114 protein-coding genes, 1 tRNA gene, 1 other RNA gene and 1 pseudogene (2 of these 117 only partly in view) are annotated in these 109,824 nt (G+C 63.1%); 68 read left to right on the top strand and 49 right to left on the bottom strand.

Annotated features, from left to right (window positions below):
* The 5 genes from KUL25_RS06125 to KUL25_RS06105 form a co-directional block, all read left to right on the top strand.
* On the top strand, positions 1-671 hold the end of the coding sequence (locus KUL25_RS06125; protein WP_257892131.1) for a hypothetical protein. The gene continues 853 nt to the left of window position 1, outside the view; 671 of the gene's 1,524 nt are visible here — the last part of the coding sequence; its start codon lies beyond the left edge, outside the window; the stop codon is at positions 669-671.
* A 3-nt stretch (positions 672-674) separates the two neighbouring features.
* Positions 675-1,589, top strand: coding sequence for a tyrosine recombinase (locus tag KUL25_RS06120; RefSeq protein ID WP_257892130.1), 915 nt, complete (start codon positions 675-677; stop codon positions 1,587-1,589).
* A gap of 105 nt (positions 1,590-1,694) precedes the next feature.
* Positions 1,695-3,023, top strand: a complete 1,329-nt coding sequence (locus KUL25_RS06115) for an HlyC/CorC family transporter (protein WP_257892129.1) — start codon at positions 1,695-1,697, stop codon at positions 3,021-3,023.
* 113 nt (positions 3,024-3,136) lie between these two features.
* On the top strand, positions 3,137-3,691 hold the full coding sequence (locus KUL25_RS06110; RefSeq protein ID WP_257892128.1) for a VOC family protein: 555 nt from the start codon (positions 3,137-3,139) through the stop codon (positions 3,689-3,691).
* A gap of 197 nt (positions 3,692-3,888) precedes the next feature.
* Positions 3,889-4,731, top strand: coding sequence for an abortive infection family protein (locus tag KUL25_RS06105; RefSeq protein WP_257892127.1), 843 nt, complete (start codon positions 3,889-3,891; stop codon positions 4,729-4,731).
* A 252-nt stretch (positions 4,732-4,983) separates the two neighbouring features.
* Here the strand turns inward: KUL25_RS06105 and gpt are convergent, their stop codons facing one another.
* On the bottom strand, positions 4,984-5,502 hold the full coding sequence (gene gpt / locus KUL25_RS06100; RefSeq protein WP_068360548.1) for a xanthine phosphoribosyltransferase: 519 nt from the start codon (positions 5,500-5,502) through the stop codon (positions 4,984-4,986).
* A gap of 3 nt (positions 5,503-5,505) precedes the next feature.
* Positions 5,506-6,318: an enoyl-ACP reductase FabI gene (gene fabI, locus KUL25_RS06095; RefSeq protein ID WP_257892126.1), complete on the bottom strand. Its 813-nt coding sequence runs from the start codon at positions 6,316-6,318 to the stop codon at positions 5,506-5,508.
* Between the two features lie 202 nt (positions 6,319-6,520).
* Between fabI and pdxH the strand changes: the two genes are divergently transcribed.
* From pdxH to modC, 8 genes are all read left to right on the top strand, one after another.
* Complete coding sequence (pdxH, locus tag KUL25_RS06090) at positions 6,521-7,141, top strand: pyridoxamine 5'-phosphate oxidase (RefSeq protein WP_257892125.1); 621 nt, start codon at positions 6,521-6,523, stop codon at positions 7,139-7,141.
* Positions 7,142-7,267: 126 nt separating this feature from the next.
* Positions 7,268-7,813, top strand: coding sequence for a cold-shock protein (locus KUL25_RS06085; RefSeq protein ID WP_257892124.1), 546 nt, complete (start codon positions 7,268-7,270; stop codon positions 7,811-7,813).
* Between the two features lie 61 nt (positions 7,814-7,874).
* Positions 7,875-8,357, top strand: a complete 483-nt coding sequence (locus KUL25_RS06080) for a DUF192 domain-containing protein (RefSeq protein WP_257892123.1) — start codon at positions 7,875-7,877, stop codon at positions 8,355-8,357.
* Between the two features lie 57 nt (positions 8,358-8,414).
* A tRNA-Pro gene (locus tag KUL25_RS06075) sits at positions 8,415-8,491 on the top strand.
* A gap of 592 nt (positions 8,492-9,083) precedes the next feature.
* Entirely contained in the window at positions 9,084-12,770 is a 3,687-nt protein-coding gene (locus KUL25_RS06070) for a vitamin B12-dependent ribonucleotide reductase (RefSeq protein ID WP_257892122.1), read from the top strand.
* Positions 12,771-13,062: 292 nt separating this feature from the next.
* Positions 13,063-13,806, top strand: coding sequence for a molybdate ABC transporter substrate-binding protein (gene modA / locus KUL25_RS06065; protein WP_257892121.1), 744 nt, complete (start codon positions 13,063-13,065; stop codon positions 13,804-13,806).
* A complete protein-coding gene (gene modB / locus KUL25_RS06060; protein WP_257892120.1) occupies positions 13,803-14,504 on the top strand; it encodes a molybdate ABC transporter permease subunit in 702 nt (233 codons plus the stop codon). Before modA ends, modB begins: the two co-directional genes overlap by 4 nt.
* Complete coding sequence (modC, locus tag KUL25_RS06055; RefSeq protein WP_257892119.1) at positions 14,497-15,555, top strand: molybdenum ABC transporter ATP-binding protein; 1,059 nt, start codon at positions 14,497-14,499, stop codon at positions 15,553-15,555. The genes modB and modC overlap by 8 nt, the downstream gene beginning before the upstream one ends.
* Positions 15,556-15,677: 122 nt before the next feature.
* On the opposite strand, the gene KUL25_RS06050 is transcribed toward modC, so the two are convergent.
* The 6 genes from KUL25_RS06050 to miaA all read right to left on the bottom strand — a co-directional run bounded on the left by KUL25_RS06050 (position 15,678) and on the right by miaA (position 24,360).
* Entirely contained in the window at positions 15,678-17,792 is a 2,115-nt protein-coding gene (locus KUL25_RS06050) for a dipeptide ABC transporter ATP-binding protein (RefSeq protein ID WP_257892118.1), read from the bottom strand.
* 77 nt (positions 17,793-17,869) lie between these two features.
* Positions 17,870-19,336, bottom strand: coding sequence for an ABC transporter permease (locus KUL25_RS06045; protein ID WP_257892117.1), 1,467 nt, complete (start codon positions 19,334-19,336; stop codon positions 17,870-17,872).
* A gap of 12 nt (positions 19,337-19,348) precedes the next feature.
* Positions 19,349-20,458, bottom strand: a complete 1,110-nt coding sequence (locus KUL25_RS06040; protein WP_257892116.1) for an ABC transporter permease — start codon at positions 20,456-20,458, stop codon at positions 19,349-19,351.
* Between the two features lie 197 nt (positions 20,459-20,655).
* Entirely contained in the window at positions 20,656-22,311 is a 1,656-nt protein-coding gene (locus KUL25_RS06035; RefSeq protein WP_257892115.1) for an ABC transporter substrate-binding protein, read from the bottom strand.
* Positions 22,312-22,564: 253 nt separating this feature from the next.
* Positions 22,565-23,371 (bottom strand): helix-turn-helix transcriptional regulator, encoded by an 807-nt coding sequence (locus KUL25_RS06030; RefSeq protein ID WP_068360513.1) that lies wholly within the window; start codon positions 23,369-23,371, stop codon positions 22,565-22,567.
* Between the two features lie 122 nt (positions 23,372-23,493).
* Complete coding sequence (miaA, locus tag KUL25_RS06025; RefSeq protein ID WP_257892114.1) at positions 23,494-24,360, bottom strand: tRNA (adenosine(37)-N6)-dimethylallyltransferase MiaA; 867 nt, start codon at positions 24,358-24,360, stop codon at positions 23,494-23,496.
* Positions 24,361-24,468: 108 nt separating this feature from the next.
* On the opposite strand from miaA, the gene pyrH reads away from it, so the two are divergent.
* Positions 24,469-25,218, top strand: a complete 750-nt coding sequence (gene pyrH, locus KUL25_RS06020) for a UMP kinase (protein WP_257892113.1) — start codon at positions 24,469-24,471, stop codon at positions 25,216-25,218.
* Here pyrH and KUL25_RS06015 read toward each other — a convergent pair.
* A complete protein-coding gene (locus KUL25_RS06015; RefSeq protein WP_257892112.1) occupies positions 25,169-26,314 on the bottom strand; it encodes a Hint domain-containing protein in 1,146 nt (381 codons plus the stop codon). The two genes, pyrH and KUL25_RS06015, sit on opposite strands and share 50 nt — an antisense overlap.
* Before the next feature lie 186 nt (positions 26,315-26,500).
* On the opposite strand from KUL25_RS06015, the gene frr reads away from it, so the two are divergent.
* From frr to lpxB, 11 genes are all read left to right on the top strand, one after another.
* Positions 26,501-27,064, top strand: a complete 564-nt coding sequence (frr, locus tag KUL25_RS06010; protein ID WP_257892111.1) for a ribosome recycling factor — start codon at positions 26,501-26,503, stop codon at positions 27,062-27,064.
* Between the two features lie 97 nt (positions 27,065-27,161).
* Positions 27,162-27,878 (top strand): polyprenyl diphosphate synthase, encoded by a 717-nt coding sequence (gene uppS, locus KUL25_RS06005; RefSeq protein WP_257892110.1) that lies wholly within the window; start codon positions 27,162-27,164, stop codon positions 27,876-27,878.
* A gap of 8 nt (positions 27,879-27,886) precedes the next feature.
* Complete coding sequence (locus KUL25_RS06000) at positions 27,887-28,732, top strand: phosphatidate cytidylyltransferase (RefSeq protein WP_257892109.1); 846 nt, start codon at positions 27,887-27,889, stop codon at positions 28,730-28,732.
* A complete protein-coding gene (gene dxr, locus KUL25_RS05995) occupies positions 28,729-29,931 on the top strand; it encodes a 1-deoxy-D-xylulose-5-phosphate reductoisomerase (protein WP_257892108.1) in 1,203 nt (400 codons plus the stop codon). The genes KUL25_RS06000 and dxr overlap by 4 nt, the downstream gene beginning before the upstream one ends.
* A gap of 31 nt (positions 29,932-29,962) precedes the next feature.
* The gene (rseP, locus tag KUL25_RS05990; RefSeq protein ID WP_257892107.1) at positions 29,963-31,291 is read left to right on the top strand and encodes an RIP metalloprotease RseP; all 1,329 of its coding nucleotides are present in this window, start codon (positions 29,963-29,965) and stop codon (positions 31,289-31,291) included.
* A gap of 507 nt (positions 31,292-31,798) precedes the next feature.
* A complete protein-coding gene (gene bamA, locus KUL25_RS05985; RefSeq protein WP_257892106.1) occupies positions 31,799-34,123 on the top strand; it encodes an outer membrane protein assembly factor BamA in 2,325 nt (774 codons plus the stop codon).
* 6 nt (positions 34,124-34,129) lie between these two features.
* The gene (locus tag KUL25_RS05980) at positions 34,130-34,714 is read left to right on the top strand and encodes an OmpH/Skp family outer membrane protein (protein WP_257892105.1); all 585 of its coding nucleotides are present in this window, start codon (positions 34,130-34,132) and stop codon (positions 34,712-34,714) included.
* Between the two features lie 73 nt (positions 34,715-34,787).
* On the top strand, positions 34,788-35,261 hold the full coding sequence (gene fabZ / locus KUL25_RS05975) for a 3-hydroxyacyl-ACP dehydratase FabZ (RefSeq protein ID WP_257892104.1): 474 nt from the start codon (positions 34,788-34,790) through the stop codon (positions 35,259-35,261).
* The gene (gene lpxA, locus KUL25_RS05970; RefSeq protein WP_068360473.1) at positions 35,262-36,068 is read left to right on the top strand and encodes an acyl-ACP--UDP-N-acetylglucosamine O-acyltransferase; all 807 of its coding nucleotides are present in this window, start codon (positions 35,262-35,264) and stop codon (positions 36,066-36,068) included.
* Between the two features lie 5 nt (positions 36,069-36,073).
* Positions 36,074-36,841: an LpxI family protein gene (locus KUL25_RS05965; RefSeq protein ID WP_257892103.1), complete on the top strand. Its 768-nt coding sequence runs from the start codon at positions 36,074-36,076 to the stop codon at positions 36,839-36,841.
* The gene (gene lpxB / locus KUL25_RS05960; RefSeq protein ID WP_257892102.1) at positions 36,838-37,965 is read left to right on the top strand and encodes a lipid-A-disaccharide synthase; all 1,128 of its coding nucleotides are present in this window, start codon (positions 36,838-36,840) and stop codon (positions 37,963-37,965) included. Before KUL25_RS05965 ends, lpxB begins: the two co-directional genes overlap by 4 nt.
* Here the strand turns inward: lpxB and KUL25_RS05955 are convergent.
* Positions 37,955-38,425 (bottom strand): YbaK/EbsC family protein, encoded by a 471-nt coding sequence (locus tag KUL25_RS05955; protein WP_257892101.1) that lies wholly within the window; start codon positions 38,423-38,425, stop codon positions 37,955-37,957. The genes lpxB and KUL25_RS05955 overlap by 11 nt on opposite strands.
* A 67-nt stretch (positions 38,426-38,492) precedes the next feature.
* Here KUL25_RS05955 and KUL25_RS05950 point away from each other — a divergent pair, with 67 nt between their 5' ends.
* Both KUL25_RS05950 and KUL25_RS05945 read left to right on the top strand, forming a co-directional pair.
* Positions 38,493-41,288 (top strand): [protein-PII] uridylyltransferase family protein, encoded by a 2,796-nt coding sequence (locus KUL25_RS05950; RefSeq protein ID WP_257892100.1) that lies wholly within the window; start codon positions 38,493-38,495, stop codon positions 41,286-41,288.
* Positions 41,285-41,551 carry a hypothetical protein gene (locus tag KUL25_RS05945; protein ID WP_257892099.1) on the top strand — a complete coding sequence of 89 codons (267 nt, stop codon included), beginning with the start codon at positions 41,285-41,287 and terminating at the stop codon, positions 41,549-41,551. Before KUL25_RS05950 ends, KUL25_RS05945 begins: the two co-directional genes overlap by 4 nt.
* Here the strand turns inward: KUL25_RS05945 and KUL25_RS05940 are convergent.
* Together KUL25_RS05940 and KUL25_RS05935 are read right to left on the bottom strand one after the other, a co-directional pair.
* Positions 41,548-42,621 carry a hypothetical protein gene (locus KUL25_RS05940; protein WP_257892098.1) on the bottom strand — a complete coding sequence of 358 codons (1,074 nt, stop codon included), beginning with the start codon at positions 42,619-42,621 and terminating at the stop codon, positions 41,548-41,550. The genes KUL25_RS05945 and KUL25_RS05940 overlap by 4 nt on opposite strands.
* Positions 42,618-43,613, bottom strand: a complete 996-nt coding sequence (locus KUL25_RS05935) for a GlxA family transcriptional regulator (RefSeq protein ID WP_257892097.1) — start codon at positions 43,611-43,613, stop codon at positions 42,618-42,620. The genes KUL25_RS05940 and KUL25_RS05935 overlap by 4 nt, the downstream gene beginning before the upstream one ends.
* Positions 43,614-43,802: 189 nt before the next feature.
* Here KUL25_RS05935 and KUL25_RS05930 point away from each other — a divergent pair, with 189 nt between their 5' ends.
* Positions 43,803-45,176: a class II 3-deoxy-7-phosphoheptulonate synthase gene (locus KUL25_RS05930; protein ID WP_068360450.1), complete on the top strand. Its 1,374-nt coding sequence runs from the start codon at positions 43,803-43,805 to the stop codon at positions 45,174-45,176.
* Between the two features lie 78 nt (positions 45,177-45,254).
* Here KUL25_RS05930 and KUL25_RS05925 read toward each other — a convergent pair whose 3' ends face one another.
* On the bottom strand, positions 45,255-45,956 hold the full coding sequence (locus KUL25_RS05925; protein WP_257892096.1) for a PAS domain-containing protein: 702 nt from the start codon (positions 45,954-45,956) through the stop codon (positions 45,255-45,257).
* Positions 45,957-46,144: 188 nt separating this feature from the next.
* Here KUL25_RS05925 and KUL25_RS05920 point away from each other — a divergent pair, with 188 nt between their 5' ends.
* The 3 genes from KUL25_RS05920 to KUL25_RS05910 are packed head-to-tail and all read left to right on the top strand — an operon-like array spanning position 46,145 to position 48,197.
* Positions 46,145-47,029, top strand: coding sequence for a YicC/YloC family endoribonuclease (locus KUL25_RS05920; protein WP_257892095.1), 885 nt, complete (start codon positions 46,145-46,147; stop codon positions 47,027-47,029).
* Between the two features lie 2 nt (positions 47,030-47,031).
* Positions 47,032-47,682 (top strand): guanylate kinase, encoded by a 651-nt coding sequence (gene gmk / locus KUL25_RS05915; protein WP_257892094.1) that lies wholly within the window; start codon positions 47,032-47,034, stop codon positions 47,680-47,682.
* The gene (locus KUL25_RS05910; protein ID WP_257892093.1) at positions 47,679-48,197 is read left to right on the top strand and encodes a gamma carbonic anhydrase family protein; all 519 of its coding nucleotides are present in this window, start codon (positions 47,679-47,681) and stop codon (positions 48,195-48,197) included. Before gmk ends, KUL25_RS05910 begins: the two co-directional genes overlap by 4 nt.
* An 86-nt stretch (positions 48,198-48,283) precedes the next feature.
* Here the strand turns inward: KUL25_RS05910 and KUL25_RS05905 are convergent, their stop codons facing one another.
* Entirely contained in the window at positions 48,284-48,907 is a 624-nt protein-coding gene (locus tag KUL25_RS05905; RefSeq protein ID WP_257892092.1) for a histidine phosphotransferase family protein, read from the bottom strand.
* Between the two features lie 20 nt (positions 48,908-48,927).
* Here KUL25_RS05905 and KUL25_RS05900 point away from each other — a divergent pair, with 20 nt between their 5' ends.
* The 3 genes from KUL25_RS05900 (at position 48,928) to olsA (ending at position 50,917) form a co-directional block, all read left to right on the top strand.
* Positions 48,928-49,131, top strand: coding sequence for a DUF3553 domain-containing protein (locus tag KUL25_RS05900; RefSeq protein WP_068360432.1), 204 nt, complete (start codon positions 48,928-48,930; stop codon positions 49,129-49,131).
* 186 nt (positions 49,132-49,317) lie between these two features.
* Positions 49,318-50,094: an L-ornithine N(alpha)-acyltransferase gene (gene olsB / locus KUL25_RS05895; RefSeq protein WP_257892091.1), complete on the top strand. Its 777-nt coding sequence runs from the start codon at positions 49,318-49,320 to the stop codon at positions 50,092-50,094.
* Entirely contained in the window at positions 50,087-50,917 is an 831-nt protein-coding gene (gene olsA, locus KUL25_RS05890) for a lyso-ornithine lipid O-acyltransferase (protein ID WP_257892090.1), read from the top strand. The genes olsB and olsA overlap by 8 nt, the downstream gene beginning before the upstream one ends.
* Here the strand turns inward: olsA and KUL25_RS05885 are convergent.
* Complete coding sequence (locus tag KUL25_RS05885; RefSeq protein ID WP_257892089.1) at positions 50,914-51,543, bottom strand: thiamine phosphate synthase; 630 nt, start codon at positions 51,541-51,543, stop codon at positions 50,914-50,916. The two genes, olsA and KUL25_RS05885, sit on opposite strands and share 4 nt — an antisense overlap.
* A gap of 122 nt (positions 51,544-51,665) precedes the next feature.
* Between KUL25_RS05885 and KUL25_RS05880 the strand changes: the two genes are divergently transcribed.
* The 3 genes from KUL25_RS05880 (at position 51,666) to KUL25_RS05870 (ending at position 55,260) form a co-directional block, all read left to right on the top strand.
* A complete protein-coding gene (locus KUL25_RS05880) occupies positions 51,666-52,442 on the top strand; it encodes an RNA methyltransferase (RefSeq protein ID WP_257892088.1) in 777 nt (258 codons plus the stop codon).
* A 212-nt stretch (positions 52,443-52,654) separates the two neighbouring features.
* Positions 52,655-53,794 carry a heme A synthase gene (gene ctaA, locus KUL25_RS05875; protein ID WP_257892087.1) on the top strand — a complete coding sequence of 380 codons (1,140 nt, stop codon included), beginning with the start codon at positions 52,655-52,657 and terminating at the stop codon, positions 53,792-53,794.
* Entirely contained in the window at positions 53,794-55,260 is a 1,467-nt protein-coding gene (locus KUL25_RS05870; protein WP_257892086.1) for a carboxypeptidase M32, read from the top strand. Before ctaA ends, KUL25_RS05870 begins: the two co-directional genes overlap by 1 nt.
* Positions 55,261-55,376: 116 nt before the next feature.
* Here the strand turns inward: KUL25_RS05870 and KUL25_RS05865 are convergent, their stop codons facing one another.
* Positions 55,377-56,171 carry an enoyl-CoA hydratase gene (locus tag KUL25_RS05865; protein ID WP_257892085.1) on the bottom strand — a complete coding sequence of 265 codons (795 nt, stop codon included), beginning with the start codon at positions 56,169-56,171 and terminating at the stop codon, positions 55,377-55,379.
* A gap of 70 nt (positions 56,172-56,241) precedes the next feature.
* Between KUL25_RS05865 and KUL25_RS05860 the strand changes: the two genes are divergently transcribed.
* A complete protein-coding gene (locus KUL25_RS05860) occupies positions 56,242-56,661 on the top strand; it encodes a PaaI family thioesterase (protein WP_257892084.1) in 420 nt (139 codons plus the stop codon).
* A 77-nt stretch (positions 56,662-56,738) separates the two neighbouring features.
* Here KUL25_RS05860 and speD read toward each other — a convergent pair whose 3' ends face one another.
* Positions 56,739-57,140, bottom strand: coding sequence for an adenosylmethionine decarboxylase (speD, locus tag KUL25_RS05855; RefSeq protein ID WP_257892083.1), 402 nt, complete (start codon positions 57,138-57,140; stop codon positions 56,739-56,741).
* Between the two features lie 188 nt (positions 57,141-57,328).
* Entirely contained in the window at positions 57,329-57,892 is a 564-nt protein-coding gene (locus tag KUL25_RS05850) for a hypothetical protein (RefSeq protein ID WP_257892082.1), read from the bottom strand.
* A 251-nt stretch (positions 57,893-58,143) separates the two neighbouring features.
* Here KUL25_RS05850 and rplM point away from each other — a divergent pair, with 251 nt between their 5' ends.
* Positions 58,144-58,608, top strand: coding sequence for a 50S ribosomal protein L13 (rplM, locus tag KUL25_RS05845; RefSeq protein ID WP_068360404.1), 465 nt, complete (start codon positions 58,144-58,146; stop codon positions 58,606-58,608).
* Complete coding sequence (gene rpsI / locus KUL25_RS05840) at positions 58,608-59,102, top strand: 30S ribosomal protein S9 (protein ID WP_068360402.1); 495 nt, start codon at positions 58,608-58,610, stop codon at positions 59,100-59,102. Before rplM ends, rpsI begins: the two co-directional genes overlap by 1 nt.
* A gap of 70 nt (positions 59,103-59,172) precedes the next feature.
* On the opposite strand, the gene KUL25_RS05835 is transcribed toward rpsI, so the two are convergent.
* Together KUL25_RS05835 and KUL25_RS05830 are read right to left on the bottom strand one after the other, a co-directional pair.
* Entirely contained in the window at positions 59,173-59,511 is a 339-nt protein-coding gene (locus KUL25_RS05835) for a c-type cytochrome (protein WP_257892081.1), read from the bottom strand.
* Between the two features lie 263 nt (positions 59,512-59,774).
* Entirely contained in the window at positions 59,775-60,869 is a 1,095-nt protein-coding gene (locus tag KUL25_RS05830) for a VPLPA-CTERM sorting domain-containing protein (RefSeq protein ID WP_257892080.1), read from the bottom strand.
* Between the two features lie 504 nt (positions 60,870-61,373).
* On the opposite strand from KUL25_RS05830, the pseudogene KUL25_RS05825 reads away from it, so the two are divergent.
* From KUL25_RS05825 to KUL25_RS05815, 3 genes and pseudogenes are all read left to right on the top strand, one after another.
* A pseudogene (locus KUL25_RS05825) lies at positions 61,374-62,222 on the top strand (ABC transporter permease); the annotation flags it as partial.
* A gap of 212 nt (positions 62,223-62,434) precedes the next feature.
* Positions 62,435-63,241 carry an ABC transporter permease gene (locus tag KUL25_RS05820; protein WP_257892079.1) on the top strand — a complete coding sequence of 269 codons (807 nt, stop codon included), beginning with the start codon at positions 62,435-62,437 and terminating at the stop codon, positions 63,239-63,241.
* A complete protein-coding gene (locus KUL25_RS05815; RefSeq protein ID WP_257892078.1) occupies positions 63,238-64,314 on the top strand; it encodes an ABC transporter ATP-binding protein in 1,077 nt (358 codons plus the stop codon). The genes KUL25_RS05820 and KUL25_RS05815 overlap by 4 nt, the downstream gene beginning before the upstream one ends.
* 92 nt (positions 64,315-64,406) lie before the next feature.
* Here KUL25_RS05815 and KUL25_RS05810 read toward each other — a convergent pair whose 3' ends face one another.
* Positions 64,407-64,631, bottom strand: a complete 225-nt coding sequence (locus tag KUL25_RS05810) for a sulfurtransferase TusA family protein (RefSeq protein ID WP_257892077.1) — start codon at positions 64,629-64,631, stop codon at positions 64,407-64,409.
* Positions 64,632-64,742: 111 nt separating this feature from the next.
* Between KUL25_RS05810 and KUL25_RS05805 the strand changes: the two genes are divergently transcribed.
* Genes KUL25_RS05805 through KUL25_RS05795 form a run of 3 tightly spaced genes read left to right on the top strand, consistent with a single transcriptional unit; the run spans position 64,743 to position 68,168 of the window.
* On the top strand, positions 64,743-65,498 hold the full coding sequence (locus KUL25_RS05805; RefSeq protein ID WP_257892076.1) for a cytochrome c biogenesis CcdA family protein: 756 nt from the start codon (positions 64,743-64,745) through the stop codon (positions 65,496-65,498).
* A gap of 40 nt (positions 65,499-65,538) precedes the next feature.
* Entirely contained in the window at positions 65,539-66,795 is a 1,257-nt protein-coding gene (locus KUL25_RS05800; RefSeq protein WP_257892075.1) for a hypothetical protein, read from the top strand.
* On the top strand, positions 66,792-68,168 hold the full coding sequence (locus tag KUL25_RS05795; protein WP_257892074.1) for a cytochrome P450: 1,377 nt from the start codon (positions 66,792-66,794) through the stop codon (positions 68,166-68,168). Before KUL25_RS05800 ends, KUL25_RS05795 begins: the two co-directional genes overlap by 4 nt.
* A gap of 7 nt (positions 68,169-68,175) precedes the next feature.
* Here the strand turns inward: KUL25_RS05795 and KUL25_RS05790 are convergent, their stop codons facing one another.
* The 8 genes from KUL25_RS05790 to KUL25_RS05755 all read right to left on the bottom strand — a co-directional run bounded on the left by KUL25_RS05790 (position 68,176) and on the right by KUL25_RS05755 (position 72,469).
* Entirely contained in the window at positions 68,176-68,433 is a 258-nt protein-coding gene (locus KUL25_RS05790; RefSeq protein ID WP_257892073.1) for an aspartate aminotransferase, read from the bottom strand.
* Positions 68,434-68,468: 35 nt separating this feature from the next.
* Positions 68,469-68,702 carry a ribbon-helix-helix domain-containing protein gene (locus KUL25_RS05785; protein WP_068360366.1) on the bottom strand — a complete coding sequence of 78 codons (234 nt, stop codon included), beginning with the start codon at positions 68,700-68,702 and terminating at the stop codon, positions 68,469-68,471.
* 99 nt (positions 68,703-68,801) lie between these two features.
* A complete protein-coding gene (locus tag KUL25_RS05780; protein ID WP_257892072.1) occupies positions 68,802-68,984 on the bottom strand; it encodes a DUF4169 family protein in 183 nt (60 codons plus the stop codon).
* Positions 68,981-69,355, bottom strand: coding sequence for a VOC family protein (locus KUL25_RS05775; RefSeq protein ID WP_257892071.1), 375 nt, complete (start codon positions 69,353-69,355; stop codon positions 68,981-68,983). Before KUL25_RS05775 ends, KUL25_RS05780 begins: the two co-directional genes overlap by 4 nt.
* On the bottom strand, positions 69,355-70,743 hold the full coding sequence (fumC, locus tag KUL25_RS05770) for a class II fumarate hydratase (RefSeq protein WP_257892070.1): 1,389 nt from the start codon (positions 70,741-70,743) through the stop codon (positions 69,355-69,357). Before fumC ends, KUL25_RS05775 begins: the two co-directional genes overlap by 1 nt.
* Before the next feature lie 69 nt (positions 70,744-70,812).
* Positions 70,813-71,370 carry a class I SAM-dependent methyltransferase gene (locus KUL25_RS05765; protein WP_257892069.1) on the bottom strand — a complete coding sequence of 186 codons (558 nt, stop codon included), beginning with the start codon at positions 71,368-71,370 and terminating at the stop codon, positions 70,813-70,815.
* A gap of 51 nt (positions 71,371-71,421) precedes the next feature.
* Positions 71,422-71,919, bottom strand: a complete 498-nt coding sequence (locus tag KUL25_RS05760) for an SspB family protein (protein WP_257892068.1) — start codon at positions 71,917-71,919, stop codon at positions 71,422-71,424.
* A gap of 178 nt (positions 71,920-72,097) precedes the next feature.
* Positions 72,098-72,469: a DUF4345 family protein gene (locus tag KUL25_RS05755; RefSeq protein ID WP_068360355.1), complete on the bottom strand. Its 372-nt coding sequence runs from the start codon at positions 72,467-72,469 to the stop codon at positions 72,098-72,100.
* 280 nt (positions 72,470-72,749) lie between these two features.
* On the opposite strand from KUL25_RS05755, the gene KUL25_RS05750 reads away from it, so the two are divergent.
* Positions 72,750-73,439, top strand: coding sequence for a Hint domain-containing protein (locus tag KUL25_RS05750; RefSeq protein WP_257892067.1), 690 nt, complete (start codon positions 72,750-72,752; stop codon positions 73,437-73,439).
* Positions 73,440-73,555: 116 nt separating this feature from the next.
* On the opposite strand, the gene ssrA is transcribed toward KUL25_RS05750, so the two are convergent.
* Both ssrA and KUL25_RS05740 read right to left on the bottom strand, forming a co-directional pair.
* Positions 73,556-73,911, bottom strand: a transfer-messenger RNA (tmRNA) gene (gene ssrA, locus KUL25_RS05745).
* A 63-nt stretch (positions 73,912-73,974) separates the two neighbouring features.
* Positions 73,975-74,598: a GntR family transcriptional regulator gene (locus KUL25_RS05740; RefSeq protein ID WP_257892066.1), complete on the bottom strand. Its 624-nt coding sequence runs from the start codon at positions 74,596-74,598 to the stop codon at positions 73,975-73,977.
* An 80-nt stretch (positions 74,599-74,678) separates the two neighbouring features.
* On the opposite strand from KUL25_RS05740, the gene KUL25_RS05735 reads away from it, so the two are divergent.
* Positions 74,679-75,266: a protein-tyrosine phosphatase family protein gene (locus tag KUL25_RS05735; protein ID WP_257892065.1), complete on the top strand. Its 588-nt coding sequence runs from the start codon at positions 74,679-74,681 to the stop codon at positions 75,264-75,266.
* Positions 75,267-75,627: 361 nt separating this feature from the next.
* On the opposite strand, the gene KUL25_RS05730 is transcribed toward KUL25_RS05735, so the two are convergent.
* From KUL25_RS05730 to KUL25_RS05720, 3 genes are all read right to left on the bottom strand, one after another.
* Positions 75,628-76,662, bottom strand: coding sequence for an extracellular solute-binding protein (locus KUL25_RS05730; RefSeq protein ID WP_257892064.1), 1,035 nt, complete (start codon positions 76,660-76,662; stop codon positions 75,628-75,630).
* Between the two features lie 410 nt (positions 76,663-77,072).
* On the bottom strand, positions 77,073-77,357 hold the full coding sequence (locus KUL25_RS05725) for a YybH family protein (protein WP_257892063.1): 285 nt from the start codon (positions 77,355-77,357) through the stop codon (positions 77,073-77,075).
* A gap of 251 nt (positions 77,358-77,608) precedes the next feature.
* Positions 77,609-78,358 carry a FadR/GntR family transcriptional regulator gene (locus KUL25_RS05720; protein ID WP_257892062.1) on the bottom strand — a complete coding sequence of 250 codons (750 nt, stop codon included), beginning with the start codon at positions 78,356-78,358 and terminating at the stop codon, positions 77,609-77,611.
* 109 nt (positions 78,359-78,467) lie between these two features.
* Here KUL25_RS05720 and KUL25_RS05715 point away from each other — a divergent pair, with 109 nt between their 5' ends.
* Genes KUL25_RS05715 through KUL25_RS05705 form a run of 3 tightly spaced genes read left to right on the top strand, consistent with a single transcriptional unit; the run spans position 78,468 to position 80,401 of the window.
* A complete protein-coding gene (locus KUL25_RS05715; RefSeq protein ID WP_257892061.1) occupies positions 78,468-79,202 on the top strand; it encodes a DUF2182 domain-containing protein in 735 nt (244 codons plus the stop codon).
* A 13-nt stretch (positions 79,203-79,215) separates the two neighbouring features.
* The gene (locus KUL25_RS05710) at positions 79,216-79,869 is read left to right on the top strand and encodes a DUF1326 domain-containing protein (protein ID WP_257892060.1); all 654 of its coding nucleotides are present in this window, start codon (positions 79,216-79,218) and stop codon (positions 79,867-79,869) included.
* Positions 79,870-79,876: 7 nt separating this feature from the next.
* The gene (locus KUL25_RS05705) at positions 79,877-80,401 is read left to right on the top strand and encodes a DinB family protein (RefSeq protein ID WP_345790938.1); all 525 of its coding nucleotides are present in this window, start codon (positions 79,877-79,879) and stop codon (positions 80,399-80,401) included.
* Here the strand turns inward: KUL25_RS05705 and KUL25_RS05700 are convergent.
* Entirely contained in the window at positions 80,398-80,883 is a 486-nt protein-coding gene (locus KUL25_RS05700; RefSeq protein WP_257892059.1) for a hypothetical protein, read from the bottom strand. The genes KUL25_RS05705 and KUL25_RS05700 overlap by 4 nt on opposite strands.
* Positions 80,884-80,958: 75 nt before the next feature.
* Between KUL25_RS05700 and KUL25_RS05695 the strand changes: the two genes are divergently transcribed.
* The 3 genes from KUL25_RS05695 to KUL25_RS05685 all read left to right on the top strand — a co-directional run bounded on the left by KUL25_RS05695 (position 80,959) and on the right by KUL25_RS05685 (position 83,954).
* Complete coding sequence (locus KUL25_RS05695) at positions 80,959-82,062, top strand: dimethylsulfoniopropionate demethylase (protein ID WP_257892058.1); 1,104 nt, start codon at positions 80,959-80,961, stop codon at positions 82,060-82,062.
* A gap of 43 nt (positions 82,063-82,105) precedes the next feature.
* Positions 82,106-83,098, top strand: coding sequence for an acryloyl-CoA reductase (gene acuI, locus KUL25_RS05690; protein ID WP_257892057.1), 993 nt, complete (start codon positions 82,106-82,108; stop codon positions 83,096-83,098).
* 445 nt (positions 83,099-83,543) lie between these two features.
* The gene (locus tag KUL25_RS05685; protein WP_257892056.1) at positions 83,544-83,954 is read left to right on the top strand and encodes a c-type cytochrome; all 411 of its coding nucleotides are present in this window, start codon (positions 83,544-83,546) and stop codon (positions 83,952-83,954) included.
* Between the two features lie 14 nt (positions 83,955-83,968).
* On the opposite strand, the gene arsC is transcribed toward KUL25_RS05685, so the two are convergent.
* The 4 genes from arsC to KUL25_RS05665 all read right to left on the bottom strand — a co-directional run bounded on the left by arsC (position 83,969) and on the right by KUL25_RS05665 (position 88,428).
* Entirely contained in the window at positions 83,969-84,373 is a 405-nt protein-coding gene (gene arsC, locus KUL25_RS05680) for an arsenate reductase (glutaredoxin) (protein WP_257892055.1), read from the bottom strand.
* 49 nt (positions 84,374-84,422) lie between these two features.
* A complete protein-coding gene (locus KUL25_RS05675) occupies positions 84,423-84,734 on the bottom strand; it encodes a hypothetical protein (protein ID WP_257892054.1) in 312 nt (103 codons plus the stop codon).
* 133 nt (positions 84,735-84,867) lie between these two features.
* Positions 84,868-86,082 (bottom strand): NADP-dependent isocitrate dehydrogenase, encoded by a 1,215-nt coding sequence (locus KUL25_RS05670; protein WP_257892053.1) that lies wholly within the window; start codon positions 86,080-86,082, stop codon positions 84,868-84,870.
* A gap of 135 nt (positions 86,083-86,217) precedes the next feature.
* A complete protein-coding gene (locus tag KUL25_RS05665) occupies positions 86,218-88,428 on the bottom strand; it encodes an NADP-dependent isocitrate dehydrogenase (protein WP_257892052.1) in 2,211 nt (736 codons plus the stop codon).
* Positions 88,429-88,569: 141 nt separating this feature from the next.
* On the opposite strand from KUL25_RS05665, the gene KUL25_RS05660 reads away from it, so the two are divergent.
* Positions 88,570-88,902 carry a hypothetical protein gene (locus KUL25_RS05660; protein ID WP_257892051.1) on the top strand — a complete coding sequence of 111 codons (333 nt, stop codon included), beginning with the start codon at positions 88,570-88,572 and terminating at the stop codon, positions 88,900-88,902.
* Positions 88,895-90,469 carry a methyl-accepting chemotaxis protein gene (locus KUL25_RS05655; RefSeq protein WP_257892050.1) on the top strand — a complete coding sequence of 525 codons (1,575 nt, stop codon included), beginning with the start codon at positions 88,895-88,897 and terminating at the stop codon, positions 90,467-90,469. Before KUL25_RS05660 ends, KUL25_RS05655 begins: the two co-directional genes overlap by 8 nt.
* 111 nt (positions 90,470-90,580) lie before the next feature.
* On the opposite strand, the gene KUL25_RS05650 is transcribed toward KUL25_RS05655, so the two are convergent.
* A complete protein-coding gene (locus KUL25_RS05650) occupies positions 90,581-90,814 on the bottom strand; it encodes a hypothetical protein (protein ID WP_257892049.1) in 234 nt (77 codons plus the stop codon).
* A 4-nt stretch (positions 90,815-90,818) separates the two neighbouring features.
* Positions 90,819-91,472, bottom strand: coding sequence for an alpha/beta hydrolase (locus KUL25_RS05645; protein WP_068361643.1), 654 nt, complete (start codon positions 91,470-91,472; stop codon positions 90,819-90,821).
* A gap of 213 nt (positions 91,473-91,685) precedes the next feature.
* Here KUL25_RS05645 and iscR point away from each other — a divergent pair, with 213 nt between their 5' ends.
* The 12 genes from iscR to KUL25_RS05585 all read left to right on the top strand — a co-directional run bounded on the left by iscR (position 91,686) and on the right by KUL25_RS05585 (position 102,627).
* Complete coding sequence (gene iscR, locus KUL25_RS05640; RefSeq protein ID WP_257892048.1) at positions 91,686-92,144, top strand: Fe-S cluster assembly transcriptional regulator IscR; 459 nt, start codon at positions 91,686-91,688, stop codon at positions 92,142-92,144.
* A gap of 138 nt (positions 92,145-92,282) precedes the next feature.
* On the top strand, positions 92,283-93,320 hold the full coding sequence (locus KUL25_RS05635; RefSeq protein WP_257892047.1) for a cysteine desulfurase family protein: 1,038 nt from the start codon (positions 92,283-92,285) through the stop codon (positions 93,318-93,320).
* Between the two features lie 134 nt (positions 93,321-93,454).
* A complete protein-coding gene (gene sufB / locus KUL25_RS05630) occupies positions 93,455-94,984 on the top strand; it encodes a Fe-S cluster assembly protein SufB (RefSeq protein ID WP_257892046.1) in 1,530 nt (509 codons plus the stop codon).
* A complete protein-coding gene (locus tag KUL25_RS05625) occupies positions 94,981-95,229 on the top strand; it encodes a hypothetical protein (protein WP_257892045.1) in 249 nt (82 codons plus the stop codon). Before sufB ends, KUL25_RS05625 begins: the two co-directional genes overlap by 4 nt.
* A gap of 10 nt (positions 95,230-95,239) precedes the next feature.
* Complete coding sequence (locus KUL25_RS05620; RefSeq protein ID WP_257892044.1) at positions 95,240-96,079, top strand: FkbM family methyltransferase; 840 nt, start codon at positions 95,240-95,242, stop codon at positions 96,077-96,079.
* Positions 96,076-96,873 carry a polysaccharide pyruvyl transferase family protein gene (locus KUL25_RS05615; protein WP_257892043.1) on the top strand — a complete coding sequence of 266 codons (798 nt, stop codon included), beginning with the start codon at positions 96,076-96,078 and terminating at the stop codon, positions 96,871-96,873. The genes KUL25_RS05620 and KUL25_RS05615 overlap by 4 nt, the downstream gene beginning before the upstream one ends.
* 9 nt (positions 96,874-96,882) lie before the next feature.
* Positions 96,883-97,638 (top strand): Fe-S cluster assembly ATPase SufC, encoded by a 756-nt coding sequence (gene sufC / locus KUL25_RS05610; protein WP_257892042.1) that lies wholly within the window; start codon positions 96,883-96,885, stop codon positions 97,636-97,638.
* Entirely contained in the window at positions 97,639-98,931 is a 1,293-nt protein-coding gene (locus KUL25_RS05605; RefSeq protein WP_257892041.1) for a SufB/SufD family protein, read from the top strand. It abuts the gene before it with no gap.
* A 3-nt stretch (positions 98,932-98,934) separates the two neighbouring features.
* Complete coding sequence (locus tag KUL25_RS05600; protein ID WP_068361616.1) at positions 98,935-99,474, top strand: YIP1 family protein; 540 nt, start codon at positions 98,935-98,937, stop codon at positions 99,472-99,474.
* A complete protein-coding gene (locus tag KUL25_RS05595; protein WP_257892040.1) occupies positions 99,471-100,088 on the top strand; it encodes a YIP1 family protein in 618 nt (205 codons plus the stop codon). Before KUL25_RS05600 ends, KUL25_RS05595 begins: the two co-directional genes overlap by 4 nt.
* Complete coding sequence (locus KUL25_RS05590; RefSeq protein WP_257892039.1) at positions 100,085-101,308, top strand: cysteine desulfurase; 1,224 nt, start codon at positions 100,085-100,087, stop codon at positions 101,306-101,308. The genes KUL25_RS05595 and KUL25_RS05590 overlap by 4 nt, the downstream gene beginning before the upstream one ends.
* Before the next feature lie 104 nt (positions 101,309-101,412).
* Complete coding sequence (locus KUL25_RS05585) at positions 101,413-102,627, top strand: PAS domain-containing protein (protein ID WP_257892038.1); 1,215 nt, start codon at positions 101,413-101,415, stop codon at positions 102,625-102,627.
* On the opposite strand, the gene KUL25_RS05580 is transcribed toward KUL25_RS05585, so the two are convergent.
* The 8 genes from KUL25_RS05580 to KUL25_RS05545 form a co-directional block, all read right to left on the bottom strand.
* Positions 102,624-103,241, bottom strand: a complete 618-nt coding sequence (locus KUL25_RS05580) for a TetR/AcrR family transcriptional regulator (RefSeq protein ID WP_257892037.1) — start codon at positions 103,239-103,241, stop codon at positions 102,624-102,626. The two genes, KUL25_RS05585 and KUL25_RS05580, sit on opposite strands and share 4 nt — an antisense overlap.
* Positions 103,241-104,170: a polyphosphate kinase 2 gene (gene ppk2 / locus KUL25_RS05575; protein WP_257892036.1), complete on the bottom strand. Its 930-nt coding sequence runs from the start codon at positions 104,168-104,170 to the stop codon at positions 103,241-103,243. Before ppk2 ends, KUL25_RS05580 begins: the two co-directional genes overlap by 1 nt.
* Positions 104,171-104,215: 45 nt before the next feature.
* Complete coding sequence (locus tag KUL25_RS05570) at positions 104,216-105,160, bottom strand: alpha/beta fold hydrolase (protein WP_257892035.1); 945 nt, start codon at positions 105,158-105,160, stop codon at positions 104,216-104,218.
* Complete coding sequence (locus tag KUL25_RS05565; protein ID WP_257892034.1) at positions 105,157-106,098, bottom strand: homoserine O-succinyltransferase; 942 nt, start codon at positions 106,096-106,098, stop codon at positions 105,157-105,159. Before KUL25_RS05565 ends, KUL25_RS05570 begins: the two co-directional genes overlap by 4 nt.
* A gap of 32 nt (positions 106,099-106,130) precedes the next feature.
* Entirely contained in the window at positions 106,131-107,003 is an 873-nt protein-coding gene (locus KUL25_RS05560) for an ATPase (RefSeq protein WP_257894821.1), read from the bottom strand.
* Between the two features lie 56 nt (positions 107,004-107,059).
* Complete coding sequence (locus KUL25_RS05555; RefSeq protein ID WP_257892033.1) at positions 107,060-107,962, bottom strand: DMT family transporter; 903 nt, start codon at positions 107,960-107,962, stop codon at positions 107,060-107,062.
* Between the two features lie 125 nt (positions 107,963-108,087).
* On the bottom strand, positions 108,088-109,284 hold the full coding sequence (locus tag KUL25_RS05550) for an OmpP1/FadL family transporter (protein WP_257892032.1): 1,197 nt from the start codon (positions 109,282-109,284) through the stop codon (positions 108,088-108,090).
* 158 nt (positions 109,285-109,442) lie between these two features.
* A protein-coding gene (locus KUL25_RS05545) for a DMT family transporter (RefSeq protein WP_257892031.1) crosses the window boundary here: on the bottom strand, positions 109,443-109,824 show its 3' end. 527 nt of this gene lie beyond the right edge of the window; only the last 382 of its 909 coding nucleotides appear in the window; its start codon lies off the right edge, out of view; the stop codon is at positions 109,443-109,445.

The raw sequence follows: 109,824 nt of genomic DNA, 5'->3' as shown, positions 1-109,824 counted from the left end.
TGCTGGCGGGCTGGCGCGCGCAATTGGACGCGGCCGAACGGCTGACCCGGTCCGGCGCCATCGCACCACAGCAATGGCTGGCGATCTACACGGCCCAGGCCCCCTCGGCGTCGGGGGCGGTATGGGATCGGGTTGAGGCGGTTCAGGCCTTTGACGCGGCCCTTTTGGCGGGCGATCCGGTCGAAACCAGCCGCCGTCTGGTGCCCGCCTGGGACGCCATGGCCGAGGCTGGATTGCAAGTCGCTTTCGCCGATATCTACGCGGATCGCCTTCTGCGCACGCCCCTGGTGGGCGATGCGGGCATTCTTGCGCGGCGCGTGGGCCTTTTGTCGCCGATCTACGAAGAGGTGGCCCAAACCGCTATCGCCCAGGACGAAGCCGAGCGTTTTGCTTTCGCCGTCGCCCGCGGCCTGGCCGTCGAGCATACGGGCAATGACCCGATCCACCGCGCCATTGCCGGTGCTTTCACCGATCCCCTTCCGGCCCATCGCTACAGCCCCTACGTGGCTGAGAACCGCCTTGGAGAGGCGCTTTTGCGGGCCGCCCAAGTGCTGGCGCGGGGAACCGGGGATGCCGATGATCTGACCGATGCGCTTGTCCTCTTCCGTTCGGTCGGGTTGGAGGACGTCGCCCGCCGCACTGCCCTGCAACTGTTGCTTCTGGAGCGCTAGGCCGTGAACGCGCCCGCCACCGATACCGACTGGATCGCGCTCTACCTCGATGCCGCCGCCGCCGAACAGGGCGCGGCGCGCAACACCTTGCTGGCCTATGGGCGCGACCTGCGGGACGCCATGGCGGCCCTGGCCAAGGGCGGCGGCTTTGCGGGGGCCGACCGCGCGGCGCTGGAGGGCTATATCGCAAGCCTGGAGGCGGAGGGGCTTGCGCCCGCGACCCGCGCCCGGCGGCTTTCGTCGTTGAAACAACTGTTCCGCTTCGCTCATGAAGAAGGCTGGCGTGCCGACAACCCGACGCTACAGATCACCGGGCCTGCGCGGGTGCGCAAACTGCCCGCCACGCTTTCCGTCGAAGAGGTCGACGCCCTGCTGGCAGCGGCTGCAACCCACGGGCGCAACCCGACCGAGCGTCTTCGCAACCATTGTCTGATGCAAATCCTTTATGCCACGGGCCTGCGGGTGACGGAGCTGGTCTCGCTCCCCGTCTCGGCGTTGCGCGGTGATCCGAACATGCTGCTCGTCCTCGGCAAAGGCGGGAAAGAGCGTATGGTGCCCCTGTCTCCGCCCGCGCGGGCCGCGATCATCGATTGGCTGGCGCATTTGGACAAGACCCAGGAAGAACCCCAAAGCCCCTTCGCTTTCCCCTCACGGGGCAAGTCCGGGCACCTCACGCGTGTGCGGTTCTTCACACTGATCAAGGAACTTTGCGTCACGGCAGGCATCGATCCGGCCCGCGTCACGCCCCACACGCTGCGCCACGCCTTCGCCACGCACCTCTTGCAGAACGGTGCTGATTTGCGCGCGATCCAGACGCTTCTGGGCCATGCCGATATCGCCACGACCGAGATCTATACCCACATCCTCGACGAGCGCCTGCGCCAACTGGTCCTCGATAAGCACCCCCTCGCGCGCTAGCGCTACGGGGGCCGTCCCTTTCATCTTGCCAGAAAAACTCAATCCCACGATCTGCGGCACGCACGCCGCCTTGAATGGACGCGCGTCCGGCCCCATAACCACCCCATGGAAAACGACACCCCCTTCTTCGATCCCGCCGCGCTGCAAGATCCCACCACCTGGATCATCGCCGGCGTGATCTTCCTTCTGCTTGTGTGCTCGGGCTTCTTCTCGGGCTCCGAGACGGCCCTGACGGCGGCGTCTCGCGGCAAGCTGCGCTCCATTGCCGACAAGGGCGAGTGGGGGGGCAAGGGCGCGGAACGCGCGCTGGAGTTGAAGGAGGACAACGAGCGTCTGATCGGCGGCATCCTTCTGGGCAACAACCTGGTGAACATTCTGGCGACCTCGCTGGCCACGGCGCTGTTCTCGACGCTGTTGGGAGAGGGGGCCATCGTGGCCGCGACCCTCGTGATGACCGCGCTGGTTCTGATCTTTGCAGAGGTGCTGCCCAAGACTTATGCGATCAACAACCCTGAGGTGTCGGCCGCGCGCATCGCGCGGCCCATCGGGTTCATCATCGGCCTCATGGCCCCCGTGGTCGCCATCGTCCGCCTGCTGGTGCGCGGCGTGCTGCGCCTTTTTGGCCTGCGCATCGACGCAGGCGCGAACATGCTGTCTGTCCATGAGGAAATCATGGGCGCCTTGACGATTGGCCACCAGGAGGGCTCGGTCGAGAAAGAGCAGCGGGACCGCCTTCTGGGCGCGCTCGATCTGCATGAGCGTACGGTGGAAGAGATCATGCTCCACCGCTCGGGCATCGAGATGATCGATGCGGACGCCGACCCCGAGGAAATCCTTAGCCAGGCCCTGCAATCGCCCCACACACGCCTGCCGGTGTTTCGCGAGGATTCCGAGAACATCGTGGGCGTTGTCCACGCCAAGGACCTGTTGCGCGCCATCGATCGCCTGACGCGCGGCGACAATGCGCCGGGGCTGGCCGGGTTCGACATCGCCGATGTGGCGATGGAGCCGTACTTTGTGCCCGAAACCACCACTCTCGACGATCAGATGCGCCAGTTCCTGCGCCGCCACACGCATTTTGCGCTGGTCGTGGATGAATACGGCGCCCTTGGCGGGTTGATCACGCTGGAGGATATCCTGGAAGAGATCGTGGGCGAGATCACCGATGAATTCGACACGCCCGATGCGCCTGTCCTGAGGACCGATGCGGCGGGGAATTACACCATCGACGGGGCCATGACGATCCGCGATCTCAACCGCGCCACGGACTGGACCCTGCCCGATGACGAGGCCAATACGGTCGCGGGCCTGGTGATCCACGAGGCCCAGACGATCCCGCTGCCGGGGCAATGTTTTGCCTTCCACGGGTTCCGGTTTGAAGTGGCGGAGCGGGAGCAGAACCGCCTGACGAAACTGAAGATCCGGCGGCTGTGATGCAGGCTGCTCAAGCTTGAGCAGGGGGTTAAGTGACTGAAATATAGTGATAAAAGTGTTAACGGGTGTGTGCGCGGTGATGCGAGGGCCCATGCACTGACCAAGGAGCCGACATGCACAAACTCCAATCGCAAGGCCTGCACCACATCACGATGGTGGGGGCGGACCGTCAGACCTCGATTGATTTCTGGGAGGGGGTTCTGGGGATGCCGTTCATCTTCGAGCAGCCCAATCTGGACGACCCTGACCAGGGGCACCTCTACTTCGATCCCGGCGACGGGCGGTTGATTACCATCTTCACCAACGAGGCGCGCAAACCCACGGGCGAGGCGGCGGCACAAGAGGTGGGGCAGATGCACCACGTGGCGTTTTCGGTCAGCCAGTCGATGTACAGCCAGTTGGTCGAACGCCTCGACGCGCGGGGGATCGCGCATTCTGGCGAGAAGGACCGGGGGTTCATGAACTCGATCTATTTCCGTGACCCGTGCGGCATGCTGATCGAGCTGGCCTCCTACCGCTTCGAGCCGCCTGCGGGACACACCCACGCGGATGTGCTGATGGCGGCCCACAAGGTGCGGGTGGCGGCAGGGGACGAGGCGATTGTGGACAAGCACCTGGCGATTGCGATTGAGGAGTTGAGTGGGAGGCGGGCGAGTTTGAGTGGGTGAGACGGGTGCAGCGAATGGCAGGTTTCAGGCCGAAATGAGCAAAGTCTGCGATGCAGCTAATGTCAGCTAAGGCGATTTTCTGCGAGGGCCTGGCTCAGGCAAACGGGAAGTCCGGAGCCTGTGGAGTACCTTTCAGGCACTTGAAGTTAGCCACCAAATAAGGATAGAGCGCGCGTCCACCGCATGAGGGCAGCGCTATGGACGAAAAGATACCGTCGCCCGTGATAGGCGTCATCGGCGAGATTTTCAGTGACAACTATACGCACGCGGATATTGACCGCTTATTCGCCTATGCCGATGCGCCGGAAGAAAATCCCGGCGGAAATAAAGTACAAAAAACCGTCGATTGGCTGCGCCTCATTAACAAGCAAAGTCCGTCACCGATAAAAGTACTTGGCCCACTTTTAGAGGATATTCTCGAGAATCCGGGTTGGGACCCTTCGAGCGGCGCTAACTGGATGCGTGTTGAAGTGCCTGAATGGTCAGTTATCTTGAAGCAGCGACAGGAGCGCATACGGAAAATTCTGTCGCGTTGCGGGCTGAGCTATTCCGATGGAGGACATATCGGAACCGCAAGCGCCACGCCTACTGCATCATTGGATGAATTGGTTTCGCAGCGCGGTCTTTCTGCCGTCGAAGTCGAAATGAAACGGGCCTTGAAACAAGTCGAAGACGATCCGAATGCAGCGGCGCAGTATGCGGGCAATGTGCTTGAAGCCACGTTCAAGGCGTACCTCAACAAAAAGACAATCGCGTACAATGAGAACGGAGACACACTCAACGATTTGTGGCGCATTACCCGCGATGATCTTGGAATCAATCCAAAGGACTTAGAGGCAAAAGACTTAAAGAAAATCGCCTCTGGGCTTGGGAGCATCGTGGACGGGACAATGTATCTTAGAAACAAGCGCAGTGGCGCTCACGGTCGCACCGAGGCAGAGCACATGGCGGCCGCTATACGTCCGCGACACGCTCGGCTTGTCATTCACTCCGCACACACTCTAGCAGCGTATGTTTTGGAGTGTTCGGAGAGCGTCTAGAATGCAAAAGTGTCGAAGCGGATGTTTGCGTCAAGATGGCAAACGGCGGCTTTGTCCGCAGAACAGACACTATTGTGTCTGTCGCCGTCAGACTATGGCACCCTTGCCAAATCTATGATTTGGCAGCGCCCGAACCGCCCCCACGGGGCGGGCGCTTCTCGCCCACCCCTCGGTTCGGGCGCGGTGTGCGCGACAATTACGAACGACAAAGCTGTCCCGGCAAACGAAACCTGACGCAATCTTGCCCCTCGTCTAGTCCTTCCCGCGATAGGGGTCGACGTATTGCAGGGCCATATCCCAGGGGAAGAAGATCCACGTATCCTGTGACACCCCGGTGATGAAGGTGTCGACCATCGGCTCGCCCTCGGGTTTGGCGTAGACGGTGGCGAAGTGGGCTTTGGGGTAGAGGGAGCGGACGAGTTCCAGCGTTTTGCCCGAATCCACCAGGTCATCGACGATCAGCACGCCTTCGCCGTCGCCCATGACGTCGGCGTCGGGGGATTTCAGCACGCGGGCCTCGCGCCGTTGGTCGGCCTTGCCGCCGCCGGAGTGATAGGAGACGACGGAAATCGTGTCGACGGTGCGGATGTCCAACTCGCGCGCGACGATCATCGCGGGCGCCATGCCGCCGCGGGTGATCGCGACCACGGCGCGCCAGGCGCCATCGTCGGGGCCCTTGTTGTCGAGCCGCCACGCCAGCGCGCGGCTGTCGCGGTGGATCTGGTCCCAGGAGATGTGGAAGCCCTTTTCGTGGGGAAGCTGTGTGGTCATGGCTTAGTCGCCCTTCTTCTCAAGGCTCATATCAGGGGCTTCGGGGTTTTTCATGCCGATCACATGGTAGCCCGCGTCGACGTGGTGCACCTCGCCGGTGACGGCGGAGCCCAGGTCCGAGAGCAGGTAGAGCGCGGATTTGCCGACCTCGTCCTGGGTGACGGTGCGGCGGAGCGGCGAGTTGTTCTCGTTCCACTTCAGGATGTAGCGGAAGTCACCGATGCCAGAGGCCGCCAGCGTCTTGATCGTGCCCGCGCTGATCGCATTGACGCGGATGCCGTCGCGGCCCAGATCCTCGGCCAGATACATCACGGAGGCCTCCAGCGCCGCCTTTGCCACGCCCATGACATTGTAGTGCGGCATGACCTTTTCGGCACCGTAATACGTCAGCGTCAGCAGGCTGCCGCCGTTGTTCATCATCTTTTCCGCGCGCTGGCACACGGCGGTGAAGGAATAGACCGAGATGTTCATCGTCATCTCGAAATTCGCGGGCGAGGTTTCGACGTAGCGGCCGCGCAGCTCATTCTTGTCGGAAAAGCCGATGGCATGGACGACGAAATCCAGATTGCCCCACTCGGCCTCCAGCTTTTCGAACAGCGCGTCCAGCGAGGCCTCGTCGCCCACGTCGCAGGGGATCACCAGCGACGATCCCAATTGCTCGGCCAAGGGTCCCACGCGCTTCAGGAGCGCGTCGCCCTGATACGAGAATGCCAGTTCGGCCCCTTCCGCAGCGACCGCCTTTGCGATCCCCCATGCGATGGATTTATCGTTGGCGAGGCCCATAATCAGTCCGCGCTTGCCGTCCATCATACCCATCGTCGTGTTCCATTCGCTAATTCGTGATTGCTTCTCTCGTAGGCCATCCCCCCAAGGGCTTCAAGAAGAAGCCCGTTGTTATGGGGAACGGCTTCAAGAAGAAGCCCGGTCTTCGAAGGGGGTGGCTTCAAGAAGAAGCCAGCCCTTGCCGGAAGGGGCGATGCCCGCTAGCTCAGGTGCAACAGCGACCCGGAGGCAGGAAATGAGCGAGAGATCAGGGATTTTTGCAGGCGACGACCCCTTCGCCTTGGCGCAGACATGGTTGGCCGAGGCCGAGACCTCGGAACTTAACGACCCCAACGCCATCGCCTTGTCGACGGTGGATGCGGAGGGATTGCCGAACGCGCGCATGGTGCTGCTCAAGGAGATCGAGTGCCACGGCGACGGGCAGGGCGGGTTCGTGTTCTACACGAACTATGGCTCGGCCAAGGGACAAGAGATCGCGGCCACCGGAAAGGCGGCCTTCGTGATGCACTGGAAGAGCCTGCGCCGTCAAATCCGCGTGAGGGGGATCACCGAAAAGGAAGAGGGGCCGCAAGCCGATGCCTACTATGCCTCCCGGTCCCTCAAGAGCCGGTTGGGGGCCTGGGCGTCCGACCAGTCGAAACCGCTGAGCTCGCGGACATCGCTGATGGCGGATGTGGCGCGGATCACGGCCGAGAAAGGGCCCAACCCACCGCGCCCCGAATTTTGGGGCGGAATCCGCATCACGCCGGTCGAAATCGAGTTCTGGGCCGACGGCGCGTTTCGCCTGCATGACCGGTTCCGTTGGCGTCGGGAAGGGGCGCAAGGGGCATGGGACGTTCAGCGCCTGAACCCGTAGCTTACGTGAACGTTACCTGACTTTAGTGTTGCCGATATGCAATTTCGCGTAACGTGAAATTGCAAGTAACTGAAATCGCGTAACTCTTTCACCTTGTATAAGAGTGTAACCTTGCCACCATTAATCATGGTTAACGAGGCGGGAGATAGCTGGGTGGGACGCGCGGAATCAGGCGCCGTTGGGCCGACTGTTGCAGGTCAGGTCAAGTGGTTCGACACGACAAAGGGCTTCGGGTTCGTGCTCTCAGATGAGGGCGGTCCGGACATCCTTTTGCACGCCAATGTCCTGCGCAGTTTCGGCCGCGGATCGATCGCCGAGGGCGCCCGCGTGATGTTGCGCACCCAAGAGACCGGGCGCGGCCTTCAGGCGACCGAGGTGATCGCCATCGAGGCGGTCCTTGGAGAGACGCAGGACCAGGAGCGCCCCATCCCGGACCTGCCCGACGCGACCGACGTGCCCCTTGTCGCTGCCCGCGTGAAGTGGTTTGACAAGGCCAAGGGCTTTGGCTTCGCGAATGTCTTCGGAAGATCCGAAGACGTGTTCGTCCATGTCGAGGTTCTGCGCCGCGCGGGCTTCACGGAATTGCAGCCGGGCGAGGCGGTGGCGATCAAGGTCGTCGATGGTCCGCGCGGCAAAATGGCCGCGGATGTGCGGACCTGGGATACGATATAGGCGCGGGCTCCTGTTCCACGGGGCTGTTGTGCCTCAACTGGAACAAGAGAGGTCTCGGCCGATGCAACGCACTCTGGTTATTGTACTGGCTTTGGCGCTCGGCGCATTGGTCGCCGCGCCCGCCTCGGCGCGGTGCGCGCCGGATCGGGTGGAGTTGCGGGGCGATTGGGGCACGGTGCGGTTCCGGGTCGAGATCGCCGACGACGTGCGCGAGCGCGCCCAGGGCTTGATGCATGTAGAAGAGATGGCGCGCCTTGCGGGCATGTTGTTCATCTACGAGCGGCCCCAGCGGGTCAGCTTCTGGATGGAGAATACGCTGATCCCGCTGGATATGATCTTTGCCGATCAAAATGGCCTTGTGCTGAATGTCCATTCCAATGCGGTGCCGCTTGATCGCACCCCCATTCCCGGCGGCAGCGACGAGATTGTCTATGTGTTGGAGATCAACGGCGGCATGGCCGAGGATCTGGGGATCGAGGCTGGCAGCGAAATGCGCCACCCCTCCGTGCCGCAAGAGACGGCCCTTTGGCCTTGCGACGACTGAGGCGATCAGGAGGGGGTTGCGCACCCCGCCTGTCTGTCGCTAAGAGCAGCGCACGGTCGGGGCGTGGCGCAGTCTGGTAGCGCACCTGTTTTGGGTACAGGGGGTCGTGAGTTCGAATCTCGCCGCCCCGACCACTTCCAACATCTTGTAGAGTATTCTGCCATCGGCCCGCCATATGGTGTGGCCTGTGACTTTTCTGTCATAAAGATGCTATATGTAGTGGAAGGAGTAGGCCGGCGCGTCGCGCAGCCCGCAGACAAGGCCGCGTCGGGTTAATGTGAAGGCTTTACTTCCGCGACGTCCGCTATCTTGCGCGGTTTAAAGGAAAACCCTTCAAAGGTTAACGCCAACGCCCCTGTTCGGGAATCGCCTGTCGCTTGGGGCACATTGATCTGGCGCGTGATTGCAAGAATATTTTCCCCGCGAATTTGCCAAAAAAGTGATTGACCCATTGGGCCTCCATACGTCAGGTAGTGGCTGTCGGAGCAGGTGCCACTACATATAGCGCCACCCGATGGGGACAGAGGGATACCTCCGTAAAAGACGCGTCTGCACAGATCTACAGCCGACCGCGGGCAACCCTCGCGGCCGACGGGAGGGATGTGCGTGGGCGTGGGGGCAAAGTGTGCCCTGAATTGAACAGACGGTTAGAGGGCAGAAGACCCTGGCAGACCGCGATTATGGGAATTGGGCCAACAGGCTCTGGTGAGAACAAGAGGCAGTTTCATGAAGATTGAACGGCGATTTACACGGCAAGGCGCAGACGTCTACGCGGATCAGACTTTCACCACGACCACGTCGGAGATTCGCAATCCCGACGGCACGGTGGTGTTCAAGCTCGACAATGTCGAGGTGCCGACCGGCTGGAGCCAGGTCGCCTCTGATGTGATCGCCCAGAAATACTTCCGCAAAGCGGGCGTGCCCGCCGCGTTGAAGCCCGTGAAGGAAAAAGGCGTACCCACATTCCTTCAGCGCCACGTGGCCGACGAAAAGGCGCTGGAGGCTATGCCGGAGGACCAGCGTTATGGTGGCGAAACGTCCGCCAAGCAGGTCTTCCGGCGCCTCGCGGGCGCTTGGGCCTATTGGGGCTGGAAGGGCGGCTACTTCAGCACGGAAGCCGACGCTCAGGCCTATCTTGATGAGATGCAGCTGATGCTGGCGCGCCAGATGGCCGCGCCCAATAGCCCGCAGTGGTTCAACACCGGCCTGCATTGGGCCTATGGCATCGACGGCCCGGCCCAAGGTCACCACTATGTCGACTACAAGACCGGCAAGCTGACGAAATCCACCTCTTCCTATGAGCACCCGCAGCCCCACGCCTGCTTCATCCAGGGCGTGCAGGATGATCTGGTGAACGACGGCGGGATCATGGACCTGTGGGTGCGCGAGGCACGTCTGTTCAAGTACGGCTCGGGCACCGGCACCAACTTCAGCCACCTGCGGGGCGAAGGCGAGAAGCTGTCTGGCGGCGGCAAGTCTTCCGGCCTGATGGGGTTCCTGAAAATCGGTGACCGCGCGGCGGGCGCGATCAAGTCCGGCGGCACCACGCGGCGCGCGGCGAAGATGGTCATCGTCGATGCCGATCACCCCGATATCGAGGATTTCATCGAGTGGAAGGTGCTGGAGGAGCAGAAGGTTGCTTCGATTGTTGCCGGCTCCAAAATGCACGAGAAGATGCTCAACGGCATTTTCGGCGCGATCAAGACCTGGGACGGCACACTGGAAGATGCCGTCGACCCGACCAAGAACGAGAGCCTGAAGCAGGCGATCCGCGAAGCCAAAAAGGTCGCGATCCCAGAGACTTACGTGAAGCGCGTGCTGGATTATGCCAAGCAGGGTCACACGTCGATCGAGTTTCCGACCTACGACACGGATTGGGATTCGGAGGCCTATTCGTCGGTTTCTGGCCAGAACTCCAACAACTCCATCCGCGTCACCGATGCCTTCCTGAAGGCCGTCGAGAACGACGATGATTGGGAACTGCTCAACCGCCGCGACGGCAAGGTCGCCAAGACCATCAAGGCCCGGGATTTGTGGGAAAAGGTCGGCCACGCGGCCTGGGCCTGCGCCGATCCCGGCATCCAGTACCACGACACGGTCAACGCCTGGCACACCTGCCCGGAAGATGGTGCGATCCGGGGATCGAACCCGTGTTCGGAATACATGTTCCTGGACGACACCGCCTGTAACCTGGCCTCGATGAACCTGCTGACGTTCTACACCGGCGGCGCGTTCGATGCGGAAAGCTACATGCACGCCTGCCGCCTCTGGACGCTGACGCTGGAAGTGTCGGTGATGATGGCGCAGTTCCCGTCCAAGGAGATCGCGCAACGCTCCTATGACTTCCGCACGCTGGGTCTGGGCTTCGCCAACATCGGCGGTCTGCTGATGAACATGGGGCACTCCTATGACAGCGCAGAGGGGCGGGCGCTGTGTGGCGCGCTGACCGCGATCATGACCGGCGTCTCCTACGCCACCTCGGCCGAGATCGCGTCCGAACTGGGCCCCTTCGCGGGTTTCGCCAAGAACCGCGAGCACATGCTGCGGGTGATGCGCAACCACCGCGCGGCGGCCTACGGCAAGACCGAGGGCTATGAAGAGGTCAACGTGAACCCGGTCGCCCTGGATCACGCCAATTGCCCGGACCAAACGCTGGTCAACCTTGCCAAGCAGGCCTGGGACGAGGCGCTGACCCTTGGCGAGCAGCACGGCTACCGCAATGCGCAGGCCACCGTGATCGCGCCCACCGGCACCATCGGCCTGGTCATGGATTGTGACACGACCGGCATCGAGCCCGACTTCGCCCTGGTGAAGTTCAAGAAGCTGGCCGGTGGCGGTTACTTCAAGATCATCAACCAGTCCGTCCCTGCGGCGCTGGAAGGGCTTGGTTATTCCTCGTCCCAGATCGAAGAGATCATCGCCTACGCGGTCGGTCACGGCACCATTGGGCAGGCCCCCGGCATCAACCATACGTCCCTGATCGGCCACGGCTTCGGTCCGGCGGAGATCGCCAAGATCGAAGAGGCGCTGCCGCAGGCGTTTGATATCCGCTTCGTGTTCAACCAATGGACCCTTGGCGCGGACTTCTGCACCGATACCCTGGGGATCCCTGCGGACAAGCTGAACGATCCCACCTTCGACCTGCTGCGTCACCTCGGCTTCTCGAAGAAGGACATCGAGGCTGCCAACGATCATGTCTGCGGAACCATGACGCTGGAGGGCGCGCCCTTCCTGAAGGACGAGCATCTGTCGGTCTTTGATTGCGCCAACCCCTGCGGCAAGAAGGGCAAGCGCTACCTTTCCGTCGACAGCCACATCTACATGATGGCGGCGGCGCAAAGCTTCATCTCGGGCGCGATTTCCAAGACGATCAACATGGCCAACCACGCCACGATCGAGGATTGCCAGAAGGCTTATGAGCTGTCCTGGTCCCTGGGTGTGAAAGCCAACGCGCTGTACCGTGACGGATCGAAACTGTCGCAACCGCTGGCCGCAGCGCTGGTCGAGGATGACGACGAGGCCGCCGAGATCCTTGAAACCGGCACCGCCCACGAGAAGGCCCAGGTGCTGGCCGAGAAGGTGGTCGAAAAGATCATCGTCAAGGAAATCGCCCGTGGCCGCGAGAAAATGCCCCAGCGGCGCAAGGGCTACACCCAGAAAGCCATCGTCGGAGGCCACAAGGTCTACCTGCGCACCGGTGAGTATGAGGACGGCAACCTTGGCGAGATCTTCATCGACATGCACAAGGAAGGCGCGGGCTTCCGCGCGATGATGAACAACTTCGCCATCGCCGTGTCTGTCGGCCTTCAATACGGCGTGCCGCTGGAGGAGTTCGTGGACGCCTTCACCTTCACCAAGTTCGAGCCTTCGGGCGTGGTGCAGGGCAATGAGACGATCAAGAACGCGACCTCGATCCTCGACTACATCTTCCGTGAGTTGGCCGTGTCCTATCTGGACCGCACCGACCTGGCCCATGTGGCACCCACGGGTGACACCTTCGATGCCGTGGGTCGCGGGGCGGAAGAGGGCGTAAGCAACTTCACCGAAGTGCCGGGCAGCCGGGCGACCTCGGCGGTCGATGTGCTCAAGCAAGTGGCCTCCACCGGGTACCTGCGCAACCGGGCCCCGCAAGAGCTGCACGTTCTGCAAGGCGGCATCAGCGGTGACGCCGATCCGGTCGCCGTGTTGGAAACGCTGGTGCCCGAAGTCAAAGGCGGCGGTGCGGGCACGATCGCGGCGGCGACGTCCACCACGGCCGTCTCGACCGGCGCGGTCTCCATCGACGCTCGCGTCAAGGCGAAGATGCAGGGCTACGAGGGAGAGGCTTGCGGCGAATGCGGCAACTACACGCTGGTGCGCAACGGCACCTGCATGAAGTGCAACACCTGCGGCGGGACGTCGGGGTGTAGCTGAACGAAACACCGGGGGCGGGCCATTGGTCTGCCCCCATGCATCGGGTGTCCGGGGTCCTCACCAGAACCGGGCATCTGACACACGGGGTGGATGCGTTCACCCCTGACGCGGATCAGGCCGCAGGCAGAACATGACGGGCAGTCAAATATCAGAGCCTGATCAGCGAACCTCAGGGGTCCCTCACGGGGCCCTTTTTTTCTTGTACGACAGAAGGTTCCGGCGCGTTCTTCAAGTGACACATGAGGCGCGGTCGCATCTTGCCGTGGCGCGCGGGGCGCGCGATAGTCCCCCCATGCGTCGCGTCCTTCTCAGCTGGCTTCTATGCGCCGTTCTTGCCGTGCCCGCGCGCGCCGAGGACGTGCTGGTCTTCGCCGCCGCCAGCCTTGCCGGACCGCTGGACCAGGTGGCCGAGGCCTTCGAGGCGGAGACGGGCCACAGTGTCACGATCTCTTACGGTGGGTCTTCGACCCTGGCTCGGCAGATCGAGGCCGGCGCCCCCGCCGATGTGGTTCTGCTGGCCAATGAAGCCTGGATGGACCATCTGGAGCGTGTCGGCGCCTTGCAGATCGGCACCCGCCACACGCTTCTGAGCAACAGTCTGGTTCTGATCGGCAATGCCTCTGAGGCGGGTGAGACCACGTTGGAGGACCTCCGACCCGGTCCCGGCGACCGCCTTGCTCTGGCCCTGACCGAGGTCGTGCCTGCGGGCATCTACGCCCGTGCGGCGCTGGATACATTGGGGCGATGGGAGGCCCTGCGCCCCGCCATCGTTGAAACAGACAACGTCCGCGCCGCCTTGCAACTGGTGGCGCTGGGGGCGGCGCGCTACGGCATCGTCTACGCCACCGATGTGGGCGTGGAGCCGCGCGTGCGCATCCTGGCCGAGATCCCTGACACGCTGCACCCCCCGATCCGCTACCCCGTGGCCGTCACGGTGTCTGGCGGGGAGGCGGCCTTTCGGTTCGCCGGGGCATTGGCGAGCCTTTTGGCCCGCAATGCCTTCACCGAGGCGGGTTTCGGGCTGGTGGAGGAATGAGCACCTTTCTTGGCCCGGCGGAGTGGGAAGCCGTGGCGCTGTCGCTGCGCGTGGCCCTGACCGCGACGCTTTTTTCGCTGCCGTTCGGCATCGCGGTGGCCTACCTTTTGGCGCGCCACCGCTTTCCCGGCCATGCCATCGTCAATGGCCTCGTCCATCTGCCTCTGATCTTGCCGCCCGTCGTCACAGGCTACCTGTTGCTGGTCAGCTTCGGGCCCCAAACGCCCCTTGGCAGCGCGCTGGAGGCGATGGGCCTTGGCGTCGCCTTCCGCTGGACCGGCGCGGCGCTGGCTGCCGCGATCATGGCGTTCCCGCTGATGGTCCGCGCGATCCGCCTGTCGCTGGAGGCGGTGGACCCGAAGCTGGAGGAGGCCGCCAGCACCCTTGGCGCGTCCCGCCTGCGGGTCTTCGTGACCATCACGCTGCCGCTGATGGCCCCCGGCATCCTTGCCGGAACCGTGCTGGCGTTTGCCAAGGCGATGGGCGAATTCGGGGCAACGATCACCTTCGTGTCCAACATCCCCGGCGAGACGCGGACCGTCCCCTCCGCCATCTATGCCTTCCTGCAAGTCCCCGGCGGTGAGGGGGCGGCCTGGCGGCTGGTGATCGTGTCGGTGGTCGTCGCGATGGGGGCGCTGATCGTGTCCGAGGTCATGGCGCGGCGCATGTCTGCACGGATCGGAGGGCGCGATGCTTGAGGTCCGCGTGAAGCACGATTTCCCCGGTTTCGCCCTGGATGTGGCGTTTGAGGCACCGATGGGCGTGACCGCCTTGTTCGGTCGCTCAGGCGCTGGAAAAACCAGTGTTGTCAGGACCGTGGCGGGCGTTCTTAAAGCAGATGAAGCCCTGGTGCGCGTCGGGGATCTGCGCCTTGACGGCTTGTCGGTGCCTGCGCGCCGTATCGGCTATGTGTTCCAGGAACCGCGGCTGTTTCCGCATATGTCGGTGCGCGCGAACCTGGCCTACGGGATGCGCGGCGGCGACATGGACGCGGTGGTGAAGATGCTTGGCATTGCGGCGCTGCTTGATCGCCGCCCCGGTGCGCTTTCTGGTGGCGAAGCGCAGCGGGTGGCGATTGGTCGGGCGCTGCTAAGCCAGCCGCGGCTGCTGTTGCTCGACGAGCCGCTCGCCGCTCTGGACGAGGCCCGCAAAGCCGAGATCCTGCCCTATATCGAGCGTCTGCGCGATGAGGTCGGGGTGCCGATACTCTATGTCTCCCACTCCGTGGCCGAGATCGCGCGGCTGGCCACCACGGTCGTGGCGCTGGAGGCGGGCCGGGTGGTGCGTGTGGGCGCGGCGGCCGACGTCCTGTCGGACCCCGATGTCGTCCCGGTCCTTGGCGTTCGGGAGGCGGGGGCCCTGGTGACGGCGCGCATCGAGGCCCACCATGAGGATGGGTTAACGGCGTTAACCTGGTCTGCGGGCACCTTGCTGCTGCCCCACGTCGCCCGCCCCGTCGGTGCGGAGGTCCGGGTGCGGATCGAGGCGCAGGACGTGATGCTGGCCGCCACCCGCCCCGAGGGGATATCGGCGCTGAATGTTGTCCCGGTCACTCTTACCGCCCTTCGGGACGGCGAGGGGCCGGGGACCATCGTTCAACTCCGCGCGGGCGATGACCTAATCCTGGCCCGCGTCACGCGCCGCTCTGCCACCGCGATGGGGTTGGTTGAGGGCTGGCAGGGGTACGCGGTGGTGAAGTCCGTGGCGGTCGCAGCAGGCAATGTCGCTGCTTCATTCCCCGTTCTTTAAATATCCCGGGGAGTTTGAGGGGCTGGCCCCTCAATTGGACAGTTGAGTTTGAGGGGCTGGCCCCTCAATTGGGCGGTTGAGTTTGAGGGGCCAGCCCCTCAATCCACTGCCAACGCCGTCCCTCATTCCGCCGCGATTTTGATCACCGGCTCCATCCGCGCAAGGATATCATCGGCCAGATGGCACTTGATCTGATGCCCGTCGGCCAGCGTTTTCATCGGCGGTACTTCGGTGTCGCAGAGGTTGCCGGAGACGTCGGACTTCCAGTTGCACCGGGTCTGGAACGGGCAGCCAGAGGGCGGGTTCATGGCAGACGGAATGTCCCCTTCCAGCACGATGTGTTTCTTCTGAACCGACGTATCGGCGATGGGGACGGCGGATAAAAGCGCCTCCGTATAGGGATGGTAGGGGGGGCTGAAGACCTGCTCTGTGCTGCCAAGCTCCACCACGTGGCCCAGGTACATGACCATGACCCGATCCGACAGGTAGCGCACGATTGACAGGTCGTGGGAGATGAACAGAAGCGTCGTCTTTTCGCGGCGCTGGATCTCCATCAGCAGGTCCGTCACGGCGGCCTGCACCGACACGTCAAGCGCGCTGACCGGCTCATCGGCCACCACGATGCGCGCGTCTCCGGCGAAGGCGCGCGCGATGCCGACGCGCTGTTTCTGACCGCCCGAGAGCTGCCGCGGCATGCGATCCGCGAAGGCGCGGGGCAGCTTCACGAGGTCCAACAGTTCCAGCATCCGGTTCTTGCGATCCGCGTCGGAATTGCCGATCTTGAAGACCTCTAGCGCGCGGATGATCTGGCGGCCCACGGTCATCGAGGGGTTGAGCGTGTCGAAAGGGTTCTGGAACACCATCTGAATGCTGGAGACGGTCTTGGTGTCCCGATCCTCGATCGCCGTGTTTTGAATTTCCTGATTGCCCATCACGATGGTGCCGTCGGTCGCCGTCTCCAGCCCCATCAGCACCTTGGCGAGGGTGGATTTGCCGCAACCGCTTTCGCCCACGATGGCGAGAGTCTCGGATTCGCGGGCCTCAAAACTGAGGGTTTCATTGGCTTTGACGACCTTGGTAGAGCCGCCCCCGAACAGCGCGTTGGCTGCGACTTCGTAATATTTCTTCAGGTTGTCGATCTTCAGGACCACATCACCGATGGGCGCTTTTTCGGTGGTCTCCGCCAGCGTGATCGGCGCGTTCCAGTCGATTTCCTTGAACTTCACGCAGCGCGAGGCGTGGCGGTCGTTGCCGGGTACCTTGTCCATGCGGATGTTGCCGACGTTGCAGCGCCCTTCTTCGAAATAATCGCAACGGGGGCCGAAGTTGCAGCCGGGCGGGCGTTCATGGGGCAGGGGGAAGTTGCCGGGGATCGCCACCAGCGGGCGCGCGTTCTTGTCGGCGCCGGGCAGCGGGATGGAGCGGAAGAGCGCCTGCGTGTACGGGTGCTGCATCTCGTCAAACACATCCTCGATAGAGCCGGTTTCCACCGCCTCGCCGGAATACATCACGCAAAGGCGGTCACAGGTTTCCAGCACCAGCCCGAGGTTGTGAGAGATGAACAGCATGGAGGTGCCGTATTTCTCGCCCAGACCCTTCACCAGATCCACGATGCCCGCTTCAACGGTCACGTCCAAGGCCGTTGTCGGCTCATCCAGGATCAGCAGAGAAGGCTTTGACATCAAGGCCATAGCGATCACGATGCGCTGTTGCTGGCCGCCGGAAAGCTGGTGGGGATAGCTTTTCAACATCCGCTCCGGGTCCGGCAGGCGCACGTCTGTGACGACGTCCAGCGCCATCTGGTAGGCCTCTTTCTCGGACTTGCCCTCATGGATCATCGGCACTTCCATCAGCTGCTTGCCGATCTTCATGGCCGGGTTCAGGGAGGCCATGGGTTCCTGGTAAATCATCGCGATTTCCGAGCCGCGCAGGTCGCGCAGTTCTTCTTGCGACATGGTGTTCAGGTCGCGGCCCTTGAACTTGATCGTGCCGCCGACGACGCGCCCGTTCACGCCCAGATCCTGCATCACGCCAAGGGCCACGGTGGACTTGCCGCAACCGGATTCGCCGACCAGACCCATGGCTTCGCCGGGCATCACCTTGCAGGAAAAATCCATCACGGCGGGGATTTCGCGTAGGCGGGTGAAGAAGGAAATCGAGAGGTTCTCGATCTCCAGAATGGGGCCGTCGTAGCGATCCGGGACAGCTTTGACGTCGTCTGCGATGGTATCGACCATGTTAATATTCCCTAACTGTCCGGCCAAAAGGCGGCGTAGTTTTCCTGTAGTGACGCTGTAATTTTTCCATAACTACATCAGTCTTTCAGGCTTTCTTCACGCAGGCCGTCGGCCAGCAGGTTGAGGCCCAGAACCAGCGACATGAGCGCCAGCGCGGGCGGCAGGGCCGGGTGGGGGTAGATTGTCAGGAGGCGTCGGCCCTCGTTGATGGTCGATCCCCAGTCAGGCGATTCCGGTGAGACGCCGAGGCCGAAGAAGCCCAAGGTACCCAGAAGGATCGTGGTGTAGCCGATGCGCAAGCAGAAATCGACGATCAGGGGCCCGCGCGCGTTGGGCAGGATTTCCCACAGCATGATGTACCACGGGCCTTCGCCGCGCGTTTGTGCTGCCGCCACGTAGTCGCGGGTTTTCACGTCCAGCGTGATGCCGCGCACGATGCGGAACACGGTGGGGGAGTTCACGAAGACCACCGACACGAAGACGATCAGCAGGTTGCCCGCGATGTCGAAGCCGTCAAGGAACTCGGGCCAGAAGCGGAACGGGGCGTCGGGGTCCTCGGCATTGGAGATCAGCGAGAAGTAGGCCCAGAAACCCACCGCCGCCGCGATGCCGACGTAGATGTTCCGGCGCATCGGATCGGTGTGATAGCGCGAGTTGAACAGCACCACGAGGAACAGGATCGGGAACAGGAACAGCACCATCGACATGTATTGCGGCACGCCTGCGGCGACGATTTCCGGCGTCACCAGCAGGAAGAACAGCAAGATCACCGGGAAGGCCAGGGCCAGGTTGGCGATGAAGGTCAGCACGGTGTCCAGCTTGCCGCCGAAGTAGCCCGCTGGCAGGCCAAGCGTGATGCCGACCATGAAGGCGAACAGCGTCGCGACGGGGGTAATGGACAAAACGTCCGCCGCCCCGAAGAACACGCGGCTGAACACGTCACGGCCCAGGTTATCGCCGCCCAGAAGATAGTAGGGATATTCCCCTTCCTCAGGCGAGGGCAGGGGCATGCCCGGCAACTCGTTGCGCATGGATGAGATCAGGTCGATGGCGCCATGGGTGGGCACAAGGGGAAAGAGGCCCGAGAAGAGCGCCGCGAAGATCCAGAACATCACGAGGCCGAAGCCCGCCATGCCGATGGGGCTGTCGAAGAGTTTGCCATAAAGGCCAAGGCGGCGCTTGAAGGTGATGGAGACCACGAAGGTCACAATCAGTGCGATCCAGACGGGCAAAAGCCGCTGCGCCATACCGCCAAGGATGCCTTTCTGCTCGATCGTGGGCAGTACGATGCCGGCCATGATAAAGCCGATGCAGCACAACACGAACAGCAGCACCGCGTATTTCATCGTCGCCAGCGCGTAGTCGATGGGGGTGCGGCGCAGCGACATGGTGCCGTCGCCGTTGAACTCCAACTCGCCGGCGCGCACGCCAGCGATCGTCAGCACGGTGTTGGCGAGGAAGCCGACGATGAAGATCACCAAGGCGGCAATCATCGCGGGGTTGAGGAACGCTCCGAAGGAGCCGGTCCAGGTCAGTTGTTCCATAGCGCTGGCTCCTTATGAAATGCGAATGCGGGGGTTGAGGAATACGTAGCCGATGTCCGAGATCAGCTGTGTCAGAAGGACCACGAAGACCGCGACGATGGAGCAGGCCAGAAGCAGCTCGATATCGTTATTCGAGGCCGCTTGGACCATGGTCCAGCCGAAGCCGTTGTAGTTGAACAGCGTCTCCACGATCACCACGCCGGTCAGAAGCCAGGGGAATTGCAGCATGATGACGGTGAACGGCGCGATCAGCGCGTTGCGCAAAGCGTGCTTGAGCACGATGTTGCGGAAGCTGACGCCCTTGAGCCGCGCGGTGCGGATATATTGCGCGGTCATCACCTCGGCCATCGACGCGCGGGTCATACGCGCGATGTAGCCCATGCCGTACAGCGCGATGGTGACGACGGGCAGGGTGAAGTTCCAGAAGGTGATGTCTTCCATCGCCGAACGGGCAGAGCCCAGGAACAGGGTGCGGCGGTCGCCAAGCCAGCCGTCGCCGCCAAGCCATCCCCATTCCGTCAGCGCACCCGACACACCTGCGGTGGTGGAGGCGAAGAGCACGATGAAGATCACGCCCGACACATATTCTGGCGTCGCGGTGGAGGCGATGGACAGGGTCGACAGACTTCGATCAAGCCGCGAGCCTTCGCGCATCCCCGCCAGCACGCCCACCAGAAGGGCGGCAGGGACCATCAGGCCAAAGGCCCATCCCATCAATTTCAGGGTCAGTAGAAGGCGGCCGGGCAGGACGTTGGCGACATCTTCGTCAGAGACGGTCGAGAAACCCAGATCCCCCTGCAACAACCCGCAGCGGGTGGGGGCATCGGCCGGATCGGTGCCGAAGTCGATGCAACGGCCGGTGATCTCACCGGTTTCGGGGTCTTCTCGGGTCCAGCCGGGCATCACGCCCAACCATTCGCCGTAGCGGAACAGCATCGGGCCGCCGTATCCGTTGCGGTCCAGCCAGCTGACGACTTCTTCGTCGCTCATCCGGGCATTGCCTTGCGTTTTCGCCAGTTTCTCAAGGTTGGGAAACAGGTTCGTGAGGAAAAACACCACGATTGTCAGGCAAATTGCGGTCAGGATCATCACGCCGGTTCGGCGAAGGATGAAGGCCCCCATGGAAGTATCCCCTGTGTCTGGGCGGGCGCGCGGTGCGTGCCGTACCTGGTTGGCGCTTTCCGTCCCTCGGCCCCTTGAAGCGCATCGCAGGGGTGGAGACGGTTTGGCCGGGACATGCGGGCATCACAATGTGCCCGACGTGTCATGAAAATGAACCGGCGCCCGCAGGGTGTGCGGGCGCCGGCGATCAGAGGCGCTTAGGCCTCGAACCCAAGATAGTGCGGGTTCATTTCGAACTTCGCATGCATCGAGCCGTTCACCACACCCGGACGGGCGTGGTTGAAGAGCGAGCGCCAGTAGGGCTGAATGGTGACGCCCTCTTCCTGCATGATCTGCTCCAGACGCTCCATCACCACACGGCGCGCGTCGGCGTCCTGGATGCCGTTGGCTTCCGTCAGCAGCGTGTCGAATTCCTCGTTCGAGAACGCGGTTTCGTTCCACGGCACACCGGTCCGATACGCGAGGTTGAGGATCATGACCCCCAGTTCCCGGTGGTTCCAGTTGGTCGAGGAGAACGGATAGGACGTCCAGTCGTTCCAGAAGGTAGAGCCGGGAATGATTGTCCGCGTCACATTGAAGCCCGCGTCGCGCAGCTGAGCGGCCACGGCGTCGGTGGTGTTCTTGCGGTAGTCATCGTCGATGGAGACCAGCTCGAACTCGGTATCGGCGTGACCCGCTTCTTCAAGCAGCGCACGCGCCGCTTCGGGGTCGAACACCAGTGGCGGCAGTTCGGCGTATTCCGGGTGGATCGGGCAGACGTGGTGGTTTTCCGCCACAACGCCCTGACCGTTGACGCCCAGGTCAAGGCAGACCTGGTTGTCGACCGCCAGTTGGATGGCGCGACGCACGCGCACGTCATCGTAGGGGGCGTTGTTCTGGTTGGGACGGATCACCACGGTTGCGGCGGTCACCACTTCACCCTTGTTCCAGCCAATGGCGTCGAACAGGTCGATGAATTCGCCGACCGTCTCGTAGGTCATGTCGAATTCGTCGGCTTCGGCGGCTGCAAACCATGCGGCCGGGTCCTGGCCGAGGTCGACGAAAACGATCTCGTCCAGATAGGTGTCACGCCAGTAGGTGTGATCGGGGTTACGCGTCAGCGTGGCCGAGACACCCACTTCGTAGTTGGTGATCATGTATGCGCCCGTCCCGATCCCGTGATCGGCAGGGTTGGTGCCAACCATGTCACGGTGCTGGATCGCCGAGGGGTAATCCGCGATGCCGGGGATGAAGGTGATGTCGGGGGAGGGGTAGGTCACGCGCACGGTGTACTCGTCCACGACCTCGATCGCGCCGTCACGCGCCACGCCGGTGTCGGGGTCCACCAGACCGCCCATGCGGGTGGCCATGGAGTTGCCTTCAACGGTGCTGTCGCAGAAGCCGATCAGGTTGGCGGCGACGTCTTCGGCGTTGAAGGGATCGCCGTTGTTGAAGGTGATGCCCTGGCGCACGTTCAGCGTGTAAACGGTGGCGTCTTCATTGGCTTCCCAGCTGTCCAGCAGAACGCCCTCGAACGAGCCGTCGTTGTTGTACTGGACCAGATACTCGACGATCCCGCGGGTGACGTTGCCCATCTGCGACCAGTCATAGGTGCGCGGATCCTTGAGCGCGCGCACTTCCATCTGGATGCGCAGGCTGCCGCCCTCGCCGGGAACGGCGCGGTGGCCTTCGGCCATCGCGGGCGTGGTGCCGATCAGCGAATAGGCGGCGGTGGCAGTCAGGCCGAGGGCGGTCGAGCGCACGAGGAATTCACGGCGGTCGAGTTTGCCTGCCTTGTGCTCGGCGGCGTACATTTCAGCGACGGGGTGGGTCTTGAGACCGGCCTCTTTGCGCGTGTGGGTGAAATCTTTCATATGTCGTCGTCTCCCTGTGACGTTCTGGTCTTGTTGTTCATGTCGTCCCTCGAACCGCTCGGGCAGGGTGGCCTTTGGGGCCAGTCCCGCCGGGCGCGCGATCGACTATCGGCATTAGCGTCCCCTTTGGACACCTGCGTCAATCGTCTGTTGCGTCGTCTGCGGTCTGTTTGCGACATCGCCACCCAACAGAACCGACATTGAGCCGCGATGCAACCGGATAGCTTTATACATGTCGTGGCGACGCGTACGCTCAGCCCCGCACCGGCGGCTTGCGAAAATCCGAGGGCGTGCGCCCCACGGCCTGACGGAAGGCGCGGGTGAAATAGGCCGCCGAGGAGAATCCCAGTTGCTGCGCGATCTCACGCGCGGGCAGATCCGTTTCCAACAGCAGACGGCGGGCTTCGTACATGATCCGCTCATTGAGCAAGGCCAGCGCGGGGCGGCCGGAGGCGTCGCGGCACACGCGGCTGAGGTGGGTGGGGGTCACCTGCAATTGTTTTGCGAAATCAGCCACGCCCAGGCCGTTGCGAAACTGCGCTTCCATCCGCTCTGCAAACATCTCGGCCAAACGGTGCGAGGCGTCGCGCCGGATGCTGGCGTCGTGTCGCGCCAACTCGCGTGCCATCCACGCAGACACAAGCAACGAATAGGCCGTCAGGGCCTGATCCATCGCGGGGGCCTGCCCGGCCAGTTCGCCTTCGATCTTCTCGATATGAGAAGTCAGCGCGGATTGGCTTTCGATGTTCGAGACCCGCAGGTGAAACGGATCCACAGGCAATTTCAGCGCATCATCGGGCGGCAGGCAGAGTTCCAGCCCCTGGGTCTGCGAGGCCAGTTCCAAGGCCATCGGCACGCGCGAGGGCACGAAAACGGCGGTGTTGGGGCCGTAGCCCCGCGTGACGCAGTTGACCGTGACGCGCCCCTGGCCGCGGGTGATCCAGTAAAGGCGGTTGCGCGGAGAGGCGTGGAGCAATTCCACACGCCACGCCCCCTGCATGCGCAGTTTGCCAAGGGAAGCGACGGAATGCACCGTGGGTTTGCGAGAGGTCTCGAACATGGCGGGTAGGGTAGCTGTGAGGCCGGGGGGCGCAAGGGGGAAACGAGTGCCAAGGAGATTGAGCGCCGGTAGAAGGGGAGAGGGCCGGATTGAGTTGTATTTGGCAAGATGAAGCAGGGAGCCTAGGGCAACGGGATTTGCCGCCAGCCCACGGTATTGCCGCGCTGCCAGCTGCGTTGGCGTTTGGCGTATTGGCGGGTGGCGATGATCGCGGCATCGCGCGCGTCGGCGAGGGGAAGATGACCCTGGAGATGGGCGATGAGTTCCGGCGCGCCGATGGCCTTGGCCGCGCCTCCGGCACGGGACCAGCGGGGCAGGTTGGCGCGGGCCTCGTCAAGGGCGCCGTCTTCGATCATATGCTCAAAGCGCGCCGCGATGCGCGCGTTGAGCCACGCGCGGTCCGGCATGAGCGCGAGGGCGGTGGTCTGGGCGAGCGGCAGAAGAGGCGCGCCGGTGGCGTCCTGCCAATCGGACAGGGGCCGCCCGGTGGCGCGCAGCACCTCCCACCCGCGCTGCACGCGCATGCGGTTGTGACAATCGATGCGGGCGGCTAGCACGGGATCGCCCGCGCGCAGATCGGCCAGCAAGTCGTCCAGCGACAGCGCGTCACCGGCGGCACGCACGTCTGGCGGGGTGGGGGGAATGTCGGCGAGGCCCTGGGTGAGGGCGCGAAAGTACAGGCCTGTGCCGCCGACGATAACGGGGTTCCGGGCAAGATAGGGCGTCACATCGCGCAGCCATTGGCCGACGTCGTAATGGGCCTCGAAGGGGACATGGCCAAAGAGGTGGTGGGGTGCCTGCGCCTCTTCCTCGGGCGAGGGGCGGGCGGTCAGCACGCGCCAGCCTGCGTAGACCTGCAACGCGTCGGCGTTGACGACCGGGCGGCCCTGGGCGCGTGCAATCGAAATGGCCAGCGCGGTTTTGCCCGACGCCGTGGGCCCGACGATCAAAACCGGCGCGTCGGAAGGGATGGAAGCGATATCTATCAAGGGGTTATCCCATGTCCTTCAAGAACTGTGCAGCGGGGTTGATCGGGCGTTGAACCAGCCCATCATTTAGACCATTGTGCGCCGCAATATCAAATAAGGATCCTGCCGATGGAAAACGCTGTCACCGCCGACGCCCTTACGGACAAAGGCGGGCGCTACAAGCGCGTCATGCTGAAGATCTCGGGTGAGGCGTTGATGGGCGATCAGGGCTTTGGCCTGCATCCCCCGACGGTCGAGCGCATCGCGCGCGAAATCCAATCCGTCCACGACCTGGGCGTGGAGATCTGCCTGGTCATCGGCGGCGGCAACATCTTTCGGGGCCTGCAAGGCAGCGCCCAGGGGATGGAGCGGACGACGGCCGACTACATGGGAATGCTCGCCACGGTAATGAACGCGCTGGCCATGCAGGGCGCGCTGGAAAGCCTTGGGGTCTACACGCGGGTCATTTCAGCGATCACGATGAACGAAGTGGCCGAGCCCTACATCCGCCGCCGCGCCATCCGCCACCTGGAGAAAAAGCGCGTCTGCATCTTTGCGGCGGGCACGGGCAACCCGTATTTCACCACCGATACGGCGGCGACGCTGCGCGCCAGCGAAATGGATTGCGAGGCGATCTTCAAGGGCACCAAGGTGGACGGCGTCTACGACAAGGACCCGGCCAAACACGCAGATGCCAAGCGCTACGAGACTGTCACCTATGACGAGGTTCTGGCACAGCATCTGGCCGTCATGGACGCCAGCGCCATTGCCTTGGCGCGGGAGAACAAGCTGCCGATCATGGTGTTTTCCCTGGACGAGCCGGGCGGGTTCAAGAGCATTCTGGACGGGACGGGGACCTATACGACGGTGGTCGAGTAGACGGTTGATGGGGCGGTCCGGCCCCGTCTTGCCAGGCCCGTGAATTGGCAATCTGACGCTGCACCAGCCGTTTTTGGCGTTTGGCTTCAGGAACGGGCCTGGAATGCGTGCCCATCAGCTGGCACAGATCCATCAGGGATGGGACGCCGAAAATCTCGACGATTTCAGTGACTGCGCTTTCGCCGATGGATTTCACCGCCTCCGGCCCGAGGTAGAGCGACTCGGCCCACGCGCCGTTGGCGTTCACCACCTCGTGGCGGTCGAACAACAAATGCCAATAGTGAACCGGGCGCGTGGCCGGGGCCTGTGTGACGCCCGGATGGTCCAGCAACCTCTTGGCGGGTAGCAGGATTTCTTCAACTTCGAACATGCGCACGACGATGGGCGAGCGGACAAGCATGCGATGTTGCGGTGAGACCGCCAAGGTGCGGCGCGGCACGCCATCGGCCAACGCGCCGGGCGCAATCATGATGGGGGCGTGCTTGCCGGGGCGTTCCAAGCGGCGCCCGCCGATCCAGCGCAGCACCTGCGCACCGTGGTCGGCTGTCATGACCTTGTCACCAGGGCGCAGCGTCTCGATCCGGGCAGGGCCCTTGTCCGTTTCGATCCATGTGCCCGAGCAGAAGCAAACAGTCGTGTTCTCCACAGAATAGTCGGCTTGGTGTCCGGCGAAATCGGTCTTGTCAGGCGAGATCAGCTGGACGGAGCTGATGTCGCGAAAGTCCAGACTTGTGCCACCGGAATAGTCAAAGAGGAACGTATCGCCGTTGGGCATCTGTACCACGCCGAGTTGGAGCGTGGTCTGCGAATTGTCCGTTTCCGACACGATTGCATTGTAGCGGACGGTCGCATCTTGCTGGCCGGAGTAACTGCCGTTGCTGGTGGTGTAGCTGACGGTATCGCCCATGTTGGCTTCGTCGTCCATGATGGCGCCATCATTATCGACGTCATTCTGAGTGATCGCGACCAATTCCATGACCGATGTGTCATAGGTCCCTTGCAACGCGGCGGCGTTGTCGGTGTCCCAGTTGCTTTCATCGGTATCGATGATCGGCAGGTTGCCGATGTAGATCATGTTTACAGTGTTGGTCGCCATTGTGCGGCTCCGCCGGGGTGTCCTTTCCGGCGACCGTACGAGGCAAGAGTGAATAAAGTGTTCTAGGCGGCGATAACTGGGCCGATGAACGATAGGGAACCCGCCCGCAGATGGAGTGTTGTCGAACCTGACGCGGGCGGGTTACAAGCGTGCGCAGAAAATTAGCAACAGCAGGCCAGTCCCGATATGTCAGACGAATTCATGCTCGATACCGATGATCTGGAGCGACGGATGGAGGGGGCGATTGCGTCGCTGCGCACCGAATTTGCCTCGCTGCGCACGGGCCGCGCCTCGGCCTCGATGCTGGAGCCGGTGATGGTGGACGCCTATGGCGCGATGACACCGATCAACCAGGTTGGCACGGTGAACGTGCCGGAACCGCGGATGGTGACGATCAATGTCTGGGACAAGGGCCTTGTGGGCAAGGTCGAGAAGGCCATTCGCGAGTCGGGTCTGGGGATCAACCCGCAGCTCAATGGCACGATCATCATGCTGCCCATCCCCGAGTTGAACGAGGAGCGCCGCCGCGAGTTGACCAAGGTCGCGGGCACCTACGCCGAGAACGCTCGCGTTGCCGTGCGCAATGTGCGCCGCGACGGGATGGACCAGATCAAGAAAGCCAAGGCCGACAATCTGGGGGAAGACGACCAGAAGTTCTGGGAAAGCGCGGTGCAGGAGTTGACCGACACCTTCATCAAGCGCGTCGATGATCAGCTTGAGGTCAAGCAAGAAGAGATCATGCAGGTCTAAGTCACATCGGGAAGCGTAAATGCGCGCATCCCGATTTGCATTCAGGATAGTGTTTGGGTAGCTCCCAACTGCGCTGGATGCCCCGAAAGGACGGCTAATGCCCGACGACAGCAAGTCTCCCAACCACGTCGCCATCATCATGGACGGTAACGGGCGTTGGGCTCAGATGCGGCACCGGCCTCGGCTGGTGGGACACCATGCGGGCGCCAAGCGGGTGCGCGAAATCGTGCGGGCCGCGCCCGATCACGGGGTGAAATACCTGACGATCTTCGCCTTCTCGACCGAGAACTGGAAGCGCACGCAGACCGAAGTCGCGGGCTTGATGAAGCTGTTCAAGCGCTACATCCGACGCGAGGCGCAGAACCTGCTGGAAGAGGGCGTGCGCGTCCGCTTCATCGGTGATCGTGTCAGGCTGGAGCCTGCGCTGGTGGATCTGATGGACGGGTTGGAGTTGCTGACCGCCGACAATGACCACGTGCATCTGACGATCGCACTGAACTACGGTGGCCGCGACGAGGTGGCGCGCGCGGCCAAGCGCATGGCCTATGACGTGGCCATGGGCAAGCTAAACCCCCGCGATGTCTGCGACGAGACCTTCCCGAAATACCTCGACACCCATGTGTTGCCGGACCCTGACCTGGTGATCCGCACCAGCGGAGAGGCCCGGATTTCCAACTTCCTGCTCTGGCAATCGGCCTATTCGGAGTATGAGTTCATCGACACGCTCTGGCCTGATTTCACGGCGGACGTCTTTGCCAAGGTCGTGAGCCGCTACGGCGCCCGTGACCGCCGCTTTGGCGCCGTGAAGGCCTGAGGGCGCCCATGGCGGCTGGACCGAAACCGCAACTGGGCCTGAAATTCGCGGATCTTATGCCCCGGATCGCCTCGGCCGTCGCGCTGCTGACGGTGGCGGGCCTTGGGCTTTGGTTGGGGGGCATCGTTCTTGCGGTGCTGCTGTCGATCTTCGGGGCCGTGATGGTCTGGGAATACTTCCGTCTGATCATTCGCCTGTCGCGCCCCGTGGCGATCGGCTGCACGGTCCTCAGCTCGGCGCTTCTGGCGCTGTCGTTGATCCTGGAGCACATGCTGGTTGCGCCCACCGACGGTGTCCTTGCGGTCTCGTCCGTGGCCGCCGCAGTGATGGCGCTATGCATGATCGTCACCGCGATCCCGGTGCACAAAAGCCGTCTGGAGACGCTTTTCGGCGCGATGATCCCGCTGGCGACGTTCCTGTTCTTCTACCTTCACCAATCGGTGCCCATGGTGATGTGGGTCGTGGTGGCGGTGGTGATCTCGACCGACGTATCGGGTTATTTCTTCGGCAAGCTGATCGGCGGGCCGAAGTTCTGGCCCTCGCTCAGCCCCAACAAGACATGGTCTGGCACGGCATCGGGGTGGGTCATGGCGGCGGTGATCGCGGTGGCGGTGAGCGTGACGGGGCCGACGTCCTCCATGGTGGTCGCGGTGGTCTTCCTGATCGCCGTGGCGTTTGCCGCACAACTCTCGGATATCGCGGAATCGGCCCTTAAGCGCAGGGCCGGGGTCAAGGACAGCTCCAACCTGCTGCCCGGCCACGGCGGCGCGCTGGACCGCTTCGACGGCATGTTGGGTGCGTTCACCGTGGCAGGCCTGATGTTTGTGTTCGCGGGCTACGCGGTGGTGCCATGACCCGCCCTTCCGCAAAGCGCCGCGTCAGCATCTTCGGGGCCACGGGCTCCATCGGTCAGAACACCATCGATTTGATCGCCCGCGACCTAGAGGCCTATGAAGTCGTGGCGCTGACCGGGGCGCGCAACATCGCGCAGCTTGCCGCAGATGCGAGGAGGCTTTCGGCGAGGATCGCCGTAACAGCCGAGGAGGGGCTGCTGCCCGAGTTGCGCGCCGCCCTGGAGGGATCGGGCGTTCAGGCCGCCGCCGGGGAGGCCGCGCTGCTGGAGGCCGCCGACATGCCCGCCGACTGGATCATGTCCGCGATTGTGGGCGCGGCGGGCCTTGCGCCGGGTTTTCGCGCGCTGCGCCATGGCACGACGCTGGCGCTGGCCAACAAGGAAAGCCTTGTTACGGCGGGCCCCTTGCTGATGGCAGAGGCGCGCAAGTACGGCGCCACGATCCTGCCCGTGGATTCTGAGCATTCTGCCGTTTTCCAGGCGTTGGTGGGCGAGGATATGGCGACGGTCGAGCGGATCATCATCACCGCCTCGGGCGGCGGATTGCGCGACTGGCCCGAAAGCGCGTTGGCCACGGCCACGCCCGCCGATGCGGGCGCGCACCCCAACTGGGACATGGGCCAGCGGATCACTATCGATAGCGCATCCATGTTCAACAAGGCCATGGAGTTGATTGAAACCAAAGAGTTTTTCGGCGTCCCCGCCGCGATGATCGAGGCCGTGGTGCACCCGCAATCCCTGATCCATGCCCTGGTCGGTTTCAACGATGGCGCGCTTATGGCGCATCTCGGCCCGCCGGACATGCGCCACGCCATCGGCTACGCGCTGCACCATCCCGACCGCACGCATCTGCCCGTGGCGCGGCTGGACCTGGCGCAGATCGCGACGCTGGAATTCCACGCCCCGTCCCCCACCCGCTATCCCGCGCTGCAAATCGCGCGCGAGGTGATGGAAACGGGCGGAAAAAGCGGCTGTGTCTTCAACGCGGCCAAGGAAATCGCGCTGGACGGGTTTCTGGCGGGTCAGATCGGCTTCATGGACATGTCGGGTATCGTCTCGGCCACGCTTGACGCTATGTCGTCAGACAACAGCCTTTCAATTGCCCCAGTCGGCCTTGAAGACGTGCTGCAAACCGACCAGATCGCCAGAGACATGGCCCTAGATCAGATCAGGTCCCGGATCGAGCAACCCAAGGCCTGACGGCCTTAAAGTGGCGAAAGAGAACGTAGTAATGGAATTCCTCCCGGCCTTCGGCAATATCGGCTTCACGCTTCTGGCCTTTGTCGCCGCCCTGTCGATCATCGTGGCGATCCATGAATATGGCCACTACATCGTGGGCCGGTGGTCGGGCATCCATGCGGAGGTTTTCTCTATCGGGTTCGGCCCGGTGCTGTGGTCGGCGGTCGACAAACACGGGACGCGCTGGCAGTTGGCGGCGCTGCCGTTTGGCGGCTACGTGCGGTTCCTGGGCGATGCCAATGCGGCCTCGGCGGGGGCCGACGGCGAAGCGATGAGCGAGATGGACGCCAAGGAGCGTCGCCGTTCAATGCCCGGCGCGCCCTTGTGGGCAAGGGCGGCGACGGTTGCGGCAGGTCCGATCTTCAACTTCATCCTGTCCATCGCGATCTTTGCGGGCGTCGTTCTGGTCGGCGGTCGCGCCGCCGATGACGCCATTGTCGGCGGCCTTGTGCCCGTGCCCGAAGACGTTCTGGTGCTGGAGCAGGGCGATCTGATTACCGCGATCGAGGGTCAGCCGGTGGCGGCCCTTGCAGATGTGTACGAGCTTGGCCGCTCGCTCGATCCGCAGCGCAGCCTGACCTACGACATCGTGCGCGACGGTGACGCGATGCAGGTGCAGGCCGCTTTCCCGCTGCTGCCCATCGTGGGCTCGGTCGCGCCGCAATCCGCCGCGATTGCCGCAGGCATTGCCGAGGGCGACGTGATCATGTCCGTCGATGGCGCGCCGATCTACGGCTTCAGCCAATTGCGCGCGGCGGTCGACGCGTCCGAGGGGGCAGAATTGGACCTGATCGTCTGGCGCGCCGGAGAGATGTTGGAACTGACCCTCGCGCCGCGCTCGACCGACCTGCCGACCGACGAAGGGTTCGAGACACGCTGGCTGATCGGCATCACCGGCGGCCTGATCTTCGAGCCGGAAATCCGGTCCGTTGGCGCCTGGGAGGCGGTGACCTTCGGCGCAAAGCAGACGTGGTTCATCATCGAATCGTCCCTGTCGGGCCTGTCGCATATCATTAGCGGCGCCATTTCGACCTGTAACCTGCAAGGTCCCCTTGGCATTGCCGAGACATCCGGTGCGGCGGCGTCCCAGGGCCTGGACAACTTCATCTGGTTCATTGCGGTCCTGTCCACGGCAGTGGGCCTCCTGAACCTTTTCCCGATCCCGGTTCTGGACGGTGGTCACCTTGTGTTTCACGCCTACGAGGCGGTGTCAGGCAAGCCGCCCTCGGACAAGGTGCTGCGCCTCTTCATGACTGTTGGCCTGACGCTTCTGTTGTCGCTGATGCTGTTTGCCCTGAGCAACGACATCTTCTGCCCCTGAGTGCGTTAACCGGGGTAAAGAATTCTTCAATTCTCCACCCGTGTGACAAGGTCTTGCCACATTTCAGCGCGATATTCGGGGCATCGAAGGCGCATGTTGCGCCCTCGCGACCCTGAGTATGGAGCCACACGTTATGCGCCACCTTGCCGATAGCACCCGCGGAATGACCCAGTTCGTTATGCTGAACATGGATCGTTTTCTTGCGCCTTTGCTGATCGTGGCGGCGTTGACCCTTGCCGGATGGCTCCTGCGGGTCTCGGGGCCGTTCTGAGGAACGCCACAAGACGCGGCGCTAACACACCGCGTCAAAACACTTTTCGACATTATCAGGGGGCGGCATGCACATGCCGCCTGCCGTCGCTTGTGTGGCAAACGCGTGCCGGATAAGCCACAGGTTGTGACAATCGTTACACTTGGCACAACACATACCCTAACATGCGTTTGACTAGCCTGCGGGTGCACGATACCCAAAGGGTGTCTGCTATTTTGACCAAAGGGTGGGATTCCATGGTCCTTCGTGCACTTCTGCACTTGGCGCGTTGCGTCAGGCTATTTGTTGCTCCGGCGTTGATTGTCTTGTCGCTTGTCGCTGTCGCCGTACCGGTTGACGCGCAAACGTTCCGTTTCAACAGCTTTGATGTTCAGGGCAATACGCGCACCAACGACGCTTCGGTGTTGCAGGTGGCGGGGCTTTCGCCGGGCACCACCGCGTCAGCGGGGCAGGTCAATGACGCACTGCAACGCTTGCAGAACTCGGGTCTGTTCGAATCAGTGGAAGTCGCGCCGAGTGGCAATACGCTGGTGATCACGGTGGTTGAATATCCCACGATCAACCGCATCGCCATCGAAGGCAACCGCCGGTTGGATGATGATGAACTTTTGGTCTTGCTGGAATCCACGCCGCGCCGCGTGTTCTCTCCGATCACCGCCGAGCGGGACGCGGCCGCGATTGCAGAGGCCTACCGCGTCACCGGTCGTCTGACCGCTACCGCCACGCCCCAGATCATCCGCCGCAACGAGAACCGCGTCGACCTGGTCTTTGAAGTGACCGAGGGTGCCGTGGTCGAGACCCAGCGCATCGCCTTCGTGGGCAACCGTGACTATTCCGACCGCCGCCTGCGTCAGGTTCTGGAGTCGACGCAAGCGGGCCTGTTCAACCGCCTGATCCGCTCGGACACCTTCATCGAAGATCGCATTGCGCTGGACCGGCAGCTTCTGACCGACTTCTATCAGGATCGTGGCTACATCGATTTCGCCATCCAGTCCGTCACGCCGGAACTCAGCCCTGATCGCGGCGCCTATTTTGTGACGTTCAGCGTGCGTGAAGGCCAAAGCTACCGAATCGGTAACATGTCGGTAACGTCACAGTTACCCGGCGCGAACCCCGCCGTGTTCCAGGAGGCCATCAACGTCCGCCAGGGCGTGCGCTACAGCCCGCGTATCATCGATAACGTGATCACCCGGATGGAGAACCTCGCCTCGGACCAGGGTCTGCGGTTCGTGCGGATCGAACCCGTTCTGACCCGCGACAATGCCAACCTGATCATCAACGTCGAGTTCGTGATTTCGCGCGGTGAGCGTGTGTTCGTGGAACGTATCGACATCGAGGGCAACCAGACAACGCTGGACCGCGTGATCCGCCGCCAGTTCGACGTCGTGGAAGGCGATCCGATGGACGCCCGCCAGATCCGCGCCGCCGCCGAGCGTATTCGCGCCACCGGCTTCTTCGCCGATGTGCAGGTTGCCGGGCGCCAGGGCACCACGGAAGAGCAGGTCATCATTGACGTCGATGTGGAAGAACAGCCCACGGGTTCTCTCGGGTTTTCGGCCAGCTACTCCACCGATGGGGGCGCGGGCCTTGCTGTCGACTTCTCGGAAGAAAATTTCCTGGGGCGCGGTCAAGCGCTGGCGGTTGGTTTCAATACGTCCGACGGGTCGCAATCGCTGAACTTCTCGTTCACGGAACCGGCGTTCCTGCGGCGCGATCTGGCCCTTGGTCTGAGCGCCTATTACGCCGTCAACCAAGCCAACGATTCCGATGCAGAGGCGGTTACCTATGGTGCGGGCACCAGCGTTGCCTTCCCGCTGAGCGAAGATAGCCGCCTGCTGTTGTTCTACAACTATGACCACGATGAATTGACGGGTCTTGTGGCGGGCGAGGATTCGCAAATCCTGATCGATGAACCCAGGGAGGCCGATACCTCCCGGGTCGGGTTCACCTATAGCTTTGACAACCGCGACACGGGCCTGAACCCCAACGCCGGCGTGGCCTTCGCCTTGACCGGTGAATATGCCGGCCTTGGCGGCGATACCGAGTTCGTCCGCGCCCGGGTCCGGGCCCTGGCCGAAACCCGCGTTGCGCGCGAAGAGGTCACGCTGCGGGCCACGTTCGAGGGGGGCGCGATCAACGGCCTAGACGGCGGCACGCGGCTCGCCAACAGGTTCTCACTCAACTCGCGCCAATTGCGCGGTTTTGAAAGCGGCGGCACAGGTCCCCGCGACACCGTGGCCGTCGGCGGCGGAACCAACGAAAGCGCGCTTGGCGGCAACTACTTCGCCGTTGCGCGGTTCGAGGCGGCCTTCCCGATTGGCCTTCCCGAGGAATACGGGATCTCGGGCGGGGCTTTCTTTGACGTTGGCTCGGTCTGGGGCCTGGATGATACGCGCGGCGGCGCGGTGGATGATGACCTCTACTGGCGCTCGGTCGTCGGTGTCTCGATCTTCTGGGACACGGCGCTTGGGCCCCTGCGGTTCAACTTCTCGCACCCGCTGGAGTACCAGGACTTTGACCGCACGCGGGAGTTCGACTTCACGGTCGAGGCGCGTTTCTAGGGTCCCATGGCACGTCTCCTGACACTTATGCACGCCGCCGCGTTCACGCTGGCGGCGTTTGCCTATGGCCCGGCCGACGCCCAACCGGTTGCGCTGTCGGGCGCGGCGATCCTAGTGCTCAACCAGGACCGTCTGCTGACCCAAACCGAGTTTGGGCAACGCATACAGTCGGAACTGGATGCCGCCTCGCAGGCGCTGGCCGCCGAGAACCGCGAGATCGAGGCGCAACTGACCGAGGAAGAGCTGGACCTGACCGAGCGCAGGCCCACCATGCCCACCGAAGAGTTCCGCGCCCTGGCCGATGAATTCGACACCCGTGTCGTGGCGATCCGCGCCGCCCAGGATGCCAAGACCCGCGATCTGCAAGCCCAGGCCGAAGCTGCGCAACAGCGTTTTTTCGAAGAAACCGTTCCCGTCCTTCTGGAGATCGTGCAGGCGCGCGGCGCCTCGGTACTGCTCGACAGCCGCACGGTGCTGTTATCGGCCGGGTCCGTCGATATTACCGATGCCGCCATCGTCGCGATCGACGAGGCGTTGGGCCCCGGGGGCGACGCGCCACTGATCTCATTGCCGGGCCTCACGCAGCCCTGAACGGGCACCCCGTCTTGCCGTAAGCGGGCGGAGTTGTTAGGCCTCCTCCAACAGATCTATTCGGAGAACAGCCATGACGGCAGACGTCCCAACAACCGCCGACATCGACTTGATCCAGCGGATCTTGCCACACCGCTATCCGTTCCTGCTGGTGGACCGCGTGCGCGACATCGTGCCGTTCAAATCCGCCGTCGGCCTCAAGAACGTCACTGTGAACGAGCCGCATTTCCAGGGCCACTTTCCCGGCGTTCCGATCATGCCCGGCGTCACCATCGTGGAAGCCATGGCGCAGACGGCAGCGGTGATGATCGGCGTCTCGGCTGAACTGGCGGACAAGAACTTCCTTGTCTATTTCATGGGCATCGACACCTGTAAATTCCGCCGCAAGGTGGTGCCCGGCGATGTGCTGGAACTGTACGTCGAGGCCACGCGCGGCAAGCCCGGCGCCAAGGTCTGGAAGTTTGCCGGTCGTGCCACGGTGGACGGCGAACTGGCGTGCGAATGCAGCTTCACGGCGATGATGGATATCCCGGCGGAGGCCGCCTAGATGGGCATCCACGCCTCGGCCAATGTCCACCCGTCTGCGGTGATCGAGGACGGCGCGGTAATCGGTGCAAATTGCCAGATCGGCCCGTTCTGCGTCGTCGGCCCCGAGGTCACGCTGGGGGCGGGCGTAGTGCTGAAATCCCACGCCATCGTCACCGGCTGGACCGACATCGGCGACGACTGCCAGATCTTCCCGTTCTCCTCCATCGGTGAAATCCCGCAGGACAAGAAGTTCGGCGGCGAACGCACCCGTCTGATCGTGGGCGCGCGGAACCGCATCCGGGAAGGCGTGACGATGAACACCGGGACCGAGGGGGGCGGTGGCATCACCCGCGTCGGTGATGACGGTCTGTTTCTTGCCAATGCCCATGTCGCCCACGACTGCCAGGTCGGCGACCGGGTGATCATGGTCAATTCCTCCGCGCTGGCGGGGCACTGCATCGTCGGCGATGACGTGATCATCGGCGGCCTTTCGGGCGTGCATCAGTTCGTGCGCGTGGGACGCGGGGCGATCATCGGGGCCGTTTCCATGGTCACGAATGATGTCATTCCTTACGGTCTGGTCCAAGGCCCGCGCGGGCGGTTGGACGGTTTGAACCTGGTGGGGCTCAAGCGCAAGGGCGTGGCCAAAGCCGACATCACCGCCCTGCGCGCGGCGCTTCAGGCGCTGAAACAGGGCGAAGGCGCCAGCTTTCAGGAACGCGCCCGCCGCCTCGGGGAAAGTGATGAGATCGACAGCGAATACGTGAACGAGATCGTCGATTTCGTCATGGGCGACAGCGACCGTTCCTTCCTGACGCCGGAGTAGGCGGGATGCGGGCGATCCTTGCAGGCAAGGGGGCGTTGCCGGGGCTGCTGTTGCAGGCCGGACCCGCCGAGGTCGTCGGTTTCAACGGCGTCCCTGTCGAGGTCCCGACGACCATCGATGCACGTTTCGAGCAATTGGGCACCCTCTTCGAGGCCCTGCGCGACAAGGGCGTGACCGAGGTCTGCCTGGCCGGTGCCATGTCCCGCCCGCCGCTGGACCCCGTCGCCTTCGATCCTTTCACCGCGTCAAAGATGCCGGTGCTCATGGCCGCGATGGGGCAGGGCGACGATGCGTTGCTGCGCGCCGTGATCGGGGTCATCGAAGAAGCCGGGTTCACTGTCATTTCCGCCCATACCCTCCGCCCCGATCTGGTCGCCCCCGCAGGTGTTGTCGCCGGAGAGGTGATGCGCGGGTCCGATGCCGCCCGCGCCCGTGCCGTGCTCGATGCGCTGGGGCCATTGGATGTGGGGCAAGGGGTCGTGGTGGCGAAGGGCCAAGTCATCGGGGTAGAGACCTTGCAGGGCACCGACGCGATGTTGGCCTTCGTGGCGCAAACTGTGCCCGGATCGGGCGGCGTGCTGGTGAAGCGGCCGAAACCGGGACAGGATCTGCGGGTGGACATGCCCGCGATTGGCCCCGACACGATCCGCAACGCCGCAAAAGCGGGCCTTGCCGGGATCGAGATCGCGGCAGGCAATGTTCTGCTGCTGGATCGCGAGGCGATCCTGACCGCCTGCGCGCAAACGGGCCTTAACCTTTGGGCGGGCCCTTGAAGCTGTTTCTGGTCGCCGGAGAGCCCTCGGGCGACCGCTTGGGCGGCGCGTTGTTGCAGGGCTTCAAGGACATCGGCGCGCCGGTCACGCCCCTGGGCGTCGGCGGCCCGATGATGGCGGCCTATGGCCTTTCATCGTTGTTCCCCTACGAAGATCTTGCGGTGATGGGCCTTGCCGAGGTCCTGCCGAAATACCGCCACCTCAAGCGCCGTATCGCCCAGACCGCCCGGGCCGTTGCGGCCTCGGGCGCCGAGGCGCTGATCACCATCGACAGTCCCGACTTCGGCCTGCGGGTCGCGAAACTTGCCCGTGCCGCCAATCCCGGCCTCAAGACGATCCACTATGTCGCCCCCTCGGTCTGGGCGTGGCGGCCGGGGCGCGCGGCAAGGATGGCGCGGGCCATCGACCACGTTCTGGCGCTGCTGCCGTTCGAGCCGCCCTATATGGAAGCGGCGGGGATGACGTGTGATTTCGTGGGCCACCCGGTGGTGTCCGAGCCCCTGGCGAGCGAGGCGGAGATTGCCAGCTTTCGCACCGCCCATGGCCTGACCGACGCGAAGGTGCTGCTGGTCCTGCCCGGATCGCGCAGGTCCGAAGTCACCCGCCTCGCGCCGATCTTCGGCGCGGCGCTTGACGGCATTGACGCCCGTCTGGTCCTGCCGACCCTGCCGCATGTCCGCGAAACCGTGGCTGCGCTGACCGCCTCCTGGCCGGTTCAGCCGAGCTTGATCGACGCCTCGGATGCCGTTGAGAAGCGCGCCGCTTTCGCCTGCGCTGATGCCGCGCTTGCGGCCTCGGGCACCGTGTCGCTGGAACTGGCCGCGAACGCCACGCCCATGGTGATCGCCTACGATATGAACTGGCTGACCCGCGCGATCATGAAGCGCATGATCCGCATTGATACGGTCACGCTGGTCAACCTGGTGTCCGAGACCCGTGTGGTGCCGGAATTCCTGGCCGAAAACTGCACGCCCGACGCGATCCGCGCCGGGGTCGCGGCGGTCTTGCAGGGCGATGACCGCCAGACCGCGGCGATGGCGCTGACGATGGAGCGTCTTGGCAGGGGCGGTGAGGCGCCGGGCATACGGGCCGCCCGGTCAATCCTTGACGCTGTTAACCGGTGAAATCCGCCGCGTCCGCTCCGGCAAGGCCGACCAACACGCGGGGATCGATGCCGAAGATATGGCGCGGCGTGCCCGCGGCGGCATAGACCACATCGAACGCCAGCAAACGCGGGTCATACCATGCCCGGATCGGCGACAGGTGCCCCACGGGCGACACGCCCCCGATGGCAAATCCGGTCTGCTTGCGGATCAGGTCCGCGTCGGCCTTGCCCAAGGCCTCTCCGACCACCGCGCTGGCCTTGTCAGCGTTCACCAGGTTGCCGCCGGCCGTCACGAACAAGACGGCCTCGCCACTGGTCTCGGCCCGGAAGATGATCGACTTGGCGATCTGGTCGAGGTGGCAGCCTGCGGCTTCGGCCGCGGCGACAGCGGTGCGCGTACCCTCGGCCATTTCCAATACTTCCGCCGCGATGCCCGCCTCTTCCAAGGCGCGCCGCACACGCTTCAACGACTTTGACACGCCGCATTCCTCCTGCCATTCCAGTGCAACGGTCTAGGTCCAAATAGACCGATAAGGAACCCCGCTCATGCCCTTTGCCAATCGCATCACCCGCACCCCGTTGCCCCACGTGCCCGAGCGCGGGGCAGAGGCGTTGGAGCATCTGCACGGGCTGTCGCCCGAACTGGCCGACGTGATCCGGGGCGCTGCCGGTTCGTCGCCGTTCTTTTCCGAGTTGTTCCGCAAGGAGGGGCACTGGCTGTCCCACGCCGTCGACGACGAACCCGAAGAGGTCATCGCCGCGCTGATCGCCGAGACAGGAACATTGACCAAGGACACGATCGATACGGGTCTGCGACAGTTGAAGCGCCGGGCGGCCCTGATCGTGGGATTGGCGGATCTGGCAGGGGTCTGGGGCCTTACCACGGTCACCCAGGCCTGGACGGATTTTGCGGACGCCTGCGTGGCCGCGGCCCTTGCGGTCCATGTCGCGGCGGCGGCGCGGCGGGGCAAGATCCCCGGCCAGACGGAAGAAGACGCGTTGCGTGACGGCGCAGGCATGGTGGCGCTGGCGATGGGCAAGATGGGGGCGGGCGAGTTGAATTACTCGTCCGACATCGACTTGATCTGCCTGTTCGATGAGACCCGCTTTGACGGCCCCGCCGAGGAGATGGAGGCCCGCGCAGGCTTCATCAAAGCCACCCGCGCCATGGCGGCTACGTTGAACGATCCTTCCAAGGACGGCTACGTCTTCCGCACCGATCTGCGCCTGCGTCCCGATGCCAGCGTCACGCCGGTCTGCATCTCCATGGCCGCGGCGGAGCGGTATTATGAGGGCGAGGGGCGGACCTGGGAACGCTCGGCCTATATCAAGGCACGCGCGGCGGCAGGCGACGTGGCGGCGGGGGAGAAGTTCTTGACGGCGTTGACCCCGTTTGTCTGGCGCAAGCATCTGGACTTTGCCGCCGTGTCCGAGACGATGGACATGCGCCAGCGCATCCGCGACCACAAGGGCCTGCACGGTCTCGCCCTGGAAGGGCGCAACCTGAAGCTGGGTCACGGTGGCATCCGTGAGATCGAGTTCTTCGCCCAGACCCGCCAGTTGGTGGCGGGGGGGCGCGACCCCAGCCTGCGACAGCCCCGTACCGTCAAGGCATTGGCAGCATTGGCGCGCGCGGATTGGATCACCCGCGACGTGGCCAGCGCATTGGCCGATCACTATGCCGCCCTGCGCGAGGCAGAGCATCGCTTGCAAATGATCGACGACGCCCAGACCCATTCCCTGCCCAAGACGCCGGAGGGCTTCGACCGGTTGGCACGGCTCAGCGGGGAGGGCGACACGGCGCGCTACCGCGCAGCGTTGGAGGCGCGGCTACAGGCGGTCGCAGAGCTGACGCAAGATCTCTATGCCTCGAAATCCAGCACCACGGCGGCGCCCGCCTTGTCAGAGGCCGCGCGCGACATCGTCGCCCGTTGGCCCGGTTATCCCGCCTTGCGGTCCGAGCGCGGGCAAGCCATTTTCGAGCGCCTCAAGCCCGATCTGCTCAACCGGTTCACTGCGGCCGCCCGCCCCGACGAAGCGCTGGCCAATTTCGACGGCTTCCTGCGCGGCTTGCCGGCGGGGGTGCAGATCTTCTCGCTGTTTGACGCCAACCCCAGCCTTGTCGACCTGCTGGTGGACATCTGCGCCACGGCCCCCGGTCTGGCCGCGTACCTGTCGCGCCACAGCCGGGTGCTGGACGCGGTGCTCGATGGCCAGTTCTTCGCAGATTGGCCCGGTGCCAAGGGGCTGACCGAAGACCTTGCCGACACGCTTGCGGCCCTGGATTACGAGGCGCAACTGGACGCCGCGCGCCGGTGGCAGAAGGAATGGCACTTCCGCGTCGGTGTCCATATGTTGCGCGGGTTGATCGACGCCCAGGACGCCGCGCATCAGTATTCCGATATCGGGGAGGCGGTCGTCGCGGGCCTTTGGCCCTGTGTCTGCGCCGATATCGCGCGGCGCCATGGCCCTGCGCCGGGGCGCGGCGGCGTGGTGCTGGCCATGGGCAGCCTGGGCGTGCGCGAGATGACGGCGACCTCGGACCTCGACCTGATCGTGATCTTTGATGCCCAAGGGGTTGAGATGACCGAGGGCCGCCGTCCCCTCGATCCGCGTGGCTGGTTCGCCAAGGCCACCAAGGCGATGATCACCGCGCTGAGCGCGCCGACCGCCGAGGGCAAGCTTTACGACGTCGACATGCGCCTGCGCCCCTCGGGCGGGCAGGGGCCTGTCGCCACGGCGCTGTCCTCGTTCGAGCGTTACCAGCGAGAAGAGGCCTGGGTGTGGGAGCATATGGCCCTGACGCGCGCCCGAATCGTTGCCGGTGACGCAGGCCTTGCCCGTGACGTCGAGGCTGTGCGGTGTTCTGTCATCGAGGGTCGCAAGGGCGACGCGAGCATCCTGCCGGAAGCCGCCGAGATGCGCGCACGCCTGCAAGGGGCCGGACGCGCGGGCAGCACCTGGGCGGTGCGCAATGGGGCGGGGGGCTTGCAGGACATCGCGCTGCTGGCCCAAGCCCTCGCGCTCAAGGCCGGGTGCGTTCGCGAGGGAACGCTGACACAGATCGACGCGGCGCAAGCGGAAGGCCTGATCGGAGGCGCCGATGCGCAAACCCTCAGACAGGCCTACGGTCTGTTTCAACTGATCTCGCAGGGCGGTCGCCTTCTCTCCGAGGCGCCGCTGGACATCGACACGGGCGGCGAGGGGGGGCGCAGATTCCTGCAACGCATGGCCGACGTGCCGTCCACGGAGGCCCTTGTGACGCGACTTGACCAGTCGCGCGCTGCTGCTGCCGATATAGTGGGTAAGTTCATGCCCGTAACAGAGGGACACCACGGATGAAAGACAATGACCCCACCGACCCCAAGGGCCTGATCCGGGAGGCGTTTCGCATCCACGGTATCAGCATCTATGAGTGCCGATCGATCTTCGTGGACTGGGCGCTGAGCGTGCCGGTCACGGACCACGCACCCCTGATCGAGGCGCTTTTGGCACGCCATCAGGGCGAGCCGCATGATCATCCGATGAAGGTGGTGCTGACCGAGGGGCTGGCCACGAAGCCGCCCGCAGGACGCCGGGGCGGGCGCGCGGCGCGGGTGCCTTAGTCCGATGGCGACCGTTTAATATAGCGCACGGCGTAGGTGACGGGGGCCGTCGCGGTCAGGCGCGTCGTCGGATCGCGCAGGACCAGCGGCGTGGGCATCAGATCATCGGGGTTCCGTTCGATCGGCAGGGCAGAGGCAAGGACCAGGTCCAGCACGGCGCCGTCGCGGAAGTCCGCCAGCAGGGGCGTGGCATCGAACCCGTCCAGCGCCGCACAGGCTGCGGGTGTGCAGGTCAACGTCACGCGAAACTGCGAAATCGCCATATCCGGCAGGATCACGGATCCGCCGTCCACCGCGATCCCCGCGCCCATGGCCTGGGTCGCCGCGCGGTCGCCATGGCCCATGGTATCGGTCAGGAAACTGACGACCCGCTCGTTGATCGTGATATCGGCCTGATCGGCCATGGCCCCGAGATGGGCGGTCACGGCGCGCGACAGGTCTTCGCGCAGGGGGAGGGTGGATTGCCCGGTGCCGAAGATGATCCAATGAAAGGGCGCTTCGATCACCCGTTGGTGGGTGAAGGGGCGATACGCGGCCGGAAGGGTCACGGCCCAAAGGCCCTGCACGCTGGCGATGCGCGCGCGCAGCGCCTCGACCTCTGCCTGGGTCAGGGTCGCGTCGACCATCGTGACGGGATCGGTGTGGGGGCGGAGGGGGCCCAGATCCATTCTGCGCCGGTTGCAGAACGCGAAGTTGCGCGCAATCTCGGCGTTTCGGATCATCCAGATGATCTTGCCGGGGCGCGCAGTGCCGCCCGAACAATAAAGCGGCAAGTGGGTGTTGCCGGTGAACAAATCGAAAAAGCGGGGCCCGTGCATGCCGATTTCGGTGTCAGGCGGCAGGGCGTCGATGTCCAGTTCGAACCATCCCGCGTCGCCATCCATGAAGACGATTGTATCGGGCGCCCCCTCGGGCAGCGCCAACATCGGCGCCACGGGCACGCGCGGCAAAGCGGCCAGCGCCCGTGCGTCACCCACCGCCCGCAGTCCTTCGCGGGGACCGCCGGTCAGCACCAGAACGCCGGCAAGGAAGATCAGCCCGATGGCAAGACCCAGGGCGGCCCGCCTCATGTCTTGACGCGCGCCGCGTGGCTGCCGCGTTCGCGGTAGGGGGTGGTGTCATAATGGGCGCGGTAGCATTTGGAGAAATGCGAGGGCGAGGCAAAGCCGCAGGCCAGCGCCACGTTGATCACGCTCATGTCCGTCTGCATCAGAAGGTTGCGCGCCTTGCCGAGGCGCAATTCCATGTAATAACGCTTCGGCGAGCGGTTGAGGTAGCGGCGGAACAGCCGCTCTAACTGGCGGGTCGACATGCCGACATCCATTGCCAGTTGCGCCGGGCTGATAGGGTCCTCGATATTCTGCTCCATCATTCGGATCACTTGCCCCAGCTTGGGGTGCCGCACCCCGATGCGGGTGGGGATCGACAGGCGTTGCGTGTCCTGATCCGTGCGGATGGAGGTGTAGATCAACTGATCTGCTACAAGATTGGCCAGATCCTCGCCGTGATCCTCGGCGATCAGCTTCAGCATCAGGTCGATGGAGGCGGTGCCGCCTGCGGTGGTGATCCGGTTGCCGTCGACGACGAAGACCGATTTGGTCAGCGTCACCTCTTCGAATTCCTCGGCGAAACTGTCCTGGTTTTCCCAATGGATGGTGGCGCGCTTGCCGTCCAGAAGACCCGCGCGCGCCAGCGTGTAGCCTGCCGTGCAGAGCCCGCCGATCATCGGACCCTTGCGCGCCTCGCGCCGGATCCAGCTGAGCAGGCGCTTGGTCGTGGCGCTTGCCACGTCGATGCCGCCGCACAGCAAGACGACGTCGTCGCGGGTGACCTCTTCCAAATCACTGTCCAGCCGGAACCAGATCCCGGCCGAACACTGCGCATCTTCGCCGCCTTCGCCCACAAGCGTCCATTCGTACAGTTTTTGGCCCGACATGCGGTTGGCGATCCGCAACGCCTCGACCGCCGAGGAGAAGCACAACATGGTGAATTGGTCCAACAGGACGAAGACAAACCGCTTGGGGCCTTCGCCAGGGCGCAAACGGGCACCTTTGTCCAACATGTCGCAGTCTCCCTTGGCGGCGAAAAAGGGCGGGGCAGGCCTACCGCGTCTAACAGCGAAACCACTAAAATCGAGGTGTTGCAATCCCGGGCGGCCAATTTCATTGGCTACGAATAACAAAATGCGGGATTGGAAGCCGTTCCCCCCTTGTGTAGAGAGGGCGGCGATCCCTGCGAATTGGAGAGAGTTATGACCGCAGCAAGCAGCTGGACGAAATCCGATTGGCGCGCCAAGCCGCGCGTGCAAATGCCCGACTATCTGGACGCCGACGCCCTTGAGGCCGTCGAAGCGCAGCTGCGCCAGTATCCACCGTTGGTTTTTGCAGGCGAAGCGCGCACCCTGCGCGATGAACTGGCCGCCGTCTCGCGCGGCGACGGCTTCCTGTTGCAGGGCGGCGATTGCGCGGAAAGCTTCGCGGAGTTCTCTGCCGACAACATCCGCGACACCTTCAAGGTGATGTTGCAGATGGCCACGGTTCTGACCTTCGGCGCGAAGGTGCCCGTCGTGAAGATCGGGCGGATGGCGGGCCAGTTCGCCAAGCCGCGTTCGGCGCCGACCGAGACGGTGAACGGCGTGGAACTGCCGTCGTACCGCGGTGACATCATCAATGATCTGGACTTCACGCCCGAGGCGCGCATCCCGAACCCCGAGAAGATGCTGCGTGCCTACACCCAGGCGGCAGCGACGCTGAACCTGCTGCGCGCGTTTTCGAAGGGTGGTTTCGCGGACATTCACCGCGTTCACTCCTGGACCCTGGGGTTCACGGATATCAACGACGCCGAGCGCTATGCCGACATGGCCAACCGCATCCAGGACGCGCTGGACTTCATGACGGCGGCCGGCGTCACCGGCGCCACGGCCCATGAGTTGGGGCAGGTGGATTTCTATACCTCCCACGAAGCGTTGTTGCTGGAATATGAAGAAGCGCTTTGCCGTCTGGACAGCACGTCCGGCAAATGGCTTGCGGGCTCGGGCCACATGATCTGGATCGGCGACCGGACCCGTCAGACCGACGGTGCGCATGTGGAATTCTGCAAGGGCGTGCAAAACCCGATCGGGATCAAATGCGGGCCGTCCATGACACGCTCGGACCTGAAGGTTTTGCTGGACACCCTTAACCCGAACCGCGAGGCGGGGCGCATTGTGCTGATCAACCGCTTTGGTGCGGGCGCGGTGAACGAGATCCTGCCCAAGCTTGTCCGGGCCGTGGAAGAAGAGGCGCACCCCGTCGTCTGGACCTGCGATCCGATGCACGGCAACACGATCAAGGCCGAGTCGGGCTACAAGACCCGGCCCTTCGAGAGCGTGTTGCGCGAAGTGCAGGAATTCTTCGAGGTGCATCGCGCCGAGGGGACGATCCCCGGCGGTGTGCATTTCGAGATGACGGGCCAGGACGTAACCGAATGCACCGGCGGCGTGCGTGCCGTGACGGACGAGGATCTTTCCTCGCGCTATCACACCGCGTGCGACCCACGCTTGAACGCGTCGCAGTCGTTGGAGCTCGCATTTCTGGTGGCGGAAGAGCTGTCAGCCAGCCGCGACGCCCTGCGCGCAACGGCCTAGGTCAGACGGCCCAGGTCAGACGGCGTAAGTTCAGACGGCGTAAGGTTGATGACGTGACACTGATGGCGGCGGGCGGTGTTAGGCCAACCCGCCGTCGATCACCTGAAAGACCGGGCGGCAGTTGTTCGGCAAGTCTTGCGCCTCAAGCACCGGGGCTGCGGCCTGGGTGGCCAAGCGCGGCCGCATGATCTGGGTCGAGATCAGCTTTGTTGCCGTCGCATCGCCCATCGGGCCGACGATCGGCCCGCTTTCCGGAATATCCAGCGACCAGCTGTCGGTGACGTGAAACCGCCCCCGAACATCCGAGATGAACGGCGTTACTGACGCACGCTCGGAATAGATTGCAAGGGCCCGGGTCAGCGCACCCCGTGTATCGGTCAGCGGCAGAATAGCCATCATCGCCTCGGGCACGGGCCCCGAGCGTTCCGGGCTGGCCAACGCCAGCAGGCTGACGGCGGGCGTGGTGATTGCCGTTTCTGCCGCATCCATCGCGATGTGGCGGTCGTCGAGGTCGAAGAGCGAGCGGAACGGCATACCCCGCAGTTCCATCCCGGCGCGGGTGGACAAGGTGGCGCCCGCCAGGCGCATCCGCACGGTGCCCGCGCGGGGGCGCTCCAGAATACAGATGCGCGAAAGGTGGCGGGTGATCGCAGAGGGGCTGATCTCGATCCGGCCCGGCGCAAAACGGTCGCCGCGCAAGCCGTCCCAATAGCGCAGAACGCTGGTGATCCGACCATCGATTCCGGGTAGCGCTTGGGTCAATTCATCTGTCATCGTCATTTCACGCTTTCCGTTGGTCGCTTGCCTTGCGGTGCTTTCCAAACAATCAAATCCGTGTCCCCTGACAGGTGCACTTCCAAGCGCGTCTTATCGCCGTGGTGCGCTTCCTGTCCCTTTTCGAATACACTATCTAAAATTGTTCGGGCAGGGGGAGATTTAACGCATGGTTAACTGGAAGGGGCAGCAAAATGAGTGATCCGGGCCTTGCATCGATGACAGCTTTCGCCAGTTCCGAGGGGGCTGCGGAAGGGTTTTCATGGAGTTGGGACCTCCGCTCGGTCAATGGGCGGGGCCTGGATCTGCGGTTGCGCCTACCCGATAGTTTGGCGGCGTTGGAGCAGCCGTTGCGCGCGGCGTTGAAGAAAGCGATGACCCGCGGGAATGTGACCCTTGGGCTGCGCCTGACCCGCGAGGCGTTGGCAGGCGGTCGCCTGTCGGTCGAGGCGCTGGATGCCGCGTTGGAAATCATCGCGCAGGTCGAGGCGCGCGCCAATGGCGGGCTGACGCACTCGACCGCCGTGGATGTCCTGGGCATGCGCGGCGTGATGGACGGCACGGACGCGGCTGGTTTGCCAAGCGTCGAGGCGTTGATGATCGAGGCCGATGAGTTGATCGCCGCCTTCGTGGACATGCGCCGCACCGAGGGCAACGCCCTAGCCGAGGTGATGATGGCGCAGCTTGCCACGATCGAGCAGTTGACACAGGCCGCCAAGGCGGCGGCCAACGCGCGAACCGAGGTGCAGGGGGACCGGCTGCGGAGCCAGGTGGCAGCCTTGCTGGAGGCCACCGATATCGTGGACGAAGCGCGTCTGGCGCAGGAACTGGCGACACTGGCCGTCAAGGGCGACGTCACCGAAGAGATCGACCGGCTTGGCGCCCATGTCGCCGCCGCCCGCGCGTTGATCACCACCGGCGGCCCCGTCGGACGCAAGCTGGATTTCCTGATGCAGGAGTTCAACCGCGAGGCCAACACGCTCTGTGCCAAGTCTGCGGACACGGACCTGACCGCCATTGGCCTTGACCTGAAACTGACCATCGATCAGATGCGCGAGCAGGTGCAGAATGTGGAGTGAAGATGACTGAAGTGGAACGGCGTGGCCTTTTGATCATCCTGTCCTCACCCTCGGGCGCGGGCAAATCAACGCTGGCGCGGCGGTTGATGGAATGGGACCCGACCCTCAGCTTTTCGGTCTCGGCCACCACGCGGCCGCCGCGGTCGGGCGAAGTGGACGGCGTCGACTACCGCTTCCTGGAAGAGCCTGCGTTCAAGCATATGGTCGCCGACAACCAGATGCTGGAGCACGCCCATGTATTCGGCAACTTCTACGGCTCTCCCATGGGTCCCGTGTCCGAGGCGATCGAGGCTGGGCGCGATGTCTTGTTCGATATCGATTGGCAGGGTGCGCAACAGATCCGCAACTCCAGTCTCGGCAAGCATACGCTGTCGATCTTCATCCTTCCGCCCTCCATCCCGGAATTGAAGCGGCGTCTGGAAAGCCGCGCGCAGGACAGCGACGACGTGATCACCAAGCGGATGCGCAAGAGTTGGGACGAGATCAGCCGGTGGGACGGCTATGATTACGTGATCGTCAACGACGATCTGGATAAAACCGAGGCGCGATTGAAGACCATCATCACCGCCGAGCGCCTGCGCCGCGAACAGCAACCGGGCCTCCAGGCCCATGTGCGCAAGTTGCAAACGGAATTCGAGGAGTTGCCGGAATGATCTATCAGCTCGACGGGGTCACGCCCGATATCGCCGAAGACACCTGGGTTGCGCCCGATGCCAATGTCATCGGCAACGTGGTGCTTGAAACGGGGGCGAGCGTCTGGTTCGGCTGCACGCTTAGGGGTGACAACGAGGAAATCCGTGTCGGTGCGGGCTCGAACGTGCAGGAAAATGTGGTGTGTCATACGGATCCGGGCTGTCCGCTGACGATCGGGCCGGATTGCACGATCGGGCACAGGGCGATGCTGCATGGCTGCACGATTGGCGCGGGGTCGCTGGTCGGCATGGGCGCGACGGTGCTCAACAGCGCGCAGATCGGGGCAGGGTGCCTGATTGGCGCGGGCGCGCTGATCCCCGAGGGGAAGGTGATCCCCGACGGGTCCCTGGTGATGGGGGTGCCCGGCAAGGTCGTGCGGGACCTTGACGAGGATGCCCGCGCGAAGCTGCTGGCGTCGGCGGATCACTATCGGCAGAACATGCGGCGCTTCCGGGCGGGTCTGCGCCCGACCTGAGCCTGATCCGGCCAACCCAAGAGGTCCAATCTCAGGCGTCCCGTCTCAGGTGCCCATTATTAGGCGCCCATTCTCAGGCGTCCGGCCTAGGCTGTCGACATTCGGAATGTCTCGGCCTCAAGCACGTAGTTGACCGTCATGCCCAAGGCCTCTGCCGCCTGCAACAGCACCGGAAACTGCGCGTCGGCGGGGCGCAGCGCCCGCCCATGGGCAGGCGCGCCCGATCGCAATACCTCCCATAGGTCCTCGTCAACGTTCAAGCGCTTGCCCGTCGCTTCCAGCTGCCAATGGCCCGTCTGATCGGGGCCGATGCGGATGTTCCCGCCCATTGGCAAGGCCGTTTCGGCACAAAGCAGCATCAAAAACCCCAGCTTGGTTTCCTGCCGCGATCGGTCCCCCGTCGCGAGCCATTCTGTGGTGATGCGGCTTTGGTGAAAATACCCCTCCACCACCAGTTTCGCCTCGCGCAGCGAGGTGGATTGACCGGGCAACGCCCCGCCAAAGGCCAGGCGGAACAGCCGAATGCGCGCTTGCGCCGCGCGCACGGCGTCGCGGATCAGTTCCACCTCCGGGCCATCGGCCTTTCCCGTCATCTCCAACAGCTCAACCCCATTGCCGATTGCGCCCAGTGGGTTAACTAGGTCATGACACAGGCGCGAGGCCACCAGATCGGCCAGACTTGTGACTGGTTCAATCAATTCGTCACGCATGGCAGAAGGCCCTTCACACTATGGAAAAAGAAAACGGAGACGCCGCAGACATCACGGCAATCCTTGAGCCCGGCATGTACGTGCGCAATCCCAAAGCGCCTGATTGGGGCGTGGGGCAGGTACAATCGAACATCTCCGGCCGGGTCACGGTGAACTTCGAGAACGAGGGAAAACTGGTTCTAGACGGTCGCCGAATCGCATTGGTCATCGATGATCCTTCCTGAACTCGGCGCTACCCTAGGGGCAAGTGGTTAACACGTTCTTAACACGCTCTTATGACGCGGGTGAAAAGTTTACGTGCGCGTTATCTTTGCGCCCGTCTTGCAAATGCACAAGAGGCTGCTACACCCGTTTCGCATCCTGACGAGCGCCCGCGCGCGCGGCTGATCCAAGGGAAATAACCGCAAATCATGCAGATTGATGAGCCGCATCTGGAGCTGCGCCTGGCTAGGACCCCGGCGGAAATCCGCGCCGCGCAGCGCTTGCGTTACCGGGTCTTCATCGAAGAATTGGGCGGCACCGGGCCGATGGTTGACCATGACGCGGGTCTGGAGATGGACCGATTCGACCCCTATTTCGACCATCTGATCCTGCTGGACCGGCGCCGGTCCGAGGGTGATCAGGTCGTCGGCGTCTATCGCGTGATGCGCGAGGATGGCGCGGCGCGGGCGGGCTCTTTCTACTCCGAGGACGAATATGACCTCGGCGTCCTGCGCGCCTCGAACCGCCCGCTGTTGGAGTTGGGGCGGTCCTGCGTGCATCCCGATTATCGCGGCGGCACCGCGATGATGCATCTGTGGAGTGGCCTTGCCGACTACATCGCCGAGCACGGGATCGAGGTGATGTTTGGCGTTGCCAGCTTCCACGGGCTGGACCCCGCGCCGCTGGCGGGTCAGCTGTCGCTGCTCCATCACCGCCATCTGGCCCCCGAGGACATCCGCCCCAAGGCCCGCGCCGAGGGGAGCCTTGCGATGGACATGATTGCACAGGGCGCGCTGGATCGCCCCGCCGCGATCCGCGCCATGCCCGCCCTGATCAAGGCCTATCTGCGCTTGGGCGGGTTCGTGGGCGAGGGGGCCTACATCGACCGTCCCTTCAACTGCATCGATGTCTGCCTCGTGATGGATGTGGCGCGCATGTCCGAGGGGCATCGGGCCATCTACCAAAGGGATCGCACCCGTGGCTGACACCTGGCATGGCCCCCCCGAGCCCGCGCGCCGCGCCCTTGGGCTTGCCGAATGGCTCCGCATCCTTCGCCGGGGGCTGCCTTTGGTCGCGACCCTGCTGATCTGCTTTCCGCTGCTGTTGCTTCTGCGCCTGCCCGAGCGTTGGATCTGGGGCCTGAAGCGCCCGGTGACACCCTACCTGACGCAACTGGTCTGCAGGGTCGGTTGCCGGTGCCTCGGGCTGACGCGCGCCGTCACGGGCAAGCCGATGAAGACGCCGGGCGCCTTTGTCGCCAATCACGTCAGTTGGCTGGACATCTTTGTGCTGAATGCGGGCAAGCGGATGTATTTCGTCGCCAAATCCGAGGTCGCGGGCTGGGGCGGCATTGGCTGGCTTGCGCGCGCCACCGGCACGGTGTTCATCCGCCGCAACCGGGCCGAGGCGGCGGCGCAGACAAAGCTTTTTGAAGATCGCCTGATCGCGGGACACCAGTTGCTGTTTTTCCCCGAGGGGACATCGACGGACGGCCATCAGGTCTTGCCCTTCAAGACGACGCTGTTCGAGGCTTTCTTTGCAAAGCGCCTGCGCGACCGGCTTCATGTGCAGCCGATCACGATCAGCTATACCGCGCCTGCGGGGGCCGACCCGCGCCACTACGGGTGGTGGGGCGATATGGATTTTGGGCCGAGCCTGCTGCAAATCCTTGCGACGCCGGGAAAAGGCCATGTCCGCGTGGCCTATCACGCGCCTTTGTCGGTGGCCGAGGCACCCAACCGAAAGGCCCTCGCCCGGGCCGCCGAAGAGGCCGTGCGGGGCGGTCTTCAAGCCGACGGCGCGGCTTAGCGCAGCGGCGCTGTCAGGGCCATCAGGGCGGCAAGGGGATCGTCGGCGCGCCAGATTTCGGGCCCGATCGCGAAGAAATCCGTGACCGGGGCGAACGCCTCCACCAGCGATGCGTCCAGCGCGCCTTCGGCCACGACGGGGACCTCGATCATCTGCGACCACCAGGCAAACAGATCGCGTTCGGCCCGGCTTCCATCGCCCAATCCGCTTTCGCCCAAAGGGCCGAAACTGACGTAGTCGGCCCCGGCTTCGCCTGCGGACATCCCCTCATGGCGCGACGCGGCGCAATAGGTGCCGATGATGGCATCCGCGCCCAAGGTCTTGCGGGTGTCGCGCACGGAACGCGCGCCGTCGGTCAAATGCACCCCGTCGAGGCCCAACCGCTCCACCAACTGGATATGGCGGTCGATCACCAGTGGCACGTCGCGGGCATGGGTGACCTCGCGGCAATGATCCGCGGCGCGCGCCAGGGTATCTTCGTCGTCGGCGGCAAGGGCAAGGCGGACGCAGGCGATCTCCACGGCATCCAGAACGGCCGCCAGGTGGGGTGCGAAGACCTCCGGCTCGAACACCGTGGGGGTGATGAGGTAGAGTTGCGGAGTTTCGGGGGTGTCTAAGTCTTCCATGGGGCGTCCTGAGGTGAGGCGAAGGCTTGGCGCTGATACCGCCCCTTGAGGCCCAAGGCAATCGGGCGCCCTTGTCTGCCCGGCATCTTGCGCCACACCCGCCCCCTCGCTATGGGCAGGCCATGTCAGAGATCACGCCTTCCCCCACCGCCCGCCCGGGGCAACCCGCCTTCGTTCTGGTCCGCCCCCAGATGGGGGAAAACATCGGTGCGGCGGCGCGCGCGATGTGGAACTTCGGCCTCGACCGGATGCGCGTCGTGGCCCCGCGCGATGGCTGGCCCAATGAACGCGCCGTGGCACTGGCCAGCGGCGCCGGGCGGCTTCTGGACGACGCGGGCCTCTTCGAAGACCTGCCCGCCGCCCTGCATGATTGCACCTATGTCTTTGCCACGACCGCCCGCGACCGGGGCCTGACAAAGCCCGTCGTCACGCCCGAGCGCGCGATGGAACAGGCCCGCGAAATCATCGCCGCTGGTGGCAAGGTGGGCGTCCTGTTCGGCCCCGAACGCGCGGGGCTGGAAAACGCGGACATCGCGCCTGCCAACGCGATCATTTCGGTCGATGTGAACCCGGCGTTTCCGTCGCTCAACCTCGCGCAATGCGTGCTGCTGTGCGCCTACGAGTGGCAACGACAGGGATCGAGCGTGCCCGCAGAGGTCATGGCTCTGGCCAAGACGGACTTCGCCAGTACGCTGGAGGTCGAGAAGCTTGGCGCCCATTATGAAGAGCGGCTGGAGGAGGCCGGTTTCTTCTGGCCGCCCGCCAAGGCCGAAAGCATGAAGCTGACCCTTCGCAACCTGTGGGGTCGGTTGAATTTGACGCGCGCCGACGTCCAGACGTTGCACGGGGTGATGCGGCAGATGGTGAGATGGGCCGAGGGGCGGCGCAAGGATCTTTGAGGGCATGCGTTGCGGTGCGGGCGGAACGAGGGCGCTGCCCCCAGCGAGGTTTTTCCAAGGAAAACATCGCCTCTCCCCGGAGGTGTAGGGGCAAGATGAAGCAGTGCGGTACGGCGACGGTCTACGAGGCGTCCGGGCGTGGTGTCGCGGGTGCTTGAAGGAGGCCGGGGGCCGCGATAGGTCAGGGGCCAAGACGTAAAGAGGGACGCGCCATGGCTGGACAACGCAATATTTTTGAGGATGTGAATGCGGCCCAGAAGCCTGCGGCTACGCCGGGCGGTGTCAGCCGCGACCGGGGCCGGGGCCGCACGCGGGTGCGGGTCTTCATCATGATCCTCTTTGTCATGGTCGTTGTGCAGATCGCCATCGGTGGGCTGACACGCCTGACCGACTCGGGCCTGTCGATCACCGAATGGGCGCCGATCACCGGCGCGATCCCACCGCTTGATCAGGCGACGTGGGAGGCCGAGTTGGAAGCCTATCGCGCCACCACCGAATACCAGGAACAAAACCGCGGCATGAGCCTTGAGGAATTCAAGGTGATCTACTGGTGGGAATGGGGCCATCGCCAATGGGCGCGGCTTATCGGGGTGGTTTGGGCCATCGGGTTCGTGGGTCTTCTCGCCACGAAATCCGTGCCTGTGGGCTGGACCGGGCGCCTTGTGCTGCTGGGGGCCCTGGGCGGGCTGCAAGGGCTTGCAGGCTGGTGGATGGTTGCTTCCGGCATGGCGCCGGGGATGTTTGATGTGGCCTCTTACCGCCTTGCCGTGCATCTGGGCCTGGCGTTCCTGATCCTGGGGCTGATGGCCTGGTACATCATGCTGCTTGGCCGGGCCGAGGCCGAGTTGATGACCGCACGACGCGATGGGGACCGCAAATTGGCGGGTATGGCGACGGGTCTCATGCACCTGACCGCGCTGCAAATCCTGATCGGCGCGCTGGTGGCGGGCATCGACGCGGGCCGCAATTACATCGACTGGCCCCTGATGGCCGGCGCCTTCACACCGCCGGGCATGTGGGCGATCGAGCCGTGGTACCGCAACCTCTTCGAGAACGACGGCACGGTGCAATTCTTCCACAGGATCACCGGATATGTGCTGTTTCTCTTCGGCATCGGCGCGTGGATCGTGGCGCGCCGCTCGGCCCGTTCGGCTACGAAACGAGCATTTGACTGGGTATTGGTAATGATGTTCGGCCAGATCGTGCTTGGCATCGTGACCGTCATGCATTCTTCACCGTGGTACCTGGCGATCACCCATCAGTTCGGCGCGGTCGTGTTGATCACGCTGATCCTGCGGGCGCGCTTCCTGTCGCGCTACCCATTGCCCCAATCCGTGAGAGGAGCCGCCTGATGGCCGCCTTGGACGATCTGCTGAGCTTCAACCACACGACCGAGGCCCTCGGCCAGGTCATGGGCCGTTTGGGGTGGGATCAGGAAACCATGATGCCGCCGGGCGCCGCCGAGCAGCGGGGTGCGGAAATCGCAGCCCTTGAAGGCGTACTGCACGCGCGACGCACCGACCCTCGGGTCGGCGAATGGCTCGCGGCGGCCGAGGCCAGGACGGACGTGGACCGCGCGCAGCTGCGCGAGATCGCCCGCGCCCATGCCCGGGCCGTCAAGGTGCCGGCGGAACTGGCGGCGGAACTGGCGCGCCTGACCTCGCTGAGCCAAGGCCTTTGGGCCAAGGCGCGGGCAAATCAGGACGTGGCGGCGTTTCTGCCGACGCTCAAACACGTCGTGGCCCTGAAACGCGAAGAGGCGGCGGCGATTGCGGAGGGTGGCGACCTCTATGATGCGATGATCGCCGATTACGAGCCCGGCACCACCGCCGCCGAGATCGGCGCCCTGTTCGACCGGATGCGCCCGCGCCTTGTCGCGTTGCGCGACAGGTTGGCGGGCGCGCAGATGCCCCCGTCCTTGGCGGGCCACTTTCCCAAGCCGCTGCAACTGAAGCTGAGCCATGAGATCGCGGCGACCTTCGGCTATGACTTCGACCACGGGCGGCTTGATCTGGCGGTGCATCCGTTCAGTTCCGGCTCGGGTGCCGATGTGCGCATCACCACGCGCGTGGACGAGGCGGAACCCCTGGGGTGCCTCTATTCCACGATCCACGAGGTCGGCCACGCCACCTACGAGCAGAACATCGCGCCAGAGTTTCGCCTGACAGCCTTTGGGCAGGGGGTCTCGATGGGAGTCCATGAAAGCCAGAGCCGGATCTACGAGAATCAGCTGGCACGCTCCGCCCCGTTCACGCGGTACTTGCACGGGCGCATGGTCGAACACTTCGGGCCGCTCACAGCCCACGCCGAGGATTTCGCCCGCGTCATCAACCGCGTCCAGACGGGTTATATCCGCACCGAGGCCGACGAGGTGCATTACAACCTCCACATCATGCTGCGTTTCGACCTGGAGCGGCAGCTGTTCGGCGGGCAACTGGAGGTCGAGGACCTTGAAGAGGCCTGGAACACACGGTTCGCCGCGGATTTCGGGATGGCCGTCGACAAGCCGTCCAACGGCCTGTTGCAGGACGTGCATTGGCCCGTGGGGTTGTTCGGCTACTTCCCGACCTATGCCTTGGGGAACGTCTACGCGGGGTGCCTCGATGCGGCGCTGCGGCGCGATGTGCCGGATCTTGACGTGGCGCTGGAGGTCGGTGATCCGGCGCCCGCGCTGGCGTGGCTGCGCGAAAACCTGCAACGCCACGGCGGGCTGCGTACGCCGCGCGAAACGATCGAGCACGCGAGTGGCATCGAGATTTCCGAGGCACCGTTGCTGGACTACCTGGATGCGAAATACGGCGGTCTGTTCGGGGTGTAGGTCCCTTCGGGAGCCAGCCCCTCCTTGGCTCCGCGCTCTGGAAGAGCGCTGAGCCGCCTCGCAGCTGCCCCGTCTTGAAGCTGCGACGAGCGCAAGCGAGGAGGGGGCGAAAGCGTCTAGGACGTGGCCCAATCGGGCTTGCGCTTTTCAAGGAACGCCGTGATGCCCTCGTTGGTTTGTGCGTTCAGCATGTTCTCGACCATCACGTCGCCGGTCAGGGCATAGGCGTCGGCGAGGGTCAGGTCCGCCTGGGCATAGAACGCCTGTTTGCCGACTTTCACTGCGGACGAGAGTTTGGCGGCGATGGTTTCGGCCAATTCCTGAGTCGTGGCGTCCAGCGCGTCAGGGGCGGCGATGCGGTTGATCAGGCCCACCTCGCGGGCGCGGGCGGCGTCCAGGAACTCGCCTGTCGTGAGCATCTCGAACACCTGTTTGCGTGGCATGACGCGGCTGAGCGCAACCATCGGCGTGGAACAGAACAAGCCGATGTTGACCCCGTTCACTCCGAAGCGCGCATCGTCGGTCGCCACCGCCAGATCGCAGGAGGCGACCAGCTGGCATCCCGCCGCCGCCGCTAGCCCGTGGACCTGCGCGATCACCGGTTGTGGCAATCGGGGAAGCGTCTGCATCAGGTGCGAGCAGCGATCGAAAAGGTCTTTCCACGCCGCGGCACCACGATCCTCGGCTTGTCGGGCGGCCTGCATCTGCTTCAGGTCATGGCCCGCGCAGAACACACGGCCCGCGCCTTTCAGAACGATGACCTTTTGGGAGGTGTCCTTGGACAGTGTATCGAGGGCCTTTTGCAGGGCCGCCAACATCTCATCGGAGAGCGCGTTGAGATTGCCCGGCGAATTCAGCGTCAGATGCGTGATCGCATCGCGATCCTCGCGGATCACCAGTGGATCGGTCATGGCGGGCCTCCCTTGCGCCGTCGGTGCATTTTGGAAAAGGTAGCGACGAAATGGCGGAGGGAAAAGCGGAATGAACGTAGCGATGCAGGTTGATGAGATTGCGGCCTACCTGGACGAGGTTTTCCCGCAGGTGCGCGGGGATTTCGTGATCGAGGCGGTGGCGGATCGTGCTGTGCGCGTCCGCATGCCCGTGGCCGAGCGGCACCTGCGCCCGGGCGGCACCGTATCGGGGCCCGCGATGTTCGCACTGGCCGATGTCTCGGTCTATATCGCGGTGCTTGCGATGAAGGGGCGGGAGGCTTTGGCGGTGACGACGGGCGGATCTTTTGATTTCATGCGCAAGCCGGTGGCCGGGGTGGATCTGATCTGCGAGTGCCGGTTGTTGAAGATCGGCCGGGTGTTGGCGGTGGGGGACTGCCTGATCTACTCGGACGGAATGGAGGAGCCGGTGGCGCGGGCGTCGATGACCTATTCGATGCCGCCGAAGTGAGTCTTCTATTGCGCTCCGAAGGGAGCGCGCTGGGGCTCTGCCCCAGCCCCCGGGATATTTCTGGAACGGGGAATGTATCAGGCGGGAAGGTGTCCGCGGTGGAGTTCGGTGACTTGGATGTCTTCGGTCTCGAAGGCGGCTTTCAGGACGGGCAGTGCGGCGTGGGGATCGGTGTCGCCGCACATGAAGATATCGAACGCTGCATAGTTGATCTCGGGCCAGGTGTGGCAGGAGATATGGGACTCGGCCAGGATCGCCATGGCGGTGACGCCCTGAGGCGAGAAGCGGTGGGAGTGGATGTGCAGGAGCGTGGCGCCGGTGGCCTCGGTCGCGTCGCGGAGGGCCTGTTCGATGAGGAGTTGGTCATCGAGGTGGCGGGCGTTGTGGAGGTCGATGATCAGGTGGGTGCCGGCATAGGTTTGCTCGCCTTTGTGGGTGAGGTGGGTAGTGTTTGGGTTGGTGTTTGGTGTGATGGCCATGGGAGAGGGGATATTGTGGTGGGAGGGGTGGGTACAAGGGCGTATTCCTCGGTGCTGACTTGTGGTCTCGCAGTGGCGCTTCAGGGCCTCCAAAAATCAAGTCGAGTGAGATCGTTTGCCAAGCGATTTTCAGCAGATAGGCTGCTGAATTGCGCATCGTCCAACATACCGCGCTCCATTGCCTCCAACTATGAAAGCACGGAGGGGACGCGGCCAAGGGTTGCATCTTCCCGTGTCACGTCCAGAGTTACCTCGACCAAACGCACATCTTCCCCAAACGTTGCGGCCAGTTTATCTGCATCGACGGCCTCCACACTCGCGGGAACGGCGATGTCGGCGAAAGTCACAAGCCTTGGCCGCAAGCCTCCGGTCAACTCAACCGCCCCCGTCACATTTGGGATCAATCGCGCCCATTGCCCACGGTCGCTGCGCCGAATGCCGCCGAACAAATCTGGACGCGCGTGGTAGATCAATTCGCCAGGCGCACCGATGAGCGCAAAAAGCCACTGTCCTGGCAGAACCTCCACCGCAACCGCTTCGCCGCGATAGTTGAAAGACCCGATACTATCCCGCGCCAACCCGCAGCCGTCTGGACAATAAGTAGCGTTGACCTCGATAACTGAAGACCCGGTCACGATCCCGTCCGGCGTCTCGACCATGACGGTCATGCGCTGGTTCCACGAATAGCGCTCCGGTCCGCAGCCGAAGAGGCTGGCGATTGTGAAGATGGTGAGGGCGGTCAGGCGGATCATGGGGACTTGATGGCTTGGGCTTTTGGCGAGAGTTCGGCGGTGAGGGTCAAATCGCGTTGAAATTTATGGGGTAAAATAGAACCCCATATGTAAGTCATTGTTTTTGCTTGCTACACGCCAATTCACACCCCTTGACGTGGCGGTGCAACCCGTTAGAAGACGCTCATGTTCGGGGGGCAGGTGCCCTCTTTCGTTTTTCTGGGGCAAAGCGGCCATTCCGGCCGCCAAGCTCACCCGTAAGGAAATACCCGATGAAAACCTTCTCTGCCACGCCGGCGGATATCGACAAGAAATGGATCATCATTGACGCCGAAGGCGTTGTGTTGGGCCGTCTTGCGTCGGTGATCGCCATGCGTCTTCGCGGCAAGCACAAGCCGTCCTTCACGCCGTCCATGGACATGGGCGACAACGTTATCGTCATCAACGCCGAAAAGGTGCAGGTGACGGGTAACAAGCGCGACAAGCCGAACTACTGGCACACCGGCTATCCGGGCGGCATCAAATCCCGCACGACCGGTCAGATCCTTGAGGGCAAGTACCCCGAGCGCGTGCTGATGCAAGCCGTCAAGCGCATGCTGCCCGGCGGCAAGCTGTCGCGTCAACAGATGACCAACCTTCGCATCTATGCCGGTGCCGAGCATCCCCACGAGGCGCAGGATCCGATCGTTGTCGACGTTGCTTCCATGAACTCCAAGAACACACGGGGGGCTAAATAATGGCCGAGACCCTTTCCTCCCTCGATGAGCTGCGCGGCTCCGTCGAAGGCGTTGAAGCGGCAGCTCCTGTCGTGGAAACCATCACCCGTGAGCCCCAGCGCGATGCGCTTGGACGCTCCTACGCCACCGGCAAGCGGAAGGACGCGGTCGCCCGTGTCTGGATCAAGCCCGGTTCCGGCAAGATCACCGTCAACGGCAAGGACATGCCCGTCTACTTCGCGCGTCCCGTGTTGCAGATGATGCTGCGTCAGCCCTTCACCGTCGCTGGTGTGGATGGCGAGTTCGACGTCATGGCAACCGTTAAAGGTGGTGGCCTTTCCGGTCAGGCCGGTGCGGTCCGTCACGGTGTCTCCAAGGCATTGCAGCTTTATGAGCCCTCGCTTCGCGGTGCCCTGAAAGCGGCAGGCTTCCTGACCCGCGACAGCCGTGTGGTTGAACGTAAGAAGTTTGGTAAGGCGAAAGCCCGTAAGAGCTTCCAGTTCTCCAAGCGCTGATCCCTGGATCACGACAAATTGCACGCAGGCCGCCCTCAAACGGGGCGGCCTGTCTCATTTGCGTTCACGTTTATTGCTGGATGGATTCCAAGTATTCGGCGAGTGCCAGCACCCGGCCGCGAATGGCCAGTTCCGCGCCATAGGGGCCGGCGGACTCGCCGAGTTCGGACGAAAAGCGATCTCCCCAAACTGGCATCGGGTATCCGTGACCTCGAATGCCGGTGCGCCCATCAATGAACATGATAATATCAAGCAGCGGACCGTCGCCAGTTCCGCTAGCGCCATGGCAACTTGCGCATGCCTGCATATACTGGTCCTGACCGGCGGTCATGGTCTGTTGCGCAGCCACGGGCAACGCGAAGAGGGCTGCCAGTGAAATTGCGCCTGCCAAGGTTGGTGCGAAATCCATAACGTTCTCCTTCAGTTTTCTGCATCGAGAGCCGCGCCCTCTCACCAACGGGCCGACCTTCGCTACCCGTCAGTCTGGAGGCTTCGGGACGCGTTGAAGCGATATGGGTCAAATATTCCGCAGGGATGGGCGGCAGGGACGCAGTCACATCCGGGGTTTGGCGGTGCGGATGTATGCTGCGCCGGGCGGGCCATAGTGGTGCCAAGACGAAAAAAGCCCCCGGCGTCTCCGCTGGGGGCCTTTCAAATTGGGTTGGATTGCAGTCAGGCGACAGACTGCCCGCGACGCCGCCGCAAAGCGCCCAGGGCCGCAAGACCGCCAATCAGGAACAATGCGCCTGCCGGAAGCGGAATGGGGGCAAGAACCGCCGTGCTCGCCAAGCGGAGCGTGAAGTTGCTGCCTTGGAAATTGTCGGCAAGCGAGATCCCGAAGTTGAGGTTGAGGTTGGCAAGATCCTCGATGTTCAACTCGTAGTCGAGCGGAACGCCTAGTGCGGCTTCAACCTCGGCACGGGTCGCGAAGAAGAGCGGATTGTTGAGAATGCTTTCCGCCTCGCCGTTAACGTCGACGTTGCGCAGAACCTCCCATAATCCGGTCTCCTCGTTGAAGTAGGCCATCACTAGGGCATCGGTGTTGGGATCGCCGTCGTCGTCCCACAGCAGACCCTGGGGCGCCATTTCCCGGGACAGCCAGTTTCCGAAAAGGTCGTCGTAGGCACCGTACATCCCGAAGGTCGACAGAATATCCTCGGTGATGTCCAAATCAAAGCCAGCGCGCTCATCATCGAAGAAGCCATCCAGCGTGAAGTTGTTGGTCGGTGCATCCCCGAAAAGCCCGAACGGATATTGGGTGAAGGCCGTCAGGTCGTTCGGGCCAAGCTCCAGGTTCTGGGCGAAACTCAGACCATCATCTGCACCGGAGCCGACGAAATCGTCACCAACACCGTAGCCAAGCTCGACCACGAAGGAATCGAGCATTTGCGTGGTAAGGTTCACGGCGCGCCCGAACACCTGGTAGATGTTTTCTCCGGCGGGAAGATTGTTGACATCGAAAACGAGATCAACGGCCCCGGTATCCGTGAGTTGCAGCTTGAAACGGTTGCCCGTCTGGAAGCCAGTCGCACATTCAAGAGCCGCACTGGCGCGGATGCAGCCGTCGAAAGTGCCCTGTCCGGTCGTGTACTGTTGCGTGATCCCGATCAGGCCGGGTGAGTTGGCTTCCGGCGCCTCGTAGTACACTTGCCCATTGGTCTCTGCCGTATCAGGCAAGCCCTGATAAACAACGCTGACAGCGGCCAAATCACCTTCGGGGGTGGGTACTGATGGGCCTACGACCACGTTGTCCGTGTTCCAGGTCAAGCCAACGGTACTGGCAACGCTGGCAACCGGCGTGGCTACCATCGCTGTGGTTAATAATAACGGAACTAAATGTGTTTTCTTCATCTTGACCCTCTTTTTGAACGATGTTCACATTATCTTGACCACAAATACATTCGAATATTCATATGTCACGTGTCACTTTTCAGATCTGCACTGCGTCGGAGTTGATCCATGTCAATTCGGGACGCAAAAAGGGCCGAAATTCAGAACAAGAGGTTAACAATCCACCGTGGCGTCGGGCTATTGTTTCCTTGAAGCGATGCGGGAGAGGGCATCGACGCCCTTGTGGTCCGCGCAAGGCCACATCTGGCAGAATCACTTGCCTCAATCGGATGTGAGGGCCGTTCATCGATCAGGGGCGCACGCCGTCAGGGTGATCAACACCGCTTGCTGCGAAGAAATTTACGACGCCGCAGGTGCGATCCCGTCTTGTGATCGCCGTCACAAGCGGCAATCGTATCCGCGCAACAGGGTGGAGCGGCGATGGCACGCGGCATGTCAAAAGAGGCGCGGCAGGGGCTGATCACGGTCAGCCCGGCGCTGATCTATGCGCTGCTGCTTCTGGCGGTGCCGCTTCTGACGATCGTGATGTTCAGCTTCTGGACCCAGAATTTCCTGACCATCGACCGCACCTTTACGCTAGAAAACTACCGCGAGGCGCTGACGGACCCGCTTTACCGGGCGCTGATGTTGCGGTCCTTGCGGATCGCGGCCTCGGTCACGGCGGTAACGGTCGTGCTGGCCTTCCCGATTGCCTATTTCATCAGCTTTCACGTGCGGCCTGAGAAGAAGGCGCTGTGGCTGTTCTTGATCACGATCCCCTTCTGGACCAGCTACCTGATCCGAATTTTCCTGTGGCGCGTGATCCTGGCCTATGACGGACCGATCAACGGCACGCTCATCGGGCTTGGCTTCATCGAAGAGCCGCTGTCGTTCATCCTCTACAATGCCAATGCCGTTGTCATCACACTGGCCCATGCCTTCGCGCCCTTTGCGATCCTGCCGATCTTCGTGAGCCTGGAGAAGATCGACCGCAGCCTGCTGGAGGCCGCAAAGGACCTGGGCGAGGCCACCGCCATGACGTTTCTGCGTGTGACCCTGCCCCTGGCCATGCCGGGGGTTCTGGCCGCCGTTCTGATCGTCTCGATCCCGACGGTAGGCGACTACGTGACGCCGCGCCTTGTGGGCGGGTCGGGCGGCACGATGATCGCCAACATGATCTACGTGCAGATCTTCGACCTGTCGAACCGGCCCATGGGGGCGACCTTGGCGGTGTTTGCCATGGCCTGGGTCACGATCACGCTGGCGTGGGGGATCTTGCACATCCGCTTTTGGGTGCATTTGAACGACCGTGTTGGCGGAGGCCTTGCCGGCCTTGGGCTGGCGGGGTCTGCGGCAGTCGTTGATATCGGCATCCTGTGGTGGGTGCTGAAAAACGGCGACGCCTATTTCGGGCCCGCGGGTACATTGGGGGTCATGGCGCTGATCATGGCGGGCGGAGCGATCGCCATCGCGGTATTCCTGCCGAAGGGGAGGTGGGGGATATGAGGTTTTCCGCCCTTGGCACTTTCGCTGTCGTCTACCTGGTTTTCCTTTACGCGCCGATCATCCTGCTGCCGATTTTCGCCTTCAATGACGGCACGATCATCGCCTTTCCGTTGCGGGGCTTCACGACGGACTGGTTCACGCAACTGGCCACGATCCCGGCGCTCCATGAGGCGACAATAAATTCGTTGATCATCGCGGTGTCGGTCGCGGTTCTGGCGACCTGTCTGGGCCTGTTCGCTGCGCGGGCCGCCACGCGGTACGACTTCCCGGTCAAGGCGGGCATCATGGGGTTCATCATGTTGCCGCTGGTCCTGCCCGAGGTGATCGTGGCGATATCCCTGCTGGTGGTGTTGATGCAACTGGGCCTTGATACGTCGATCTACACGATCATCCTGGGCCACACGCTTTTGTGCATGCCGTTCGCCATCGCGATCCTTCAGGGCAGTTTCGCAGGCCTCGACGTATCGCTGGAAGAGGCCGCCGTTGATCTGGGCGAGACGCGCGCGGGTGCCTTCCGCCTTGTCATCCTGCCGCTGGTGACGCCGGGGATCATCGCCTCGTTGCTGATCTGTTTCATCATTAGCTTGGATGAATTCATCATCGCCTTCTTCCTGTCGGGCAATGAGCCGACGTTGCCGGTGTACCTTTGGGGGCAGTTGCGGTTCCCGGCGCGGCTGCCGGTTGTCATGGCGCTTGGCACCATTCTTGTGGCGCTTTCGATCTGTCTGTTGATCGTGGCCGACATCTTCCGCCGCCGTGGCCTGCGCCGCGCCGGACAATCCGACGCCGGAGGCTTCCTATGACTGCGCCGCTGATCACCTTGCGTGACGTGAACAAGTACTATGGCGACTACCACGCCCTGCGCGGCATCAGTGCCGAGATCGGGGCGGGCGAGTTCTTCTCGCTGCTGGGGCCGTCTGGCTGTGGCAAGACCACGCTTCTGCGCGCCATCGCCGGATTTGAAGAGATTTCATCGGGCGTCATCACGCTGTCGGGCGGGGATATGGCGGGGGTACCGCCCAATGAGCGACCGACCAACATGGTGTTCCAAAGCTATGCGATATTTCCCCACCTCACGGTGGCGCAGAACGTCGGTTTTGGCCTGCGCCGCGCGGCCATGAGTGCCGCCGAAAAGACGCGCGCCATTGGCGAAGCGTTGGACATGGTGGGGCTGGGGCAATACGGAAGCCGCGCGGCCCATGCGCTGTCAGGCGGGCAACGCCAGCGGGTGGCGCTAGCGCGGGCGTTGATCCTGAAGCCCAAGGTGCTGCTGCTGGATGAGCCGCTGTCGGCACTGGATCGCAAGAAGCGCGAAGAGATGCAGGTAGAGCTGATCAAGCTGCAACGCGATGTGGGCATCACCTTCATTCTGGTTACCCATGATCAGGAAGAGGCGTTGGTGATGTCGGACCGCATCGCGGTCATGTTCGAGGGCGAGATCGCGCAACTCGATGATCCAGAGGTGCTCTACCGCCGTCCCAATAGCCGCCGGGTGGCGGATTTCATCGGGGTGATGAACTTCCTGCCGGGCCGGGTGCAGGAGGGATCGGTGGAGGTGGCGGGCCTTGGAACGGCGCCGCTGGAGACCGGGCAGATGCCCGGCGGGGCTGTGTCGGGCGACTGCGAGGTCGGGTTGCGACCCGAGACGCTCTCGATCCTGTTTGAAGGCGAGACGACGCGCGCCCGTGAGACCGAGGGCGTGATCGATGAGGTCGTCTATTATGGCGACATGACTTATTATGATGTCCGCCTCGATGGGTCTGCCGCGCCTGTGCGCATTTCCATGCGCAACGTGGTGGGGCGCGAGGTGCTGGCCGTGGGCGCGCGCACCCGTGTCGCTTGGGATCCGCGCGCGATGGTGGTGTTCGGTGCCTGAGCCACGGCAGGCGGCGGGGCCTGTGGCGGGCTGTGGGATTGAGTTGTATTTGGCAAGATGAAGCAGGGGGAGCGGCGCGCGCAAGGGCCGCTTCAGGCGCGTTTTCGAACGGTGTAGGCTGTGGCGCGCCCATCCAGCGGTGTGGCGCCGAGGAAATCGTGGCCTTGTTCGGTGCAGAAATGCGGCACGTCGATAAGAGCCGCCGGATCCGTGGCGATCAGGCGCAGCGTGTCGCCGGGTTCAGCCCGTTCCAGCGCCTTGCGCAGGCGCAGGACGGGCAGGGGGCAGAGCAGGTCGCGGGCGTCGATCTCGTGCATTGGGTCAATCTCTTGGCTTGGAGGCTGATACGGGCCTGCGGGGCCTGCGTCCACGCGAATGTGACCGAATGGCCCCGTGACGGCGCGCGTCGGTCGGAATAAGGGTGGGACATGTTCGGAATTGACCTTTTTGACGCCTCGCTTTTGCCGGCGATGATCGTGGCGCTGGCGGCGGGGATCCTGAGTTTTCTCAGCCCCTGCGTCTTGCCGATCGTGCCGCCGTACCTGGCCTACATGGGCGGGATCACGATGAGCGATATCGAGGGAGAGGCGAAGGCCGCCCGACGCAAGGCGCTGATCCCGGCGATCTTCTTCGTGATGGGGCTGTCGACCGTCTTCGTCTTCCTGGGCTTCACGGCGTCGCTTCTGGGGCAGTTCTTCTTGCAAAACCAGATCCTTCTGGCGCGCATCTCGGGCGCCATCGTGATCATCTTCGGACTGCATTTCCTGGGTATCTTTCGCATCCCGCTGCTGGATCGCGAAGCGCGGCTGGATGCGGGGGACAAGGGGGGCTCGACCCTGGGGGCCTATGTTCTGGGCCTTGCCTTCGCCTTCGGGTGGACCCCGTGCATCGGCCCGCAACTGGGTGCGATCCTGTCAATTGCGGCGCAGGAATCCAGCGTCCAGCGCGGCACGCTGCTGTTGGGGGTCTATGCGGTGGGGCTTGGCCTGCCGTTCCTTCTGGCCGCCGCCTTCATCGACCGCGCCCAGGGCCTTATGGGGCGCATGAAGCGGCATATGAAGCTGATCGAGCGGATCATGGGCGTGCTTCTGGTGGCCGTAGGCCTGGCGCTGATGACGGGGGCATTCTCGGCCTTCGCGTTCTGGTTGCTGGAGACGTTTCCAGCCCTGGGCCAGTTGGGGTAATTGCCCTAGCCCTGCCGCAATCCATGGCTATGCTGCGGCCATGACGCAGGTCACACGCAGACATGTCCTTTACATTCCGGGGTTTGACCCGGTGCCACCGCGCGCCTACCGCGAGCGGTATCGCCGCGAGGCCGCCGTGCAGGCGCGCCTTTCGGGCTTCGAGATCGCGACTGCAAAAGCGCCCACGGGCGCGCGCTTCGGCTGGGGCGTGGATGCGGTGATGGAGGGCGCAACGGTCAGTGCCGAGTTGGAGGTGCTATACTGGGCCGACATCGTGCGGACGCGGATGGCGGGCGGGGTTTTGGCGACCTACGGGGCCTTGGCGCGGACGGCGTGGATCTACATCGGCACGGGCGCTTTGTTCCGACTTATGCGGCTGCGCAAAGGCCCAGTTATCGCGGCGCTCTACCCGGTGGTGGTGCTTCTTGGCCAACTCCTGCTGGCAATGGTGCTGGCGGTCCTTGTGGGTGTGGGAATCGGCATTGGCCTGTGGCGCGTGGCGGATGCGATGGGCCTGGCGATGCCCGCGCAAGGCGCGCTGACGGTCATGTTTGCGCTGGCGTTGGCCGGTGGCGGGTTCACGATGTGGCTTGTCTTGCGGTGGTGCGCGCGGCGCGACGCTTTGTTTGCATGGTACCTGATGAAGGATTACGCCTTTTCCTCGCGTCTTTACGGTGCCTACCCGCCCGAGCAAGAGGCGCGCATGGCCGAGTTCGCCGCCCGCATTGCCGAGGTCTTGCGCAGGGATGTGGACGAGGTGTTGATCGTCGGCCATTCCTCGGGGGCCTATATCGCCGTGTCAGTGCTGGCAGACCTGATCCGCGCGGGTCGGGTGCCGGGGGACGGCCCGGTCGTGTCCTTGCTGACCCTTGGCCACGTTGTGCCCATGGTCAGCTTTCTGCCTGCCGCACGACGCCTGCGCGCGGACCTGTCGTTCATGGCGGCACAAGACATCGCGTGGGTGGACGTCACCGCGCCGGGCGACGGCTGCGCCTTCGCGCTGTGCGACCCGGTCGCCGTGTCGGGCGTTGCCCCGGACGACAAGAAAGGGCCGCTGGTGATCTCGGCGGCTTTCACGCAGACGCTTTCGGCGGCCTGCCAACGTGCCCTGAAATGGCGGCTCTTTGAGCTGCATTTCCAGTACCTCAACGCCTTCGACAACCTGCCGGACACCCGCGATGCCTATGACTACTTTCGCGTCACCGCAGGCCCGCTGACCCTTGGCGACCGCTTTGCAACCCGCGCACCGTCCGCCAGCCGGATCGAGACCCCGGTGAACCGGTTCACCGACACATGACAGACCTGCCCCCCAAGCCGCCCGCGCGCGCGGATCGCGTCTCGCTCCTGCGGTATATGCGGCTGTTTCGCGCGGATATCCTCTCGGCGCAGCCCGCCCGGCTCTACCACGCGTGGATGGCGGAATTTCGGACCCCCTTCTTCCGGTCCTACATGATCAATGAGCCCGCATTGATTGATGAGGTCCTCAAGGCGCGGCCGATGGACTTCCCGAAGTCCGACCGCGTGGGCGAGGGGCTGCGTCCCCTGCTTGGCGAGAGCGTGTTCCTGACCAACGGCGAGACCTGGAAGCGGCAGCGCCGCATCATCGACCCGGCGTTCGAGGGCGGGCGTCTGCGCGATACCTTTCCCGCGATGTGGGCGGCGGGGGAGGCGAGCGTGGCGCGGATGGGCGCAACCGTCGCGCCCCCCGGCGTGCCAGCAAAGGCGATGGAGATCGAAGAGGAAATGTCCCACGCCGCGGCCGACGTGATCTTCCGCACGCTCTTTTCCATGCCGATCGAGGCCGACATCGCGGGCCGGGTCTTCCACGAGTTCCGCGCCTATCAGCGTACGCAACCGATCCTGAATGCCGCAGCCTTCGTGCCGTTGCCCCGCTGGCTGCCGCGCGGCCACCGCGCCAAAACCCGCAGAACCGCGCGCAACATCCGCGCCCTGATCACCGAAATGACAGCCGCGCGCGGGGCCGAGATTGCGTTAGGGACGGCCCCTGACGACCTTGCCACCAAGATCATGACGACCGCGGATCCAGTGACCGGCGCACGTTTCACCACCGAAGAGATGGTGGACCAGGTGGCGATTTTCTTTCTGGCGGGTCACGAGACCTCGGCCTCGGCGCTGGGGTGGGCGCTGTATCTTCTGGCGCGCTACCCGGAATGGCAGGACAAGCTGGTAGAGGAGGCGCAAGCCCTGCCCGATGCGCCGGATTTCGCCGCTATGTCCAAGTTGAAGCTGACCCGCGACGTGTTTCGCGAGGCGTTACGTCTTTATCCGCCGGTGCCCATGATGGTGCGCGAGACGACCTGTCCCGAAACGTTCCGCAAACGCGCCGTGAAGCGCGGCAGCCAGGTGGTGATTTCACCGTGGCACCTGCACCGGCAGGACCGGCTTTGGGATAATCCCGATGGCTTTGATCCGGGGCGCTGGCATACCGAAAACGGCAAGGCCTGCATGCGTGAAGCGTTCATTCCGTTCTCGGCTGGGGCGCGGGTCTGCACCGGGGCGGGCTTCGCCATGGTCGAAGGGCCCTTGCTGCTCGCCATGCTCCTGCGCGCGTTTCGGTTCGAGAGGATCGAGGGCGACGATCCGGTGCCGGTGGCCTACCTGACCGTGCGCGCCAGGGACGGCATCCGTTTACGGGTCAGCCGCCGATAGGCGCGCTCTACCGGATTGCGTTGCCTGGCCCAGAGGCCAGGATCTCAACCGGTTTCAGGTTGCAGAAGACAATGATATGGCCGTTGTTTTCCAGCGCCCGGAACTGGCGGCGGTTCACCTCTGCCTTGAAGCGCGCCATGCCGGCCCCTGCCTCCACCGCCTTCAGAGAGGTGCGCAGGATCCCGCCATTTCGCACGGCGGGCACGTCGAAGGTCTGGTCAATCCAGGCCTCTGGATCATTGAAAAGAATGGCGTCCTGTTTCATGGCAACCGGCCTAGCAGAGCCATCCTAATGGGCGGTTAACGCGCCTTGGCGGCCGCCAGGACAAACACCCGGATTGCCGAGGCCAACCCCGCGCTGACCCCGCGCGCCGCGTCGATCTCGGCCACCAGCGCGTTGACCGATTGCCCCCGCGCCTCGGCGATGGCTTGCAGGTCTTCCCAGAACGCGTCCTCCAGCGACACCGAGGTGCGGTGCCCCTGAAGCGTCAGGGACCGTTTGCGCGGCCTTGCGGATGACGCAGCGCCGCTCATCGGGCACAATAAAACTGCGAGGAGGCCCCCAAAGGGCCGAGGAGGGGCCCGTGAAGGGGCGCGGCGGGCAAGGGCGCGCGCCAAAGGCATGTCACGGCGCTAATCATCCTCGCGCCCATGACCCTCAAGGCGCTTATCGACCAAGGCCTGCCGCGCGGCCTCGGCCTGACGGTCGGCCTTGGTGCGTCCATGCTTGACCGCGTTCTCGTCGGCCTTCTTTTTGGTCGCATCCCGTGCGCGCGCCTTGCGGACGCGGTTGAGGTTGATCGGCGTCGTGCTCATGGCGCGACCATGATCTGCCACGAGACGCCGAAGCGGTCATTGAGCCATGTGAAACGGGCCGAGAAATCATAGGCATCAAGGGGCATCAAGACCTCTCCGCCGTCGCCCAGATGCGCGGCGATGGCGTCGACTTCCCGGCGCGTGTCGCAGCACACCATAAGCGAAATCGACGGCGTGAACGTGAAGTCATGGACCGGCGGGCTATCGAAAACCGAGATCGCCTGGCCCGCAATCACCACATTGGCCTGTGTCACCGGGCCGTCGCCCCCATCGGTGCGTGTCACGACCATGTCGGGAAATGCCCCCTGCCAATGCGTCAGGGCAGCGTCAAGCTGGCCCTGAAACATCAGATGCGGGAGCAAGCTGGTCACTATTTCGGCCCGATCATCTGTTCGGGCCGCACGACCTTGTCGAAGGTCTCTTCATCGACGAACCCCAGCGCAATCGCTTCCTGCTTCAGCGTGGTGCCATTCTTGTGCGCCGTCTTGGCCACGGTCGTGGCGTTGTCGTAGCCGATCGTGGGGGCCAGCGCCGTCACTAGCATGAGCGATTCATTCATGATCTTCTCGATCCGCACGACATCGGCCTTGATGCCCGCCACGCAATTGTCGGTGAACGCGACGCAGGCATCACCCACAAGTTGCATCGATTGCAGCACGTTATAGGCCATCATCGGTTTGTAGACGTTCAACTCGAAATGGCCCTGGCTGCCCGCAAACCCCACGGCGGCGTCGTTGCCGATGACATGGGCGCAGACCTGGGTCATCGCTTCGCATTGGGTCGGGTTGACTTTGCCGGGCATGATGGAAGAGCCCGGCTCGTTCTCGGGCAGCATCAATTCGCCCAGGCCACAGCGCGGGCCAGAGCCCAGAAGCCGGATATCGTTGGCGATCTTGAACAGGCTCGCGGCGGTGGTCTTCATCGCGCCGGACATGGCCACCATCGCATCATGGGCGGCCAGCGCTTCGAACTTGTTCGGCGCCGTCACAAACGGCAACCCGGTGATCCGCGCCATGTTGGCGGCGACCTCCTCGCCCCAGCCCTGCGGCGTATTCAGGCCGGTGCCCACGGCAGTGCCGCCCTGGGCCAACTCGTAGATATCGCCAAGCGCATACTCGATCCGCTCAATCGATTTCGCCACCTGATGGGCGTAGCCGCCAAATTCCTGCGCCAGGGTCAGCGGCGTGGCATCCATCGTATGGGTGCGCCCGATCTTGATGATGCCGTCGAACTCCGCGACCTTCTCCACCAGGCAGGCATGCAGCTTGCGCAGGCCCGGAAGCGTCACATCGCGCGCCGTCATCGCGGTGGCGATGTGCATGGCGGTGGGGAAAGTATCGTTGGAAGACTGCCCCATGTTACAGTGGTCGTTGGGGTGGACAGGCGTTTTCGACCCGATTTCACCGCCCAGGATCTCGATCGCGCGGTTGGCGATCACCTCGTTGGCATTCATGTTGGACTGCGTGCCGGACCCGGTCTGCCACACGACCAGGGGAAAGTTGTCATCCAGTTTGCCGTCCACGACCTCTTGCGCGGCCTCCAGCATCGCGTCGCCGATGCCGTCCAGCTTGCCTGCCTTGATGTTCGCCTCGGCGCAGGCGCGCTTGATCACCCCCAAGGCGCGCACGATGGCGATGGGCTGCTTTTCCCAACCGATGGGGAAGTTCAGGATCGAGCGTTGGGTCTGCGCGCCCCAATACTTGTTTGCAGGGACCTCAAGGGGGCCAAAGCTGTCGGTCTCGGTGCGGGTCTGGGTCATGGGATTGTCTCCGGTATGCATTTGTATGCCGTCTACACGCCCCCTTGGGGTCAAGGCAATGCGACAGCCTTACGCTTGGGTGAAACGATACACCCGCGCAGGCGGCATGTTCCACCAGATCTTGCCGCTCTTGCGCCATGTCAGGCCCAATTCCTCGCGCACCACAGCGGTGACGGGGGGCTTGGGGCCATAGGTGAATTGAACGTAATCGCCGCCGGGGCGCACAAGTTTCGTAAAACCCGTAAGGATATCGCGCTGCAATTGCGTCGGCATGGAAAGGAGGGGCAGGCCCGAAACAACGGCCTGCGCGCCCTCGACCGGGAGGTCACCGCAATCGCCCGCGCTCATCTGGTAGACGTTGAGGCCGGGGAAGCGCGCACGTAGGCGTGCGCAGAACTCGGGGTTCATCTCGATGGAGTGGCAGGCCTCGGGCGCGATGCCGGCGTCCAGAATGGCTTGGGTGATATTGCCGGTTCCCGCGCCCAATTCGACCACGGGGCCTTTGGCGGGGTCCAGTTCCGCGGCCATCTCGGCGCAAAGCCCTTTGGACGAGGGCGCCAGTGCCACGACCTGGTGGGGCTTGCGCAAGAGCTGGCCCATGAAAAGACCGAAGTCACTGGACGCCATGGGGGGTGATCCTTGTAAAGCGCGGCCCTGAAAAGTGCGGATGCCGACGGTCTAGTGATTGCGTCGGAACGTGTCGAGGCTGACGACTTCAGCCTCTTGCCCCGCACCGGGACCGTCGCCGTCCGCGTCGTCACCGCGATCCTTGTCGCCGGGGTCGGAGCCGTTGGGGGGCGTCGGATCATCGTCATCGGTCTGCTCGAACCGCCAGCCGAATTCGACCGAGGGATCAACGAAGGTGGCGATGGAATCGAACGGGATGCGCAAGCGCTCTGGCGCGTCGCCGAAGTTGAGCGTGATCGCGAAGCCGTCCTGGTCGACGCTCAGGTCGTCGTACCAGTTCTGGATCACGATCATCATTTCCTCTGGGTAGCGCTCTCGCAACCAGTCGGCCAATTCGACGCCATCGTGGCGGGTGTCGAAGGTGATGAAGAAATGATGCTCCCCGGGCAGGCCATCGCGTGCGACCCGCTCCAGAACCTCGCGGATCACGCCGCACACGGCCTCATGCATGAGGCGTCCATAGGGTATGGTCGGGATCGGGTCAGACATTGCAAAAGCGCCAAGCGGTTAGGGCAGGTGCGGCCAGTGTAGAAGATTCGTCGGCGGATGAAAGGCGCGGTTTGGCAGGACCAGCTTAGGCAGGTGCAGCTTAGGCAGGCTCGGCTTTGGAAGGCTTGGGCTTTGGAAGGCCCGCACATTGGAAGGCTTGGGCTTTGTTCCGCCGCGTCTAGACTTGCTGCGCAGGCAAGTTCGCCAACACGAGCCATGCGCCAAGCGCGGCTTCCGTCGCGAAAAACGTCCAGCTTTGACGCGAGGCCGCATTGTCACGCAGGATCGACGTCACGCGTCCGACCGCAGCGCCTCCATAAGCCAGCCCCAGCGCAATCCAGGCCATCGGCTCGTTCAGGATCAACACGCCCAATCCGATGCCGACAAACAGGCAGCCCGACACCGCCGAAACCTCGGTATACCCCATGTTGGAGGGACCGGCCTGAATATCCAGCACGGACATGGTCCAGCGCGTAGCGAGCCAGCCGCAGACCCCGAGGCCAATGGTCAGAATGGCAACGGCGTAATTGATGATGTCGACGGCGGTCATGGGCGGTCCAAGCTTTTCTGGTGTCTGTCTTTTCTTTAACGCAAGCGACCCCGAGACGGATCACTTTGCGCTGAAAAAACGTGCAGGACAGGCGATCCGGCGCCGGTTTTCGGGGGTTGTCGGGCGGGGACAGCTTTCTCCTTTGCAAGGGGGGGCTTGCGAATTAGTGTTAAAAAACAGTTACTTTTTCCAGTTTGGAAACAATCGGCACTGGAGTGCGCAATGGTTTCTTCTACCGACACAGGCCGGATTTGATTCGGGAGCGATCAACGGGATCGACGTGGGCCTGACGGCCACGCTGCCCGCCTTCGCAACGGATATGTTCGAGGTGTTTGCGGATATCACCACCGTTGCGTCCACACAGGATATCAACGTGGCGCTGGTGATCGATACCTCCGGCTCTACCTCGCAAAGCTCTGGCTCGGATGTGGATGTGGATGGCGTCAACGATACCTTTCTAGCGGCGCAGAAGTTGGCCGCCAAACAGGTGTTCGTGTCGCTCCTTGACGCGGGCGATGACCCCGAATACGTCACGATCATGCTGATCGAATACAACAGCAACGGCAATACGCGTGGTGACCTCAACCTATCGCGCCAGCACCGCGTTTTGGGCCGCGATTGGCAGGCGGATCTGTTGTTCGGCAGCCCTGACGGGGTTCTGACGCCCGCGTTCACCTTGATCAACGAGACGGATATCGGCGTCGACCTGGGCGCCGATGGTGTGGAGTATTTCCGCATCGCCTTTGATACCCACGAGGTGATCTATTCCGAGGGATTGGAAACCGAAAGCTTCCACCCCGCCGGCGATATCGCCTCGGTCCTTTCCGAACCGCAGCGCGATGAGCTTTACGCGATCTTCCCGCCGTTGGAGGAGGGTTTGGCCACCATGCCCGCCGCCCGTATCGGCCTTAAAGGGCGTGACGGACATGCGCTGAATACGCGGAGCATCTGGATGACCGCAGCCGAGTAGGTCGGGCGACATGAGAAAAAGCCTCGTCGGGAGCGATGGGGCTTTTTAACCGAAAATCCAAACGTTGCGCGGCAAACTTCATGCGTTGCATGAACTATCGGCGGTAATGGTTTGAAAGTGCAGGCTTCTGTTGCCAGGTGCCTGCGAACCCCGCCTGACGCGGCTAGGCGACAGGGCTTAAGTTCGGCGACTCAGACAGCTTACGCTGCGAGAGCCATTGCCGGAGCACGGTTGTCATTTGCAACTGTACGATTTGTACCGATAACGGTGGTAACTCACCGGGACAAAGCTAACCCCTTTAGACGTTCGTCGATCCTGTTTCGACCCCATCTGTCCCTCAAATGAAGGGAGGATTGGTGGAGTCGCCGGGTACCGCCCCCGGGTCCGATCCGCTTATTACGAGCGCGTTTATGTCCATAGTCCCCGAAGGAACAAGCAATACATACGGGCGCGGGGGTGCAGTTTCAAGGTGTCTTGGGGTCCTTGTCGCTGAAAGGGCGCGGCCCTTCAACCGGGCTGTCAGCGGCTTGTCTGCTTACCCCTCAGCGTCCCCGACAGGGGGCATGTGTTGTGCTTTCAGCAGCGCGCGAACCGTGCCCACCTTCGTGGCATCGGCCATCAGTCCGATCACCTCGCGCAGGCGGGTGTCGATGCCCGAGGGCTCTTCCGCTGCTGCTGCCAAGCGCCAGCGAAACAGCCGCCAAAGCGCGGCTTTGAGCGCTTCAGCCAGAATGTCGTTCGACAATTCACTGGTAACGACCTCCAACATGGTGGATCGGATCGTGTAATTCGTGTCCAGATCCAGTGCGGTGGCCTCGCTGACCCGGTGTTCCAGGGCATTGATGTAGGCGTTGGCCTCGATCGACAGAGGGCGGTCGCCCTCCATCTCTGCGGCGACATCCAGTAGGGCGCTGGCCAGGTGGATGTCCATGGCGCGTTGGTCTTCGCTGAGCGGCGAGACAACAGTCCCGACGCCCGAGCGGACCTCTACTAGGCGCTCATAGGCCAGCCGTTGCAACGCCTGGCGGACCGGCGTCCGAGAGACGCCGAATTCTGCCGCCAGGGCTTGCTCATGCAAGACCGGGCTGGCAGTCGGGGGTTCCAAACAGATCCGTTTGCGCAAAGCGTCGGCAATAGTATCGGCGTTGTGTCTTGGCATGTCGTCAGCCCCTTGGGCGTATGTATTGCAGCGGGAAGGCTTTGTGTATATCTGTATACATCGCACAAGGAAAGCAACTGATGTCTGTACCAGCCATATCAATGGGCGCTGAAACGCCCGATCGCGGGCCATTACGTGGCACGATGCGCGCGGTGATCGCTCATCCGTTTGGCGGCAAGATCATTATGACGGGGTTCCCGGGGCTGGAAACAGGCATCGATGGCTCTGCCACCTTTATGCCAGAGGCTTGCATGGAAACGCTGGAGGGGGTTCGTTCACATGGCGGCGACCGGTTGGTTGTCTTGGTGGAACGCGATGAGTTGGACCCATTGGGGTTCGACCTTTTGGAACGCACGGCGGCTGCGGTAGGCGTGACGCTCGAATATCATCCGACGGTGGACTACTCCGTGCCGCAGGAGGCCATGGTGCAGGCATGGACCGCCCAACGCCCGGCGCGGCAGGCCGCCTTGTGCGCGGGCCAGACATTGGCGTTCTGCTGTCAATACGGGGCAGGGCGCAGCGGTCTGATGGCCAGCTGGACCTTGATGGAAGGCGGGCTTTCTGCCGAAGAGGCCATCGCATTGGTCCGCAGTCATTTCCCGGAGGCGGTCGAAAGCGAGGCGCAAGAAGAATGGCTTGCCGCGTTGTCGTTGAAGCCTTTGGCCTAGCCGCGCCGCCGGGGGGCCACGTGCGGCCACGTCCATCCGGCAAAAATTCGTTTGCGATGCTGATCGCCACGTGTATACATGTGCACTACAGGACGCGACGCGGTTGAAGCGTGCCCGGAGAAATCCGGAGACTACGTCGCGACCTTTGCCTTACAGCCGCTGCTTCTCATCCGTGTCAGGGCGGCGGCTGTAAGGACTTCTACACACCAGCATCGTGCCACAAGGCAGGTTATGCGCCCGTCCGGTGGTGTTGAACGTGCGGAGCTTGCCGTTGCCGCGTGTCGCGCTGGTGCGGGAAGGCCAGCACAAAAACGCGCGCCGGTGAGGGCGCGCGTTGTCTTGGGTCATTTGCGGCAGCGGCTTAGAAGCCGGCCTTGATCCGCTCGAACGCTTCTGCCTGGCGTTCCCGCTGTTCGTTGGAGATCGGCAGCTGTGCCAGAACGGGCACCGTCACTTCGCCCAGGCCCGCGGCTTCCATCGCCTCGGAGCCCAAGGCCTGAAGCGCGGCATCGTTGGCCGAGCCGAAGCCGTTGCTCAACAGCGGACCAGCGGAGCCTTCGGAGAGAAGCGCATTGACGTAGTCATAGGCCTGCGCCTCGTCGCCCGGTGCCTCGACCATGTTGACGTAGCCGCAAAGCCAGACAGAAGTGCCCTCGGTCGTGTTACGCGCAAAGCCGACGTTGAAGCCTTCCTCGGCCATGGCCACGGGCACCTCGTTCCAGACCCAGGCGGCCAGAACCTCGCCCGAACCGATCAGCTGGCTGATCTCGGCCGGGTCGGTCCAATAGGTCCGCAGGTTCGGGTGGACAGCACGCAGCCAATCAGTTGCCGCCTCGAACTGCGCATCCGTCACATCCGCCCAATCGGTAACGCCGGTCGCAAGGTAGGCCAGCGCATAGGCATCGTCGACGTTATCGGGGATCGACAAGCGCCCGGCGAGGGCTGGGTCATTGAAGATCTCCAGCGAGGTGACATCGTCGGCCGACAATTCATCGCTGTTGTAGGCCACGGCGGTGGAGCCGTAGTCCGTGGGCAGGAAGAACAGCTCTTCGCTGCCCGCCAGCACGTCCTGGCCCACGAGATCGGCGTTGAGGGTTTCAAACGCGGCGATCTCGGCCGTGTCCCAGGCCTCGATGATGCCCGAGGCCTGCCAGCGCGGCACGGAGCCTGCGCAGATGTGGGTGACGTCTGACTGGAAGCCCGCCAGCAGGCGTTGGAATGCCTCATCCTCGTCGCCGAAGAACACAAATTCGGGCGCGCCGTGGGCGTCGATGAAGGGCTGGTGGAAATCTGGGTTCTCGAAGCCGGAATAGTCGAAAACGGTGAGGTTCTGGGCCGCTGCGGGCAGGGCGAGGGCCAGGGTCGCGGCGGAGGCGAGGAGGTAGGTTTTTGTCATGAATCATGGTCCGTGTTGGAGCGTTTGAAGGTCAGGCTGGCAGCGAGGGTAGAGCGTGGGACGGGTGGCGTCCAGTGGGTTTGAGCGGCGCGGGGTGCCGCGTGCTCAACCTTGAGCACTATGGTCAAGCTTTTGAAATCACCGGGTTTCAGCTGTGAACTTAACCAAATATTAACGTATACATCCAGAAGCCCGGCGACGCCTGCTGGGGTCAAGGGCCTTGATCAGCAAGGCGGAGGGTAACTGGCGACCACCCGGTTGCGAGCGGCCACGACCAAAGAGGGAATGCCGCTGGACCCGGACAAGGGGAACGGTGGCTTGCCGACCGTAATCCTCGGCGTCAAACCACCCGCGCGACGCCTTTGCTTTGAGGTCGTCACCAATCTCCCACTCTTCCCAACCCGGAATGTTCAGCGGATTTCCACTGGCTGCGTCGTGGCCAGTGAATATCCAACGAGAATTACGTGAGTTCCTGCACAACGCACATCATCACAGGTGAGCGTCAAATCTGGGACATCCGCATAAAAACTTGCGGCCATGTCTTGAACGCGCGACCGACCGCTCCACGGGTCGCCATTGTTAATAATGATTTCGACATTTTCTGCGTAGAAGGGGGCCACCGCCTCTGCGGACTTAGAGTTCCACGCTGCAGTGTAGCCTGCTGCCATCTTTGCCACGGCTTGCACATCAATCATTGCCTCACCCTTCCCGATCAAAACACCATCAGCATGACATGTCGCCTGCTTTCGTCCAGTAGACTTTGCCGCAGCCTATCGGATACTACCCGCGATAGCCGCCGTTCCGGACATGAGAGAAAGCCGTTACTTTGGGCTCATTCTTGCCTTTCGCTGCATTGCTCAGGACGGTCCGTCAACAGCTCGCCGCGTCCGTCAATCGCCTGGCAAAGCACCCAGGTGCCTCCTCTGTCTCGTGAAGCAAGTGCTCTTCAGACCGATTTGGCCGCCTCGGCCGCCCGAGCGCGGTGCTCGAAGACGGATTGTGCCAAGGTCTTGGTGTAGGTCTCCAACTCTGTCAGCGCCTCTGCGACGGCGGCACCTTCACGTGCCTCGACGGCGTCGGCGATTTCCGAGTGCAGGCGGACGATTTCCGCCCGATTGCGCGCGGTGAAGGTGATCATGTTCATCAGGGGCTGCATCGCTTCCACCGCGCCGGCCAATTGATACGACATCACCGGGTTGTCCGCCCCGTCCACCAGCGCCCGGTGGAAGGCCACGTCCGAAGCGCAGAACGCCTCATCACTCAGGCCCGGCTGGCCTTGGCGCAAGGCTTCCACCCGCATCGTCGCCAGATGGTCGGCGGTGCGCCGTTGCGCCGAGAGATCGGCGCAGGCGCGCTCCAACGCGAAGCGCGCTTCACAGGCCGTGTCGAACGCCACGTCATTCATCCCCAGAAGCAGGGTCGAGGTGGTGATGTGCTGGCCGTATGCGTCCTCGTAGGACAGGCGGTTCACAAAAGCGCCGCCGAAGGCCCCGCGCTGGGTGCGGATCAGCGATTGCGCCGCCAGCCGCTTCAACGCCTCGCGCACGGTGGAGCGCGACACGTTGAGCGTCTCGGCCAACTCGGCCTCGGACGGCAGGCGCGCGTCGACGATCAAGGCGCCCGAGATGATGCTGTCGCGGATCGCGGCGGCAATTTGCGCAGAAAGGTCCGCTTTACTGTTCGGATCGATTTTCATTTGCTACCTTTTCATTTGTCAGACATTTAAATGTCTGACATCAAGACGCAACAGTTGATTGAGGCCGTGAGTCGGGGAGGGCGAATTGGTTTCAGAGCGTATCCGTGCCATGACAGCGCCCCATTGGCTGACGCTTTTCGGCGTCATCCTTGTCGGTTGGGTCACGTTGTACCTGATGGCGTTGCCCGCTGATCTTCGGGCAGCAGGCGCCCTATACGGCACGGATTTCCTTGTCGCCCTGTGCACGCTGACCCCGGATGCGGCGGGATTTGCGCGCATCACGGCCATGTGGATGCTGATGTCGGCGGCGATGATGGCCCCCACGGCGCTGCCCGCGTTCGCCACATACGACGATCTGGGGCAGACCACGGGCACCAACTTCAGCGCATTGGTCGGCGGCTACCTTGCGATCTGGGGTGGGTTTTCCGTGCTGGCGGCGGGGCTACAGTTCCTTCTGTTTCAGGCAGAGCTGGTGTCGGCCTTCGGCGATAGCCGGTCCACCCAACTTTCAGCCGTGCTGCTGCTGCTGGCGGGCGCCTACCAATTCACCCCCCTGAAGGAGGCGTGCCTGTCCAAGTGCCGCGCGCCGCTGACGTTTTTCATGTCCCACTGGGATGAGGGCCCGTTCCGCAACGGCCTGCGCCTAGGGGCGGTCTGCCTGGGGTGCTGTTGGGCGCTGATGCTTTTGGCCTTCGTGGGTGGGGTCATGAACCTTGTGTTCATGGGCTTGGCGACCCTGATCATGGTTTTCGAGAAACTGCCCGACGTCGGGCGCATCCTGACGCGGCCCTTGGGCGCGGCTCTTATCGGTGGTGGCCTTTGGCTGGCGCTGACATCCCTTTGAAGGAGATTTAGATATGGCACAAACAGACGCCGTGATGGAAACCCCCGTTGGCCAGGTCCCCTGGGCAATCAAGGGCGAGTTGATCCTGAATTGCAACTGCACCGTGTTCTGCCCCTGCGTGATCAGCCTTGGCAAACATGCGCCCACGGAAGGCTATTGCCAGGCATGGTCGGGCATCCGCATCGATGAAGGGTTCTACGGCGATGAGGATATCAGCGGCCTGAACGTCGGGCTGGTGCTGGAGATCCCCGGCCTGATGGCACGCGGCAACTGGAAAGCGGCAGCCTATATCGATGAGCGTGCCAACGAGGCGGCCTATGACGGCCTGATCAACATCTTCACCGGCAAGGCGCGGGGCACCACGGGCCTCTTCGGCGTTCTGGTCAGCGAGTTTCTGGGCGCTGAACGCGCGCCCGTCACCTTCGAGACCGAGGGCAACGCCCGCCGCCTGATGGTCGGCAAGAAGATCCAGGGCGAGATCGTGCCTGTGCCGGGCAAGAATGGCGCCGATCAGGTGGTCACCAATACCGATTATTGGATGGGTCCCGACATCACCGTCGCCACCGCCACCAAGGGCCGTGTCCGTGCCTTCGGCCGGGTCTGGGATTTCGATGGCCGCTCGGCCGAGATTTGCCAGATCGACTGGGTCGGACCTCAGGGCAAGTAGGGCCAGCATGATGATTGGTCCCGATTACGCCCGCCACATGGCGCGCTACAACGCGTGGCAGAACCAATGGATGTTCCAGGCCGCCGACGCCCTGTCGCAAGAACAGCGCGACGCGGATCGTGGTGCGTTCTGGGGCAGCATCCAAGGCACGCTTAGCCACCTGATGTGGGGCGATACCCTGTGGATCTCGCGCTTTGACGGCGGCGAAGGGCCGGTGTCTGCACTCGTGGGGTCTGACACCGCCACGGCGTACGACTGGCCCGCCCTGATGGCCGGTCGCCCGCAATTGGACGCGCGGATCGCGGCCTGGGCCTGGTCCACGGACGACAGCGATTTCGAGGGCGATTTGACGTGGTATTCCGGCAGCCTGAAGCGGGACATGACGATGTCGCGCGCGATCTGCGTGATGCAGATTTTCAACCATCAGACCCATCATCGCGGCCAGGTGCACCAGATGTTGACCAGCCTTGGCGTCACCCCCACCGACACGGACATTCCGTTCATGCCGGCGGAGGTGCCGGAATGGATCTAGAGCGCGTCGAGCAGGCCCGTGTAGGTGCTGTGCGGGATATAGTTGACGTCCTCAAAACCCCATGTGGTGTCCTCGGGGCTGTCGAGGGTGAGAACGACGGCGATCAGGCGGCCCGCGCTGACATCGGCCAGGGGGGCGAAGCCACTGGTCGTCTCCACGGCGAAAGGGATCACCGCTTGCGACGTCCCGTCTGGCTCGACGGAGTAGCGCGCGGGGAAGATGAACCCGTCCCACATCACGCCAGCCTGGGACCGGGTGCCGGTGAACATCTCTTCGAACTGGTCAGGATTTTCCGCGTAGGCCTCGACGAAAGATTGGTTGGTCTGGTTCATGTGGGCCATCAACTGCGTGATTTCCTGTGCGCGATAGGCGTGCAGCACGGCCGATGCCACGGCCTCGGCGGAATGCTCGGGGCTTTGCTGCGCGTGGGCCGCGGGCGCGATCAGCAGCGCCGCCAGCGCGGCCAAGGTAAAATGTCTCATCAAACGTCCTATGGGTTGCAATGGCGCCACCCTATCCCGCAAGCCCCTGTCCTGCCAAGGTAAGGAGACCCCCCCATGGCCCTGATCTCCCCCTCTCGTCGCCTGCGCCGCACGCCGTTTTCCGACGGTGTCGAGGCCGCCGGTGTCAAAGCCTACACGGTCTACAACCGCATGTTGTTGCCCACCATGTTTCGCACGGTCGAAGAGGACTACGCGCACCTGAAATCTGCGGTGCAGCTTTGGGATGTCTCGGTCGAGCGTCAGGTCGAAGTCCGTGGCCCCGATGCGGGTCGCCTTGTGCAAATGCTGACCCCGCGCGATCTGCGTGGCATGCTGCCGGGCCAATGCTACTACATGCCCGTCGTCGATGAGACGGGCGGGATGCTGAACGATCCGGTGGTTCTGAAACTGGCCGAGGATCGCTGGTGGATCTCTATCGCGGACAGCGATTTGCTGTTTTGGGTCAAGGGCGTCGCCCAAGGCTATCGCCTTGACGTTCTGGTGGACGAGCCAGACGTGTCGCCGTTGGCCGTCCAGGGCCCCAAAGCCGATGAGTTGATGGCGCGTGTCTTTGGCGATGCGGTCCGGGATATCCGGTTCTTCCGCTTCGGCTGGTTCGATTTCCAGGGCCATGACATGGTTATCGCCCGCTCGGGCTATTCCAAGCAGGGTGGGTTCGAGATCTACGTGGAGGGCTGGGATGTCGGCATGCCGCTGTGGAACGCGCTGATGGAGGCGGGCCGCGACCTTGATGTCCAGGCCGGATGCCCCAACGCGATCGAGCGGATCGAGGGCGGCTTGTTGAGCTATGGCAACGACATGACCGATGACAATACGCCCCATGAATGCGGCCTTGGCCGCTTCTGCAACACCGCCACGGCGGTGGGGTGTATCGGCCGCGACGCGCTTCTGCGGGTGGCGAAAGAGGGGCCGGTGCAGCAAATTCGGGCCATTGCGATTGACACCAAGGCCCTGCCGTCGTGTGACAGGGCGTGGCCGCTGATGGCGGGCAAGAAGCGGGTGGGACAAGTGACCTCGGCCGCCTATAGCCCGGATTACAGCGAGGGGGTTGCCATTGGCATGGTGCGCATGACCCACTGGGATGAGGGCACTCAACTGCATGTGCAATCCCCAAGCGGGCTGCTGCCCGCCGAGGTGCGCGAAAGTTTTTGGATTTGATTGCAGGCGCTTACGCGGCAATCATGAAGTAAAGGATGAAGAGATGACGTTCAATGCACTGATCGTGGAGAAAGACGACGAGGGCAAGACCAGCGCCTCTGTCCAGGCCATCACCGAGGATCGCCTGCCCGAGGGCAATGTGACGGTCGCGGTGGAGTATTCCACCCTCAACTACAAGGACGGTCTCTGTGTTGGCCCCGGCGGCGGGTTGGTGCGCACTTATCCGCATGTGCCGGGGATCGACTTCAGCGGCACCGTGGAAACCTCTGATGATGCGAGGTATTCCGTGGGCGACAAGGTTGTGCTGACCGGCTGGCGGGTGGGCGAGATGCACTGGGGCGGGTACGCGCAAAAGGCCCGTGTGAACGCCGATTGGCTGGTGCCGCTGCCCGACGGGTTGACGACCCGTCAGGCGATGGCCGTGGGCACCGCCGGGTTTACGGCGATGTTGGCGGTCATGGCACTTGAAGATCATGGGCTAAAAACCGGAAATGGTGAGGTTCTGGTGACTGGCGCCGCCGGTGGCGTGGGCTCGGTCGCGACTGCGATCCTTGCTGCGCGCGGCCACGATGTCGCCGCCGTGACGGGGCGGCCCGAGCAGGCGGACTACCTGAAATCCCTTGGGGCCACCCGCATCGTGGCACGTGAAGAGATCAATGAAACCGTCAAACGGCCTCTGGAAGCCGAGACCTGGGCCGGCTGTGTCGATGCGGTGGGTGGCGATATGCTGGCGCGCGTTCTGGGGCAAATGAAGTACGGCGCCTCTGTCGCGGCGGTGGGGCTTGCGGGCGGTGCCGGACTTCCGGCGACGGTCATTCCGTTTCTGCTGAGGGGCGTCAACCTGTTGGGCATCGACAGCGTCATGCAGCCCTATGCCAACCGTGTCCGCGCCTGGGAGGCGATCGCCAAGGATCTGCCGATGGACAAGCTGGAGGCGATGGTGAAACCCGCGACGCTGGCCGATGTGCCTGATCTGGGCCGTGCCATCCTGAAGGGCGGCGTCCGGGGCCGTGTTGTGGTGGATGTGAACGCCTAAAGCATTGATCTTTTGCAGCTAAAGGGGGAGGGCGGTGCCCTCCTTCGACACCTCCTGCAACACCTCCGTCACGCCGCAACGTCATTGCAATCGGGCAGGGATGCGGGCGTTTGTAGGGTCAACACCTGTCATTTCGACACGTTTGAAGGCGCGGCCTTCTGTCGTCCAATAGTGGCGGTCAAATTGGAGTGAAGACCCGCATCGGGCGCGGCCGTTCAAGTGGAATACTGCGCAGCAGGCGGCCCCGATATGATCTTCAAAGTGATGAACGCTGGCTCCCTCAACCCCACTTTGGTTCTTTGAAGCGAAGACGCACAAGATCATCGCGGATCTCTCGGCCAAGGTCCATAACCGGGGCACCCAAGCTGCCGCGCATGATCCATGTCAAATGCAAGATAGCCGCGATGGCATAGCATCGGGCAGACATGACATGGGAGTCGACGACATGAAGATTGCGCCTCTGATCGGAGCCGTGGCAGGGCTTCTTGCCGCGGGCTGCACGCCGGTCCTCGATGACCGCGTCAGCGCTGCAAATGGGGCCAGCTTGTTCGCCGAGAATTGCGCGGCCTGCCATGGCCCGCAGGGACGGGGCTACGACGGGCCAAGCCGCGACTGGACGCCGCCGCCGGACCTGAGCCTTCTGTCGCAGCGCAATGGTGGTGTGTTTCCTGAGATCGCAACACTGGCGACCATCTATGGCTCGGTCGGGCATATCGACCCCGAACGCACAATGCCTGAATTCGGCGCGGGTGATCTGGGGCCGACGGTCGTGGTGGAAGTGGAGGAGGGGGTCGGCACGCCGATCCCGGCGGATCTGGTGGCACTGGCGGAATATCTGCGCACGATACAGCGCTGACGGGCGGGTCAGCGTTACGGCGCGGGCCAGATTTGAGCGCCCTTGGCGTCATGAACCGGACCTGTGGGCGGGGCGGGCAACAGGGTGACGACGTTCACAGTTGGACGGCACAAGGCCACACCCTTGGGGGTGCAGACGAGAGGACGGTTCGCAAGGATCGGATCGGCGACCATGGCGTCCAACAGGGCATCGTCCGTGACGGCGGGATCGGTCAGGCCAAGGGATTCGGCAGGGGATTTGCTGGTTCGCAGCGCCTCTCGCGGGGTGATATCCGCAGCGGCGAAAAGGCCCAGAAGCTGCCCGCGCGTCCAGCCGGTTTTCAGGTATTCGATCACGACAGGCTCCGCGCCTGTGGCGCGGATGCTGGCAAGCGCATTGCGCGAGGTGCCGCAATCAGGGTTGTGATGGATGACGATCATGGGGCCTCCGCCTTGAATTAGGCGGTCGTAATGGGTCTGCGTAGCGAAATTATGACGGAGAGCTTGCCTGCGTCCGGCGTGCGATGAAGCGGATCAGCAGCGATACGGCGAGGGGCAGGATCGTTTGTAGGCCGAGCAGCAGGAACATCGGGTTGGTTTCCTCAATATCAGAGCAGGCGCAATAATTGGCCTCGGACCACTCATAGCGGGGGCCGCAGTCAAGGATGACGAACCGAATTTCCCCATAGACGACCAACCCGAGGAAGATGAGGCCAAAAAGAGCAAGTCCGCATAGCGCTGCCCAGAAAAGCATCAGGAAGAGGCGCAGGGCGCGGCGGCGGGGTGGTCTGGACGCGGACATGGGGCTTTCTGCGGGCTTTCTACGGCGTTCCTGCATAAGGGGTGCCGCGTATCACGCAGCGCCGTCGCGCAGAAATGGCGGGAACCAGCAGGTTGTGCGGCTGGCCTTGGCAGACCAGCCGACCCGTGCGCCGCTAGCCGTTGAGGGCCGCTTGCAGGTTCTCGTCGATCTTCTCAAGGAACCCCATCGTGGTCAGCCAGCCTTGATCGGGGCCGACCAGCAGGGCGAGGTCCTTGGTCATGTGGCCGGCCTCAACCGTTTCCACGATGACCCGCTCCAGCGTTTCTGCAAATTCCAGAAGCCGCGCGTTGTCGTCCAGCTTGGCGCGATGCTTCAGCCCGCCGGTCCAGGCGTAGATCGAGGCGATGGAATTGGTGGAAGTCGCTTTGCCCTCCTGATGGTTGCGGAAGTGGCGCGTGACGGTGCCATGGGCGGCTTCCGATTCCACGATCTTGCCGTCGGGCGTCATCAGGACCGAGGCCATCATGCCAAGCGAGCCGAAGCCCTGCGCGACCACATCGGACTGAACGTCGCCGTCGTAGTTCTTGCAGGCCCACACAAACCCGCCGTTCCACTTGATCGCACAGGCGACCATGTCGTCGATCAGGCGATGCTCGTACCAGATGCCTGCCTCCTCGAACGCGTCTTTGAATTCGGCCTCATAGACCTCGGCGAAGATCTCAAGGAAGCGGCCATCGTATTGTTTAAGAATGGTATTCTTGGTCGATAGATAGACGGGCCAGCCAAGGTTGAGGCCATAATTCAACGACGCGCGGGCGAAGTCGTAAATGGAGGCGTCGATGTTGTACATCGACATGAAGACGCCGGGGCCGTCGGCCTTATAGACCTCGCGCTCTTCTACCGTGCCATCGTCGCCGGTGAACTTCATGGTCAGCGTACCTGCACCCGGAAACTTCATGTCGGTGGCTTTGTATTGATCGCCAAACGCATGACGGCCAACAACAATCGGTTTGGTCCAGCCCGGCACAAGGCGGGGGACGTTCTTGCAGATGATCGGCTGACGAAAGATCACGCCGCCCAGAATGTTGCGGATCGTGCCATTGGGGGAACGCCACATTTCCTTCAGCCCAAACTCTTCAACGCGGGCTTCATCGGGGGTGATGGTGGCGCATTTGACCGCCACGCCGACTTCCTTGGTCTTGTTGGCCGCATCCACGGTGATCTGGTCGTTGGTACGGTCGCGTTCCTCGATGCCCAGATCATAGTAAAGCAGATCGATGTCCAGATAGGGCAGGATCAGCTTTTCCTTGATGAAGGCCCAGATAATCCGGGTCATCTCGTCGCCGTCCATCTCGACGATGGGGTTTTCGACTTTGATTTTGGTCATTCTGGGAGGTCCTGTTGAAGGAAGTCTGTTGCATGAAGTTAGAGCGAAGCGCCCGAGTGGAATCAAGGCCGCAGGCCGCTACGCATCGCCGGGCCGCCCCCCTCGGCACGGCTATGCGCGTCGTGTCGTCAGGAACTAGCCGATGATCCCGTTCAGCGTCGCGGACGGCCGCATGACCGCCGCCAGCTTGGCCGGGTCGTTCATGTAGTAGCCGCCCGTATCGGCCTCGGCGCCTTCCGTGGTGTCCAACTCGGCCAGGATTGTCGCCTCGTGCTCGGCCAGGGCTTTTGCCACGGGGGCGAATTCCGCCGCCAGTTCGGCGTCGTCTGTCTGCGCGGCCAGGGCCTCGGCCCAGTAGCGGGCGAACCAATAGTGACTGTCGCGGTTGTCGGGCTGGCTCACCTTGCGTCCCGGAGAGCGGTTGTCATCAAGGATCCCCTGCGTCGCTGCATCCACGGCGTTGCCCAGAACCCGCGCCTTGGCGTTGCCCTTGGCGTCCGCCAGGAAGGTGAAGGACTCGCCTAGGGCGCAGAATTCACCCAGGCTGTCCCACCGCAAATGGCCTTCGCCGTGCAGCTGCTGGACGTGCTTGGGGGCCGAGCCACCCGCGCCGGTTTCAAACAGCCCGCCGCCCTGCATCAGCTTCACGATCGACAGCATCTTGGCCGAGGTCGCCAGTTCCAGGATCGGGAACAGGTCGGTCAGGTAATCGCGCAACACGTTGCCGGTGATGGCGATGGTGTTCTCACCCTTGGTGATGGTTTCCAGCGAGGCGCGGGTGGCGTCGCGGGGTGCCATGATCTCAAATTTATCAGCAACACCAGCGGCTTGCAGGAGGGGTTTCACGTATTGGATTAACTGCGCATCATGGGCGCGGTTGGCATCCAGCCAGAAAATGGCGCGGAACCCCGTGGCCTTCTGGCGGTCGATGGCCAGCTGCACCCAGTCTTCAATCGGCGCCTTGCGGGCAGAGGCAGAGCGCCAGATGTCGCCGGGCTGCACATCGTGGGAATGCAGCACCGTGCCGTCGCTCGCGATCATCTTGACGGTACCGGACTCCGCGATCTCGAAGGTGGTGGGATGGGAGCCGTATTCCTCGGCCTTCTGCGCCATCAGGCCGATGTTCTGCACGGTGCCCGCGGTGGCAGGATCCAGCGCGCCGTTCTCTTTGAAAAACGCGATGCTCTCGTCATAGACCGGGGCGTAGGAATTGTCGGGGATCACGCAAACCGCGTCATGTTCCTTGCCGTCAGGACCCCAGCCCTTGCCACCGGCGCGGATCAGGGCGGGCATGGAGGCGTCGATGATCACGTCCGAGGGGACGTGGAGGTTGCCGATGCCCTTGTCGCTGTCGACCATGTACATCGGCGGGCGGCTTTTGCGGTTCTCTTCGATCGCGGCCATGATTTCGGGATTGTCGGCGACGCGCGCCAGAAGATCGCCCATGCCGGAGTTGGGGTTCACGCCCGCAGCCTTCAGTTCTTCGCTGAACTTGTCGAAGACCGGCGCAAGCCACGCCTTGACCGCATGGCCGAAGATGATCGGATCGGACACCTTCATCATCGTGGCCTTCATGTGCAGCGAGAACAGCACGGCTTCACCTTCAGTTTGGGCCGCCATCGTCTTCCCGATCTCGTCGGCCAGAAAGGCATCAAGGGCACTGGCGCTCATGTAGGTGGCGTCCAGCACGGTACCGGCGGGGTAGCTGAGGCCGTCTTTCAGGACCGTCTCGCCACGCGCGGTTTCCAGCACGATCTTGGCCGAGGTTTCGGCTTCCAGCGTCACGGAAGTTTCGTTCGAGAAGAAATCGCCGCCGTCCATGGCCGCGACGCGCGTCTTGCTGGAGGCCTCCCAGGCACCCATGCGGTGGGGATTTTTCTGGGCGTAGTTCTTCACGGCAGCCGCCGCGCGACGGTCCGAGTTCCCTTCGCGCAGCACCGGGTTCACGGCCGATCCCTTGATCGTGTCATAGCGTGCACGAATGGCCTTTTCTTCTTCCGTATCAGGGGCTTCGGGATAATTGGGGATGTTATATCCCTTGGATTGCAGCTCGGTCACGGCGGCGACCAATTGCGGGACCGAGGCCGAGATGTTGGGCAGCTTGATCACGTTGGCGGCGGGCGTCTTCACCAACTCGCCCAAGGCCGCGAGATCGTCCGAGACGCGCTGATCGTTTGTCAGATGCTCGGGGAAGGTCGCAAGGATACGGCCAGCAAGGCTGATATCCTTGGTGCCCACGGAAATGCCTGCCGCTTTGGCGAAGCGCTGGATGATCGGCAGCAGAGAGGCCGAGGCCAGTTCGGGCGCTTCGTCGACTTTGGTGTAGATGATGTCAGGAGTTGTCATGGGAGGTCCCTCTCGGCGGATGTGCGTTGGGGGCTGTTTAGGGGAAGGGGGGCGCTCTGGGAAGGGGGTATACCGTTGTATACCGGTGACGCGGTGTCGCGGTTAAACCGGTCCTTAAGGTTTGGCTGGCATAGGAGGCGTATGAAGAAACTTATCTTTCACGGCGCCCTTTTGAACCTGACGCTCCTGGTGGCCTTTGCTGTCGCACCGGTCGCATTGCTTGTGTCGGGCCCTGCGGAACCGGGGCAGGTGGCCTTGGTGATCGCCCCTAGTGCGGGGGCGGCGGCCATCGTCGCGACATTGGGGGGCCAAGAGGTTGGGCCGATGCGCGCACCTTTTGGCGTGTTGGCCGTGCTTTCGGCCCCGGAAGCTGCGCGCGATCTGGGGGCTTGGGCGGTGTTGGACGGCAGTGTTCTCGCGCGACTATGCGGGATCGATGTGAACGAGTATCAGGCAGGAACTGAAGATGCGTAAATTGAGCCTTGCGGCAGAGATATCACTCTACGGCGCCAAAATGACACGAAACCTCGCCGTTGCAATGGTGCCCGTCATCGCGGTGACATGCCAGATCACCGGGGCGAATGCCGCGGTCTTCATCGCCATTGGCGTCTTCATGGGCGCGATGGCCTTCATCGGTGTCAGGATCGGCGGACACATGGGGGCCACGCTTGCCAGTGTTGCCCTGGCGGGCCAGGCGATTGTGTTTACCTCGTGCTTTGCGGGCAATGCGTTTCAAGTCGACAGTCACATGTTCTTCTTTGCGGCTCTCGCGGTGGTCGCCATGGCGAATTCCATTCCGGCCCTACTGGTCACAACCGTCGTCATCGCCCTACATCACCTGAGTTTCGGTCTGCTCATGCCCGCGTTGGTGTTCCCGTCAACGGACGTGATGGTCAATCTGATCCGCGTGGCCTTTCATGCCGTGATCGTTCTGGTGGAGGTTGGCATCCTGATCCTGGCCATTCGGGCGCGAAATCAGCAAGAGGCCGCCAAACAAGACGCAGTCCTTGCCGCGGCTCAAGCGCGCGAGGTTGCGGAAACCAATGCAGACCAGGCCGACCGGATGCGCGAAGAGGCCGAGCAGTCCAAGGCCCAATCGGCCATGATCGTGGCGCGTTTGGCCGAGAACCTGAGTGCCATGGCAAGCCGGGATCTGTCGCGTCGCCTGGAGGATGCCCATGGCGCGCATTTCCAGCAAATCGTGACAGATTATAACCGCGCTCTCGATATCGTTTCCGACACGTTGGCCGAGGCGATAGAGCTTGTTGCAGAGGTTGATTCCGAGGCCTCCGTATCGGCGCATAAGACCGGCGAGATTGCCACGCAACTTGAAGGGCAAGCGATCCAGGTGTCGACTTCGGCCGATTCCATTCGAGAGATCACGGCGTCCTTGCAGCAGACCGTAAAGAACATCGACATGGCGCGCGACATGGCGGAAACCGCCTCTCAGAAGGCTGCGGAAGGGGGGCGCATTGTCCGCGCCGCAGTAGAAGGGATGGCGCGTATCAAGGCCTCGTCGGGCGAAATCAGCAAGATCATTGCAGTGATCGAGGATATTTCCTTCCAGACCAATCTGCTCGCCCTCAACGCCGGCGTGGAAGCGGCGCGGGCAGGTGCCGCCGGGTCCGGTTTTGCAGTCGTGGCCTCGGAAGTTCGCGCGCTGGCCAACCGGACCTCAGAGGCGGCGACCCAGGTGAAAGGATTGATCTCGGACAGCATCACTCAGGTCGCCGATGGCGCAACAATGGTCGATCGGGCAGGCACAGCCCTTGATGAGATCGAAGGGTCGGTCGCAGAAGCAAGCCGCAATGTGAATGAACTGTCGACCAGGGTCACAGAGCAGTCAGGCTCCGTGAACGATCTGGCGGGCACCCTCAGTGATATCGAGACCGTGATACAAAACATTGCCGTCAATACGGAAGAGCTGTCAGCGACCGGAAGCCGGATCGCGAGTGGGGCAGTCGAACTCAACGAAAGGCTGCGCCAATTCACGGTGAAGCCCAATGGAAGCCAGCGTTACGACGCGATCGCCGCGGCCTAAAGCGTCAGAAAACGGGCCGCGCTGCGCCTCCGTGCAAGCTCTCGGATCTGACGGAGTGATTTGGCCGGGACAGTTAGCGCGGTGGGATGATGTGCTAAACTCGGCAAGAACCTAAGGAGACGTATCGGCATCCTCGGCCGCCTTGAGCGTCGCTTCAAGGACCTTGCGCGCCCGGGCCTCGGCCTGGATCACGCGAACGGCGGTGCGGTAGAGTTCTTCCGTGGTCGGAGAGGACGCACCAACGATCTGCGCGATCGTTTCGGGAAGGCTCTCATCATCCAGCGCAAGCGCCGCCGCACAGGCGTCGATGGCGAGTTTCTCGGCCAGGTCGTTCGCAAGGCCCATGGGTCTACCGTGTATTCTCGGTCAGGCGACGGCGGACGTAGGTCTGCACGCTGTCGATCATCGGGTCCATATGGGGATCCTCGAAGAAGTGGCCCGCGCCCTCTGCCTCTTCGTGGGTGATCGTGATGCCTTTCTGCTCGTGAAGCTTGTCCACGAGGATACGGGTATCTTGCGGCTTGGCGACGCGGTCAGCGGTGCCGTTGATCACGAGGCCCGAGGCCGGGCAAGGCGCGAGGAACGAGAAATCGTACATATTGGCGGGCGGAGAAACAGAGATGAATCCGGTGATTTCGGGCCGTCGCATCAAGAGCTGCATCCCGATCCATGCGCCGAAGGAGAAGCCCGCAACCCAGCAATGCTTGGAGTTGGGGTTCATCGATTGCAGGTAATCAAGGGCGGAGGCGGCGTCGGACAGCTCTCCAATGCCCTGGTCGTATTCACCCTGGCTGCGACCCACGCCGCGGAAGTTGAAGCGCAGAACCGTGAAGCCCATCTGGTGGAAAGCATAGTGCAGATTATACACGACGCGGTTGTTCATCGTGCCGCCGAACTGCGGATGTGGGTGCAGGATGATGGCAATGGGGGCGTCCTTGGCCTTTTGGGGGTGGTAACGGCCCTCAAGGCGTCCTTCTGGTCCGGGGAAAATAACCTCGGGCATCCACGTCTCCTATCGCGTTCGCGTCTCTTGGGGCGGAAGGGTGCAGTTTCTTGACGGACTACACGGACCACCCTAGAACGATTCCAAAGTATGCGCAGGCAATGGGCTGCGCAAAGGTTGCTTCGCAGTTAAGGGCGGGGCGCGAAAAGGTCAATCATTCAAGCGTCAACACTCTGTATTAACGGATCAGGGACAGGGCGGCAGGAGCGGCAGATGAAGCTGAGCACGAAGGGCCGTTACGCGATGGTGGCCATGGCGGACCTCGCACTTCAGAAGGATGACGCGCTGACGTCGTTGTCTGAACTGTCCAAGCGACAGAACGTGAGCCTGCCGTACCTGGAACAGCTGTTCGTAAAGTTGCGCCGAGCCGATCTTGTGACGTCGGTGCGCGGGCCCGGCGGCGGCTACAGGTTGGCCCGCCCGGCGACCGAGATCCGAGTGGTGGAGATTTTCGAGGCGGTCGATGAGACAGTCAGCGCTCTGCATACGGGCGCGGGGGCGACGGGTGGAGCGTCGGGGTCGCGCGCACAGAGCCTGACGAACAGGCTGTGGGAGGGGTTCTCGGCCCATGTCTATGTGTTTCTGCACCAGACGCGCTTGTCTGATGTGGTGAAAAACGAGCTGTCGCCGTGCCCTGCGGTGCCCAACCTCTTAGAGTTGGTGGATGAGTAACCGATCTGGTGAAAGAAAAACTCTTGCAAGAGTTTTTGCAGACCCTTGCAAGGGTCTGGGCCCGGCGTGGCGCCGGGCGGAAAACTCTTGCAAGAGTTTTCACAAACCCTTGCAAGGGTTTGGCTGCGCGGGCTGGCAATGACGCGCGCCTATCTGGATTGGAACGCGACGGCGCCATTGCGCCCGCAGGCGCGCGCTGCGATGGGGGCCGCGATGGACGTTGTGGGCAACCCCTCGTCGGTGCATTCCGAGGGTCGTGCAGCGAAGGCCATGATGGAGCGCGCGCGGCGACAGGTGGCCGAGGCGCTGGGGGCGCAAGCTGCCGACGTCGTGTTTGTTTCGGGCGCCACGGAGGCGGCGGCATTGGCGATGGCCGGGCGGAATTTGCATGTCGCCTCCGTCGAGCATGATGCGGTGCGGGCCTGGGGCCAGGAGGATTTGGCGGTTGGGCCCGATGGCCGCGTGAGGGTACCGGAGCCCGCGGCGGCCTGCGTGCAAGTTGCGAATTCCGAGACAGGGATCTTGCAGGATTTGCCCCAAGGGTTGGCCGTCAGCGACTGGACGCAAGGGTTCGGCAAAGTGCCGCTGGCCTTTGATTGGTCCGGCATCGACATGGTGATTGTCTCGTCCCACAAGATCGGCGGACCGAAGGGGGTGGGAGCGCTGGTCATGCGGCGTGGCCTTGATGTACAGGCGCAGATCCGCGGTGGCGGGCAAGAGATGGGCCGCCGCCACGGCACGGAAAACCTCATTGGGATCGCTGGATTCGGAGCGGCAGCCGAGGCGGCGGCACGAGATTTGGCCGATGGAAAATGGGAGCCGGTGAACAAACTTAGAATATTTCTAGAAAAGACTCTGGAAGCCGCCGGAAATTCGACTATTTTAGTCAGACAAGGTGTGGATCGTTTGCCGAACACCTCGCTGTTCATCACCGAGGGCTGGAAGGGCGAGACGCAGGTGATGGCCATGGACCTTGCTGGATTCGCCGTTTCGGCGGGCTCGGCATGTTCCAGCGGCAAGGTGAAAGTGTCGGGCGTGTTGCGCGCGATGGGATATTCCGAGGCTCAATCTGGCAGCGCCCTGCGCGTTTCCCTTGGGCCCTCGGTGACGGAGCATCAGGTCGAGGCGTTTTGCGACGCATTTCTGAAGGCTCGGATGAAGAAATTGTCGCGCTGAAAGCGCGCGGTGAAGAAAAGCGGCGTTGAAGGCGCGCGGTGACAGAAGCCGCGCTGGTAGCGCGCAGTACGAAGAGGCGCGCCAGCAGCGCGCGGTGACGATAGATGCGCGAACAGCGCGGGTTGGAGGGCACGATGAGCGCACTTGATATCAAGGAAGTTCAGGTCAAGGACGGCGTGGATCAGGAAACGGTCGATGCGGTCAAGGATCTTGGCGGGGCCTACAAGTACGGCTGGAACACCGACATCGAGATGGACTACGCGCCCATCGGCGTGAACGAGGACATCGTCCGCCTGATTTCCGAGAAGAACGAAGAGCCGGAGTGGATGCTGGATTGGCGTCTGCAAGCGTTCAAGCGCTGGAAGCAGATGAAAGAGCCTGAATGGGCGATGGTCGACTACCCCGCCATCGATTACCAATCTCAGTATTACTATGCGCGCCCCAAAAGCATGGAGACCAAGCCAAAATCCCTGGATGAGGTCGATCCCAAGCTGTTGGAAACATACAAGAAGCTTGGCATTCCGCTGAAGGAGCAAATGATCCTTGCCGGTGTCGAGGGCGCGGAAGATATTCCCGCCGAAGGTCGCAAGGTGGCCGTGGATGCGGTCTTTGACTCCGTGTCCGTGGGCACCACGTTTCAGGCAGAGTTGAAGAGGGCAGGGGTGATCTTCTGCTCGATTTCCGAGGCGATCAAAGAGCATCCTGATCTGGTGAAGAAATACCTCGGCTCGGTCGTGCCGATCACCGACAACTTCTTTGCGACGCTCAACAGCGCGGTCTTTTCCGACGGGTCCTTCGTCTATATCCCGCCCGGCGTCCGCTGCCCGATGGAGCTGTCGACGTATTTCCGCATCAACGCGGAGAACACGGGCCAGTTCGAGCGGACGCTGATCATCGCCGACAAGGAGTCCTACGTCTCCTACCTCGAAGGTTGCACCGCGCCGATGCGCGACACCCACCAGCTGCACGCAGCAGTGGTGGAACTGGTCCTGCTGGACGATGCAGAGATCAAGTATTCGACCGTCCAGAACTGGTATCCGGGCGACGAGAACGGCGTGGGCGGCATCTACAACTTCGTCACCAAGCGCGCCGATTGCCGGGGCGACCGATCCAAGGTGATGTGGACGCAGGTGGAGACGGGCAGCGCCGTGACGTGGAAGTACCCGTCGTGCATCCTGCGCGGTGACGACAGCCAGGGCGAGTTTTACTCCATCGCGATTGCCAACAACATGCAGCAGGCCGACACCGGCACCAAGATGGTGCACCTGGGCAAGCGCACGAAATCGCGCATCGTCTCCAAGGGGATTTCTGCGGGGCGCGCGCAAAATACCTATCGCGGCCTTGTGTCGATGCACCCCAAGGCCAAGGACAGCCGCAACTATACCCAATGCGACAGTCTTCTGATCGGCGATAAATGCGGGGCCCACACGGTGCCGTACATTGAGGTGAAGAATAACTCGTCACGCGTGGAGCATGAGGCGACCACATCGAAGGTCGACGACGACCAGATGTTCTACTGTCAGTCCCGCGGCATGGACGAGGAAGAGGCGGTCGCGCTGATCGTCAACGGCTTTGCCAAGGAGGTGCTGCAAGCCCTGCCGATGGAATTCGCCATGGAAGCGCAGCAGTTGGTGGCGATCTCGCTCGAAGGCTCTGTGGGGTGAAGCGGTTCGTCCTTTCCCTGATGGTCGGAGGGTTTGTGCTGTCTGCCTCTTCTGGCTTGTTGGTCGATCCCGCATTAGGCGGGAGTGTACACCTGCCCGGCGACGTCACGGGCGTTCCAATGATTTTTGAATTGGGCGGCGTCACGATTTTGTCCGATGGCACGTATTGCCTCAGTAACACAGTCGGCCCGGCACATTTCCTAAGCTGCTTTGCGCGCAGCCTTGGCGGCACCGTCTATTTCTAGAGTTTGATCGATGATCCACGACGCCCTCCATACCGCCCATGGCATCTGCCAGAGCGACGCCGTTCTGGCGCGTTTGCTGTCTGCGGACGTGGCGGATCTGGCGTCCGTGGGCGTGACGGCGTGCGAGATCGAGGGGCAGGCGGTTCACTTTGCCACGGACATGGAGCGGGACCCGATCCAACGCAGCCACCGAGACGGTGCGTTTTTCGAACCCGAAGAACTGGCGCTGATGCGGCAACATCTGCCGGACGGCGGCACGTTTCTGGACATCGGGGCCAATGTCGGCAACCACAGCCTTTACGCGGGCCTTTTTTGCGCGGCGGGTCGGCTTATTCCGTTTGAACCCAACCCCTTGGCCTACCGTTTGCTGATCCTGAACATGGTGATGAACGGCCTCCACGACCGAACCGTGTTCGACTATGTGGGTTTTGGGGCCTCTGACGTGGATCGCGAGGGCTTCGCGATGACCCAGCGGCGCAAGAACCTTGGTGCCGCCAGAATGGTGCCGGGTGAGGGGGAGATCGCCACGCTGCGCCCCGACGATTTCCTGTTCGACGAGACGCCTGATTTCATCAAGATCGACGTCGAAGGCATGGAAATGCAGGTGCTGCGGGGGTTGCAAAAGACCATCGCGCGCACGCGACCCGTGCTGCTGGTGGAGGTCGATCGCGAGAACATCCATGATTTCGCCGATTGGCGGCTGGCCCATGGGTTCGCGCTGCCCGCCTCGTTCAAGCACTACAAGGAAAACCGCAATTTCCTCTGCGTGCCGGAAGAGCGGCTGGCCGTCCTGACCGCCCCATATGGCGCCGCTGCGAAGACAGGCGCCCACGAAGGGGGCGATGGATGACGGCCCCGATCCGCCTTTACTACTGGCCCGCGCCGAACTTCGGCGATGCGCTGAGCCATTTGATCGTCGCGCATGTCTCGGGGCGAGAGGTCGTGAATGTGCGCCCAAAACAGGCAGAGCTGTTTGCGCTGGGGTCGCTGATGCATGTGATCTCCAAGCATTGGACAGAGCGCGCGCGCGGGGACGGGCCGTTTCTTTGGGGCACGGGGCTTCTTAACCCGTTCTACCGCAAAGATTTTCTGGAAAACGTGCAGGTGCGTCTGTTGCGGGGGCCGATCTCGGCCGCGTTCCTGCGCTTGAAGATGAATGAGTTTGGCGACCCCGGCCTGCTGGCCGACGCGGTTATCGGCCCGGTACCCGAGCGCCATGATCGTGTGGCGATCATTCCCCATCACAGCCAGATGGAAGACCCGCGATTTGTCGACATGGTGGAGGCTGACCCGGCGCTGCACCTGATCGATTCCCGTCTCGATCCGGTCACCGTCTGCCGCGAAATCGCGTCGTCGGCCCATGTGTTCAGCGCCTCGCTGCACGGGCTGATCGTGGCCGATGCCTATGACATTGCCAACACATGGATGAACCCGGACACGCAGGGCCGCCTGAAGTATCACGACTACGCCGCCTCCATCGGGCGCGACATGATCGCGCCGGTCGAGATCGACGATGTGCCCCGCGCGGCCCGCGCTGCGAAGGACACGCCATTTCCCTATGCCGAGGGCATCGCGCGCTGCCGCGAGAGCCTTCTGAAACACTTCCCGGCCGAGCTGCGTGCCGGGGTAAACACATCGCAATGAGGTGAGATTATGCTGAATATCAAAGGCTTGGCCGTAAAACTTGAAGAAGAAGACAAGCAGATCCTCAAGGGTGTGGATCTTGATGTCGCGGCCGGTTCGGTCCATGCGATCATGGGGCCGAACGGATCGGGTAAGTCCACGCTGTCTTACGTGTTGTCTGGCAAGGGCGGCTACGAGGTGACCGGCGGCACAGCGACGCTGGACGGCGAAGACCTGCTGGACATGGCGCCTGAAGAGCGCGCCGCCGCTGGCCTGTTTCTGGCGTTCCAATACCCCGTTGAGATCCCCGGCGTCGGAAACATGACCTTCCTGCGCACCGCGGTGAACGCGCAGCGCAAGTTGCGGGGCGAGGAAGAGATGTCGGCAGGTGACTTCCTCAAGGTGATCCGCGCCAAGGCCAAGGACCTGAAGATCGACGCCGAAATGCTCAAGCGTCCCGTGAACGTCGGCTTCTCGGGCGGTGAGAAGAAGCGGAATGAAATTCTGCAAATGGCGATGCTGGAGCCGAAGATGTGCATCCTCGACGAGACGGACTCAGGCCTTGACGTGGATGCGATGAAGCTGGTGTCCGAGGGCGTGAACGCGTTGCGCGATGCCGGTCGCGGGTTTCTGGTGATCACCCACTACCAGCGCCTGCTGGACCACATCAAACCTGACGTCGTGCACATCATGGCCGACGGGCGCATCGTGAAGTCCGGTGGTCCAGAACTGGCCCTTGAGGTCGAGCAGAACGGCTATGCCGATATCCTGGCGGAGGTGGCGTAAATGGCCAATCCGGCTCCGAAACCAGATCTGACGCAGGCGCGGCTTGCGGCTTTGACCATGCCCGCAGGCGCGCCCGAGGCGCGCAACGCCGCGCTGGCCCGTGTCCACGCGATGGGACTGCCCACGCGGCGCGATGAATACTGGCGCTACACCGATCCGTCGTCGCTGACGCAAGTCGCTGCTCCGCGTGCGGCCATTTTCCGCGATACGGACGAGGTTCCGCTATTCAAGGACGTCGACCGCCTGAAGGTTGTTTTCGTGGACGGCATCTTCGACGCAGAAAAATCCGATGATCTCACCATGGCGGGCCTTGAGATCGAGCGTCTTTCAGACGTGCTGTCCAAGGACATCCATTGGGCCAAGGACCTTTACGGTACCCGCGAAGCGGCGGGCCAAACCCCTGTGCCACGCCCCTTGGCGGCGCTCAACACGGCGTTTGCGACAGACGGCATCGTGATCCGGGCCACGGCCAAGGCCGAAAGGCCCGTGGCGCTGATCTACCTGCACCGCGATGAAACCTCGGACGCGATTCTGCACCATCTGGTGCGGGTGGAAACCGGGGCCCAGTTGACGGTGCTGGAAGTTGGCCCGGCGGCCGCGCGGTTCAACAAATGCATGGAGATCGACGTGGCAGATGGCGGCGTCTTTCATCACGTTCGCGCCCAGGGCCGCGACCATGAACGCCGCGCCGTGACGCATATGTTCGCGCGTGTCGGCAAGGAATCCATCTATAAATCCTTCACCACCACCGCCAATGGCGTCACGACCCGCAACGAACATGTCATTGAAATCGTGGGAGATAACGCCGTGGCCCACGTTGCGGGCGCAGCCCTTGGCGATGGCAAGAGCGCGCCATTCCATCACGACGACACCGTCTTCATCACCCATGATGCAGTGAACTGCGAAAGCCGTCAGGTGTTCAAGAAGGTTTTGCGCAACGGCGCCGAGGGCGTGTTTCAGGGCAAGATCCTGGTCAAGGCAGGTGCCCAAAAGACCGACGGATACCAGATCAGCCAAGCCCTTCTGCTCGATGACGACAGCAGTTTTCAGGCCAAGCCCGAGCTGGAGATCTACGCCGATGATGTGATCTGTTCCCACGGCTCCACCACGGGCGCGATCGACGAGGACGCGCTGTTCTACCTGCAATCGCGCGGCGTGCCGAACGATCAGGCGACGGACCTTCTGGTGCTGGCGTTCCTGGCCGAGGCGATTGACGAAATCGACGATGAGGCCTTGCGTGCAGACGTCCTGGCGCGGCTGGAGGAATGGCTGGTGCGCAGGCGGCACGGCTGATCCATGAGCGTCACACAGGACATAGCCGCCACGTGGCGGCGTCCACGCGCGGTGATACGCAAGTTGTTGGCGATGGGGCAGCGCGAAGATCGCGCGCTGGCCTTTCTGTTCGCGGCCTGTGCGCTGATCTTCGTGGGCCAGCTGCCGCGTTTGCAGCGGGCCAATACGCTTGAGCAACAGGAATGGCTGGCGATGGGGGCGAAGGCCTCGGACAAGGTGGCGACGTTCCAGGCCGAGATCGCGATCACTGGTTTTGCTTGGTTGCTTGTCTGGCCGCTGTTGTTCTACTTCATCGGCGGGCTGACGCATTTGATCGCCAAGCTTTTCGGCGGCAAGGGCAGCTTCTATTCGGCCCGTCTGGCGCTGTTCTGGGCGCTTCTTGCCTCTGGTCCCGCGTGGCTGTTCCATGGCCTTGTGTCCGGCTTCATCGGACCGGGGCCCGCACAACAGATCGCGGGTGTCATCGTGTTGGGCGCCTTCCTGTTATTCTGGAGCGTGGGCCTGCGAGAGGCCGAGAGCAATCCCGAAGGAACAGCACCATGAGTGATCTGATGGACCTGCGCTTCTTGGGCAAACTGGCTTTTGAGACGATCAAGGACCCCAAGGCGGGCGCGGCCGAGGCCCTGCGCCTTGCACCGCCACGCCCCGCGTTATGGCTGGCCTTCACGCTGATGATCACCCTGTCGCTGATGATGGGAGAGGTCGTGTCGCTGATCGCACCGGCCCCCGAAGCGGGCCCCCTTACCGGGCAGTCGGCCCTTGCCCTTGGCCTGTTGCAGGCCGCCTTCCTGTTCCTGATGGTCTTTGCCATCACCAATATCGGGCGCGCTTTTGGCGGCGTGGGGAATTTCGACGGCGCGCTGGCCCTGATCACCTGGCTGCAATTCGTCTTCTTCCTGATCCAGGTGTTGCAGTTGATCCTGTTGCTGATCGCGCCGCCTTTGGCGGCGATGGTGACACTCGTGGCGATCGGGCTATTCTTTTGGGTCCTGGTCAATTTCATCGCCGTTCTGCACGGCTTCCAATCGGTTGGCATGGTCTTCGTGATGACCCTTGTCAGCTTCATCGGCATACTTTTCGCGCTCAGCATCGTGCTGACCATCCTGGGCGTGACATTTGAGACGGGCGGAATAGCCCAAGGAGCGATGGCCCAATGAATTATGATGTAGCGGCGATCCGCGCCGATTTCCCGATCCTTGCGCGTGAGGTCAACGGTAAACCGCTCGTGTACCTCGACAACGGCGCGTCGGCCCAGAAGCCACAGGTGGTGATCGATGCGATCACCCAGGCCTACAGCCACGAATACGCCAACGTGCATCGGGGTCTGCACACCCTCAGCAACCTTGCGACCGAGAAGTATGAGGGTACGCGCGGCACCATCGCCAGGTTCCTTGGAGCGAAGGACGAGGAAGAGATCGTCTTCACCTCTGGCACCACCGAGGCGATCAATCTGGTGGCCTATGGGTGGGCGATGCCCCGGATGGAAGCGGGCGATGAGATCATCCTGACCATCGCCGAGCATCACGCCAACATCGTCCCGTGGCACTTCCTGCGCGAACGGCAAGGCGTGGTGATCAATTGGGTGGACGTGGACGCCAACGGGGATCTTGACCCGCAAGCGGTTATCGACGCCATGGGGCCGAAAACCAAGCTGGTGGCCATGGCCCATATGTCCAACGTGCTCGGCACGGTCTTCGACGTGAAAACGGTGGTGGATGCGGCCCACGCCCGCGGGATTGCGGTGCTGGTGGATGGGTCGCAATCGGCGGTTCACATGCCCGTCGATGTCGATACCCTTGGCGCGGATTTCTACGCCATCACCGGGCACAAGCTTTATGGCCCCAGCGGCTCGGGCGCGATCCACATCAAGAAGGACCGTATGGCCGAGATGCGCCCCTTCATGGGCGGCGGCGACATGATCCGCGACGTCTCGCGTGACGTCATCACATGGAACGACCCGCCAATGAAGTTCGAGGCAGGCACCCCCGGCATCGTCCAGCAGATCGGACTTGGTGTCGCGTTGGAATACATGATGGGCGTCGGCATGGAGAACATCGCCGCCCATGAGGCGGATCTGGCGGCCTATGCGACGACGCGCCTGAAGGGGCTCAACTGGCTGAATGTACAGGGTCAATCGGCCACGAAAGGCGCGATTTTCAGCTTCACGCTGGAAGGTGCCGCCCATGCTCACGATGTCTCGACCGTGCTTGACAAGAAGGGTGTCGCGGTGCGCGCGGGGCACCATTGTGCGCAACCGCTGATGGAGCATATGGGCGTGAACGCCACGGCGCGGGCGTCCTTCGGGATGTACAACACAAAGGCAGAGGTGGACGTCCTGGTCGACGCGCTGGAATTGTGCCACGAGCTGTTTGCCTGAACGGAAAGATTGGGCGTGGGCGTTAAGTGTTTGGAAAGCCGTGTCTGCCATAGGTGAGGGGCGTTCCCATTCGTGAGTAGCCCATGTCCGAACCCGTTCAGTCCATGTCTCGAGAACATCGGGATGAAGCCGCCCCCTTTGCGCCGGAAGAGCTTTTCTTTTCACGCACAGACAAGCGCGGCATCATAAAGGGCGGGAACCACGTTTTTCGCCGCGTCAGCGGGTATGATTGGCCCGATCTGATCGGGGCACCCCACAAGATCCTGCGCCATGACGACATGCCAAAAGGCGTCTTCTGGCAAATGTGGCACACCATTGAGGCGGGCAATCCAATCGGTGTCTACGTCAAGAACCGGGCCAAGGATGGGCGCTACTATTGGGTGTTTGCCATCGTCACAGTGCTGGACGACGAATATATCTCTGTCCGCTTGAAACCAACCAGTCCCTTGTTGGAAAAGGTTAAGGCCCTCTATGCGACGCTCCTCAAGGCAGAGCGGAAGCAAGGCCTGACGCCAGAGCAAAGCGCCCAGGCCCTTTTGGCCGGGCTCGCGGAAATGGACTTCCCCGACTATGCCAGTTTTTCGGCCCATGCGTTTGTGCAAGAGGTACGCGCACGCGACGTCGCCACCCAACGCCCACCAGACAAACGGTTGTCTCGCTTCGTCGATATGCTGACCCATCTCGAAAAAATCCGGCGCGAAGGCCGCTCCCTCGTCAAGGGGTTCGCCTCGATCGAAGGCGCGCCGAAGAACATGCGCATCCAGGCGTCGCGCATGGGCATACACGCGGCGCCGCTTGGGGTGATCTCCACCAATTTCGATGAGATTGCGGGCAACATTAAGACCGGAATTGAACCTTTCATCAACGGGTTGGAACATTTGGCCGACGCGGTCGGACACGGATTGACTGTCAATTGTTCTTGCAGCCTGCTGAGCGAAGTTCTGGCGCAATACGAAAGTGACCCTGACGGCGCGTTTTCCCCGGAAACCCTTGCAGAAATCGCCCACCTGAAAGACCAGCGCCCGCGACAAATGGCGAAGTCCCATGCGATCCTGCGCGACGTCATGAACGAGTTGCACACATTTTCCGGCGCGTGTCGGAACATCAAACAGACCCTGTCGGGGCTCAGCATGATGCGGGTGATGGGTGAGATCGAAAGCGCCCGGATCGGGGACACCCAAGGCAGCCTGAAAGACATCGTTACCCAACTTCAGCGGTTCCAAACCGCGGCAGAGGCCAGCATGTATGCCATCGAGGCCGAGCGTGGTCAGATCGAGATTGCCCTGCAACGGGAGTTAGAAACCAAGCTGGCCGCCTAATCGTCCGGTGCGATCAACCCCAGCCCCCGCAGGTAGATGCCGATCCCAGCTTCCAGCAGGTCTTCCGGCGGAAAGGGGGCGTTTGCACCGGGGCGGCCCCGTGCGAACAATTCAACCACGCCATGGGACATCGCCCAGATATGGGCCGAGAACATCGAAGGCGGCGGGCGTTTTTCCGGTGGAATATGGTTTGAGAGTTCTTCGGCCGCATGTTCCAGCACGGCGCTTGATCTTCTTGCCGCCGCCGCCAATTCCGGCGTCGCATTGACCGAGGTGCCGGATTCGAACATTGCCATGTAGTGGCCCGGAAACCTGCGGGCAAAGGCAAGATAGGCGCGGCCCGTGGCCTCGAACGCCGCCAGCGCCGAGGGTTCGCCCCCGTTGAAGGCATGGGCCATCAGATCCGCGAAAATCTCATGGCCCTGGCGGGCGCATTCCGCGATCAGGTCCTCACGCCCCTCGAAGTGTCGGTAGACGGCGGCAGGCGTGACGCCCGCATTCTTCGCCGCCTCCGATAGCGTGAAGCCCGTGGGACCCTTCGTCTCGATCAACCCCAGCGCCGCATCGACAAGAGCTTGCTTGAGATTGCCATGATGGTAGCCGCGTTTGCCCATCAGCTATTTGCGCCCGGATCGGACCACATCTCGGGCCCGTCGGTGATCGCGGGATCCGGCGCGCCGACCAGGGCTGTGTCCTTGCCGGCATAATCCAGGCCTTGCAGCACGGACCGGATCACGGCAAGCCGCGCGCGCCGTTTGTCGTCGGATCGGACCACCGTCCACGGCGCTGCCTGCGTATGGGACCGCTCCAGCGTCTCGGCAATTGCCGCGCTGTAGGCGTCCCACTTCTTCAAGCCCTCCACGTCGATCCAGCTGAGTTTCCATTGCTTCAGGAGGTCATCTTCCCGGGCAAGGAAGCGTCGCAACTGCTCGGCCCGGCCCACGTTCAGCCAGATCTTTGTCAGGTGAATGCCGTCCGTGGCCAGGGTGCTTTCGAACCCCGGCAACTGTGCGAAGAAAGTTTCGCGCTGCGCATCGGTGCAAAAGCCGAAAACCTTTTCGACCACGCCCCGGTTGTACCAGCTGCGATCGAACAGCCTTATCTCTCCGGCAGCGGGCAGGTGATGGACGTAGCGTTGGAAATACCATTGCCCGGCCTCACGCTCCGTCGGTTTCGACAGAGCCACGACGCCCGCCGCGCGCGGGTTCAGGTTTTCGCGGATGCGTTTGATCGCCCCGCCTTTGCCCGCCGCATCGCGCCCCTCGAACACGACGGCGACGCGCGCGCCACTCTCGCGCACCCAGGCCAGCATTTTCACCAATTCGATTTGCAGCGCCGCCAGATCGGCCTCGTATTCCTTGCGCCCCATGCGTTTGGGGTAAGGGTACGAGGGGTCGAGGATGCTTTTCTTCTGTCCACCCGCGATCTGCTTTCGCACCCATTCCGGCGCCGCGTCGTTGAAATAGGCGCTGATTGCGCCGTCAAAGGGTTTGGGGGCGAAGGGTTGGGTCATGGCCTGCTCTCGCGATATGTTATTATCCATTACATTAGGGGTACTTGCCCCGTTTCGCAATGAAGCAAGGCGCGGTCAGCGCAGACCGGCGCGCCCGGCCAGCCGGTCGATCGCGTCCACCACGGCCTGGGGGTCGGCATGGTGCGGCATGTGGCCGACGCCCTCCAGGACGGTCAGCGTGGCGTCGGGGATTTGCTGGCTCAGTGGGACCGAATGGATGTGCAGCCCCACGGTGGCATCGGCGTCCCCGTGCAGGATTTCCGTGGGCACCGAGATCGACGGATAACGCGGCACCATCGCCTCGATCTGCGGCAGCAGGGACGCGCGTTGGCGGGCGTTTTCCAGCAATGAGAACCGGCGCAGCGTCAGGCCCGGGCCGAAATGTGCGTAATAGCCCGGCGGCGCCGATTGCGGCGCGAAGACGGCGTTCACGCTGTCAGTCACGATGCGCTCGGGCACCCAGGCGGCCAAGAGGTTGGCCATGACCGGGCCCGCCAGAGGGTGCGACAGAAATTTGTAGTAGGTGCTGATGCCCGTGTCCCAGGGGTTGGTGGCCCCTGCAAGAATGACCAGTCCCGACAGCACGTCGGGCCGCTCAATCCCCCAGGCCATGGCGACGGCCCCGCCAAAGGAATGGCCCACGACGATGGGGTTCTCCGCGCCCAACGCAAGGGCCGCATCGGCCAGAAGCCGCGCCTGGGCGGCCAGCGGCGTGTTGTGGCCCAACATGTCGGTGTACCCCAGACCGGGGCGGTCGAACGCGATGACGCGGTAGCGGTCCGACAGGCGCGCGACCAGATCGAAGGACCCGTCGTTCAGGTTCCCGCCCGAGCCATGGAGATACACCACCACCGGGCCTTCGCCTTCTTCCACGTAGTGCACGCGGGTGCCGCCCACGTCCACGAAATCCCCCGCAGGGGGAAATGCGGCTTCGGCGGCGGCCTCATTCCGGGTGGCGCGCCACACCGTCAGAACGGCAAAAACCACGAGGAGGGCCAAAAGCCAAAGCAGGATTTTCATCGGCGCAGATCGGTCGAGGCAAGCCCGATCTGATCCATGTCGTAAGGTGTGGTCAGATACAGCTCACTCACCCAATTGCCGTAAAGCAGATGCGCGTGGGACCGCCAGCGGTTCATTGGCGTGCGGGTGGGATCATCTTCAGGGTAGTAGTTCACCGGCACATTGATTGGCGCGCCGGCCTCGGCGTCGCGGTCATATTCCTGTTTAAGGGTGCCGCTGTCGTACTCAAAATGGTTGAACACATAAAGCGCGCGGTGGGCGGCATCTTCCACCAGCGCCGGGCCAACCTCGTCAGAGCCGATCAGCGTCGTCAGGCCCGCCGCCGCCACCTCTGCCGCGCGCACTTCCGTCCAGCGCGACACCGGCATCAGCACATCGTCCGAGAAGCCGCGCAAGTAGGGCGACGCAGGGGACAGGTTCACATGGCGGAAGCAGCCGAAGTGCTTGGCCGCCAGCATGTGCTTTTTGATGCCGTGGAAATAATAGGCCATCGCCATGCCACCCCAGCAGACGCCGAAGGTGGAATGAACGTGGGTCTGGGTCCAGTCCATGACCGTCTTCAACTCGTCCCAATAAGTGACCTCCTCGAACGGCAGATGTTCGATCGGGGCGCCAGTGATGATCAGCCCGTCGAACTTCTCGCCGGTGGCGCGCACCTCGGCGAAGGGGCGGTAGAATTCATCCATATGCTCGGACGAGGTATTCTTCGACTCGTGGTCCGACATGCGGATCAGCGAGAATTCCACCTGCAACGGCGTGGCCCCGATCAGGCGCGCGAATTGCGTCTCGGTCTGGATCTTTTTCGGCATCAGGTTGAGAAGCCCGATCCGCAACGGCCGGATATCCTGCTGCGAGGCCGCATCCTCGGGCATCACCATCACGCCTTCGCGCGACAGGATGTTATAGGCGGGCAGGGTATCGGGCAGTTTTATGGGCATAAGTGTCGTCTCTTCGCGGGGAAGGTTTCGATTTAGGCCACGCCCCGGGGTTTTGCCAGAGCGCGCGCGATCATCTCTTTGGCATCAGCGGCGTCGCGCACGGCCTCCACCTCGGCCGCCGTGACGCTGACACCCCAGTTGCGGGCCATGGCGGCATAGATGGGCGCGCGCTTGTGGATCACGTGGCTGAAGGCGTGAATGGCGAAATCATCGGGGTCGACCTGCGCTTCGGTAATGCCATGAGTGTCCAGATAATCCTGCCACAGGGCGTCCAGCATGTCGGGGCGGTAGTAGATCGGCTTGGGATCACGCTTGAACCGGCGGATCAGTTCCGCGTCGTGCCCCTGGGGGCTTTCGATCCAGATCATCAGCGTGTTGTCCGCCAGGGTGCGCAGGACCTCATCGGCGGGGTCGGCCGGATCCACGACCTCGCAGATCGAGCCGCCGGTGTCGCAGATGAAGTTCTTGTAGCCATAAAGCGAGGTGGCGCGGTGGATGAAGGGCACGGTGTCGAGCAGCGCATTGACCTCGGCCCGGCGGTGAAGCGCCTGGCGGCGTTTGTATTCCTCGAACGGCAAGCCGCCGCGCATGGGATCACCGGGCTTGCCCAGGTACGTCGACAGGGGCGCGAGGTTGCCGAAGGTAATGTTGGACCCGATGTAGATACTGTCCGAGCGGAACAGATCCGCCAGAAACGGCACCGTCATGGCCTGCGCCTTCAGATTGTCGGTGATATGCTCGCCCATATAGGCGGTGCCGATGCGGTAATCGACCGAGTAGTGGAACCAATCGCCGCTGACGCGCAGCTTGTTGGACAAGACCGTCTTGCCAAGCCCGGACATGCCGAAGACGGCAACCCGTTTGGCGGGCGCCTCTTGGAAGGCTTGCGGGGTGTCGTAGATCAAATTCATGGAGGCAGGCTTGCCACGGGGCCCGCGCTTTTGGCAAGCACCGTCGGTATTTAGCCGCGCATCAAGCGCAAGATGCGCCCATCGAGGATCAGCAGGCCGATGGCCAGAAGGCCAAACCCTGCGAAGGCCTGCGGCGCGAGGCGTTCGCCCAACACCACAGCGCCCAGAACGATGGCAACCGGCGGGATCAGCAGCGTCACCAGCATCGCATTGCCCGCGCCCGCCATGGCCAGCACCCGGTAATACAGCAGATAGGCCAGCGCCGTGCCGAAGACGGCGAAATAGGCCACGGCGGCGTAGGTGGCGGGCAGGGCGGGCCATTGCGGCATGCCGTCCACGTACAGTGCGGCAGGTAGCAGGATCAGCATCGCGCCCGTCAGCATCCCGGCGGCGGCGACGGGTGGGGTCAGACCTTTCAGGGTCTTGCGGGCCCAAGCGCTGGCAAAGGCATACGAGATGGTGCCACCGATCACCGCAAGCTGCGCCAGCGACCGGATATCGAACTGCCGCAAACTGTCCAGCCCGATGGCGACCGCAACCCCCGCGAAGGCCACCAGCACGCCCACGCCTTTGCGCAGGGTCAGGCGTTCATCGGCAAACACAAGCGCTGCCACCAACACGCCGAAAATCGCCGTGCCCGCGTTGAAGATCGAGGTCAGCCCAGTCTCGATGAACTGCTGCCCCCAGGCCATGAGCGAGAACGGGATGACGTTGTTGAGAAGCCCCATGACCAGAAACGCGCCCCAGATGCGCGGATCGGCGGGTACGGGCAAGCGGCGGATCACCACGTAGGCCCACAGGATCGCGCAGGCCCAGGCCACCCGGTGCATCACGAGGGTCACGAAGGGGATTTCTTCCAGGCCGACCTTGATCGACAGGAAGGAGGCGCCCCAGATGATGCCAAGAAGGCCCATCTCGGCCCAGGCACGGGTGCTTACGGTTGTTTGGGTCATGCAGCCCGTCTAGCCCGGCCACCGCCGTTGCACGACCCGGAAGTTGCGGAAGTGGCAGTGGGGCAAAGAAAAAACCCCGCGCCACCGATGGGTGCGCGGGGTTTTCGAGACGCGAAGGGCGTGTCTTAGAACGAATACCCGATCCGGAAACCCATCCCGATGGAGTGGTTGTCCTCGAAGCTGGAGTATTGCTGGCCACCGACGCCGCCGGTCAGGGAGCGGGGCGTTTCGGTCACCGCATCGCCCAGGATGCTGTAGTTGATGCCGCCTGACAGGCGCCAATCGCCCATGTCATAGCGCGCGCCAATCCCAAAGGAGGTGCGGCCATCGGTGGGCCCGAGGTTGCCGGTGAACCCGCCGCCCTGCGCCTCGTAGGTGATGGAGGCCAGAAGGGCCAGGTCTTCGGTTACACGACGCGCACCGCCAAGGGTGTAGGTGAAGGTGTCGTTGTCGTAAGACACCAGCGCCGCGTTGGGGTCGCCCACTGCCGCACCTTGGGCTTGGAAGACTGGCGGTTGGATCTGGAACTCGCTCCAGTCGGTCCAACGGATCGAGCCAAAGACCAGCGTGCCCTCTGCAACGCCGGTTTGTGCTTCCAGCAACAGTTGCTGCGGGATCGTGGTGTTGAACTGCGTGGCCACGGTGCCTGCGCCGTTGGTTTCGGTGCCGGTGAAGGCATGATCGGTGGCGCTGTAGTAGGTCAGCGCCACGCGCAGGGCGATATCAGGGCGCTCGTAGGCACCACCGAACATGAACCCCAACTCGGTCGAACCTTGGGCATCCAGCTGATAGCGTTCCGTACCACCGGGTGCAACGGCGCCAGAGCCGTTGAACAGCTGCACGTTGCCGTCGGCGACAACCGCCCGCAGACCACCGTAGACCGAGATGTTCTCGTTCAGCTGATAGCGCAGCGCTGCCGTCAGCGCGGTGGAGTTGATCTCGGCCTGAGAGCCCAGACCCGCACGATACAGGTAGCCATTGGCCGCGGGCTCGTAGTTCACATTCGCACCGATGGGGTGATCGTAGATCAGGGCGAAGTTCAAGTTCTCATTGAGTTCGTAGTTCAACGCCAGGGTGGAATAGGAATAGGCCGGGGCCACATCACCGGAGGCAGAGCCATTCAAGGTCGGGCCGACCGAGCCGAAGGTCTGGGTGCCGGACACGTCGGGATCGACATAGGTGTAGCCGAATTCGATGTAGTTGCCGTCCTCAAACAGGATGGAGGTGCCTTGGGCCTGACGCTCCACACCGCCGGCATGGGCGAGGGTGGTGGTGGCCAGAAGCGCTGCAAGCGCTGTGGTTGTTGCTGTGAAGCGGGTCATGGACGTCTCCCCGACATTGGTCCCGATGTGTCGTGTCCCGCGCTCTCCCACGCGGGCCTTGATTGCATTAACGCTCAAAAAACGATGCTTCGGTCAAATATTCCGCAGCGTCACTCAATGTTGGTGCCGCTTTAGGCAGGTGGCCTGTGTCACAAAAGTTACACATCCATCGGCATGGCAGGGCTTCGGCTGCGCCGATGCTCGGCCAGGATGTTCATGTAGTTGGCCCCGAAGATCAGGATCGCGCCGATCAGGACACCCCATTGCAGAGGCTCGGCGTAGAAAATCATCCCCACGACCGCAATCAGGGGCAGACGCGCGAAATCGATCGGCATGACCACCGAGGCCGGCGCATGGGCGAAGGCCGAGGTCAGGCAGAAATGCGCCAAAAGGCCCGCGATGCCGATCACGATGATCCAGGGCAGGGTGGTGGCAGAGGGAAGCGCCATGTGCCCGTCGTAAAGACAGAAGACAAGGCCAAGGATCAGCTGGATCAGGGTCAGCCAGAACAGGATGCAGGTGATGGACTGGTCGCGGGTC

Origin of the sequence: Gymnodinialimonas phycosphaerae (genome assembly GCF_019195455.1) — a bacterium.
GTDB lineage: Bacteria > Pseudomonadota > Alphaproteobacteria > Rhodobacterales > Rhodobacteraceae > Gymnodinialimonas > Gymnodinialimonas phycosphaerae.
The sequence above is the reverse complement of the archived record's forward strand: the minus strand, read 5'-3'. Positions and strand labels throughout refer to the sequence as shown.

What these genes read in the sequence shown, in the direction of transcription:
- KUL25_RS06115 (WP_257892129.1), top strand. Translation starts at nt 1,695, where the DNA reads ATGGAAAACGACACCCCCTTCTTCGATCCCGCCGCGCTGCAAGATCCC.
- KUL25_RS06110 (WP_257892128.1), top strand. Translation starts at nt 3,137, where the DNA reads ATGCACAAACTCCAATCGCAAGGCCTGCACCACATCACGATGGTGGGG.
- KUL25_RS06105 (WP_257892127.1), top strand. Translation starts at nt 3,889, where the DNA reads ATGGACGAAAAGATACCGTCGCCCGTGATAGGCGTCATCGGCGAGATT.
- gpt (WP_068360548.1), bottom strand. Translation starts at nt 5,502, where the DNA reads ATGACCACACAGCTTCCCCACGAAAAGGGCTTCCACATCTCCTGGGAC.
- fabI (WP_257892126.1), bottom strand. Translation starts at nt 6,318, where the DNA reads ATGGGTATGATGGACGGCAAGCGCGGACTGATTATGGGCCTCGCCAAC.
- pdxH (WP_257892125.1), top strand. Translation starts at nt 6,521, where the DNA reads ATGAGCGAGAGATCAGGGATTTTTGCAGGCGACGACCCCTTCGCCTTG.
- KUL25_RS06085 (WP_257892124.1), top strand. Translation starts at nt 7,268, where the DNA reads ATGGTTAACGAGGCGGGAGATAGCTGGGTGGGACGCGCGGAATCAGGC.
- KUL25_RS06080 (WP_257892123.1), top strand. Translation starts at nt 7,875, where the DNA reads ATGCAACGCACTCTGGTTATTGTACTGGCTTTGGCGCTCGGCGCATTG.
- KUL25_RS06070 (WP_257892122.1), top strand. Translation starts at nt 9,084, where the DNA reads ATGAAGATTGAACGGCGATTTACACGGCAAGGCGCAGACGTCTACGCG.
- modA (WP_257892121.1), top strand. Translation starts at nt 13,063, where the DNA reads ATGCGTCGCGTCCTTCTCAGCTGGCTTCTATGCGCCGTTCTTGCCGTG.
- modB (WP_257892120.1), top strand. Translation starts at nt 13,803, where the DNA reads ATGAGCACCTTTCTTGGCCCGGCGGAGTGGGAAGCCGTGGCGCTGTCG.
- modC (WP_257892119.1), top strand. Translation starts at nt 14,497, where the DNA reads ATGCTTGAGGTCCGCGTGAAGCACGATTTCCCCGGTTTCGCCCTGGAT.
- KUL25_RS06050 (WP_257892118.1), bottom strand. Translation starts at nt 17,792, where the DNA reads ATGGTCGATACCATCGCAGACGACGTCAAAGCTGTCCCGGATCGCTAC.
- KUL25_RS06045 (WP_257892117.1), bottom strand. Translation starts at nt 19,336, where the DNA reads ATGGAACAACTGACCTGGACCGGCTCCTTCGGAGCGTTCCTCAACCCC.
- KUL25_RS06040 (WP_257892116.1), bottom strand. Translation starts at nt 20,458, where the DNA reads ATGGGGGCCTTCATCCTTCGCCGAACCGGCGTGATGATCCTGACCGCA.
- KUL25_RS06035 (WP_257892115.1), bottom strand. Translation starts at nt 22,311, where the DNA reads ATGAAAGATTTCACCCACACGCGCAAAGAGGCCGGTCTCAAGACCCAC.
- KUL25_RS06030 (WP_068360513.1), bottom strand. Translation starts at nt 23,371, where the DNA reads ATGTTCGAGACCTCTCGCAAACCCACGGTGCATTCCGTCGCTTCCCTT.
- pyrH (WP_257892113.1), top strand. Translation starts at nt 24,469, where the DNA reads ATGGAAAACGCTGTCACCGCCGACGCCCTTACGGACAAAGGCGGGCGC.
- KUL25_RS06015 (WP_257892112.1), bottom strand. Translation starts at nt 26,314, where the DNA reads ATGGCGACCAACACTGTAAACATGATCTACATCGGCAACCTGCCGATC.
- frr (WP_257892111.1), top strand. Translation starts at nt 26,501, where the DNA reads ATGTCAGACGAATTCATGCTCGATACCGATGATCTGGAGCGACGGATG.
- uppS (WP_257892110.1), top strand. Translation starts at nt 27,162, where the DNA reads ATGCCCGACGACAGCAAGTCTCCCAACCACGTCGCCATCATCATGGAC.
- KUL25_RS06000 (WP_257892109.1), top strand. Translation starts at nt 27,887, where the DNA reads ATGGCGGCTGGACCGAAACCGCAACTGGGCCTGAAATTCGCGGATCTT.
- dxr (WP_257892108.1), top strand. Translation starts at nt 28,729, where the DNA reads ATGACCCGCCCTTCCGCAAAGCGCCGCGTCAGCATCTTCGGGGCCACG.
- rseP (WP_257892107.1), top strand. Translation starts at nt 29,963, where the DNA reads ATGGAATTCCTCCCGGCCTTCGGCAATATCGGCTTCACGCTTCTGGCC.
- bamA (WP_257892106.1), top strand. Translation starts at nt 31,799, where the DNA reads ATGGTCCTTCGTGCACTTCTGCACTTGGCGCGTTGCGTCAGGCTATTT.
- KUL25_RS05980 (WP_257892105.1), top strand. Translation starts at nt 34,130, where the DNA reads ATGGCACGTCTCCTGACACTTATGCACGCCGCCGCGTTCACGCTGGCG.
- fabZ (WP_257892104.1), top strand. Translation starts at nt 34,788, where the DNA reads ATGACGGCAGACGTCCCAACAACCGCCGACATCGACTTGATCCAGCGG.
- lpxA (WP_068360473.1), top strand. Translation starts at nt 35,262, where the DNA reads ATGGGCATCCACGCCTCGGCCAATGTCCACCCGTCTGCGGTGATCGAG.
- KUL25_RS05965 (WP_257892103.1), top strand. Translation starts at nt 36,074, where the DNA reads ATGCGGGCGATCCTTGCAGGCAAGGGGGCGTTGCCGGGGCTGCTGTTG.
- KUL25_RS05950 (WP_257892100.1), top strand. Translation starts at nt 38,493, where the DNA reads ATGCCCTTTGCCAATCGCATCACCCGCACCCCGTTGCCCCACGTGCCC.
- KUL25_RS05945 (WP_257892099.1), top strand. Translation starts at nt 41,285, where the DNA reads ATGAAAGACAATGACCCCACCGACCCCAAGGGCCTGATCCGGGAGGCG.
- KUL25_RS05940 (WP_257892098.1), bottom strand. Translation starts at nt 42,621, where the DNA reads ATGAGGCGGGCCGCCCTGGGTCTTGCCATCGGGCTGATCTTCCTTGCC.
- KUL25_RS05935 (WP_257892097.1), bottom strand. Translation starts at nt 43,613, where the DNA reads ATGTTGGACAAAGGTGCCCGTTTGCGCCCTGGCGAAGGCCCCAAGCGG.
- KUL25_RS05930 (WP_068360450.1), top strand. Translation starts at nt 43,803, where the DNA reads ATGACCGCAGCAAGCAGCTGGACGAAATCCGATTGGCGCGCCAAGCCG.
- KUL25_RS05925 (WP_257892096.1), bottom strand. Translation starts at nt 45,956, where the DNA reads ATGACGATGACAGATGAATTGACCCAAGCGCTACCCGGAATCGATGGT.
- KUL25_RS05920 (WP_257892095.1), top strand. Translation starts at nt 46,145, where the DNA reads ATGAGTGATCCGGGCCTTGCATCGATGACAGCTTTCGCCAGTTCCGAG.
- gmk (WP_257892094.1), top strand. Translation starts at nt 47,032, where the DNA reads ATGACTGAAGTGGAACGGCGTGGCCTTTTGATCATCCTGTCCTCACCC.
- KUL25_RS05910 (WP_257892093.1), top strand. Translation starts at nt 47,679, where the DNA reads ATGATCTATCAGCTCGACGGGGTCACGCCCGATATCGCCGAAGACACC.
- KUL25_RS05905 (WP_257892092.1), bottom strand. Translation starts at nt 48,907, where the DNA reads ATGCGTGACGAATTGATTGAACCAGTCACAAGTCTGGCCGATCTGGTG.
- KUL25_RS05900 (WP_068360432.1), top strand. Translation starts at nt 48,928, where the DNA reads ATGGAAAAAGAAAACGGAGACGCCGCAGACATCACGGCAATCCTTGAG.
- olsB (WP_257892091.1), top strand. Translation starts at nt 49,318, where the DNA reads ATGCAGATTGATGAGCCGCATCTGGAGCTGCGCCTGGCTAGGACCCCG.
- KUL25_RS05885 (WP_257892089.1), bottom strand. Translation starts at nt 51,543, where the DNA reads ATGGAAGACTTAGACACCCCCGAAACTCCGCAACTCTACCTCATCACC.
- KUL25_RS05880 (WP_257892088.1), top strand. Translation starts at nt 51,666, where the DNA reads ATGTCAGAGATCACGCCTTCCCCCACCGCCCGCCCGGGGCAACCCGCC.
- ctaA (WP_257892087.1), top strand. Translation starts at nt 52,655, where the DNA reads ATGGCTGGACAACGCAATATTTTTGAGGATGTGAATGCGGCCCAGAAG.
- KUL25_RS05870 (WP_257892086.1), top strand. Translation starts at nt 53,794, where the DNA reads ATGGCCGCCTTGGACGATCTGCTGAGCTTCAACCACACGACCGAGGCC.
- KUL25_RS05865 (WP_257892085.1), bottom strand. Translation starts at nt 56,171, where the DNA reads ATGACCGATCCACTGGTGATCCGCGAGGATCGCGATGCGATCACGCAT.
- KUL25_RS05860 (WP_257892084.1), top strand. Translation starts at nt 56,242, where the DNA reads ATGAACGTAGCGATGCAGGTTGATGAGATTGCGGCCTACCTGGACGAG.
- speD (WP_257892083.1), bottom strand. Translation starts at nt 57,140, where the DNA reads ATGGCCATCACACCAAACACCAACCCAAACACTACCCACCTCACCCAC.
- KUL25_RS05850 (WP_257892082.1), bottom strand. Translation starts at nt 57,892, where the DNA reads ATGATCCGCCTGACCGCCCTCACCATCTTCACAATCGCCAGCCTCTTC.
- rplM (WP_068360404.1), top strand. Translation starts at nt 58,144, where the DNA reads ATGAAAACCTTCTCTGCCACGCCGGCGGATATCGACAAGAAATGGATC.
- rpsI (WP_068360402.1), top strand. Translation starts at nt 58,608, where the DNA reads ATGGCCGAGACCCTTTCCTCCCTCGATGAGCTGCGCGGCTCCGTCGAA.
- KUL25_RS05835 (WP_257892081.1), bottom strand. Translation starts at nt 59,511, where the DNA reads ATGGATTTCGCACCAACCTTGGCAGGCGCAATTTCACTGGCAGCCCTC.
- KUL25_RS05820 (WP_257892079.1), top strand. Translation starts at nt 62,435, where the DNA reads ATGAGGTTTTCCGCCCTTGGCACTTTCGCTGTCGTCTACCTGGTTTTC.
- KUL25_RS05815 (WP_257892078.1), top strand. Translation starts at nt 63,238, where the DNA reads ATGACTGCGCCGCTGATCACCTTGCGTGACGTGAACAAGTACTATGGC.
- KUL25_RS05810 (WP_257892077.1), bottom strand. Translation starts at nt 64,631, where the DNA reads ATGCACGAGATCGACGCCCGCGACCTGCTCTGCCCCCTGCCCGTCCTG.
- KUL25_RS05805 (WP_257892076.1), top strand. Translation starts at nt 64,743, where the DNA reads ATGTTCGGAATTGACCTTTTTGACGCCTCGCTTTTGCCGGCGATGATC.
- KUL25_RS05800 (WP_257892075.1), top strand. Translation starts at nt 65,539, where the DNA reads ATGACGCAGGTCACACGCAGACATGTCCTTTACATTCCGGGGTTTGAC.
- KUL25_RS05795 (WP_257892074.1), top strand. Translation starts at nt 66,792, where the DNA reads ATGACAGACCTGCCCCCCAAGCCGCCCGCGCGCGCGGATCGCGTCTCG.
- KUL25_RS05790 (WP_257892073.1), bottom strand. Translation starts at nt 68,433, where the DNA reads ATGAAACAGGACGCCATTCTTTTCAATGATCCAGAGGCCTGGATTGAC.
- KUL25_RS05785 (WP_068360366.1), bottom strand. Translation starts at nt 68,702, where the DNA reads ATGAGCGGCGCTGCGTCATCCGCAAGGCCGCGCAAACGGTCCCTGACG.
- KUL25_RS05780 (WP_257892072.1), bottom strand. Translation starts at nt 68,984, where the DNA reads ATGAGCACGACGCCGATCAACCTCAACCGCGTCCGCAAGGCGCGCGCA.
- fumC (WP_257892070.1), bottom strand. Translation starts at nt 70,743, where the DNA reads ATGACCCAGACCCGCACCGAGACCGACAGCTTTGGCCCCCTTGAGGTC.
- KUL25_RS05765 (WP_257892069.1), bottom strand. Translation starts at nt 71,370, where the DNA reads ATGGCGTCCAGTGACTTCGGTCTTTTCATGGGCCAGCTCTTGCGCAAG.
- KUL25_RS05760 (WP_257892068.1), bottom strand. Translation starts at nt 71,919, where the DNA reads ATGTCTGACCCGATCCCGACCATACCCTATGGACGCCTCATGCATGAG.
- KUL25_RS05755 (WP_068360355.1), bottom strand. Translation starts at nt 72,469, where the DNA reads ATGACCGCCGTCGACATCATCAATTACGCCGTTGCCATTCTGACCATT.
- KUL25_RS05740 (WP_257892066.1), bottom strand. Translation starts at nt 74,598, where the DNA reads ATGCCAAGACACAACGCCGATACTATTGCCGACGCTTTGCGCAAACGG.
- KUL25_RS05735 (WP_257892065.1), top strand. Translation starts at nt 74,679, where the DNA reads ATGTCTGTACCAGCCATATCAATGGGCGCTGAAACGCCCGATCGCGGG.
- KUL25_RS05730 (WP_257892064.1), bottom strand. Translation starts at nt 76,662, where the DNA reads ATGACAAAAACCTACCTCCTCGCCTCCGCCGCGACCCTGGCCCTCGCC.
- KUL25_RS05725 (WP_257892063.1), bottom strand. Translation starts at nt 77,357, where the DNA reads ATGATTGATGTGCAAGCCGTGGCAAAGATGGCAGCAGGCTACACTGCA.
- KUL25_RS05720 (WP_257892062.1), bottom strand. Translation starts at nt 78,358, where the DNA reads ATGAAAATCGATCCGAACAGTAAAGCGGACCTTTCTGCGCAAATTGCC.
- KUL25_RS05715 (WP_257892061.1), top strand. Translation starts at nt 78,468, where the DNA reads ATGACAGCGCCCCATTGGCTGACGCTTTTCGGCGTCATCCTTGTCGGT.
- KUL25_RS05710 (WP_257892060.1), top strand. Translation starts at nt 79,216, where the DNA reads ATGGCACAAACAGACGCCGTGATGGAAACCCCCGTTGGCCAGGTCCCC.
- KUL25_RS05705 (WP_345790938.1), top strand. Translation starts at nt 79,877, where the DNA reads ATGATGATTGGTCCCGATTACGCCCGCCACATGGCGCGCTACAACGCG.
- KUL25_RS05700 (WP_257892059.1), bottom strand. Translation starts at nt 80,883, where the DNA reads ATGAGACATTTTACCTTGGCCGCGCTGGCGGCGCTGCTGATCGCGCCC.
- KUL25_RS05695 (WP_257892058.1), top strand. Translation starts at nt 80,959, where the DNA reads ATGGCCCTGATCTCCCCCTCTCGTCGCCTGCGCCGCACGCCGTTTTCC.
- acuI (WP_257892057.1), top strand. Translation starts at nt 82,106, where the DNA reads ATGACGTTCAATGCACTGATCGTGGAGAAAGACGACGAGGGCAAGACC.
- KUL25_RS05685 (WP_257892056.1), top strand. Translation starts at nt 83,544, where the DNA reads ATGAAGATTGCGCCTCTGATCGGAGCCGTGGCAGGGCTTCTTGCCGCG.
- arsC (WP_257892055.1), bottom strand. Translation starts at nt 84,373, where the DNA reads ATGATCGTCATCCATCACAACCCTGATTGCGGCACCTCGCGCAATGCG.
- KUL25_RS05675 (WP_257892054.1), bottom strand. Translation starts at nt 84,734, where the DNA reads ATGTCCGCGTCCAGACCACCCCGCCGCCGCGCCCTGCGCCTCTTCCTG.
- KUL25_RS05670 (WP_257892053.1), bottom strand. Translation starts at nt 86,082, where the DNA reads ATGACCAAAATCAAAGTCGAAAACCCCATCGTCGAGATGGACGGCGAC.
- KUL25_RS05665 (WP_257892052.1), bottom strand. Translation starts at nt 88,428, where the DNA reads ATGACAACTCCTGACATCATCTACACCAAAGTCGACGAAGCGCCCGAA.
- KUL25_RS05660 (WP_257892051.1), top strand. Translation starts at nt 88,570, where the DNA reads ATGAAGAAACTTATCTTTCACGGCGCCCTTTTGAACCTGACGCTCCTG.
- KUL25_RS05655 (WP_257892050.1), top strand. Translation starts at nt 88,895, where the DNA reads ATGCGTAAATTGAGCCTTGCGGCAGAGATATCACTCTACGGCGCCAAA.
- KUL25_RS05650 (WP_257892049.1), bottom strand. Translation starts at nt 90,814, where the DNA reads ATGGGCCTTGCGAACGACCTGGCCGAGAAACTCGCCATCGACGCCTGT.
- KUL25_RS05645 (WP_068361643.1), bottom strand. Translation starts at nt 91,472, where the DNA reads ATGCCCGAGGTTATTTTCCCCGGACCAGAAGGACGCCTTGAGGGCCGT.
- iscR (WP_257892048.1), top strand. Translation starts at nt 91,686, where the DNA reads ATGAAGCTGAGCACGAAGGGCCGTTACGCGATGGTGGCCATGGCGGAC.
- KUL25_RS05635 (WP_257892047.1), top strand. Translation starts at nt 92,283, where the DNA reads ATGACGCGCGCCTATCTGGATTGGAACGCGACGGCGCCATTGCGCCCG.
- sufB (WP_257892046.1), top strand. Translation starts at nt 93,455, where the DNA reads ATGAGCGCACTTGATATCAAGGAAGTTCAGGTCAAGGACGGCGTGGAT.
- KUL25_RS05620 (WP_257892044.1), top strand. Translation starts at nt 95,240, where the DNA reads ATGATCCACGACGCCCTCCATACCGCCCATGGCATCTGCCAGAGCGAC.
- KUL25_RS05615 (WP_257892043.1), top strand. Translation starts at nt 96,076, where the DNA reads ATGACGGCCCCGATCCGCCTTTACTACTGGCCCGCGCCGAACTTCGGC.
- sufC (WP_257892042.1), top strand. Translation starts at nt 96,883, where the DNA reads ATGCTGAATATCAAAGGCTTGGCCGTAAAACTTGAAGAAGAAGACAAG.
- KUL25_RS05605 (WP_257892041.1), top strand. Translation starts at nt 97,639, where the DNA reads ATGGCCAATCCGGCTCCGAAACCAGATCTGACGCAGGCGCGGCTTGCG.
- KUL25_RS05600 (WP_068361616.1), top strand. Translation starts at nt 98,935, where the DNA reads ATGAGCGTCACACAGGACATAGCCGCCACGTGGCGGCGTCCACGCGCG.
- KUL25_RS05595 (WP_257892040.1), top strand. Translation starts at nt 99,471, where the DNA reads ATGAGTGATCTGATGGACCTGCGCTTCTTGGGCAAACTGGCTTTTGAG.
- KUL25_RS05590 (WP_257892039.1), top strand. Translation starts at nt 100,085, where the DNA reads ATGAATTATGATGTAGCGGCGATCCGCGCCGATTTCCCGATCCTTGCG.
- KUL25_RS05585 (WP_257892038.1), top strand. Translation starts at nt 101,413, where the DNA reads ATGTCTCGAGAACATCGGGATGAAGCCGCCCCCTTTGCGCCGGAAGAG.
- KUL25_RS05580 (WP_257892037.1), bottom strand. Translation starts at nt 103,241, where the DNA reads ATGGGCAAACGCGGCTACCATCATGGCAATCTCAAGCAAGCTCTTGTC.
- ppk2 (WP_257892036.1), bottom strand. Translation starts at nt 104,170, where the DNA reads ATGGATAATAACATATCGCGAGAGCAGGCCATGACCCAACCCTTCGCC.
- KUL25_RS05570 (WP_257892035.1), bottom strand. Translation starts at nt 105,160, where the DNA reads ATGAAAATCCTGCTTTGGCTTTTGGCCCTCCTCGTGGTTTTTGCCGTT.
- KUL25_RS05565 (WP_257892034.1), bottom strand. Translation starts at nt 106,098, where the DNA reads ATGCCCATAAAACTGCCCGATACCCTGCCCGCCTATAACATCCTGTCG.
- KUL25_RS05555 (WP_257892033.1), bottom strand. Translation starts at nt 107,962, where the DNA reads ATGACCCAAACAACCGTAAGCACCCGTGCCTGGGCCGAGATGGGCCTT.
- KUL25_RS05550 (WP_257892032.1), bottom strand. Translation starts at nt 109,284, where the DNA reads ATGACCCGCTTCACAGCAACAACCACAGCGCTTGCAGCGCTTCTGGCC.